Genomic DNA, 115,343 nt, shown 5'->3' with positions numbered 1-115,343 from the left:
GCGGGCTGCTATGCAACCCGAGAGGTTCCTTCTTCCCATGGAAGATAACCATCCCCTCCTTGTTATCCTCGGTCCGACTGCCTCTGGAAAGACCGAGCTGGCCGTAGCGGTAGCCAAACGAATCCATGCCGCCGTGATCAGTGCAGACTCGCGGCAGGTATACCGGCGTATGGACCTCGGTACCGGCAAGGACCTCGATAGCTATGGCGATATCCCTTACTATCTCATCGATATACTGGAGGCTGGAGAACGCTACCATGTAGCCCAATACCGGGAAGATTTCCACCATGCGCTGACGACCATTCAACACGAAGGAAAGCGAGCTATACTGTGCGGGGGAACAGGATTGTACATCCAATCGGTATTGCAGGGACTTGACTACAGTATGGTGCCCGTGAACAATACGCTTCGTCATTCACTCGATCCGCTATCCAAGGATGCCTTAACCCAGGAGTTGGGGAGTCTGACCATCCCCGCGGATTTCAAACCGGATACCAGCACCAAAAAACGGCTTATCCGGGCAATTGAAATTGCGGATTGGTGCAGCCATCAACCCCTGCCACCTACCCGTTACCCTCCGGTAAAGGCAATCCTTTTTGGTATCGATCCTCCGGTTGAAGAACGAAGGCGGAAAATTACCGAACGGCTCGTTCAGCGACTTGACGAGGGGCTTATTGAAGAAGTGAAGGGCTTATTGGAAAATGGGATATCGCCAGAAAAGCTCATTTACTACGGGTTGGAATATAAATACATCACCCGATACCTGTTGGGCGAGCTCGACTATCAGTCGCTTTTCTCCCGCCTCAACACCGAAATACATCGTTTTGCCAAGCGGCAGATGACTTATTTCCGCAAAATGGAAAAAGATGGATTCAAAATTCGCTGGTTGTCCAATGGAACAACCAACGATAGGACGAATGAGATCTTAAATGCGTTATAATTTTATCTCCACTTCCTTACCATTGAAGAAATGGAACTCGGTAAGGTAATACGAAGATACCGGCTTTACTTTAATCCAGCGGCCAAACTTAAAATACCACTTCACTCGCCGCGAAATAAACCCTGATTTAATATAGGCATAGATGTATGGGTGCACGCACAAGGTGATGTCTTTTTCGTTTTGTTCCTGCAAGATGAATCCCAGGTTATTTTCGATGTCGTCCATCAATACGATGCTCGACCGTATTTCCCCGGTACCGTCACACGCTGGGCATTTCTCATTGGTCACAATAGTCATTTCCGGCCGTACACGCTGCCGGGTGATTTGTACCAAGCCAAACTTACTCGGCGGAAGTATAGTATGCCGCGCCCGGTCTGTTGCCATGCATTGCTTAAGGTAAGCATACAGTTCTTTGCGGTTGGTCGGTTTGTGCATATCGATAAAATCGATGACCACAATGCCGCCCATATCTCGTAAGCGCAGTTGTCTGGCTATTTCCTTGGCCGCTTCCATGTTTACCTGCAGCGCGTTTTCTTCTTGGTTTTCTTTATTGGCTGTCCGATTGCCGCTATTGACATCGATGACATGCAATGCCTCGGTGTGTTCGATTACCAAGTACGCGCCGCCGTGTAGATTTACCGTCTTTCCAAAGGCAGCTTTAATCTGACGTTCAACGCCGAAGTGCTCAAATATATGTTCCTTGTGCTTATAAAGCTTAACGATCTTCTCTAAATCAGGTGAGATTTCCTGCACATAGGAGCGGGTCTCTTCGTAGATGGCTTGCTCATTCACATAGATATGCGAAAACTCATCGGTGAGGATATCGCGCAAAATGGTTGAGGTCCGATCCATTTCACCGAGTACTTTCTGCGAGGGTTCTGCCGATCGCAAGCGGCTGGTCAACACCTCCCACTTGGCAATGAGATCCAACAAATCCTTCTGCAGTTCAGCGACGCCCTTACCCTCCGAAACCGTTCGAATAATGACACCGAAATTGCTCGGTTTAATGCTTTCCACAATCTTCTTGAGCCGATTGCGTTCGGCATTGCCTTTGATTCGTTTAGAAATGGATACTGCGCTCGAAAAAGGCACCAATACAACGTACCTACCAGCAATAGACAAATCCGAACTTAGCCGTGGTCCCTTGGTAGAAATGGGTTCCTTGGCTATCTGCACGGGCAACAACATATTACGGGTCAATACCTCAGATATCTTGCCGGCTTTGTTGATGTCTTTTTCTAATTTTAAACTATCGAGCAGTTTCTCTTTGTAACTGCCATTCTTTACTAATTTGGTAAGCTTGATGAGCGATTGCACCTGAGGACCCAAATCCAGATAGTGCAAGAAAGCATCTTTCGAATATCCAACATCTACAAATGCCGCGTTAAGGCCAGGCATGATTTTCTTTATCCTGCCTAAATAGATATCCCCAACGGCGTAGTTGTTGTTTGCTTGTTCCTTGTTGAGCTCTACAAGCTGTTTGTCCTGAAGTAAAGCGATAGTGACCCCTCTTTCGGGAGTCGAATCGATAATTAACTCCTTTACCAACAGCTACTTCTTTTGCAAAGCAGGCAATTGTTGGAAACAGCATTTTTTGCTGCTTTTTTACGTGCTTTATGCTACGGCAACCACCTGCTCTGAATGAAACAATAAAATACGTTTAATCAACATCCCTTATCCTTCTGGAAGCGCTATTAGGGCAGAGTTCTATTGTGAAATCACGCTCGTTTATATACCCCATCCCAGAAGCGGGTTTATGTTAGACAGGCTGATTATTTTTTCTTGTGCCTGTTTTTTCTTAAACGTTTCTTACGCTTGTGGGTAGCCATCTTGTGTCTTTTTCTTTTCTTTCCGCTTGGCATAGCTTAAAAATTTTTTTAAATGAATAAATTAAAATGATTATTTACTCAACTCATCGATCTTACGATTGATAAACTGAGTGAGGGTTGGATCAGCAGCTAAATCCCTGCTTTTTTCAAAAGCAGCTATCGCTTCGTGTTTCAACCCAATGTTTTCATAACTCGTTGCCAGATAAAAATAGGACTCGGCGTCTGGCTGTAAAGAAACAACCGTTTTGAACCGGTCGATAGCGCGGTCAAACTGGCGTGACTGCATCGAAAACAAGCCCAGGCTTTTGTTAGCCTCAACATGATCGGGATCGGCTTTGACAACCTCCTGAAGGAGGGAGATTCCTGCCATGGGATTGTTCGTACCACTTACATATGCGCTGCCCAATCCCGTCTTTGCATCCAAACTTGCCGCATTCCGTTCCAACGCCTTTTCATATGCGTTGATTGCATACCCATTAAGTGCGCGGGCCATCAATGTGTCTTGCAGGTTGGTATAGGCTGCGCGGTATGCGTCGCCCGCTTTGAGCCAATGATCAAACTGGTCATCGAGCTTCGCCAATTCTTCATACACAAATCCAAGCGGGGCAGGCCTATTCACGTCATCCCATTTGGTTGCAAGTTGTTGCAATACACTTGCCTTTTCTGAATCGGCGGCACGCTGCAATTGCGCTTCAATATCCGAAATTTCCTTGATAATACTTGCGTTGAGTCCTTGCTTGGCTTGTTGCGAAACGGATTCAAGTGTAATTTGAGGACCGGCATTAGCGCCAGCGGCCGCACCTGCCTTCTCTTCATTGACCAAACCCTTAATAGGCTGCGCCAATAGAAACCCCATAAGTATGACTATGGATGTAACGGCGACTACCTGTTTGGTCCTCTGCTGCATGTGTGGATTGTATTACCAGCTTGGGTACAAAAAAAATTATTTGTTGCCAGACTTCACCTTTTCAACAAAGGTTTTGGCCGGCTTGAAGGTTGGCACATAGTGTGCTGGGATAATGATAGCGGTATTCTTTGAAATATTGCGCGCAGTCTTTTCAGCTCTCTTTTTCACTACAAAACTACCGAAACCTCTTACGTAGACATTCTCGCCCCCAACCATCGCATTTTTTACAACCTTGAAAAAAGCCTCTACCGTTTCTTGAACATCTACTTTCTCTAACCCTGTTTTGTTAGCGATTTCTGCGATAATTTCTGCCTTAGTCATATCTATAATTTTTGTAATTAATTATTTTTCAATACATAAGCCCTTCGAATGTTGGGGATGCAAAAGTATCGCTTTAAAACGACATCTTAAAATAAAATTGTTAAATTTTTGTAAATGAACATCTTTACCGGGCAGTTCAAAAAATGCGCTACAACGTTTTCGTTAATATTTATCCAGAAAGGTACTCCTAATAATTCCATTTTTGACTAATATTGGGGCTTAAAACACAATATAAACCCTATTGTAATAGTTATGGATGGAATAGAACAGTTTTCATTAGCCGACAAAGTGATTGTGATTACCGGTGCCACTGGGGTATTAGGCGAGTCGTTTGCACTCGCAACTGCGGCTGCAGGAGCCAAGGTGGCGGTATTGGGAAGAAACCGGGAGCGAGCCGAGGCCCGGGTAGCCGCTATCAAATCAAACGGCGGCGAAGCGATTGCTGTCATTACCGATGTATTGGATGAACAAGCCGTACACCGCGCTCAAGATGAAATACTGGATGCCTGGGGCACGATAGACGGTTTGGTGAATGCTGCAGGGGGCAATATTCCGGGGGCTACAATAGCTCCTGAACAAAACCTTTTTGACACCAACATTGCCGATACACAGAAGGCCGTAGAGCTCAATCTCTTCGGTACTGTGATTCCTACACATGTTTTTGGGCGGGTAATCGCCGAGAAGGGAAAGGGATCTATTGTGAATATCTCTTCACTAGCAGCGCAGCAGGCAATTACCCGTGTAATGGGCTACAATATGGCCAAATGTGCGATTGAGGGATATACCAAATGGATGGCGGTAGAGCTGGCACAGCGCTATGGTGATAACGTGCGGGTCAATGCCATTGCCCCCGGCGTGTTTCTCACCGAGCAAAACCGGTCGTTGCTTACCAATCCCAACGGGTCATATACAGACCGGGCCCAACGTTTTGTCAACAATACAGCCTTCGGGCGACTGGGCAGTCCAAAAGAGCTTACCGGGGCATTGATTTTCCTGCTCAGCGATGCGTCGGGCTTTATTTCGGGCGAGACCATTTTGGTGGATGGTGGGTTCAACGCGTGGAGCGGGGTGTGAAGGAGGCGGCAAACTAGGATGGGGTAAAGCAAACGAATGAACGGATAAGGTTAATGAGCAGGGAATACGGATGAAAGGTAAGCATAGCGCTAACAATCAAAAAAACACAGATGACAAAAAAACTTGAACAAACATGGCGGTGGTATGGCCCTGCCGACACCGTTTCCCTGCAGGATATCAAACAAGCAGGGGCTACCGGAATCGTAACGGCACTACATCATATCCCCCACGGGGCCGTGTGGCCTTTGGAAGATATCCTCGAACGTAAAGGCCTCATCGAAGATGCGGGGCTTACGTGGAGCGTGGTCGAAAGCGTACCGGTGCATGAAGCGATCAAGACACGACGGTCCGACGCGCAGCACTATCTCGAGAACTACCGGCAAAGTCTTCGAAATCTAGCGCTGGGGGGAATCAAAACCGTTTGCTATAATTTCATGCCGGTATTGGATTGGACGCGTACTCAGCTCGATCTGGAAATGAAGGACGGCTCCAAAGCGCTTTATTTTAACTGGAATGATTTGGCAGCATTCGACCTTTTCATCCTCAAGAGGGAGGGGGCAGAAGAGGACTACCCTGAAGAAATCAAAGTGGAAGCCAAAAAAAGACACCAAGCATATACCCCCCAAGCAATTGAATTGCTCAACACCAATATCCTGATGGGCATACCTGGTGAACGGAGCATCGAACTGGAAGAATTACGGGAAAGTATCCGTGAATATGCGGCCATCGGTTTCGACGGCCTGCGTCAAAACCTCATCTGGTTCCTGTCATCCATCGCGGAGGTATGTGAAGAGCATGGTATCCGGATGACGATCCACCCTGACGACCCACCTTATCCCATCCTCGGGTTACCGCGCATTGCCAGCAATAAAGAAGACCTTTTGCATATCCTCCACGGGGTGGACAAGCCATTCAATGGAATCTGTTTCTGTACAGGATCATTGGGAGCGGGCGTATCCAATGATCTGCCGGCAATTTTCGAAGCCGTAAAGGACCGTGTTTATTTTGTACACCTCCGTAACGTAAAAAAGGACATACAGGGCAATTTTTTTGAAGCCGACCACCTCGATGGTGACGTTGATATGTATGCTGTGATGAAGGCGCTGGTAGCGGAAAACCAGCTGCGCGAAGATGCCATCCCTTTCCGCCCGGACCATGGTCATCAAATGCTTGACGACCTCAACAAAACCACAGCGCCCGGTTATTCCGCCATCGGCCGCCTACGCGGATTGGCCGAATTGCGGGGATTGGAGCTGGGGATTATTAGACAATAAATACCCTTTTAATCGAAACGGATATGGCCCATTTTCTTCACGACGATTTTTTATTGCAGTCGCAGTACGCCATCAAGCTCTACCACGATTACGCCAAGGAGCTACCCATCATCGACTATCATTCGCACCTTCCTCCTGATGCCGTTGCAGCAGATGAGAATTTCCGGAACATTACCCACATCTGGCTTGCCGGCGATCATTACAAATGGCGCGCACAGCGGGCTTTGGGCATTCCCGAGAAATACATCACAGGTGATGCCAACGACCGGGATAAATTCCAGAAATGGGCTGAAGCTGTACCGTATACGCTACGCAACCCCCTGCACCACTGGACCCACATGGAACTCAAAAATCCATTCGGCATCAATGAACTGCTAAGTCCGGATAATGCGAATGCCATTTTCGACGGCACATTGACCCAATTGCAGGCACCTGAATTTTCCCCACGTGGTTTGCTTCGGCATTTCGGTGTGGAAATGGTCGGAACAACAGACGATCCCACCGACAACCTCGTTCATCATCAAACCATTGCCCAATCGGGCTTCGAGACTAAGGTCTGGCCAACATTTCGACCGGACAAAGTTTTCCAACTCAGCAAAGGGGATGATTACCGCCGCTACATCGAGCAGCTGCAGGCAAGCAGCGGCGTAGCGATTGTCGACCTGGATACGTTACTGGATGCACTATGGAATCGTTTATATTATTTCCATAGCCATGGATGCCGCATTGCCGACCATGGGCTAAATCATCTACCATTGGCGATTACGTCACCTGTTTCGCTAGACGAGGTATTCAAGCAGGTGCTCAGCGGTGATGATCGCCTTGCAGCCGAACATGAAGAGGCGTTTACCTACCTTGTGCTCTCCGAGTTGTGTAAATTATACCATGATAAAGGCTGGGTGCAACAATTCCACTTGGGTCCATTGCGCAATACCAATAGCCGGAGGCTGCGCGAGCTTGGTGCGGACACGGGTTACGACTCCATCGGGGATTTCCAACAGGCCCAACGCATGCAGCGCTTTTTCAATGCATTGGAAGAGGAGGACCGCTTAGCGAAAACGGTGGTATATAACCTCAATCCAGCAGACAATGCGGTGTTTGCCGCCATGATGGGAAATTTTCAGGGAGAGGGTGTAAAAGGTAAGATGCAATTCGGCTCAGGTTGGTGGTTTCTGGATCAATTGGATGGAATGACCCAACAGTTGAATACCCTGTCGAATATCGGGTTAATCAGCTGCTTCGTGGGGATGCTTACGGATTCGCGGAGCTTTCTATCCTACTCCCGGCACGAATATTTCAGGCGATTGCTTTGCAATCTTTTTGCAGACGACATCAATCGGGGATTATTACCCGACGATATCCAATGGACTGGAAAACTGATTCAGGACATCTGCTACTACAATGCAAAGGAGTATTTCGGTGTGTGAAGACTTCATTGAATCCCCGATACTCGGACATGTAGGAATAAATTAACGCCTTCAGGTTCGTTTTCAATCCGGATATTCTGTTTTTCGACACCGGCCTGCACAGCGAGGCTGGTCAGCTGTGACGCAGAGCGATGATGTAAATACCAATCGCCGAAAAGTTCCATAAAGGCGCGCGTGGGGTTGTAAGTACCGAAGTTACCGATGATCACCTCGCCGCCTGGCTTCGTCCAGCTTACAAATTTTCTGAGCATCTTCACGAATACACGATCATTGAAATAGTCGAATAAACCCGCGCTCCAAACCACATCAAACACATCCTTCGGTTCGTACCGGAATACATTCTTTTCCACAAAGTCGATTTCTTCCCCAAATCCACTATTCAGCCCCTTTGCATAGGTAATGGCACGGCCATCAGCTTCAATACTTACGGTGCTTACGCGGCCCCTGCCGATCCGTACATACAAATCCGCCAAATCCCGGGCAGGGCCACTGGCCACGTTCAGGAGATCAAGTCTCCCTTTCCTTTCAAGGCAGTTTGCTATTGTTTTGACGAAATAAGCCTTCCTATTGCGAACCGCCCGCGTCGCAGCACAGTTTTGCCAAAATCTATCCCATTTTTCAAAGCGTCCATCCGGCGTTATATACTCCCTATATATCTTGTCGATAATCATAAAATCTCCTGCGTACCCATATGGCTTTCTGATGGAATGACCATGAAGGGTTGCCGAGAGGCACTCATCGCCAAAACCCTGCTGCATGAGCTTCAAATCGATCGCCGAAATATTACCCGCTTTATGTTCCCGGCCTAACCTATCCGCAATCTGGGTAAGTTGATCATATTCGTGCGGTTCTGGCCCTCCTTTACTAACAATCTTTTGGAGGAACTCGATCGGTTGTACTAACTGGCTTTCAATAGCTGTCATCGTTGTCATTTTAAAGTTAAAGAAATGAATCACAGCATAAAGGTGATAACCAAATACGAGCTTTCAGTGCATGACTTTATAAGGGCTGTACCGCGCTTGACGAAAACCGTCACCGAATTAACCGGACACGAATAAGCACGTTTGCCGATTGGCATTTTATCTGAATCCGAATACGTATGGAAATACAAAAACCACAATAATTGCCCAAATGCTGTAGACGGGCAAGTAAACGGCAATGGCTTTCCCCACGGCGGTTACGGTAACTTTATTGGAAAGTACCCTGAAGAGCTGCACGGCCACCAATAGCAAGTTCACCAAAATCAATACGTTGGCGCCCAACACGGCGGCTCTATTGGGTGTAATTCCCCATTCCGAAATCCGGAAAAGAATGGCGGAAAGCGCAATGCCATTCACTACGATGGTTATTACGGATAGCAAGAAAAGGATTCCCATTTCCGTACGGCTTTTCGTTGTCTTAGCGGCTTCTGCAATCGAAAAGAAAATAATCGCTATGACACCGATCAGCAATACGTTGAAAAGCAGTAAAAATTCCCGGTCATTGTATGGGTTTTTTCCCGAATAGACGATCGCCACGAGATAAATCACCAACATCACCAATACCAATGGGCTGAATATCCGGGCTATTACAGGCGAAACTTTACCCACCAACTGCGGATTGGATTGGGTAAGGTAAGTTGCTACGATAGGTGCAGCAGCAAGCCCCATCAAGCCCACATGCTCGATATAGAGTTGTTCGATGTCGAGACCGATCAATGAGAAAAGTCCAATAGTTATGCCGCTTAGGATACCACCTGCTATCACGATGAGTGTTGTCATAACCAACAAATCGCCATTATAGGTCAGGAAACCCAGCCGCCTGTCCGCGTTATTTCCTTCCCCACCAACAAAAGCAAATCCCAGCATAGACCATAAAAAGAGGGGCAGATGAATGCATGATAAAATCAAGGTATCGCTTTTCTCCACGATGGGCAGGGAATTGATAAAAACCAAGCTCCCTATCATAGCGGCAGCCAGAAAAGTAATTTTCAACGCTGACAATCTATTCTTCCATGCAAAATAAGTCGTCAGCAGCGGGAATACAATAAAACCGATATTTCTGGGATAGAAAAAGTCCTCATCGATATCGAAAAAAGCGGGCAGTTTCACGATCAAACCCGCTACAAGCGAAGCCATAATCACAACGATCAATTCCTTGGCCGAACCCCAGTAAATTTCATTGCTTTCGTAGTTTAGTCGTTCATACCAGCAATCGGCAAGTGTGTCTCCTTTGATTTCCGGATACAGCACGCCAAATGCCTGTTTAAAAGATGCTTTATTGGTTTGGTACAACTTTTCGAGCTGTTTGGGGTCATGGAGATGCGTACGAATTTCTCCTTTCATGATGGGCAGCGGTGTGCTGATGTTTAGTGGTGTCATGACGATGTCTTTTTAGTTATTAATCAGATGAATATTAGTGTTAAAGCACTTTGAAATACAAAGTAAAGGCCGAAAAAAATTTATGGCTTCTGCGATTTAATTAGTTGCTCCAATGTTTTCAGGTGGTCGTTAAAAGCTTTCTTACCTGCTGTCGTAATGAAATATTTTGTGTTGGGCTTTCTATTCACAAATGATTTGCTTACGCCAATAAATGCTTCCTTTTCGAGCGCTTTGATGTGGCTTGCCAAATTACCATCAGTTACGTCGAGAAAATCCTTCAGCGAATTGAAATCGAGCGTATCATTGACCGCCAGTGCCGACATGATACCCAGCCTGATTCTGCTTTCGAACGCTTTATGTAAACTAGCAAGGGAGATTTTCACCGCTCGTATCTGTAATGGATATAAATGCCGTAAATAATATGCAGTACCCCGAAACCTATCGCCCAGCAAAGCAAGCCGTAACCAATGAAGCATAAGCCGACCAGACCCAAGACAATCTCCATAAGTCCCAGCATCCTCACTTCGGCATAGGTGAAGTTACCGGCATTATACAGTGCCAAGCCATAGAATACGAGCGTAAAGGGGGCGACCAAGCCAATCAAACCTTTTGAAATCAGCACAAAGATAAGTATTCCGCCTGCCACTAATGGGACCGACATATTGATCAGCAATCTTCTGGATGTCGTATTCCATATCCTTTCACCTCGCTTATCGGCCTTTTTATAAGAAAGGAAAATAGCTGTTCCTATCGCCAACACCAAAACAGCTACAGCCAGGGCAATCAGCTTCGGCAGCACAATACCTTCATCACTTGGCACTTGGGTTACCTCATCGGGATCGAAAGCGAAGTATACGTAGGCCACATAAGCGCCCATCAGGGCATAAATACCAGCCATAATACCTGCCCAACCCGAAAGCGATAGAAATTTCGAAGTACGCTCCATCATGGAACGGATCGCAGCGATATCCCCGACGTAGTCCTTTTCTTTTTTCATTTCAAAAAGTACTTTTTTTTTCAAAGTTAAATATAAATTCTAAATTTGCAAGAGCCGGAAGAAATTTTTTAGAATGTTCTATGGGAAGATACAGCCGGTTGATAGGAAAGGAAAAGACGCATGAACTATTTTGTGAGCAAAGATTCTATAGTCCGCAGGATCTGGGGAAACGGAGACACCATCCTGTTGATTTTTGCTGGGGCAGCAGCAGAATTTGCGTTGAACAAAGCAGTCGACTGGCTTTACTTTACGGGCCGCCTTCCTGCCGATCCCCTCAGGCGGCTATTTTCGACCGTTTCCTATGCACGCCAGATTGTCTTTGCCGAACATGATCATGCCATACGTGCTATCGATAAGATCACGGCTATCCACAAGGAGGTTGAAACCCAACGCGGCGAAAACATACCCGATTGGGCTTACCGCGATGTGCTATTCATGCTGATCGATTATTCCATACGGTCCTATGAGTTGCTCGAACGGAAATTAACGATAGCCGAAAAGATATCTGTATTTCATGTTTTTCACCGCGTGGGACTGCGTATGCAACTTAACGGCTTGCCTTCCAACTACGATCAGTGGCTACTCATGAGAACAGCTGGTTTGCACGCGAACCTGCTGAATGGTCATTTCACCAAAGACCTTTACCGCCAATACCGAAAGCACCTCGGGTGGTTCAGATTCCGTATCTTAAAACAGGCCCAAGCGCGACTGGTACCGCAACCGGTAAACGAACTGCTGGGCCTCGGCAAAAGCCCTTTTGCGGATCTCGTGTTGAATACGTATAAGCTCAGCCGGGCTATCCGGCTGAAATCGATGCTAAAAAATGTATTGTTGCCAACGGCGTACAAAAAACAGATTATGGCGCTAGATAGCCCTGCCGACGACGCTTAGCCAACCTCTTTCAACTTCCTGCCAACGTATACGAAAAAAAATGATACCAGGATAAACAAGACCACCATGCCGGCAGCATTGCCGATCACCTTAGGGAACCCCAGCATAGCGACATCCATAAACGGATACGGATAAAAGCCCGAAAAATATCCCCGGACTAAAATATAGCCGAGATAAAGAAATGGAAATACCAGCCATTTCGGTACTTGGTTGTAAAAAACGCCGTGTCGATGCCCGTAGCAGTACCAATAGCCTATCGTCACTACCGGCATGACAGAATGAAGCAGTTCATCCACTACTTTCTGCAGACCCGTCGGTGTCCAAAGTTGCCTGAGCAATACCTGGTAGACCAGACCCACAATCGTGATATACACCGTAATCGCCGTGAGTGCTCCGCCGTCGAATTTTTTGATGCCCCATGCCTGCAACGTAAAAAACAATGCCACGAGCATGTTGGTGAGAATCGTAAAGAAACTGAAAAAACGCACAATGTTCTCCCCAAGGGGCAGTACACTGTTGTTGAGCATCAGCAGAAATTGAGCGATGACCGCAAACCAGCCCACTGCGGCAAAGATGATGGCTAGTAATTTCCTGTATGGCTTCATAAAAGGTAATGTCTTATCATCGCGAACGCTATCGCTGCGCACCGTAAATATAGGAGTAATTTCAAACACTCAATTCGCCAAGACATCATTTGTGGCCACTGCCACTTTCCAAGTCCATAAATCTATCCGGCTTTCCAAAGCCTACTATAAAAAAAGAGGCTGTCTTTTTAGACAACCTCTTTCCCTGTAGCCCGTAGGGGAATCGAACCCCTGTTTCAAGAATGAAAATCTTGCGTCCTAACCCCTAGACGAACGGGCCATCATTAATTACGGGTTGCAAATATAAGCGTTATTTGATTAGATACAACTATCGATGAATTTTTATATCAAGTCAAAACCGATATCCTTGCGAAAATATTTGCCTTCGAAATAAATACGCCCTGCATCTGCCGTAGCCTGCTGCAAAGCTTCAAACATGGTGTCCTCCAGGGCGGTGACTGCCAATACCCGGCCGCCGGCTGTCTGTACAACACCATCAACTTCATTCGTGCCGGCATGGAATACAATCGAATCCTTTACATTTTCAATGTTGCTAATGGCCTTGCCGGGTTCATAAGCCCCGGGATATCCCCCCGAAACCAACACCACCGTGGCCGCCGTCTTTGAAGAGAGGGTAAAGGAGCGATCGGTAAGATTGCCTTGGGCCACACCTTCCAGCAGGTCTAAGAGATCGCTTTCAATACGCGGCAACACGCTCTCTGTTTCGGGATCGCCCATGCGCACGTTATATTCAATCACGTAAGGCTCGCCGTTTACGTTCATCAGGCCAATGAAAATAAATCCCTTGTAGGGAATATTGTCCTTTTTCAGTCCGGCTATTGTGGGGACGATGATACGTTCCTCTACCTTATCCAAGAATTCATTATCCGCAAACGGTACCGGAGATACCGAGCCCATGCCACCGGTGTTGAGGCCAGTATCGCCCTCTCCAATACGCTTATAGTCTTTGGCTGCAGGCAAGACCTTATAGGTGTCGCCATCTGTAAGCACGAAAACAGACAACTCAATACCTGCCAGGTATTCCTCAATCACCACCTTGCTGCTTGCTTTCCCGAATTTAGCATCCGCCAACATGGCCGTCAATTCGGCTTTAGCCTCCTCCAAAGCGGTACAGATCAGTACCCCTTTTCCGGCCGCCAGGCCGTCGGCCTTGAGCACGATAGGAAGCCGCTGTGTTTCCAGGTAGGCCAATCCGTCAGCCAGTGTCGCTTTGTCAAATGACCTTGAAGCAGCGGTAGGGATACCGTGGCGCACCATGAATTGCTTGGCGAAATCTTTACTCCCTTCCAATTGGGCTCCCTTTTGCTGCGGACCGATAACCGGGATTTCCCGGAGGTCCGCACGGTCGAGAAAATAGTCGTGTATACCCTTCACCAACGGTTCTTCAGGCCCTACGATCACCATAGCTACCGCATGCTGGCGTACAAAATCCGCTATCCCTTCGAAATCGGTCACCTCAATCGGCACATTCTGACCATAGCGACTGGTTCCGGCATTCCCTGGCGCAATGTACAGTTGCGTTATTCGGTCGCTTTGCGCTATTTTCCAGGCGAAAGCACTTTCCCGTCCACCCGAGCCAACTATAAGGATATTCATTCGTTGATAATTTTTTATGCACTTCACGAAACCCGCCCTCGCAGGTTTCAGCTTGCAAAGATATTTTTTTTACCTATATTTACCACTATCAGAGACTGGCAAAACCAATCATTGTAAAGACTGGTTATCATTTGTCAGTTTACACCAATTTAAACTATTGGTCGATGAAGGGGTGTCGCTTTCTTTCCATTTTGCTCATACTTTGGCTTTCTACGCCAGCTGTATACGCACAGGACACCACCATTGACGGGGTCTTAGCGAAGCTGCAGCGCTATGCCGATGACCGTCCCCAAGAAAAAGTATATCTTCATCTTGATAAGCCTTATTACACCGTAGGCGACGATATTTGGTTTAAAGGCTATGTTACCATTGGAGCATACAATTACCTTTCGGGCCTCAGCAAGATCTTATATGTAGACCTTATCGACCCTGAAGACGAAATCGTACAATCCATCAGGTTGCCGCTCATCGCCGGGGTAACCATGGGCGACTTTCAACTGGCCGATTCGCTCCGTGAGGGCAACTACCGAATCCGTGCCTACACCAATTGGATGCGTAATTTCGATAACGATATCTTCTACGACCGCGTGCTACCCATAGGCAATGCCCGTACGGACGATGTTATTACGCATAGTTCTTTTTCCTACGAAAATTCCCCGATACATACCGTTAATACCGAAATCACATTTACCGACCTGAGAGGCGGGCCCTTGGCAGATATGGCGGTGAACTATCAGGTCGTCATGGAGGGGCGCAACATCGGCCGTGGCCGGGAAAAAACAGATGAATCGGGCCGCATCGCGTTCGATTTCGTAAACAAACAGCCATTTAATCTCAAAACGGGAAAAATGGAGCTTTCGTTATTGGCTCCCGGAAAGCCCACTATCAATAAAACGATACCACTGAAAACCACGTCTAATACCAATAGCATCCAGTTTTTTCCCGAGAGCGGTCACTTGGTGGCTGGCAACCTGACCAAAGTCGCGTTTAAAGCCCTAGCCCCTGAAGGGACAGGTATTGCCGCAAAGGGTTATCTGGAAGATCAGCATGGCAATCAAATTGCGGATTTTGAGTCGACATATGCGGGCATGGGCAACTTCAGCTTTATCCCACAGGCAGGAAGCAGTTACCTCGCAAAGGTGACCTACGCCGATGAGAGCCAAGCGGACACCAAACTCCCCGAGGTGATGACGAGCGGCTATGCCTTGGCGGTCAATAATGAATTGGATAAGCAGCTTTTCGTGCAGGCCTTTGCTTCTGACAGTTTGGTCGATGGGCAGGAAGTCACATTAGTGCTCCAGCGCAATGGAACAGTTTTCTATGCGTCAAAAGGTAAGCAATCGAAAAAAGAGCTGGTTTTCTCCATTCCACGAGACCCTATTCCAGCCGGGGTGGTGCAATTGACGCTTTTCGCCTCGGATATGAGGCCGCTGGCGGAACGCACCATCTTTAATTTCAACGAAAAATCAGGATTACCATTAACAGTAACCACAGATCAGGAAACATATAGGCCCAAACAGCGCGTATCTGTAAGGATTGCCGCGGGTATGGAAGCAGATACGAATCGTATAGCGACGCTTTCCGCCGCCGTAATCGATGTGACCAAAGTACCTGTGGACAGCGGGCTCCGCGAGACGAACATCTACGCAAGCCTGCTGCTCAGCTCGGATATAAAGGGATATATTGAGACCCCTGCTTATTATTTTGAAGATACCGATATCTCCCGGCGCAGGCAACTGGATAATGTCATGCTTACGCAAGGATGGAGCCGGATAAACTGGCGAGACCTTTTGGCCGGCCGAACCCCAGCGATCACCTATCAGCCTGAACAGGACCTGCGTATCAGCGGTGTGGTTACCAAGCGTGACCGTAAGACACCGGTGCCCAATGCCACGGTAACCATCCTGTCTACCGGCGACGTTACCGCGATCGTAGACACGGTCTCAGATACAGAGGGTCGGTTCAATTTCGATCGGCTGTTGTTTTATGACGACACCAAATTTGTCGTACAGGCCCGCGATGAACGTGGCCGGAAAAATGTAGAGGTCGTCCTTGATGACGCGCCCAAGCAACAGGTGACCCGCAACCGAGATGCGCCCGATGCCACCGTTAACGTGAACCAATCCATCAGCACTTATCTCAAAAATACCCAGCAGCAATTTGAAGAGCTAGAAAAATATGGCCTCAAGGAGAAGACCATTTTATTGGAAGAGGTGAAAGTAACCGAAGCCGCCACAAAAGATAAGATAAGGCATTCAAGCAACCTTAACGGAGCGGGCAACGCTGATCAGGTTATTACCGCCGAAGACCTGAGTATGGGCTGCGCAACATTGGCTATGTGTTTACAAGGCAGACTCGTAGGCGTACTTTTCCGCAATGGAGTACCGTATTCGACGCGCTCATTCAACCAACCGATGCAAATCGTGTTGGACGGCATGTTTATGGAAGCCGATGCACTTTCCATGATCAACCCCTTTGATGTCGAGACCATCGAAGTGCTGCGGGGCGTCGGCAACACCGCCATTTATGGAAGCAGGGGCGGGGGCGGGGTGCTCATCATTACAACCAAGCGTGGCGACAGCGGAGGCTACGACAGGGAGTTGTATACCCCAGGTATCGTCACGCATAGCCCACAGGGATACTATGAAGTACGCGAATTCTATGTGCCCGACTATAGCAAGCCGGCAGACTCACTGGCCGGAATGAAAGATCTTCGGACCACCATTCACTGGGCACCCAATATCGTTACAAACCAAGACGGGGCGGCTTCATTCGAATTTTACACCGCCGAAACGCCGGGCACCTACCGCATCGTAGTGGAAGGATTAGATGTAGATGGCCGCTTGGGCCGTGCCGTGTATTACATTAAGGTAAAGTAACTGCAGACAAGCACATAAAGCAAGAAGCAGCCGTGCGTAATAAATACTAAAAAATGAGTTTCATCAGAATAACCATAGAAGATCGCATTGCGCATGTCCATTTGGACCGTGGCAAATCGAATGCGATTGATCAACAGATGCTCGAAGAGCTGGGGCAGGCGGTCGTCGATGCGCAGGAAAATCCAGCCGTGGAGGGCCTCCTCCTACATGGCAACGAAGGCTTCTTCAGTGCCGGATTAGATCTCATCGCATTATATGATTACAGCGAGGACGAAGTGCGTCGCTTCTGGCATACTTTCATGGATGTTATCCGTAAGCTTGTCGCTTTTGATAAGCCCGCGGTTGCCGCAATCAGCGGGCACAGCCCTGCAGGTGGCTGCGTATTGGCCATCTGCTGCGATTACCGGGTCATGGCCGACGGGGACTTCATCATTGGCCTCAACGAAGTCCCCGTGGGAATTATCGTGCCTGATAGTATTTTCCAATTGTACCGCTTTTGGCTGGGTGCAGCCAAGGCTTATCACTTCTTGCTAGAAGGCAGGTTGCTTAAACCACGCGAAGCACTTGAAGCCGGACTGGTGGATGAAGTGGTGGATATGCGGAGCATCCGAACGGCCGCAGTGCGCCAGCTGAGGAAGTATACCCAATACGAACGGAATGCGTGGCGGCAGAGTAAGCGTAATATGCGGCAGCAGTTGATCGCTGCGTTCGATGCCAACCAAACGGAAATCATCGACGCCGTACTGAAACAATGGTGGTCGCCGGCTACCCGCGCCATCCTCAAAACGATTATCGATAACCTGAAAAAGTAACCATGTCGAACAACGAAGCAGGTAACGCCGTACAAGGTGCATTACGCGAAGGTGCGCTTCAAGGAAAAACCATCGTGGTAACCGGTGGCGGTACCGGATTGGGTAGGGCCATGGCCACCTATTTCCTACAACTGGGCGCCCACGTAGTCATCGCCAGCCGCAAGCTGGACGTGCTGGAAAAAGCAGCCAAGGAAATGGCGGAAGCCACCGGGGGACAAGTGCAGGCTATCGCTTGCGATGTGCGCGATAACGCCCAGGTCGAGCAGCTCCTGGCAGCGGCACTGGAACGGTTTGGCCGGGTAGACGCCTTGTTAAACAACGCTGCGGGCAACTTTATCTCACCTACCGAGCGCCTTTCTGCCAACGCGTTTTCCACCATTATCGATATCGTATTGAAAGGAACCGCCAATTGCACGCTGACTTTCGGCAAACACTGGATCGCCCAGCAGCAACCCGCTACGATATTGAGCATCGTCACTACCTACGCCTTTACCGGCTCCGCTTATGTCGTACCATCGGCCGCGGCAAAAGGCGGCGTGCTGGCCCTCACTCGTTCACTCGCCGTAGAATGGGGTAAATATGGCATCCGCAACAACGCCATTGCTCCAGGCCCGTTCCCTACCAAAGGTGCTTGGGAGCGGCTGCTCCCCGGTGATTTAGCCAAGCAATTCGATTTCAAAAACCGCGTGCCCCTCAAGCGCGTGGGCGACCACCAAGAGCTCGCCAACCTAGCCGCTTTCCTGTTGTCCGATTTTGCCGGATACATCAATGGCGAAGTCATCACCATCGACGGCGGCGAATGGCTGCAGGGTGCCGGACAATTCAGTGGATTGGAAGCCATACCCAACGAGCTCTGGGATAAGCTGGAGCACATGACGAGGCAGGCAAAGAGCTGAAAGGCGTGCTCCGCTTAATGCGAAACCCATTTCAGCGTTTCGCTTACCAATGTCGGCAGTAGCTTGTTTTTGCCGGCCTTAAACGAATGGTCGGCTCCTTCCAACCTCACCAGCGAAGCCAAAGGGAGCGAATTACAGACCGATTGAATGAGCGCCCACGTGGCCAGCGCATCCCTAGAACCTTGCAAGAAAAGCATGGGAATACGGACGAGCCGAAGATGTTCCGCACGCTCGGTGGACGGCTTACCGGCTGGATGGAGGGGAAAGCCATAAAAGACAATCCCGTCTGCGCCTACATCCGGATGTGCAGCGAGGTATTGCGAAGTCATCCTACCTCCGAAGGACTTTCCCGCAGCAATTAACGGTAGATGGGGATTGAGTGTCCGGGCCTTTGCGATAGCCGCAGCAATCGTCTGATGTGCGATTGCCGGAGAATCGGGCCGTCGTTTTCCTTGCTCTGAGAAGGGGAAATTGAATCGGAGAACAGCGGCCCCAGCTTCAGCAAGCGACGTAGCAAGCTCCTCCATAAAGTGATGGTCCATGCCCGCACCAGCCCCGTGGGCCAGCGTAAGGTTGCACACGGGGCTATCCGAAGCCGTATATTTAGCCGACACCTCGCCTACCGCCGAAGAAATCATCAATTTGAATGCCTGTGTATCCATGTTTCGCGCTTCAGCTTTTGCTTCTTTTCAAGATAAATTTCTCGGTCGGAAGCCGGTCTTCCGTTCCGATAAAGAAGCTTTTGAATCCAAATTTTTCCAATAGCTTTCTTGAAGCGGTGTTTGCTGGGTCGATAATACCAATTACATCTTTGTAGGGGTCTATCGCTGTTGCCAGTGCCAACATATGTTCGCAAATCTCCGTTCCATACCCTTTCTTCCAAAATTGTTCCATCAGTAAGTACCCCATCTCAAAAACCGATGCATCTTTCGTATAATTGACGAGCTTACATTCACCGATATGGATTCGCTGTTCGGAATCGAAAACTTTAAAGTAACCTAGAGAATAATCCAACTGATTGATCTTTAGAAAATGGTCAAACATAGCCCGGGCTTCCGTCTCAGACATGCCTTTACCGGTGATGTATTTCATTACGCGATCATCTTTAACCAGGTTATAATAATCTGCTAAATCTTCCAATTGATATTTTTCGAATCCAATGCGGTGTTTCATCCGTTCAAACATATCGAAAATCCGTTGAAAATTTCCGATCCTATATGACACTTATGCCGGATTGGCCGATTATCTTTGTTGTCCGTACATACGCAAGACATCATGGACATCGCTATCCAATCCTATCATCTTTCCCTGCCAACCGACGAGCAGGCAATCGCAGACCTATTGTTCCACGGAATCAACCATCACCTGCCGCAGGCGGAAAACAAGCTATGGCATGGCCACCCCGTTTGGTTTCTCGACGGAAATCCCGTCGTGGGTTACAGCCTGCGGAAGTGTGGACTTAACCTGATGTTCTGGAGTGGCCAGTCGTTTAGCGAGCCTAACCTTAAGCCAGAAGGCAAATTCAAGGCTGCCGAAATCTGCTACACGGCCGCTGCCCAGGTTGATCGCTCCGACCTGGAACGATGGCTTGAAAAAGCACAGGCTATCCAATGGGACTATAAAAACCTCATCAAACGCAAGGGCGTATTGGAGCGGTTGAAATAGACACTGACAGTTAACAATTAAACCCATTCTAAATAGCTTTTTCTTTCGGCACGGTCAACGTCGGTTTATTACCTTTAGGTATAAAATATAACCTTATGATGATGACCTACCGAATGATCATTGCGATGATTGTTGTTTTTGCTGGGATTTTTGCCTTGAGCTCTTTTGCTCCTGAGCGTACGCAACAATCACAAACGTGGAAAGCCACCAATTTAAAAGTACTTCCCAAAGACATCAGCCAAGACGAAATCAAAAAAGTAATGGATGACTTCAAGGTAGCCTTGGGTGTCAAATGCGGGTTTTGCCATGCGCAAAGTGCAGCTGACCCGACCAAGCTTGATTTCGCAAGTGACGACAATCACCACAAAGAAACTGCCCGCTGGATGATGAAAATGACCCAACGGATAAACAAGAAACACTTCAAGCACCGCGATGAAAAGACAGGTGAAATGATGCAAATCAGCTGCATGACTTGTCATAATGGCAAAGAGCACCCAGCTACCGTTAACCGCTAATTATTCCTTGTATGTAAAAGGCTTTTTAATTAAGTTTGAGCCAAGAGGAAACCTGCATGAGCGCTGCTCACAAAAGAACATCATGAAAATAGCTCATGCAAGCTTCATCGCCGATAAAGTACAAATTTGATCTGATGAAAATTGATAAATGATGACAACAACGAATTTAGATTCGGCCATACAAGCGCGTGCTGAAGCGTGGATGCGGACACCCTATGATGAGGAAACCATCAAATCGGTAAAACAGCTTTTTGATTCGGAACAATATACCGAACTGACCGATAGTTTCTATAAAGATCTCGAATTCGGCACGGGTGGCCTGCGCGGCATCATGGGTGTGGGTACCAACCGCATGAACAAATATACCATCGGCCGGGCCACGCAGGGATTGAGCAACTACCTGCTCAAGACCTATCCTGGGCAAGAGGTGAAAGCAGCGATCTCTTACGACAGCCGCAACAATTCCAAGGCGTTTGCCCGCTTAGTAGCCGATGTGTTTTCGGCGAACGGCATCAAGGTCTATCTATTTGCCGAATTGCGCCCCACACCGCACCTTTCATTTGCCGTACGCCACCTGCAATGCCAAGCAGGCGTGATGCTTACGGCATCACACAACCCCAAAGAATACAATGGCTACAAAGCTTATTGGAATGACGGCGGCCAATTGGTGCCCCCACACGATAAGAACGTCATCAAGGAAGTATATGCGATTGAGGCCCCCAATGAAATCAACTTCGGGCCGGTAGCCGAGAACATTACTCTATTGGGCAAGGAGCTTGACGATGCATACCTGGACGCCATCGCGAAGCTGACCCTTCGGCCCGACGTGGTATCGCGGCAGAACGACCTGAAAATCGTCTTCTCGCCCATCCATGGTACGGGAGTCACCCTCGTACCGCCCGCCCTGCAACGCTGGGGATTTACCAACGTGCACGTCGTGGAGGCGCAGGCCACACCAGACGGCAATTTCCCCACGGTGGTCTACCCCAATCCGGAAGAGGAAGAAGCCATGTCGCTGGCGGTACAAGACGGCCAGCGCATCGGTGCGGACGTACTGTTCGCCACAGACCCAGATGCCGACCGTGTTGGAGCAGCGACAAAGAATACACAGGGCGAATACCAATTGCTCAATGGCAATCAAATCGGGAGCCTATTGGTCAATTACGTGCTTTCTGCCAAAAAGGAGCAGGGCGATCTCCGTCCGGATGATTATGTGGTCAAAACCATCGTCACGACTAACCTCATTGCCGAAATCGCCAAGCAATATGGTGTTACGTATTACGACACACTCACCGGCTTCAAATACATCGGCGAGCTCATTACGGGCAAGGACGGGCAAGGGCGGTTCCTCGTTGGAGGGGAAGAGAGCTACGGCTATTTAGTGGGCGAGCTGGTACGTGATAAGGATGCCGTCGTCTCTGCGGTATTCATCGCCGAAATGACGGCTTATTACAAAGATCAGGGCAAATCACTTTTCGATGCACTTATCGACCTCTATGTGCAGCATGGGTATTACAAAGAAAAGTTGGTTTCATTAACCAAAACGGGCAAAGCCGGTGCAGAGGAAATCAAGGCCATGATGGAACGCTTGCGGAGCAATCCACCGCAAACCCTAGGCGGCATTGATGTCGCGGAGATCAAAGACTACGAGCGCAGTGAATCCTACAACCTGAAAACGGGCGAACGCAGCGTGATCAACCTTCCAAAATCCGATGTGCTGCAGTTCATCACGGTGGATGGCGACGTCATCTCGGCGCGGCCATCGGGCACAGAGCCGAAAATCAAGTTCTATTGCAGTGTAAAACAACCGCTTGCCAATGCCGCTGATTTCGAGCACATGAGCCAGGAATTGGAAGATCGGGTAGACCGCATCATGAAAGACATCGCTTGATATGCTGCGCTGGAAAACCCTCTCGTCCGAATACCTCGTGCGGGCACCATGGGCCGTATTGCGCCGGGATAAGTGTCGCATGCCCAACGGGCATGTAGTCCCTGAATATTACGTACTGGAATATCCCAACTGGGTAAATATGGTAGCGCTGACCGCTGATAACCGATTTATCCTCGTCAGACAGTACCGCCACGGCGTGAAACAGGAAGTACTCGAAATCCCCGGTGGAGTGATCGATCCGGGAGAGGCCGCAGCCGCGGCCGCGGCCCGTGAGTTGCTTGAAGAAACCGGCTATCGATTTAATACCATGGAAGAGCTATCCGTACTGTTTCCCAACCCGGCCACAGCAAACAACATCACCACCACCTACCTGCTCACCGGCGGTGTGAAGGTGCAGGAGCAGGAGCTCGACGAGCAGGAAGAAATCGAGGTTATCCTCGTCACCCCCGCGGAGCTGAAGCAATTACTCCTCGATAACCAATTCGGACAGGCCCTGCATACCGCCGCACTCTTCTATGCATTGGTCAAACTGGGCCTATTGAAATAACACTACGCATTTACAGTGGTTGCACTGTCCGATATCGAACACCGGGTGTTCGATATCGGACAGTCTTATGGGTACCAACCTTTTTGTTCATTTGAAAAACAACCAGTTAACCATTTGGTAATGAATTTGGTATACTGAAACCGATCGGATTTCAGAATAGTTATGGAAATTCAAGCTGCTACTTATCCACGACATAAATAAATAACCATGGGCATGAATAACCTGAAGATTGCGTGGCGGAATGTATTACGTTCCAAGCTATTTACGTTGCTGAATATCCTCGGCTTAGCGTTGGGATTCGCTGGTTTCATATTGGCATACCTTTATATCAACCGCGAAACGAGCTATGACCGTTGGAATCCAAATTATGACCAGATCTACTTGGTTGGACTCAGCTATCAAGGAAGCCATACCGACCTCACCCCCCCAGCGTTGGCTAAAGTTATCAAAACAAGACTGCCAGACGTGGTCGAAGTGGGGAGAGTTTCCTACTTTCCTTGGGAGATGCCGTTCATACACGATCACGGCGAAGCCATGGTGAAAAATTGGAAGGCTGCCGACCTTTCCATTGCCAAAATATTCGGTGTTGAAGCCTACGGCTTAAGCCTTTCAGACGAGAATCGGCCTGACGTCAATCTCGTCACACCGCAAATTTCGCAGACATTATTCCCAAAGCAAGCCGAAAATGTATTCGCTCCTCGGCAGATCGCAGTTCAGAATGAGCAAAGCGGATTTTTTCCACACATACATGGGGTTACCAAGGCGCGTGGATTGTCCAACCTGACATATGATGCGATCTTCTTTAAGCCCGACCTTGCCGGTGACGCCGAGGGTGATCCACTCCAGTACCAAACTTATATTCAAGTAAAACCGGGCACGGATATCAATCGATTAGACCAGAAAATAAAGGAAATCTATCAGCAGGAAATTTCGCAACACCACCACACCGTTACCTCAGCATTCGCCAAAGGAGAAACCTACCTCGATCCATTGCAAAACCTGCACCTACATCCGAAACATGGTTCAAACACCGGTTACCTCATAGTGTGGGCATTAGGCATATTGTCGGGGGTCATTTTACTGTTAGCTGGCATCAATTTCGCCAACCTAATGATTGCACAAGCCCATAGGCGGGCGAAAGAAATCGGCCTCAAAAAGGTCTTTGGGGTAAGTAGGATCCGACTGACATTACAGTTCATGGGTGAGGTTTTGCTGCAATGCTTGTTGGCGGCCGTTCTCGCATGGGCATTAGTCATCCTTTGTCGGAATGGGCTTCAAAAATGGCTGGCTTATGATCTTGCCGGCTTTGCCCTGGATAATCAAATCGCTTGGCAATTATTGGTGGCAGCACTCCTTACGGCTTTGGCGGCCGGTAGCTATCCGGCCATTATCCTTTCGGGCTATCATCCAGTAAATATCTTGAAAGGCAATTTCCAAACCAGCCACCGCACCGCTTGGTTCCGACACGCGCTATTGATCTTCCAGTTCATCATCGCCTTGGTATTCATCTCGGGTATGCTTGTCCTAAACAGGCAACTGGACTACATACGAGATGGCGATAAAGGTTTTGATCCAGCGCAGGTGGTGCAGATCAAGAACGCGGCGATACTCAACAATCCGGCAGATTTCAAACCGATCCGCGACCGGATGCAAGCTTATCCCGATATCGAATATGTCACAGCTACAACAAGTATTCCGGGCGGAATCGGCCCTGCTGAAAAAGAATTCCAGCATGTGGACCAAGTGCGCAAAGCCGATCACATTGCGGTGGATTTCGACTATGTGGAAACCATGGGCATGGATATGTTGCAAGGGCGGTCATTCACCGAAGTGTTTGCCACCGATTCCATTAACGGTGCTATTGTCAACGAAACGCTAGCGAAGGCCTTTGGGATGCAAAATCCCATTGGTCAGACTATCCGTGGCTGCGACACCGACTTTCAAATCGTTGGTGTGGTCAAAGACAGCAAAATGCAGGGGTTCGAAAAATTGACACGACCCACCGTGTATTCGATCAACAACACTTGCGGGCAATTTAAAACGGAAATCCTAATCAAGATCAAGCCCGGCAGGGCGCAACAGACGCTGGCCGCATTGGAAAAAGACTGGAAATCCATTAACCGGTTAGACGGTGAGCATTTCCGCTATGAATTTGTCGATCAGAATTACGCAGCATTATATGCTCAACAGCAGCAGCTGGAGTCGGCATTCCGCGGGTTTACCATCCTCTCCATCGTCATCGCATTAATGGGCCTCTTTAGCATGTCGGCACATAGCATCGTCATCCGTCAAAAAGAAATGAGTATCCGCAAGGTTCTCGGCGCCTCAGTGGGCCAGCTGTTCATACAGCTAAACAAGTCCTTTTTCCGGATTTTCTTGGTGGCCAATCTGATTGCACTCCCAATAGCTTACCTGTTGGTAGATCAGTGGCTGGCTACCTTTGCTTATCGCATCAGCATATCCTGGTGGATGTTTGCATTGGCCGGTATGGGCACGCTGTTGGTCGCACTACTTACCGTGGCCTACCAGTCGGTCCGTGCCGCACGAGCCAATCCCGCCGATTCACTGCGGGATGAATAAGCCTGACACGGACGACCAAAAGCAAGCAATGCTTAGTGCCCGGAGGCCGATCACAGATAATTCTTTGCTAACAAACAGGTTCCGGCTCTCCTTCAGTCACCTCGGCGACAACCCGATGTGTATGCGGCAGAGCCACAGGCTGTATACGATTTTGCCGGGCTTGCCGAACGATGAAAGCCAGGGCGAATAGCGCACCAAAAGCAGCCATAGCAGCCCCTACCCATTCCGGCGAAGTGTAGCCATAGCCCATTGCGATAGGCAAGCCCCCTAAAAATGCCCCCAGCGCGTTCCCGATGTTGAAACTCGCCTGACTCACTGAAGCGGCCAGCATTTCCGATCCTTTGGCCGTATTGATCATTAGCATCTGTATGGGTGCCGATAATGCGAATGCTACGCCACCCAAAATGAAGGTCATTACCAACGAGGGAATCGGATAGACGGATAAATATTGCTGAGCAACCAACGCGACAGCCATTACCATAAGTAACATCACGGAGGCTCGGGCAGGTGAGACGAGGTCGGCCAACCTGCCACCAACCAGGTTACCAACAAACATCCCCAGGCCAGCCAGCATCAGGATGTACGTCATGGAGGATTCAGAAAAGCCCGCCACCTTGGTCATTAACGGTGAGATGTAGCTATACCACGAAAAGAGCCCACCAGTTCCGATGGCGATCATCCCTACAATCAACCAGGCTTCGCGCCGCTTGAAAAAACGCAGCTGGGTTTTTACGCTACCCGCTTGCTTCACCGGCAAATCCGGCATCCAGAATTTCAACGATAGCAACGTAATGATACCCACCAACACAACGATAGCAAAAGAATACCTCCAAATGAAATGGTGACCGATATAGGTGCCCAGCGGCACGCCGATTAGGTTGGCGATGGTAAGACCGGCGAACATGATGGAAATGGCCTGTGCCTCTTTACCCGGTTGCGCTAAGCGACTGGCGACTACCGAACCTACACCAAAAAAAGCACCGTGTGGCAAGCCCGCGAGCACGCGCGAGATGAGCAATGACGTGTAACTCGGCGCAAATGCAGTAAATGCATTGAAAATCGTAAAGAGTACCATCAACCCGATGAGGATACGTTTCGGTGGATACTTACCAGCAATCACCACGAGCAGGGGAGCCCCAATAACCACACCCACGGCATATGCGGCAATCAAATGACCTGCCGTAGGAATATCGATCGCCAGATCCCCCGCAATCTCTTCCAATAAACCCATCATCACAAATTCGGTAATACCGATACCCAGCCCCCCAAAAAGGAGTGCTATCAAACTTTTCTTTACTGTTGTTTGCATTTTATGCTCTTATAAGCCCTTAGTGTAAAACGTACACAAAGGTACGTGTTTTTTCAAATCGTTCTGCATGCATTTGGCCAAATCTGTTGAAATATGATACAAAACTGATACATCCTTCGGCAATAGGGCTCGGTGTTCGGAATCGGACAATCAGTTGTTCGGAATCGGACACCACACCATTTACAAGACAGCCTATCGGGCTCGTTAAAAGATCTTTACAATAATGGACGGATTTTGGCATTGACCAGCATGATATTTAATATATTTGAGTGCGGCCAATTCATAACCGGTCCAACGAATGAAAAGGTATATCAAGCACGAAATACGATGTACTGTACCCACTAAAATGATTCGATTAAAAAATATATTCAAATGGTACAATGTGGGCGGTAGCCGCTCATTCGTACTTAAGGACATCAACCTCCACATTGCCGAGGGCGAATTTGTGTCCATCATGGGGCCATCCGGATCCGGCAAGTCTACCCTGCTCCACATTCTCGGATTATTGGATGAACCCGATGAGGGCGAATACCTTTTCATGGAGGAAAACGTACTCGGTCTGAAAGAAAGGCAACGTTCCGCGCTGTACAAGCAACATATCGGATTTGTTTTCCAGGCTTACCATCTCATTGACGAACTGACTGTATATGAAAACATTGAGACTCCGCTTATCTATAAAAACCTGAAAAGTAGTGAGCGCAAAGCTATTGTCGGAGACCTGATTGACCGCTTTGGTATCGTAGGTAAAAAAGACCTATTTCCGACACAGCTTTCCGGTGGTCAGCAGCAATTAGTCGGTATCGCCCGCGCGCTGGCTACTACGCCTAGGCTGTTGCTTGCGGACGAACCGACAGGCAATCTTAACTCCAAGCAAGGGGAAGAAATCATGAACCTCTTTAAGCAACTCAACCAAGAGGATGGCGTAACCATCGTACAAGTGACCCACTCAGAAAAAAATGCGGAATACGGCAATAGGATCATCGAGCTACTCGATGGGCAGGTGGTCAACTAATCAGCGATTAGGATAGGCAGGCAGTTACTCGCCCTGCAGCGCTAACAACGCTTGCGCTAATACCTTATCCGAACGGTTTCTTACCCTGAAAAAGGCCTCGCTGCCGAAATAGTAGCGCCCCAATAGCGCCTCAATATCACTTCGTACCATCGGCTTTGCGGCGCTTGCTTCATTTGGTGTGCACGTCATCCCCGTTTCACGCACGTATTGCAAGAAACCATCGTATTCCTTATCAGGCAGGGAATACCCTTTCAGGTAGTTTTCAACGGAATATGCCGGCACCGCATGGGTAAGGCGCCCATACACATATGTTTCGATCAAGTTGGCCTTCCGTATCCGGCGATATAACACACTGTTGGCCCGGTTGCTGTCTACGGGTACCACCACATCCGGCGATATACCTCCACCGCCATACACCAGCTTTCCAGATGTAGTTTGGTAAACGTCCGTATCCGCGTCCTGCCTAACCAATGCTGGAAGATTGCCTGTGTGAGACGGAGCTTCGGTGTTGGCAATGTAGGATTTTTGGATACATCGGCCTAAAGGGGTATAGTATCGCGCAACGGTGAGGTTCAACGCGGAGCCATCACCAAAGCCGAATTGCTCCTGTACCAATGCTTTCCCGTATGACTGGCGGCCCACGATGATTCCCCGTTCTAAATCCTGGATAGCACCCGCGACGATTTCGCTCGCTGAGGCCGATTGTTCATCAATCAATACGGCCAACTCACCGTCTCCAAATATGCCATCGGCATTGGAGTAGTAATCGACACGCGGTTCATGTGCCCCCTCCGTATAAACAATCAGTCGCTTGTCGTCAAAAAAATAACTGGCCAATGCCGTAGCGACATGAAAATAACCACCGCCGTTTTCCCTTAAATCCAGTATCAACCGCTGTGCGCCCTGTTTCTTAAGGTCCTTTAGAGCCCGTTCGAAATCTTCGGCTGTCTTGGCGCCAAACCGCCGGATCTTTATGTAAGCCGTAGCGCTGTCTATGATATATGCGGCATCGATGCTACTTACCTCTACCCGGTCGCGCATTACCTTTAAAGGGAACGGAAGGCTTTTCCCGTTGCGGTGTATGGTTATTTCGATGGCGGTACCGCTACGGCCACGGATCTTCTCCTCGATGTTCCTTTCGGAAACTTTTTTCCCTGCAATCGTATCGCCGTTGATAGCGACAAGTTTATCACCCACACGCATGCCCGCCCGTTGCGCAGGTCCCCCCGCAATCAACCCCACAGTCATCAACGTATCGTTCAAATTGTAATATTCGATACCGATGCCTTCAAAGCTACCTTCGAGGGTTTCATGTTGTTCGAGCGCCTGGTTGGGGCGTAGATATTCCGAATGCGGATCCAATTGTGCTACGATTTCGTCGATAGCGAGATCCTGAAGCTCATCCACTCCTACACTATCGACATAGTTATCTGCAATGAGATCAATCATGCGTTGCACCTTGCCCGTTTTGTCGATGATACCCAACGGTAGTAAGCCGTTACGGCCCGTGCGGCGGTTCTCATCGGCAAAATCCTGCCCGAGCAATATCCCCAACAACAACACAGCACCGTAGGTGCCCGCTACAAACAAGTTCCTTTTCGTCTCCTTGCGCATATCCTTAGATAACAGGCGCTAAATTAAATAGTTTCTAGCATTTTCCACTGCCAGCGCCCAAAATTTACAATATTCACACACACCTTTTTAGGTTATCATGGAATATTCTCATTTTTGTAAAAAAATAGTCGAAAGCGATGCACGAGATAGAGCCATATTACCGCTGGAGAGATGATTACATCGCCGCCGAAGACGAATTGTCCCCGTTTTATGGCGTGGAGTACAATGAATTTGAGTTTGACAAGCAGATTTACAATTTCCTATTGCATCCCCAGTGGGATAGCTTTGGTTCCACTACGCTGTACCTCAAAATACTCTTTGCCGATTACCAACGGGGTTATGCCATTATAGAATTGATCGGCGAGTGGAACGATGCAATATATAATGACGTCATGTTACTCAAACGCGAAGTTATAGACATCATGATCAACGCCGGCGTTCATAAATTCATCCTCATCGGTGAAAATGTGCTGAATTTTCATGCTTCGGATGATTGTTATTACGAGGAATGGTTCCATGACATCGAAGATGGTTGGATTGCTGGCGTCAACTTTCGCGATCACGTCATTGACGAATTCAAAACAAGCAATATCGACTACTACATCAGTTTCGGTGGCGTACTTGATGAGTTAAACTGGCGCTATCAAAAGCCATTGCAGGTTTACAAAGCGGTGGAAGAGCAATTGACGAAGCGGCTGCATTGATCGGGGCAACAGCCCTTATCTGTGTTGCTTTGTTACAGACTAAATCCGGGCGAAGATTTTCCGATAGATGATCTTAAACCAGGGCGTATAGGCATCGGGGTTGTTCGCTAGCTCGCGTTCGATCTCCGGAAGGCTTAGCCAGCGATAATCAGCCACTTCCTCGGGATTGATCACAGGCGCATGGCTGGTGTATCCGATAAATACATGATCTACTTCATGTTCCACCAAGCCATTGTCAAAACCAGCCCGGTATTTGAACGTAAACGCAAATTCCAGCGGGACCTCCATACCCATCTCTTGCCGCAATCGCCGATGGGCAGCATCTGCCGCAGTTTCGCCGGGAGCCGGGTGGCTGCAACAGGTGTTGGTCCACAGGCCGGCACTATGATACTTATGCGCAGCCCGTTGCTGAAGCAACAATCGGCCATCGCTATCCAATACGAATACACTGATGGCCCTATGCAGCAAACCTTGCTGATGTGCTGCCATCTTTTCCATTGTTCCTACGCTGCGGTCGCTCTCATCGACCAATATGACGTATTCTTCGGTCATTCTTTCTATTTCCTCATTTTTATTCGCCGATTCCTTATACCCGTATCATCAAACGGTCTTGACATGCCGTTCGTCGTACCCTTCGATGTCGATAATATAGTGATTTTTGACGAGAAAGTCGAATAATGGCCGCGCATCCTCCGATACGGGCATATTAGCAGTAGTAATGATCTGATTATCCGGCTTGTGAAGGTATGGATAGGCATACAGCTTCACATTCTTGCTAAACAAACCACTTACATAAGCTAGGAGTTCATCGGCATAGTTACCCTTCGTATACTGCTTGGAGTTGAACACATTGCTTAGGTTGGAGATGTTGGTGGAGATACCGACATTACGCGGCTTGAATTGCGCCAGGTACTCTGCCAGGTAATGGTTGCGTGTAAAATTGGACACTAGGATGTGGTTGCCCGTGCTGCAAAGGTATTCGGCTCGCTCGGCGAAATATTGCAGATCTTCGGGGGTAAACTGCGGCGCACTATCAAGCACGTTGCTCATGAGCACTTCAATCATCACCACCAAATTATCGTCCTTGATGCCTAGATTGCGCTTAAACTGTTCTACAGCTAGATTAAACAGGTCAAAGTTGGGGTTCGATTTCTGCCGATATTTTGTGCGCAAGATCATAATGTCCTTTTTATACAGGAAATCCTTGCTTTGGTAGGCTAAGCCTTCCGGATTGAAAATAGCCACCTTGGAAAACCCCTTGGCAATGAGATAAAGGTTAATCAGTCGCTCATTCACGTCCTTGAAAACAGGACCATTGATTTTCACCAGATCGATCTCCACCGAGCCGGGCGAGAGGTTATCCGCCAACGATTCGATCATCGTCTGCACATCCCGGGTATAATAATAGGCTGCAAAAACGAGGCTCACACCCAGGATGCCCAGCACCTTTTGCTGCAACAGGTTGTCGCTATCCAACAGCCGCACGTGGAAGATAATCTCGTTTGGTGCACCGCCCACTTCATGTTGGAACCATAGGCCAATCCAGCCGTGGGGCTCATTCGTTTTATTGAAATTGAGTGCCGAAACGGTATTGGCAAATGCAAACAGTCGCTTATTCCGATATTTATCACCGACGAGCCTTTCGGTAAGCAGTTCATATTCGTGCGCAAGCATTTTTCGCAAGCGCGAACGGCTTACATACCTGCCCGAATCCTCCGCACCATAGATCGCGTCACTGAATGCCATGTCGTAAGCCGAAATGGTTTTGGCGATCGTACCGGATGCCGCACCTGCATTGAAAAAATTACGGGCTACCTCCTGCCCCGCGCCGATTTCCGCAAATGTGCCGTATATTTCTTCGTTGAGGTTGATTTTTAACGCCTTACGCTTGGTTTCGTAGATTTCCCTTGCCATGGCGCAAAGGTAGCGTTTTTGATAAGGTTTCTAAAGCACCGTGGTATTTCTGCATGTTAGGTAGTCGTGGCCTGTTTGATATGCAGAAATGAATCAGTAGTTACCTAGTATATATCCAGTGTTAATCCAGTATATATCCAGTAAATCCTCAGTAAAGGTCCAGTAGATATCCAGACTCATAATACTGAAGTATCCTTGGCTTTCACCTTTGTATCGACCAGGCTATTAGTAGATAGCTAGTATACCGCGTACGGAATAGGTAAGGTTTTTATGCATAAAAACCTTATTTTTGCTACCGGTATCCAATTGTCATCTTTTAACTTTACGTTTTAAACATGTACAAGACCCTCCAGCCCGTGCTCCTGCAGGAACTGCAAGCCATCAAAGATGCAGGCTTATATAAAAATGAACGCGTTATTGTGACGCCTCAAGGGGCGGACATCCGGATAGAAAGCGGCGACGAAGTCATCAATTTCTGCGCAAACAACTATTTGGGTCTCTCCTCGCACCCCAAGGTGATCGAGGCGGCCAAACGTACCATTGACACGCACGGCTATGGGATGTCATCGGTGCGCTTCATCTGCGGTACGCAAGATATCCATAAAACATTGGAGGCTAAAATTTCAGCCTTCTTAGGCACAGAAGAAACCATTCTCTATGCCGCAGCGTTCGACGCCAACGGCGGCGTATTCGAACCTTTGCTTGGCGCTGACGACGCCATCATATCCGACGAACTCAACCACGCCTCCATCATCGATGGCGTGCGGCTCTGTAAGGCCCAGCGTTTTCGTTATAAGAACTGCGACATGACCGATCTGGAGGAGCAACTCAAGGCCGCACAGGGAGCCCGTCATCGCATCATCGTTACCGATGGTGCATTTTCGATGGACGGCAGTGTCGCCCCTTTAGACAGGATCTGCGATCTGGCCGATAAGTACGAGGCACTTGTCATGATCGACGAGTCGCATTGCACGGGCTTCATCGGCAAGACCGGCCGGGGTACACACGAGCTGCACGGTGTGATGGACCGTGTAGACATTATTACCAGCACGTTGGGCAAGGCACTGGGCGGCGCTTCCGGCGGATTTACCTCAGGCAGAAAGGAAATCATTGACATGCTGCGGCAGCGCTCTCGCCCCTACCTGTTTTCCAACACGCTCGCGCCGGCCATTGCGGGGGCATCTATCGCTGTACTCGATATGCTTAGCGAGACCACCGAACTGCGCGATAAATTGGAATACAATACTAAATATTTCCGGGAAAAGATGACAGCTGCTGGTTTCGATATCAAGCCCGGTGCACACCCTATCGTACCCGTGATGTTGTATGACGCACCGCTGGCACAGGAGTTTGCGGCCAAGATGCTGGCTGAAGGCATCTATGTAATCGGCTTCTATTATCCGGTAGTACCCCAAGGCAAGGCCCGTATCCGGGTCCAGCTATCCGCCGCACATGAGCAGCATCACCTGGATAAGGCCATCGCCGCATTCACGAAGGTAGGAAAGGAGCTGGGCGTATGCTAACCGATATCAATCCCAAACTACCGATGCGGGATAAAGCCCGGACCAGAGACTTCTACGTGAACAAGCTCAGTTTTCAGGAATTTGGGAATGCTGACTACGACGGTTACCTCATGGTACAGAAAGACCGCATACAAATCCATTTTTTCGAGTTTAAGGAACTCGACCCGAAAGAAAATTACGGCATGATTTATATCCGCACCGATGATATTGGCGGATTGTATCAGTTCATGTTGGATAACAGATTACCGATACATCCCGCAGGGCAGCTGCAGACCAAACCATGGGGACAGCAGGAATTTTCGATGCTCGACCCCGACAATAATCTGCTGACATTCGGACAAGCCATACCCTAGCCCCACCTTACACCGGAAATAACGTACACCCCCCAATGCACGAAACTTACGTACAAGATAGAACGTTCGATAGAAACAACTTCAAACAACAACCATTGCCCCACGGCGAATATGAAAATTGCCTTTTCAACCACTGTGATTTTTCGGATAGCACACTTTCCGGATCTACGTTTACTGACTGCAGCTTCATCGGCTGCAATTTAAGTTTGACAGCATTGGTCCAGACCGGATTACGGGATATCCGATTCAAAGATTGCAAAATGTTGGGCCTTCGATTTGACTCTTGCATTCCTTTTGGCCTTTCCTTTTCCTTCGACAACTGCCAGCTTAATCATTCTTCGTTCTATAAAACAAAAATCAAAAAAACCATTTTCAAAAATTCACAGCTACGGGAAGTCGATTTTGCGGACTGCGACCTGGCCAGTGCCGTGTTTGACCATTGCGACCTGACTGGGGCCACATTTGACAATACCAACATCGAAAGAGCCGACTTCCGGACTTCCTACAACTATTCCATAGATCCGGAAAGAAATCGAATCAAAAAAGCAAAATTCGCCATTTTTGGCCTATCGGGCCTTCTGGACAAATACGATATCCAAATCGAAAACAACGGTTAACAGCATCTAACCTCCAAACAAAAATTCATTAGCCTAGCACATTTTAATGGATTTTCCGTACCTTTGCACCCTCAATTTTAATAAATACCCTTACGGGATGCAGAAAATCAGAAACATCGCGATTATCGCGCACGTAGACCACGGCAAAACCACCTTGGTAGACAAAATTCTCCACTTCACCAACCTCTTTCGGGAGAACGAGCAAGCCGGTGAACTCATACTGGACAATAACGACTTGGAACGTGAACGCGGCATCACCATTGTTTCCAAAAACGTATCTGTAAGGTATAAAGACGTAAAAATAAATATCATCGATACACCGGGCCACGCCGATTTCGGCGGTGAAGTAGAACGTGTATTAAAGATGGCCGACGGCGTCATCCTACTCGTCGATGCCTTTGAGGGCCCCATGCCACAAACTCGTTTCGTAACTCAGAAGGCCCTGGCACTGGGCTTGAAGCCGATCGTTGTGGTCAACAAGGTCGATAAGGAAAATTGCCGCCCCGATGAGGTTTACGAAGCGGTATTCGAATTGTTCTTCAATCTGGATGCCACCGAAGAGCAGCTGGACTTCCCGGTATTGTACGGGTCCTCCAAACAAGGTTGGATGGGAACCGATTGGAAACAGCCCGCGGAGGATTTTACACCGCTGCTGGAAGCCATTTTGGAGCATATTCCCCCAGCACCGTATGCTGAAGGCACCCTGCAAATGCAGGTCACCTCGTTGGATTATTCTTCTTTTGTTGGACGCATTGCCATTGGCCGTGTGGCCCGGGGTGTCATCAAGGAAAACCAACCTGTTTCTTTAGTAAAGCGCGATGGTAAAATTGTGAAATCGCGCGTGAAAGAACTGCACACCTTTGAAGGGCTGGGCCGCGTAAAGGTACAGGAACTAAAGGCGGGCGATATCTGTGCCGTGGTAGGCATTGAGGGCTTTGACATTGGCGATACCCTGGCAGACTTCGAAAACCCCGAGCAACTGGAGGTCATCCACATCGATGAGCCGACCATGAACATGCTCTTTACCATCAATAATTCCCCGTTCTTTGGCAAGGAAGGCAAATTTGTGACGTCACGTCACCTCCAAGAACGCCTCTATAAGGAAATGGAGAAAAACCTGGCCTTAAAGGTCGTTCAAACCGACTCGCCGGATTCCTATCTCGTGTATGGTCGGGGTATCCTTCACTTGTCTGTGTTGATTGAAACCATGCGCCGCGAAGGGTATGAGCTGCAAGTAGGCCAGCCGCAGGTCATTGTGAAGGAAATTGATGGGGTGAAATGCGAACCCATAGAGGTGTTGGTCGTGGATGTCCCTGCCGAAGTATCGGGCAAGGTAATCGAGCTGGTAACACAGCGTAAAGGCGAGTTGCTGATCATGGAAACCAAAGGGGACATGCAGCACCTCGAATTCGACATTCCCGCACGCGGCATCATCGGCCTGCGCAACAACGTGCTTACCGCCACTTCGGGCGAGGCGGTAATTGCACACCGCTTCAAAGCCTACGAACCTTGGAAAGGCACCATCCCTGGCCGGATGGCCGGCGTATTGATATCCATGGAAAAAGGGCAGACAACGGCCTACTCCATCGATAAGTTGCAAGACCGCGGGCGTTTCTTCGTAGACCCGGGCGTGGATATCTACGAAGGGCAGATTGTGGGCGAGCATATCCGCGATAATGATTTGGTGATTAACCTTGTGAAAGGCAAGCAACTGACCAACATGCGGGCATCCGGCAGTGATGACAACGTACGCATCGCACCGGCCATCAAGTTCTCACTCGAAGAGTCGATGGAATACATCCAGGCCGATGAATACATCGAGGTAACACCCAAGAGTATCCGCCTCCGCAAGATTTACCTCACGGAAAACGAGCGGAAGATAAATGCCAAGAAATTCCAGTAACTGGAAACAAAACCCCGGCTAATAGCCGGGGTTTTGTGCTAATGTGGGGTTGGTACGCAGTTCACTTGCGGGGATCGGCATCAGGAGGTATTTGGCATCAAAGCTGATCTGCCCGCCGCCTTCCTCAGCCCTTGCCAAGAACGCAGTCATGATTTCCGTAGCCTTTTCAGGGCCCTGGCGTACAATATCGAACCACCGTAGTGCCTCGCCTGCAAACTCCAGCCGTCGCTCCCCGAAGACCGCTTCGCGGAACGTTTCTTGGTCGGGCGCGTCCAATACCGTCAGGCTATCTACTCCAGCACGGTTCCGCACCCCGTTGAGCAGTGCAAATGCTTCGCCGTCCGCAACATACCCCAATTCATTCAGCACCTCGGCATACATCAACTGCACATCGGTGATGCGCACAATGGAGAAATTCACATCGTTGTCCTCCTTGTTGGGCGGCACCGTACCGTGTGCATATTTGATATATAAAAGCGTTAGGCTGTCTACCACGTCATTGCCACTGGCATATCCTTGCTGGATGGTCAAATCACGACGCACATCCGCGGTGTCGTATGACTCATATAAATCATTGGATACGGCAATCCATGTGGATCGACCGCCCTGTGGAAACAACTCGGAGCGCAAATTTTCTGGCACAAGCGAATAGACTAACGGGTTCCCCTGACTATTCAGCCCTGATGTATACTGAATCTGGAAGACATGTTCCGACCCGTTGTCCCTCGTATTGACGAAGCAGTCCACGTAATTTTCGTAGGGCGTAAGGCCCTCATAAGCGAGGATTTCCTCCAGCAGCGGTTTGGCACTTTCGTAGTCCCTGCCATATAAATGAACGCGGGCAAGGATCGCCTTTGCTGCAAACTTGGTAACCCGCCCCAGGTTATCTCCGCCCTGCTGCTCGGGAAGCACCTCAGCGCCGGCGGCCATGTCGGCCACTGCAAATGCAAAGGTTTCCGCTTGGGAAGCCCTCGGTATAGTCGCAATTTCCTCAGCACTCATCCGCCGGTCGATGATGGGCATACCCCCGAAAATCCAACCGAGTTGGAAATAGCAATATCCACGGATGAACCGTGTTTCGCCACGCATGATCGTCCGAACCAGTTCATTCGGAAAATCTCCCCCGTCGATCTGGTCGAGTATATTATTCGTACGGTTGATGACGGTCCAATACGCCGACCACACACCCAGGATACGGTCATCGCCTGCCGTAAAGCCGAATCGAGCCAACGGATTGTTGGTGGTATTCTGTAGCGTATTCACATTGTCACTTAGACTTTCCATCATCATCGGGTAGTCGAAGCCATGCACCGACCGGAGCCCGCCATAAGCGCCGAATACGGCCTGCCTGAAATCATTGGCCGTCTTATAGAAATCTTCGGTATTATAATCGGATTGCGGTGTGAGATCCAACTTCTTGTTGCACCCTGCTGCCAATAATGCAGCAGTGGTCATCAGTAAACCCAGCAAGTTGCTCGCTTTCATTGTTTTGAACGTTTTCATGCCTTTGTATTACTAAGCTAAAAGGAGATGTTTACCCCCAAGGAAAATCTTTTCGATATCGGATATCCCCCATAGTCCGTTGCGGGACGGGTATTTTCGCCCGTACCCGAGCCCCCGGCATTGTTCGCTTCCGGATTAGCACCTGGGTATTTGGTAAACGTGTGTAAATTGTCGGCCATCACAAATAGCCGGACGGCGTTTACGTTCCATTTTTTCAGTACGCCGTGTGCAAAATTGTATCCAAGTGTTATATTCCGTATCCGTACGAACGTTGCGTCATACACCCAGGTATCGTTGTACGGTGGATTTACGCCCACCACACTTGGCGTCCGGCCGTCCCAACTCATGTCTATGCCCGCCGGGATATTTGCAGTGAACTGTTCAGGCTTGTATGCATGTAGCCAGTCACGGTATTGGTTGGTCCCCTCACCCAATCCGTTGTTGAAGCCCCGTCGCCCCAGGTAGAACACGTCACCACCCTGTTGCCCCTGAATGTCAAAGCTCAGGTCGAACCCCCGGTAAGAGACGCTATTCGATAATCCCCACAGAAAATTAGGCTGAGGATCTCCAACGTTGGTATGGTCCTGCTCGTTGATTTGACCATCGCTATTCATGTCCACGATTTTCAGGTTACCTTCCAGCTGTCCGTTGATGATGGGTACCCGCGGTGCACCGGTTTCGTCAAAATCCGCAGGTAACAGCACACCATCAGTCTTGTACATGTAAAAACTGCCCAAGGGTTGGCCAATGGCCGTTATATAGGCATTGAAATCCTCAAGTGTGGTGAGCATGATCAGCCGGTCAATTCCCGACGCCAGCGCACGGACCTTATTACTGTTCTTGGAGAAGTTGACGGACGTTGTCCAAGTGAAATCATCGGTTTTGATGTGCTGTGAGGTAATCTGTAATTCGAAGCCTTGGTTTTCCACCTCACCGATGTTCTGCCGTATCGTCGAAAAACCGCTTACACGCGAGACGGGCACATTAAGCAACAGGTTGCTCGTCCTATTGAAATAGGCATCTGCTGTTACCTGTATGCGGTCGTCCAAGAGCCATATATCCAAGCCGATATCCCTGGATAAGGTCGTCTCCCAACTTAGGTTTTCATTCGCGATGTTGCTGGGCACCAATCCGGTTACAAGTTTCCCGTTGAGGTTATAATCCTGCCTTCCGAGGAGCGAAATGTGCTCGTAGTTGCCGATCCGGTCATTGCCCGCTCGGCCTATCGATGCCCTTATTTTGAGCAGCGACAACCACTCAACTTCCTGTAAAAAGGCTTCTTCGTTTATCTTCCACCCAATGGAGGCAGCGGGGAAGAGCCCCCACTTACTATTTGGGCCAAATCGCGAAGACCCGTCGTAACGCGCGCTGATGGAAATCAGATACCTATCGCGAAAGTGGTATTGAGCCCGCCCGAAAAATGAGGTGGTGGCGCTCTCTCCGATGGAGGTACTTGCCAGCGTAGGATTATTGGCATTATTCAGTGTAGGGAGCAGATCATTCGCAAACCCATCGCCCGCGGCCGCCAGTAAATCCTGGCGGATGTGTTCATAACTTTGCCCCAAAAGGAGATCCAGGACATGGTCTTCACCCCAATCGGGACGATACGTAGCCGTATTCTGGACACTGAATACGTAATTGTCTGTGCTGGATGCATAGCCATTGGCCTGTGCCCCCTTGTTTACATTTGCGGGCGTAAACTCATTGTAGGCTGCATGGGCCGAAATGTAGCCAAGCTGTGTGCGCAGCGTAAGTCCTTCAACAGGCGCATAGTCAGCAAAGGCGTTGATTTGAAGCTCATTGGCTTTAGCCCGGGCTGTCATCTCTCGGAGCCTCGCCAGCGGATTCACATACGTCTGTGCAGGCGAATAGCCTGTTGCCTCCGTATTCTGGTCGGTCGCCACCACCGGCGGCATGGCTAAGGCATAGTGTGCGTTGCTTTCCTTTCCGTCGGTCTCGGGATCATCGATCCGGTTAAAGGAAGCTGCCACGTTGGCCCCCAACTTCACCTTGTCACCGATATTGAAGCTGGTGTTTGCCCGGAAATTGTAGCGCTCGAATCCCGTGTACCGCATCACCCCATCCTGCCTTAGGTAGGAACCCGATACGAGGAATGTGCCGATTTTTCCTCCGCCCGATACATTCAACGCATAGTTTTGCATCGGAGCCCGCCGATAAACGACCTCTTGCCAGTTATTATCGGGTAAAGTAGCCGGATTCAGGTAACTATCCGGATATTGGTATGCGGCTGGTCGCGACGATACCGGTGCGGTCAGGTCGCCCCCCGTCTGCTGGAAACGGGAGTCGCGTAGATACTGGATATAAGCGACATATTCCTGCGTGTTCATCATGGGCAGAAATCGGTCTACCTCCTGAAATCCGGTATAGCTGCTGAAATCGATCCTCGTATCCCCCTCTACTCCCGATTTGGTGGTGATTACAATCACGCCATTTCCACCTCTGGCACCATATATTGCACCTGAAGAAGCATCTTTCAACACTTCCATCGACGCGATATCCCTCGGGTTTACATTCCGCATGTGATCCTGCGGAATCCCATCGATTACATACAACGGGCTGCTGGATGCCGTTACCGAGTTTACGCCCCTGATCTTGATGTTTGCCGCTTTACCGGGTGCCCCGGTACCCTGACTCACCCGTACACCCGGTATTTTCCCCGCTATGCCATCTTCCGTATTGGTGATCGCATTATTCTGGAACGCATCTCCCCTCAGGGAGCTCACCGACCCCGTAAGATTCTTCTTCCGCACAGTGCCGTACCCGATGACGACCACCTCTTCCAATACGTTTTCATCGGCATCCTGCGGTTTCAAGGTGACCGTTTGCCCATCGGCAATGCTCATGGGCATCTCAAACGTTTCAAAACCCAGCATGGAAAACACCAACATAACCGCGGTGTCCGCGGGTGATTGGATTTCGAAGGCACCCTTTTCATCCGTCTGCGTTTTGACGTCCGAGCCCTTGATACTGACGGTGACGCCGACCAACGGTACGCCTGCGTCATCTTCCACCAAGCCCTTGGCAATACGCTTGGTGGTGTCTTGTGGCACGGTGTCCTTTTCAATCGTATCCGTCGGGATGCTATCCTTTGGAATGGTGTCCTGTTGAACCAACCCCTGGTTAAAAACCGGAAAGTAGCCCATGGAATGACTACAAAATAACAGCACCCCGCAGCTCACACTGAGCAGCATTCGCGTACAAACACTTACCACCATAATCGTTTGAATTGTTCCTATCCATTATCTTCCGACAGGTGAGTGCTTCATAGGTGAGCACTCCTAAGTATATGTTTGTTCGAGGTACTGGATTATAATATACAGTGCTGGAGAGGTTTTGTTTTAAAATTTTAAGTGATAGCGTCGATTCGGCGGTAAAAACGAAAGGTTTCCAAACGGGGAGAATGGAAACCTTTACTAACCAATTATAAACCTAAATTATGATGCAACAAAGATAGTGTATTTTTTACACTATGCAAAATAAAAAACATTTTTTTTAAGACTTTCGGTTAATCGCCGATTAAAACCGCTCAACATCAGGACATTAAATCATTATTCTAAGCGAAGTGTAGCGACTATGGGTAGGTGGTCTGAGGCATATTTTTCGCTGACCACGTAATGATTTAGCACAGTGATGGTTGTAGACTTTCGGTAAAACAGGTAATCGATAGTTGCCTTCGGCTCATCTACAGGAATAGTATACGGGCAATCTGCGGGCGCGCAGCTACTTTGGAACGAAGCTTCCAGCGCCTGTATCGGTTTACTTCCCGGTCGTGCGTTGAAATCACCCCCAATCACCAGTACGCCAGCCCCAACTCCCAAACGGGCAACGATTTCGGCTGCTTGCAAAACGCGGGTTTCTTCGGTCAGGTCCAAGTGTGTACTGGCAAATTGCACTATTCTTCCCGAAGGCAACGTTACATTCGCCACCGCGACCACCCGCGGTTCGTGCCTTACATCCGGCGCTATGGGCAATTGGATGCTAGCGGTATCCTGGATGGGCCACCGCGAGAGGATAGCCACGCCATATTCTCCACCGTCGTGATCGATGGCCTTCTTGAAATAATAGTGCATCCCAGTTAACTCGGCGAGTTGCTTGGCTTGGTCGAGCTCCTTTCCGGAGCGATTTGTATGCACATCCACTTCTTGTAATGCGACGAAATCGGGATTTTGCTTGCGGATTACCTGCGCAATCGTATCAACGTCTATATGATCCGATTCACTGGGTGGATTGCAATGGTGGATGTTGTAAGCCATCACAGTGATCGTGTCTGCTGATGGGGCGACCCGACCATCCTCCGAACCGCTTGCCCCTACCGCGCAGGAAAAGACGAGAGGCAGATTAAACAAAAGCGAAACGATAAACATCTTCATACCGGCAATATGCAAAAAAACAATTGAACTCGTATAGGGGAGAAGTCCTATGGATTTTCCTATTTTTGTTTCGTTTGCTTCTGGTATAAGCGTGTCTACGAATTAAGCAAGCCTGCGAAACAAAATGATTTGACGTTGATAGATACCGCTAAAATAATAGCCGATAACGATTTGGAATTGTTCGTTAAGGAAATTTTCATTCTAGCGCACGAGGATGGCCCAAAAAATTCTACGCTTCGGTTTTTTGCGGATGGCTATCCGGGAATGGTATATCTGCAATCAGAAAAAGGGCTTTTACTACCACGAAAAAAAGAACTTACCGAATTTTTCCTATACGGACAGATGATAGCGCCCTTCGACCTTTTGATGACGGGGCCTTATTTGATGATTGTTTTTCAACTGTACCCCTTTGCTTCCAAATTGTTGTTTGATGTTGACCCGCGAAAATTAAACGACGACTGTCATGACCTTTCAGAAATCAAGTGGGCAACCATAGAAAATCCATTAAAATCTTTAGCTGCTCATTCCGAAATAATTGTACAGACTGAAATTATTGCAAAATTCGTCTCGAAGCTTGCCCGGGAAAAAGGAATGGATGAGTACCGAGAAATACAACGGGCTATTCAAATTGTCATGGACCATAAAGGTATAATCGCCGTCAACGAGCTGGCCAAGCGACTCAATGCCACCGAAAGAACGTTGCGAAGAAAATTCAATCATTATGTCGGGATATCTCCCAAAAAGTTCGCAAAAATAATACAGTTCCAAACTTCGCTGGAGCAAATCGCTACCGGTGACTTTTCGAGATTGACCGACATCGTCTATGAGAACGGTTACGCCGACCAATCCCATTTTATACGAAACATCAAGAAATTTACGGGAAAAAGGCCTTTGCAGCTAAAAAATCTGCGATAGTCACTTTGTCCGATTTATTCAATTTCTATTTTTGTCCGCCCTATATTTTTGCTCCCAAGTTTTAAATCAAAAATTATGGGTTTTTATCAGATCATTCAAATCATAGCGGTATCATTGACCGGCTTAGCGGCAGGGCTATTTTATAGCTATGCCTGTTCCGTCACGGGCGGGTTGGGCAAGCTTTCGGACAGGGAATATTTAATGGCTTTCCAGTCGATCAATAACGTTATTTTGAATGCTTGGTTCTTCACGAGTTTTATGGGTAGCTTGGTCGTTCTGCCGGCGGTAACTTGGTTCTCTTACAATGCCGGTATTAATTTTTCATTTTGGCTGTTCCTATCGGCTACCGTCATCTATGTTGTTGGGGTATTTGGTGTCACTATATTTGGGAATGTGCCATTAAACAATATGTTGGAGTCTACTAATCTTAACACCGCCTCATTGCAAGAGTTGTTTTCCTTAAGGGAAAGGTTTGAGGCCTCCTGGAATAAATTGAATTTAATCCGCACCATAGCGGCCGTTGTCAGTTTTATAATAGCCGTTATCGCATCCATTCTTAAATAAAAGGGTAGGTTTCGTGATCCATGGTCCGTTGACTGATTTTTTGTCGCGCGGAATAAATAGCTGAAAAAAATGTAAATTTGATATGGAGTGTTACTCCAAATCAAGCAATTTACCAAACAGGCTGTTTATGCAATTCAACATCCTTAAAACGTCATTGGCAGAAATCCAGGAATTGCGCAATCTTTTCCTCGCAGAGATCTCCTTTCAATTTGTCTATCACAAGTGCCATGCTGCGGGTTGGGCTGACACCTATATTTTCACGCTGAACGGCTCGCCGGTAGGTTATGGATCGTTATGGGGTAAAAATAACCGGATGGACAGGGATACGGTATTCGAGTTTTACCTGCTTGAGCCTTTCAGGAGATTGGCCGGCAAAGTTTTCCGGGAGTTCGCCCGGGTTTCGGGTGCAGCATACATCAACTGCCAGAGCAATGACACTTGCTTGACTGCAATTCTATTTGAGCACGCCAATACGATCCATGCAGAAGCCATCTTGTTTGAAGATAGCATCCAAACAAATTTTGAAGTATCCCATACCGTATTCAGGAAGAGCGGGCTGCGCGGTGAGCATGACCCGCAATATGTATTGGAGCAAAATGGTCAAGTAGTCGCCAGCGGGGGCCACGTATGGAGTTATAATTTCCCATATATTGATATCTACTATGAAGTAGACGAAGACCACCGGCAAAAAGGCTTGGGAAGTCTGATTACACAGGAATTAAAGAACGAAGCCTACCGAATGAATAGGGTTCCCTCTGCGCGCTGCAATATAAAAAACATCGCTTCGAAAGCAACATTGCTAAAAGCGGGTATGCGTGTATGTGGTCATATCTTGCTTGGTACGCTGTGATTGGCCAAAATACTATCGATGCCCCTGCGAGCAATAGCTGACTGTAGACTATTTGATTGTCGGCCAAAGAAAAACCCCGAAACGAGGAGAATCGGGGTCTTCTAACTAACCAATTATAAACCTATTATGAAAAGACAAACTTCTGTATTATACATATAACGCTCCCCAGGCTCAATAATTACAACAGAAGTGTAAAATTCTTGTTGGGATTTTCATATTATCGGCGAACCATCACTTTTAAAAAATCTATTTGTCCGGGGTCTCACACATCTTTATCTTAGTGAAGTGCGCCGTGAGTAGGTCGATAGAAACGAGCAGATTTTACTAACTTTGCAGGATCAATTATAAATGGATAGACGTAAATGGCCGCCAAAATCTTATTGGATGAACGTAAGCTACTGGCTAAGGTAGCCCAGGGAGACCAACGAGCCTTTCGAGTCATTTATGACCACTATTACGACAGTCTCCATGCCTATGGCCTTCGCCTGCTCAAATCAGACCTGTTTGCCGAGGAAATGGTTCAATATGCTTTCTTAAAAATATGGACGCTCAAAGACAGATTGACGAAAATTGAAAATCTTGAAAGTTACTTGATTACCATGGCACGCAACCACGCACTTGATATACTCCGTCGAAGAAAGCTAACCGTACGGGCAAATCGTGAAATCAGCATAGATTGGTCGGAATCACATAACGACACCGAAGAAGAAATCATGCTCAATGATACGCGCAGGATACTCGATGAGGCCATCGAATTATTGGCACCACAACAGAAACGCGTATTTCGGCTTTGCCGCCAGCAGGGCTTAAAGTACGAAGAGGCCGCTAAAGAGCTTAATCTTTCTCCCGCTACAGTACAGTCTTACATGAAACTAGCGCTCAGCGCGCTCCGAAAACACCTGGCCCATCGCACGGACATTGTAATGATACTGATTGTGTTCAGGCTGATCTAAAAAAACTTCATTAACGATACCCCCGAAAACACCCGCCGTTCGTCTACGTCTAAAGAGCGCATTGCTTTTTGCGGGAAACCGCGACAATCGATGCCGACATAGGAACATGGATAACGGTAGGATTACGTATTTGGTTGAACAGTATCTCAACGATTCGGCATCACCTCAAGAATTGGGTGAGTTGGAAAACCTATTGGCCGACCCAAATGCCGATAGCATGGTGAAGGATGCTTTTTATGCCGGCTACTATCGCCTATCCAAGTCCCCGGCAAGCGGCATTAATCCAAATAGCGATGCGAAAGAGCGGATATTCCAACAGATTATCATGCAGCCCCCGCAACGGGTTTCGCTAATAAAACATCGGATTACACAGCTACCGAAGTGGTTGCCGTATGCCGCGGCGGTCGTCCTTGCCATGGCAGTAAGTCTGCTTGTATGGAACAATAACCAGCGGCCGCCCGAACAGGAAATCACAGCCGCGGAGATAGCTCCAGGCACCAACCGTGCTACCCTCGCACTCGCCGATGGCAGAGCCATCGCCTTGGACGACACGCAGGATGGAATCATCATCGGAGCGGGAAAGATTACGTACAACGACGGCCATTCCCAAATTGTCGGGCTGGGTGATGACAAAGCACCTATCGAGACGCTCGTGCTTTCAACGCCGAAGGGAGGAACATACTCCATCATCCTCCCAGATGGTTCTAAGGTTTGGCTCAACGCAGCCACTACCCTGAAATATCCCTCACGGTTTGACGGCCGTGAGCGCGTGGTGTACCTGGAGGGCGAAGCGTATTTTTCGGTGACGAAAAGGAAGGGAAAGGCGGGCGTACCGGATGATGTTCCGTTCAGCGTGGTCAGTAACGGCCAAGTGGTGAAGGTGCTGGGAACGGAATTCAACATTTCGGCGTACCCGGATGAAAGCGAAACCCAGACTACGCTGGTAACCGGGCGTGTAAGTGTTTCTACGAGCAATGGCACAGCAGCGGATGCCCCCGTATCAGAACGTCTCGGCACCACCATATTGGCCCCCGGTGAACAAGCGATTAACCGGCAGGGAATCATCAACGTCCAAAAGGCAGATCCGGATCAATACACCGCATGGAAAGATGGCTTTTTCTATTTCGACAGATTGTCCCCTCAAATTGCCATTACGCAATTGGCTCGTTGGTATGATCTAGAGGTAGTCTATCGGGGGAAAATTCCTCAAATCAATATTTTCGGCATGATTGATCGAAATAAATCACTGGAGTCTGTCTTAAAATCACTGGAAAAAAGCGGATTGAGCTTTAAGATCGTTCATTCAGCGGGAATAAACCGGCTTATTGTCTTGGGAGAGCAATAACCGTTATCTGACATCACCCGATTATAATTTCAAATAACCAATGTTAACTAAAAAAGGAGATTAGCACATGGAAAAGTAACATATAAACCATTTAAGTCTACGCATGCAAAAAACGGATGATGCTGATAACATCACCCGCTTCGTTTGCTTGGATTGATACTCGGCCATTGTGTTCACTGAAGCCGAAAACCATTTTTTAACCATCCAAACTTTACAAATGTATGATTTTTACACGATGTGTAATGGGCCATTTCCGGCCCTGTAAATACCGTTTATTACTAATTATGAAACTAGCGCTTTTCTTGACCCTTGCCTTTGTATTCCAAGCAGTCGCTGAAAGCAAAGCCCAGAAGATAACGCTCAACGTACAAAATACCACGCTGCGCGAGGTAATGAAAGAGATTCAGAAACAACAAGGTTATTCGTTCCTATTTCGTGGCGACCGTATAGCAGACACACGCGTGGATGCTCAGGTTAAACAAGCTGACTTCGCCGATGCGATGCAAGCTATTTTGACCGGCCACGGATTGGACTGGTCGCTTGATGACGGCATCATAACGATTACGACGAAACAACCAATAGTTGAAAAGGAACGGCCCGTTATACAAGACCGCATACTTACGGGGTTGGTAACCGATGAATCGGGGATACCGCTGGTGGGTGTTACGGTAAGTGTGGTGGGCAAAGACATCCGGGCCCTAACCGATCAATACGGGGCGTATCGGATTGTGCTGCCCGACGAAGAGAACACGCTGCTGGCATTCAGCAGTGTTGGATTCGAAACCCAGGAGCAGCCCATCCGTAATCAATCCAGCCTTAACATTGTGCTGAAAGCAGTAATGGGTGATCTGGACGAGGTGGTGGTGGTTGGATACGGAACGATGAAAAAAAGTGACATCACGGGAAGCGTCGCTTCGATAAAAGGGGAAAAAATCACAAATACCAGCTCGGGTAGCTTTGAAGCCCTATTGCAAGGACGTGTGGCCGGATTACACGTTATCAATAACAATAACGACAACCCCCAGGGCGGCTCGACGGTACGGGTGCGGGGCATTAGCTCCATCAATGGCTCCAATGCACCGCTTGTTGTCGTCGACGGTATCCCATTTGGGGATGCCGGCGGGCTAAACCTCATCAATCCGAATACTATCCTTTCGATGGAAGTATTGAAAGACGCTTCTGCCACGGCAATTTATGGGTCGCGGGGGTCCAACGGCGTGATTATGATTACCACAAAACGCGGCGACAAGCATTCGCCGAATGTCTGGCTTGATCAAAAGACCAGCTTCGGTTCATTCAGCGAGAAACTCGACTATTGGCACAACCCATTGCTCATGGCGGAGCTGGCGGATGAGGCCAACGAAAATGCGGGAATAGACCCCATATACATTGGCAGGCGGGCTACAGACGGCACCTACTACCCTTCGCGGGCGGCCATTGCCAGCGGGGCCTGGCCGTACCAAACCGAATGGGCGGGCTACGTATTCCGCCCCACGGCAGTAACCTCGGAAACGAATCTCGGCGTGCAGGGCGGGGGAGATAAAAGTCAGTACTACCTGGGGCTGGGCTACTACGACGGGGAGGGGATGCAACGCAACGATGACTACCGGAAGCTTACCCTGGATTTGTCGTATCAGCACGAATTGTCGGATTACCTGACCATCATCTCGAAAGCGGGATTTATTGACGGAGACCGGAATCGGAATTACGGAATGAACTACCAGCGGAACCCGCTATTTCCGGCGTATAACGGCGATGGCACCTATTTTAAAGCGAACTCGCTTGATTATGGAAATCCCCTGGCGCTGACCAATGAAAGAAAGGATGTCTCGCCGAATACCGACGGGTACGCCACACTCCAGTTTAATGTTAAACTGGCGAAACCCCTGGAATTGGTATTACGTGGGAATACACGTGCCGGGCTTTCCGGGCACAACTTCTACAATCCACGCGTATATACCCAAGGGGGCGACCTCTACGATGGCGAAGGCGGCATTGCGTCCTCTTCATATCGGAATGTGACCCTGGACGGCTACCTGACGTACACGAATACGTTTGCAGAGAAGCACGCATTTACGGTGATGGCGGGTGTTACCTACGAAAACGGAACCCATAAGAGCCTCAATACCACGGGCCGCGGCTTTGCCAACGATAACCTGATGGAGGAAAACATGTCTGGCGCGACCGAACGTTTTATCACGAATGGCTTCAGCAAGTCGGTTTTGGCTTCCGGGTTTACGCGCTTCAACTACGCATATCATGGCAAATACCTGCTCACCTTCACGGCCCGCGCGGATGGGAGTTCCAAATTCGGCGAGAACAATAAATGGGGATTCTTCCCTTCGGGAGCCGCCAGCTGGCGGCTATCCGAAGAGGCATTCCTGAAGGATGTGGAGGCCATTAATGACCTCAAGATCCGGGCGAGCTACGGCGTTTCCGGAAACCAGGGGATTGCACCTTACCAGACCATTTCGAAGTACGGCCAGGACTATTATTACCTCAACGGCGAAGAGTTTATTATTTACGGACTCGGCCAGCAGATCGGACGGGAGGGTATCGGTGACCGCTATGTGCAGTGGGGGGGTATGGCCACGAAAGACCTGCGCTGGGAAAAGACCTCTCAATTTGATGTCGGCGTTGACGCGACGATGTTGCGCAACAGACTGAATGTAACCTTCGATTACTACTATAAGAAAACCAATGACCTGTTGCGCCAGCAGTTCCTCAATCCAAGCACGGGCTTCGACCGGGTTTGGACAAACGACGGTGAAATTGAAAACCGGGGTGTGGAACTCGCGGTAGACGGGAAGATCCTGACCAGCGGAAAACTGAAGTTCGATGCGGCACTCGTGTTTTCACTGAACCGCAATAAGGTGGTTAACATCGGATCGCAAGAAAAATCGGGGTATGTCGTAGACCAGAATGGGCTTCGGTATGAACCCTATGGAAGTGGAATCTTCAACGACGCCTTTTTAAATGTGTTGGCCATCGGCCAACCCGTAAACGCCTTTTATGGCTACCGGGTAGACGGGATCATTCAGGAAATGCCCGGCAACCCGGTGAAAATGACCAGGCCCGGTGAATTTAATTACGTAGGATTGCGGGAAGACGGTACGCTCGATCCGGCTAGCCGCCAAATCATCGGCGACCCAAACCCGGACTTTACATCCAGTCTGAATCTCCAACTCATGCACGATGTGGGTATTGACTTCTCGCTGATGCTTTATACGATGTATGGAAACGATGTGTTCTCCAACCGCAAACTGGATCGGATATCCCTGCAGGAGGGTCGGTGGACCGGTGAAAACCCGAATAATGTACGCCCTAAACTACGGGCAGACAGGCAGTATTTTGCCTCGTCATGGTTTGTAGAAGACGGCAGCTTCCTCCGGATACAACAGGTGACCCTGGGCTATACCTTCCCGCATATCCCCTTTATAAAACAAGCGCGTGTGTTCCTGAATGCCTCCAACCCTATCGTATTTTCTAATGTAAGTGAATACGACCCCGAGGTAGCGGAAAATGGCCGCGGCGCTGCCCCCTATCCACGCGTGGCGATTTACACCGCCGGTTTGCAACTGAAGTTTTAGTTTTTAGTATCAACATTTAAAAGACATGAAAGCGATAAAAACCTTTGTTTACTCCGGTTTAGCATGTTTGTTCGTCTCCCTATCTTCTTGCGAAGACATGTTGCGGGAACAACCCTATGGCGTGTATTCGGATGATAATTTTTTTACAAGCGAAGCCGATGCGTTAAATGCGTTGCTCTACGCATATGATCCGATAAGTAACATTGAATATGGAGCACGGTTCTTGTTCAATCTTACGGATATCCCTACAAACCAGTACCGATCTTATAATAAAGGATTGGAAACAAGCCTGTTTGAATGGGAAGTGACTCCCAATACCGAGGAAATTCTCTATTTTTTTAAGTATTGCTATTTGGGTATCACCCGGGCCAATAGCGTGCTGGAGAATGTGGGCAGTATGGCCAATATTTCAGAGGAATCACGCAGGCAATTTTTGGGGGAAGCCCATTTTTTGAGGGCTTTCCATTATTTCATGCTTGTGCGCGTATATGGTGAGGTTCCCTATCATACCCAGGTTGTACAAGGGGTACAAGACGCGAAAGCACATTATGCTTCCCTTACTGAATTGTATGATTTGATCATCGGCGATTTGGAACAAGCGATGTCGTTGATGAATATTGCCAAGCAACAGGGTCGCGCGGACAAAGTGGCTGCGCAGGCTTTATTAGCCAAAGTTTACCTTACCCTCGCCTCATCGAAACAGTCGGGCGCTCCCGGATACGATTGGGTTACCAACGCGGATGCACTGTTTACAAATGCAGCCGAAATAGCCGGACAGGTGCTGCGGGGCCAGAATACCTACGGCCTGGAACCCGATTTGCTCCGTATTTATGACGTGAATCATCAAGCGGATAGCCGCGAACATATCTTTATTACCTCCATGACCCGCGAGGGTAGCGGCTTCGAAGGAAACTATTCGCAATTGCCACAGATATTTACCATCGGAATTCCCAATGTTTATATTTCCGGTTCATTGGCAGGAGGCGGCGATGTGACGCCGATCATCCAGCCGGGACAGCAGGGCTGGCAATATTACCGCGTAGACAACGATTTTTATCACCGTTTTGATGACGAAGATTTACGGAAAAGGCTCATGGTGACGACGATTTATAATGCCGATGGGTCTGTATTGGCCAACTGGTCTGAAGAAAACCTGACGAGTTCCAACCCCACATTGTTCGCATTCTTTTATCCCTTCACCCGAAAGTATACCGACCCGCAATCGAATTCGCACCGTACGAGCGCCAACCTGTACCTTATTCGCTTTGCAGAAGTGGCCTTGACCTACGCCGAAGCAGCCGGGCCAACCGAGGAAGGATATTACTGGGTAAACGAGGTAAGGAAAAGAGCCGGGCTGGGCGAATTACCTGCTGGCCTTTCCCCTGAGCAATTCAGAACGGCCGTGTGGGATGAATTGACGTTCGAACTGGCTTTTGAAGGGCACGGTCTCTTCGAGCTCCGGAGAACCAATCGGGTGCTCCAGGAGGTCACCAATAAGCCGATAAACGAGGCATACGCTTATTTTTTCCCGTTGCCACAGCGTGAAATCGATTTAAATCCGAAAAATTAATCAACAGTTTTGCAATGAAAATGAGATCTAACGATATACTGTTTTGGCTATGTGCATTGGCACTGGGCATTTCAGGGTGTGATAAGCTCGAAAACGAGCTCACTACAGGAGCTGAAATCACGTTGTCTTCACAAGAAGAAGTAGACCGCTTCACGGCCAAAGGGGATATCCTGAAATTGACCATCAGCGGCGAATCCATTACCGACCTTTCGGCGCTACCGGTACAAAAGGTTAAAAACCTGATCATTGAAAATACCGGCATCGAAAATTTGAACATGCCTGCATTAAACGCAATAACCGTAATGATGCATATAAAGGGTAATCCGCGATTGCTATCGCTTGATGGCGTGGAGAACCTCCAGTTTGTGAACGGCAGCTTGATTATCGAAGACAACGATGCGCTGGAAGATATATCGGGATTATTGGGATTGAAGGTCTTCGCGGGAAACCTGACCATTACAGGAAATGACCAATTGGGCAAGAATGAAGTTTGCCTGACAGACGAGTATGGTTTTTGTACCATTAAAAGTTTAGTGGAAAGTGGTGTCTTTACGGGCACGGTCACCCTAGCGAGCAACCACCCCGAAGCACCCACGTCGCTCCAAGCAATCGGGCAGGTTGCGGGTGATGATGTGATCAGCTATACGCTGCGCTCAAAAGCCGATATCGAGGCCTTCAAACCGCTTTCCGATACGGTACTCAACCTTACAATAACCGGAACGGAGATCAACTCGTCATTATTGAACATCCTAAGCAGTAAAATAAAGTGGATCAAGGGCACGATCTTGATAGAAAACACCAATATTGTTGATACTGAAGGGTTTTTTGATCGGGTGCATTGTGATGGCAGCATCATCCTCAGGGATAACCCGCAGCTTTTCAATCCACAGGGATTCAAAGGATATAAACATATCAAAGGCGACCTGATTATCGAAAACTGCCCGAGTTTGGCCTATTGGTGGTCTGCCGCTGGCGATGTCGGGTTCTCGGGCATCGAACGGATCGATGGCAGCTTGATCGTCAACCCTGCCATTGGTTTGGAGTCGGGCGGTGCCAGCTTCGTGAGCCTGAGCTATGTTGGCGGTGATTTTGTCCTCGTGGGTAGCCCCGATGCCGGTGGTATCTGGAACCTCGACACCTGGTATGTCGTTGGGGGAGGAATCAAACATATCGGCGGCAATCTGGTATTCAGCAACCACCATACGGTAAACGGCTTGAGTGGCTTCCAGGCGCTGGAATACCTTGGCGGCGACGTATCCATATTGGATAACGGTGCCGGCAATAACCAGGAGATTCCCCTAATGAATACGAGTGACCAGGTGGGTTTCTGTATCATCAAAACACTGATTGAGAAAGGCGTGCTGAAAAAGGAGAATCCAACCATTCAGCTACGGGTCAAACCGGGAGCACCGCTGATAGACATCAATACACTGGCCGCCTGCCAATAATCAAATTAAAATCGACATGATCATGAAAATAATGAAAAATATGCAAAAGCTACGTTTGAAAAAAGCCCTATTCACCGGGTGGGTGATGGTAATCGCAGTGTTGGCCGCCTGTAGTAAATCCGGGGAAGGAACAGTAACTAGAATCAGGCCTACCTTCGAAAGGAACTATACGTTTTCCGATGGGAATATACCGCGCAACGTGCTGGACAGTTACCTCTCCCGAAGTATTCTGCAGGCCGAATACCTGAACTCCGAAGGGTTTTACAACGACGGTCCATACCCTTATAAGGAGGATGACTTCCGTATGCTCAAAGAAGTTGGAGCAAAATTTATTGGCAGAGCGATTTACTCGTGGGATATTCCGGAGGCATTTACAAACCCCGCTTTCCTGGCAACCGCAAAAGAGCGGGTGGTGGAGGTGCATGCAACCGATCCGGAAGTGATCTTCCAGGCCTGCATATTTGAAATTGTATCCACCAAGGTGGGGCAAGTCCAGATTCCCGCCTGGGTTTTCGCAGCGTTTGATCTGCCTGCCGAAAGCCGGAATTTCGACTACAATCAGATGCTAAGCACGGAAGGCAAGTTCATCGACCACTGGCGGGCAGGTGCTAGCGTCCCGGACATCAGCCAGCTCGAAACCCAGCTGTATTTCTATTACCTGGCCGTAGCGTACATCAACATCGGCATCGAGGCGATTCACTTTGGCCAAGTGGAGTTGATGGCCATGCATAGTGACGGAAGTGGCGTGGAAGCCTGGGATAGCCTGTTGAGTAAGGTGAGGGACTACGCTCGATCCAACGCGCGCAGGGGAACGGTGTTGTGTGATGGTCATCTGGGAAGCGGTGGCCTGGTCCGCGATGGAAGGTTGCTGTTTGATTTCGTTTCATTCCCGATGCGCGTTAAAGAGATCATTGGCGACCCACAAAAAGGCGAATTGAAAAAGTTTCACCTCGATGCCATATTCGGCCGGACCAAAGGAGGCATTACCCCAAGTGGATGGAGCTGCGATCATGCACCTTATATCGTTGAGCTGGACAACTTTGGGATCAGTGACCATCCAGGAACGCCAAACCTGAATGATCACTTTGTGTGGGGATTCGATGAGATCTCGTGGTTTACCAATCAACCGGAAGCCTACCGAAACGAATTCCTGGCCTATGTCGACGGATGGATTGAACGGGTTGACCCTAATGGTTTTATCCAGATGCCAGGAAGCCGGGTCACCAGTGGCACGAGCGGAAACCGGTACCGGGCAAACACGCCCAGTGACGCTTGCCCGATAGGTATGGGGCAGGAGCAAACCATTAAACAGATCTGGAACCGATAATGCGTATTCACACCCCGGCTATTTTATTTAAAGTGGCCGGGGTTTCAAAGGTTTAATGGATATTTTTGCTTTCAAAAAAGAAACCCGTTACCTAAAAGATAACGGGAATCCGCCCCAATGGGATTAGGGGCTATCAACCTAAACCTAAGACAAAGATAAGCGTTCTCGCGTTACTTTCCAAAATCAGCCGAACTATTTTAACAGAAATAATAGCAGAAAGCGATTTCAAACCTTAAAAGCCCGTTTTCTATTTATCAGACACCACTTTATAAGTTGGGTCTTCCTCCATTGTTACCACGATAACACCCTCGGCTTTTTCAAGCTTGCTCCGGCAATCTTTGCTTAAATGCTTCAACCGGACATGTTTATTCATATCCGAATACCTAGCAGTTATCTTATTCAGCGCGTCAATGGCACTCATATCTGCGACTCTACTTTCTTTAAAATCAATGATGACTTCATCCGGATCGCTTTCGATATCAAATTTCTCTAAAAAGCCGGCAACCGAACCAAAAAACAACGGACCGTAAATCTCATACACTTTAGCCCCCGCGGCATTGATGTGCTTTCTTGCGCGGATCCGTTTTGCATTATCCCACGCAAATACCAATGCGGAAATGATTACCCCGACCAAAACTGCTAGCGCCAGATTATGAAGAACAATGGTGATCAATGCGACCAACATTCCGACAAAAATATCGGATTTTGGCATTTTATTAATAATCCGCAGAGAAACCCATTCGAATGTCCCGATCGCTACCATAATCATTACGCCCACCAACGCAGCCATGGGTATCTTCTCTATTACCGGGGCTCCAAACAAAATAATAATCAATATGGTGAGGGATGCAATAATTCCGGATAGCCTTGCTCTGGATCCTGCGTTTAAATTGACCAAGGTTTGCGCAACCATCGCACATCCCCCCATGCCTCCAAAGAAGCCGTTGACAAAATTCGCACTTCCCTGTGCCATGGCTTCTCTATTTGCCTTTCCTTTTGAATTGGTAATTTCGTCGACCATCGATAACGTGAGCAACGACTCGATCAACCCTACGCCGGCCATGATCAGTGAAAAAGGGAATATTATTTTCAATGTCTCCATCGTAAGCGGAACCACCGGAATATGAAACGAAGGCAGTCCGCCTTTAATGCTTGCAATATCGCCTACCGTTTTTGTATCAATGTTTAGTCCTAAAACAAGTGCAAAAATGATGACAATAGCAATTAGTGAAGCCGGAATGGCTTTAGTGATTTTTGGGAAAAACAATACGATAAGAATCGTAGTCAGGGTCAGCCCACCCATGACATATAACGGCGTTCCAACTAACCAAGTGGTGACTCCATTGTCCGTAAACTTAAACTGCTCAATTTGTGCCATAAAAATAATAACTGCCAAACCGTTTAAGAATCCATACATCACCGGTTGTGGAATTAATCGCACAAACTTCCCTAGTCTGAAAGCCCCTATTAAAAACTGCATTAAACCCGCCAATGCAACTGCTGCAAAAAGGTACTCCACACCATGGGCCTTGCTTAACGCAATTAATACTACGATCGTCGCGCCAGCTCCGCCGGATACCATTCCTGGTCTTCCCCCAAAGACGGCCGTAATCAGCCCCATTAAAAAAGCAGCATACAACCCAGTAAGCGGAGACAGCCCTGCCAGTATTGCAAAGGATAACGATTCGGGAACCATGGTCATTGCAACCGTTAGGCCGGCTAAAATCTCCGTTTTGTAGTTTACTTTTTGCTTGAAATCAAAAAAATGCAAATACGAATTCATACTGAAATTGCGAAGTCCTCACTTTTGGTGTGCAAAGGTACATTAAACTTCAGCAGGTCTGATGAGGTATCGTTCATTTTGCTTCATGAAAAAGGAAAGCCCCGAAACAGGGAGAATCGGAGCCTTCTAACTAACCAATTATGTCCGCTTATCCCCTCAGCGGCAGGTCTCCCGATTGGTAAAATGCAATCGGGTGGCCATCGGGATCCAAAAAATCCGCGCTCCAGCCACCGGGGGCTTCCGTCACCGGGGTAGCAATTTCGACACCTTCCTTAGCCAATTTTTCCAGTACAGACTCCATATATCCCTCCTCAAGCTCGAAAACCACGACCGGCGAGCGCCCGATCTCTTCCTTGCCTTGAAAAAACATGAGTTCGACGTCACTGCTGAGTTTGGCCATTAACCAATCTGGTTCACCTCCTCCGGGCTGGCGCTCGGTTTCGATTCCCAGAATGTCGCGATAAAAACGCTCCGTACGATTGATGTCGCTTACATTGAAAACAATTCCAATGCCCTTTTTCAGTTTTACTTTCATTTTGATTTTTTTATACTTTTTAAACCTAGTACCTCAGGGCTTAGCCCCTGTTATTCCTTGTTGCCGCCGGGATCCTTTTTGTGAGCAGAGAAGGATCGAATTGTAAATAAATGTCCGTCTGGATCGTGGCTGCCGATAATCCGGCTGGATTTTCCCCCTTTGTTGCCGGTAGTATTACTAAATACCTGCTTGAGCGAACGCCGTATTAGCCCATTAGGCAGTACATGGGTGTATTGATCACGATATTCCCGACCTTGCTCCAATGTTGTATCAAGGTAAGCCGTCCACTCACGGCGTAAGGCCGTAAGCCGTTGGCGCAGGGCTGTATCAGCAATATTGAGCAGGTATAAGATTTCCTTTCTGTTTAGGCCGCAGCTAACCAATCGAGCGACGATACGGAGGGATGGGCGAAGGTGAGCGATAAAATCTTCGGGAAGCTGTATGTCGATATCGTCAGCGCCCTGATCAGCATATTGAACCATTTCTTCCCTTTTCCTGCGACGGCCTTCCGTACGGGCGATGAATGCAGCGTGATTGCGCAGAAACCCCCGTCCCCATGCCATGAAGCTGGCGTCCGAAAAATCCTTTCCGGTTTTGACAGCTTCAAGCAAGAGATCTTGTACGAGGTCGTCCACCTCCTCTACTCGGCGTGAGTACTGCTTAGCGATCCGGTATAGTTCTTTAATGGGGGGCTGGGCCCGGTCCCGTGGTACAGATTCCATGTGTTTATACGTTTTCCGCCATCCGTCGAGTGATCCGGTTGATAAAAATAGGATATATCCGTATCTCTTCCAAGCAATCTTATCGGATTAAGCCGGATGCGTCCAAACGGGAACGGAATGCAAACTTAGGCTTTGCTTTTGCAGGCTACAATGCCTAAGTTTGCGTTATCATAATTAGATTGCTCGTATGATTCAGCGTATTCAAAGTATTTGGTTGTTTCTGGCCTCAGCCACGATATTTGCCTTGTTCCTCTTCCCATATCTGCAATATGCCGATATAGGCGGGATGGGGAAGGCACTGAAAGTAACCGGAGCCTATCACGGGATGGAAGGGCAGGCCGTGCGGGAAGAATTTTTTTTGCTGCAGACCATCGCCACCGTATTATTGGGGGTATTTCCGCTTTATATTATTTTCAAGTTCAAACAGCGGAAGCATCAAATTCAATTGATTGTGCTTGAAATCGTACTATTGTTCTTGTTCGGCACATGGTTATACGTTTCCGCAAGCGCGGCGTTAACGGAAGCCCGCCAATTCCTTTCGGCGAGAAATATCGGAGTGGGCTTTTTCCTATTGCCTATCTGCATTATCTTCCTTTTTATGGCCATAGGAGGCATTCGTAAAGACGAAAAATTGATTAAATCGGCAGATCGACTACGATGAGAAAAACAAGCTTGCTGACATTCATCGTGATGCTTTTTGTGACGGGGGCTACTTTCGCACAAAATGAAAACACCGTCGCTGCCAGCCAAGACTCCAGTGTCGTCATGATAGATGGCGTTCGGTTTGAAACGGTGCAGCTCATCATAGATTCCGCGGCACGTACAGCTACCGTGGAGTTATCCCTTACCAGTTTGAAAGAGCGCCCGCGCGAACTGAAAATCAATGTCTATGGGATACAATTGGTAGACAATGAACGGAATGCTTACTATTTTTCGACCGTCACCCTAGGCCGTGTATTGATGCGGTTTGAAGATCGGCAGAATTACCTGCATTATCTTTTGCAGCCCGATACCCCAGCAAAATTGACAATCACTGCTGAAAATATTTCGAAAGATGCAGTTGGCATCCAAGTGGTTAAAGTCGTGTTTGAAGATAGCGAGGAAGAGGGTCGCTTTTTGGATGCCTACCTCACAGGAGTTCCTGCGCCATAAGTTTCGGTGCCTTTTACCGATAGCGGATCTGTTGGCGGTCCATCATCCCCATCTGGTCTTTCATCATCTTAATCTGATCGGCCAGCAGTTTATTCTTATCCGCCTTTTTAGCTTCTTGAAGGTATTTGGTTGCTTCGCGTTTATTTCGCTTCGCCATAGCGACACCAGCCAGGCTTAGTTTAGCCAACGCAACGTTATGTCCCATATGCAACCCCAATGATAAGGCCTTTTTGAAATATTTTTCCGATTGCATGGGTGACTTTTGTGATTCCATCAGCCCCAGCAGCAAATGATAATATCCGTGTTGTGCTCGGATAAGCTGCTTTTCGTAGTTTGTAATGCGATTCAACCATCGGGCGGCCTTCGTCATATTCTCCTTGCGTAGGTAAAATTGTGCAACGAGCATATTTTCATTAAAAAACACAGTCACAAAGGCAAGGATAGTCACCAATATACCCAATATACCCCAGCCCCATTGACCGTAGACAAATAGGACCACTGTACCGGCCAGGATAAGCGAAGATAGGATGATCCGAACAAGATTAGACATGTGTCGTTATTATTTGATATTATTTGCTTTCAAAAATCGTACAAATATCCGTTTATTTCAGCGCTTTACCAACTACAGGCAATACATTTTACACAAAAGTGTATTTTTGCCAGTATGAGTATACAATTGGAAAAAGAATGGAAAGCCGTATTAGCGCCTGAATTTGAAAAACCGTATATGCTTGATCTAAAGAGGTTTTTAAAGGAGGAGAAACAGCACCACACGGTTTATCCTCCCGGCAACCTTATTTTTAATGCATTTGACCATACCCCGTTTGGCGAGGTAAAGGTGGTTATATTGGGACAGGATCCATATCATAATGTCGGGCAGGCGCATGGTCTTTCGTTTTCTGTTCAGCGTGGTGTGGCGATTCCTCCGTCTCTTCGCAATATGTATCTGGAACTGCGCGATGACATTCCCGGTTTCCAAATCCCAAACCACGGCGACCTTACCGCTTGGGCCAATCAAGGGGTATTGCTGCTCAATGCGACACTGACCGTCCGCGCACATACGGCGGGCTCACATCAGGGCAAAGGTTGGGAGGCGTTTACCGACAAGGCTATTGCAGAACTGTCTGCTCGCCGAAGTGGTATCGTGTTTTTACTATGGGGCAGGTATGCCAAGAACAAAGCTGCCCTCATCGATCACCGCAAGCACCATATCCTTACCGCTGCCCATCCATCGCCGTTTTCCGCCAGCAATGGCTTTTTCGGATGCAAGCACTTCTCAAAGGCAAATGCATTTTTAGCAAAGCAGGGCATAGAACCCGTCGACTGGCAGGTATAACCGTCAGTATTCCATCGGCACGATGGGCTCCTTCTTGCTGGTAGACATGATCATCATCGTCTGGAAGGTCTTCACGTACGGTATCTTGCTGATTTTTTCCATAATGACCGCCTCATAAGCCTTGATGTCCTTCACATACACCTTCAACATAAAATCGCATTGCCCGGTTACGTGGTGGCATTCGGTTACCTCCTTAATGTTTTTTACCGCCTCCACAAATTCGGGGATTGCGTTGTGGGTATGGAAGTCAAGCGAAACCTGTATAAATGATTTGATACCCAAGCCTAGCTTTTCTTCGTCGACAAAAGCGTGATAGCTTTTGATATAGCCAGAATTTTCGAGTTTACGCACGCGCTCCAGCGTTGGTGCGGGCGACAGCCCGATGCTGGAAGCTAATTGCAGGTTGGTAATCCTGCCGTTTTCCTGCAGGAGTTTCAGGATTTTAAAGTCAGTTTTATCGGGCTGGAACGGCATATTTCAATTGCTTTGGGCTTACTTCCACCATGTTGGCCTGGTAGCCAAATTATATTTGGCAATAATACGATTTGTTTTCCATACTATCGGCCAAAACAAGGAACACCCGCCAGCTGAATTGCCTGGAAAGATGAATTCCGTTCATTATCACCAATTTGTAAAAATAGCAAATGCAAGGGCATTCACTCAAATGAACCAGCAAGATACAAGGTTTATTGCCACTTAAATCGTAACTTTGCATTTCGGAAATGCTAGATGGTTGCCCGTCTACTTACTTAATTACCTTTTGGAGGTGTGTTATGAGTACAAAAGATGATGCATTATTAAAGGAGCTCACGCTCGAAGAATATAAATACGGATTTACCACCGACATCGAAATGGACATTGCCCCGAAAGGGCTTACCGAAGATACGGTTCGGTTGATTTCAGCAAAAAAGAATGAGCCCGAGTGGCTGCTAGAATGGCGGCTGAAGGCGCTGCAGCATTTCTTGAAAATGGATATGCCTACCTGGCAAAATTTTGAAAACCCGGATGTCGATTTTCAGGATATTTCCTACTATGCTGCGCCCAAAGCAAAGCCGAAACTGAACAGCCTGGACGAAGTCGACCCCGAATTGCTCTCTACATTTGCAAAATTGGGCATTCCGCTCGATGAACAGAAGGTACTGGCAGGTGTTGTAGCGGTAGATGCGGTATTTGACAGCGTATCGGTCAAAACCACGTTTCGTGAAAAATTGAAAGAACAGGGAGTGATTTTCTCTTCGTTTGGCGAAGCGGTACAAGAACATCCCGAGCTGATTAGACAATACCTTGGCACGGTAGTACCGCAGACCGACAATGTTTATGCTGCGCTGAATTCCGCTGTTTTCTCAGATGGCTCTTTTGTGTACATTCCAAAAGGAGTGCGTTGCCCGATGGAACTTTCTACCTATTTCCGCATCAATGCGGAAAATACCGGGCAGTTTGAACGAACGCTGATCATCGCTGATGAAGGGGCGTATGTAAGCTACCTTGAAGGATGTACCGCACCTATGCGCGACGAAAATCAGATGCATGCCGCGGTAGTGGAATTAATCGCACTCAAAGATGCCGAGATCAAGTATTCGACAGTACAAAACTGGTACCCCGGCGATAAAGACGGCAAAGGGGGCATCTATAATTTCGTCACTAAACGCGGAATATGCAAGGGTGACCACAGTAAAATATCGTGGACCCAGGTAGAGACCGGATCGGCCATTACATGGAAGTATCCGGGGGTAATTTTAAAAGGGGATCATTCCGTGGGAGAATTTTACTCAGTAGCCCTTACACGCAATAAACAGGTAGCCGATACCGGCACCAAGATGATCCACCTCGGTAAAAATACCCGGAGCAAAATCATATCGAAGGGAATTTCTGCAGGCGTAAGTCACAACAGCTATCGCGGGCTGGTAAAAATCGGTCCGGGAGCCGACAATTCCCGCAATTTCACCCAGTGTGATTCGCTCCTGATCGGCGACCGTTGCGGAGCCCATACTTTCCCGTATATTGAAAGTCGCAATAAAACTGCAAAATTGGAACACGAGGCCACCACGTCAAAAATCGGTGAAGACCAATTGTTTTACCTCACGCAACGTGGCATCGACCCTGAAAAGGCTGTAGGGTTAATTGTCAATGGGTATGCCAAAGAGGTATTGAACCAATTGCCCATGGAGTTCGCCGTAGAGGCGCAGAAACTGTTGGCCATATCCCTTGAGGGGAGTGTGGGTTAAAGATTAACTATAGAAGAGTAGCGAAATAACAATGTTAAGTATAAAAAATTTACACGCATCGGTAGAAGATAAAGCGATTTTAAAAGGCTTGGACCTGGAAGTGAAAGCTGGCGAGGTACATGCCATTATGGGGCCAAATGGTTCGGGAAAGAGCACATTGGGAAATGTATTGGCCGGAAGAGAGGCTTATGAGGTGACCGAAGGCGAGGTGCTTTTGGACGGCAGCGACTTGCTGGCGCTTTCACCGGAAGACCGGGCACGGGAAGGCGTTTTTTTAGCCTTCCAATATCCCATTGAAATACCGGGTGTTTCAAACATCAATTTTCTCAAAACAGCCCTCAGTGAGATACGTGCTTATAAAGGGCTGCCGCCAATGGAGGCCCGGGATTTCCTGAAAAAGGTCAAAGAGAAGCAGCAATTGGTGGAATTTGACGCCAAATTGGCTAATCGCTCGTTGAATGAAGGGTTTTCAGGAGGCGAAAAAAAGCGGAATGAAATTTTCCAATTAGCCATGCTGGAACCCAAGCTGGCTATCCTGGACGAGACGGACTCCGGATTGGACATCGATGCCTTACGTATTGTAGCAAGGGGCGTAAACCAATTGCGCGCCGATAACAACGCATTTATCCTTATCACCCACTACCAGCGATTGCTGGAGTATATCGTACCGGATTTCGTGCATGTACTGTACAACGGCCGCATTGTTCGCTCCGGCACCAAAGAACTTGCGCTGGAATTGGAAGAGAAAGGTTACGACTGGATAAAAGAGACAGTTGACGCCTAGGGATCAGGTTTTATTAGTTAAGAAAGGAGAGGTTATGTTGGATGAAGCGGCCACAGATACCATGATTACACAAATAAGCGATTCATTATATACACATTTGATCAAGACGTACGATGGAAATTTACCATCGGCTGGATTACATTCACTTGATGAGATCCGCACGCAGGCCTTTGAGCGCTTTAAAAGCATGGGATTTCCGACGGTAAAACAGGAGGACTGGAAATACACCAATGTACAGCCATTAATCGGTCAAAGGTATTCGTTGGATACGGAAATGCCTTCCGGTACACCAGCTCTTGATAAAGCGCTTATCCCCAAGCTCGATGCTCACCGCATCGTATTGGTAAATGGACGATACAGCAGCGAACTGTCTACGGATGAAGAAATCCCAGGTTTGCAAATCATGCCGATCGAACAGGCGTTTGACCGTTTGTGCTTTGCCAAATATTTTGCGGCATATGCGGATAAAACTGACAATCCATTCGTGGCACTAAATACAGCGTCATTCACTTCGGGATTGTTCATTGAAGTGGGTAAGAGTCGGCAGTTGCAAAAGCCGATCCATATTATCCATGTGGCTGCCACAGATAAGCCCCTATTTACCCAAACACGCAATCTTTATGTGATGGGTGCTTTCGCCGAAGCGGAGATCATCGAGTCGTTTATTACCGAGGATGGTGCGGAGCACAACTTAAACAACCAAGTAAGTGAAATCGTGTTGCGCGAAAATGCAAAACTGCAGCACTATTATTTGCAGGTTGCAGGGCCGCAAAGCAATTACCTCAACCACACAGAGGTTCATCAGGAAAAACACAGTCTTTACAACAATTACAACTGCTCTTTTCCCGGTGCCGCTTTTGTGCGGAATAACATCAATGTGCAGATGGGAGACAGCGAAGTGGAAAGCCACTTATACGGCATAGCGCTTACAGCAGGCAATCAACTCGTCGACAATCACACGATTGTAGATCATATAAAACCGCATTGCGAAAGCTACGAATGGTACAAGAATATCACACAAGATACTTCTACTGCGGTATTTAACGGCAAAATTTTCGTGCGCCTCGATGCACAGAAGACCAATGCATTCCAGCAAAACAACAATATGCTCATCGGCGAGAAGTCGGCAATATATACCAAGCCACAATTGGAAATTTTTGCTGACGACGTAAAATGCAGCCATGGTTGTACCATTGGCCAGTTTGACAACGAGGCTTTGTTTTACTTGAGAGCAAGGGGAATTAGCGAAGCACAGGCACGGGTATTACTGGTACATGCTTTTGCGTTTGACGTAACCAGCCGTTTCCTCAATGCCGCCGTACGCGAGTACGTGGAACATTTGGTGGAAGAAGGACTTTAAGGGTGCTTCTCTCCTCAACCTTTACTGGTCCACCCGTGTCGGTGAGACCAGTTTTTGGGCTATAATAACGTTTTTTTTGACCGCATGGATCGAACACAACCGTAATTGCGGAACCCTGAGCTGGGTTAAACAGCCTAAGTGAAAAATAAACCCTCCCGTATAAAATTATATTCGTAGATTTCATCTACTTTTTGTGTAGTTGCTCTACTAAATTTCGAGCGCCCTTCTGCAATCTGTTAATTTGTAACATGCAGCATATGGCCCGGTTGGACATACAGAATGGTTTGATAGCAAGGCGTCAATGGATTTACCTTGCTTATTGGGTACTCGTTACCCTGATTTTCTTATACGACCGCACCTACCTGATTCAGAAAGCCGGACTACCAAATTTCTTTATCTGTTCCGCGGTCCGGGTTACTTTACTCATCGGCCTGGCATGGCTAAATATCCATTGGCTGATACCTCGTTATCTTTTACGGCGAAATTATAGCGGCTATTTTGCATTGGTGCTTGTACTGATCATCGGATATCTGGTGATACAGAGCTTCTATGACCACTACCTATTTGGATACGTATTGGGGCCGAACCGGAACACCCCCCTTTCCGCGTCGCTAATCTATAATTTCACCCATACCTCGCTTTATCTGCTGCTGACCGTTGCCTTGAAATTCAGCATCGATTGGTACGAACAGAAAAAGTTATTACAGGAAGCCCTGGTAGGCAAGCTCCAGGCCGAAGTAAATTACCTCCGCTCCCAAGTTAATCCGCACTTCTTGTTTAATGCATTGAACAACCTTTATGCGCTGACCTTAAAAAAATCGGAAAGAGCGCCGGATGTGGTGTTGAAGCTGTCTGAGCTGATGGAATACATGCTTTATGAAAGCGACGAGCCCTTCGTACCGTTAGAAAAGGAGATCAACTATTTGAGCAATTATATAGCACTGGAGAAAATCAGGCAGGGAAATCAGGCCGACATCCGGATGACAGTAACCGGCACAGCAAACCATTGCCGGATTCCCCCATTTTTGCTATTGCCATTGGTAGAGAATGCATTTAAGCACGGTATCAGCAGAGCCGTTCGTCATGCATATGTGCATATCGATATCCAAATTGGCAAAACGCTGGAGGTAACTATCGCGAATAATAAACTTCCTACCCAACAGCAGGATAAAAACAGGGGAATCGGCCTCTTGAATCTACAACAAAGATTAGCATTATTGTATCCCCGCGAGCACGTGTTGCGAATCGCTGATGAGCCGAACCATTACCAGGTATCACTGAAAATAAACCTTTCATGTTAAACTGCGCGATTATCGATGATGAGCCGCTGGCGAGAGAGATATTGGTGGAGTATATGAACCGGCTGCCTGATATCAACCTCGTGGGCAGTTTTAACAATGCGCTTGATGCCAAGGTCTTTTTAATGGAGAATTCCGTCGATGCCTTGTTCCTGGATATCGAAATGCCGGAAATGAACGGAATTACCTTTTTGCAATCATTGCCACATCCCCCTATTACCGTATTCACCACAGCTTATCGGAATTATGCGTTTGAGGGGTTTGAATTGGGAGTAATTGATTTTTTATTGAAGCCGATATCCTTCCCTCGTTTCTTAACATCGCTTGAAAAAATCAAAGATTTCATTTCATTAAAGGCTCAACCTACCGATTTTGAAATCATGAGCGATGAGCCGTCGTTTATCTTCGTTAAAAGCGGTGTGCTGAAGTTAAAGCTGTTTTTTGCAGATGTGACTCATGTACAGGGATTAAAAGACTATGCCATTATCCACACCACTTCAACCAAAATTGTAGCCAAGGGCTCTGTAAAGTCCATGCAACTGCTTTTCCCCCCGCCCCGATTTATCCGGGTACACAAATCATTCATCGTTGCCAAGGATAAAATCCAGCGGATCGAAAAAAATCGGATTATCCTCGGTGACCATCAAATACCCATAGGCAGGAATTACAAAGCGGATATGGAAAGGGAAATTTCCAGCCGTTAGTGTTGGTCTACTATTTTGGCCGTTGGTCTACTATTTTTTGTCCGCCTCTCCTTTTCGCCTACTATTGCTCCTGGATAGTTATCAAATGTTTTATTTAATCTTTTGTATTATGCGATACATCACATTCAAACGGGCGTTTATGCAGCTATTTGCGCTCGTCATGCTCGGCGTCATGGCATCAGGTTTCACAGCAAAGTTAGGGTTGGACAGTTACGAAGTATTCCTTAACGACAAGCTCATTCTGAAACAATCTGTCAATCAGCCATTAAGTCTAAGAAAACTCAAGTTGGGTAAGGCAACCGATCGGGACCAGCTTCGCATTTATTACAAGCATTGTCATGGGGACGGAGTTGGCACCGACAGGAGTATCAGTATAAAGGATGATAAGGGAAACAGCCTGAAGCGATGGGAATTTGCAGATGCAACGGATTCGAATTTAGCCATGGTGATATCCGTAAAGGAACTCTACCAACTGGAAAAAAAGAATGCGCATCAAGATCTTAGCCTTCACTATACTGCGCAGGAACTTCCTGAGGGCGAGATGTTGGCAGTTTGCATCTTTGAATAGGGAGTGGTCAGCATACAATGTGACGGGGTGCTAGCCGTTCGCGCGATACGCACGTGGCAGCTGTCGGACATTCACTGTAAGTGCTTTGTTGAAAGCCAGGTACACATGGACGCGCCCCGATCACGTTGCCCCAATTTTTACTGAAACTGCTGTCTACGCCGTTTAGAACGTTACCATAACTGCGTTATCAAATGATTACTAATCTCAATGTTAGAAACGACTGCAACATAATAAAATTCATAGCTAATTTAAATCATATCTTCTTAATGTTTTTAAAGAATGAATCCTTATCAATTACCTAAAAATCCCCTACCAAACCCCTAGTAAACCCCTAATATCAGAAGATAAATTTTAAGGAATTCCTGCGTTGGCGCCTACGCTTGTTAATAGCGTCATTACACGCTAACTTGTTATAGTTAGGCGACTATTTGAAGCGGCGGAGCCCGGTATGGAATATTGAATTCAGATAGAAAAAGAGCGAAAGACGAGATTCGAACTCGCGACCCTCAGCTTGGGAAGCTGATGCTCTACCAACTGAGCTACTTTCGCTGGTCTTGCTGCAAATTTAAGACAGTAGTAGCTAAATTTCAAAATCTTTTATCGCGTCCGCGCAATTCATCCCATCAATCGCCGCCGACACGATTCCGCCGGCATACCCTGCCCCCTCGCCGCAGGGATAAAGCCCCCTGATTTGTGGGTGCTGTAGCGTTTCCTTATCGCGCGGGATGCGCACAGGCGACGATGTGCGTGACTCAACGCCTACCAAAATGGCTTCATTGGTAAAATACCCTTTCATTTTCTTGCCAAATAGCGGCAATGCTTTTTGCAGGGCATCATGCACAAACGGAGGCAACACATCGGATAACGGCGCACTCCGGGTTCCCGGCTTATACGAGTTGACAGGTAATGTATTGGAAAGCCTGCCTTCTACAAAATCCACCATCCGCTGGGCCGGAGCTACTAAGTTACCGCCGCCCACCACATATGCGCGCTCTTCCACTTCGTGTTGGAAATCCATGAGCGCAAAGGGATAACGCGTAGCCTGCGGGATATCTGCTAGGTTGACCTGTACCACCGTCCCTGAATTGGCGTACGGGTTATTGCGCTTAGATGGCGACCAACCATTGACCACCACTTCCCCCTTGTCTGTAGCACATGGCGCGATAACACCGCCAGGACACATGCAAAAGGAAAATACGCCCCTGTCGTTTACCTGCTCCACCAAGCTGTAATACGCTGGTGGAAGGTGATCGCTACGCACCATGCAATGGTATTGCGCTTGGTCGATGATTTGCTGAGGGTGTTCGATACGCACGCCAAGTGCAAACGGCTTCGGCTCCACGAGCCACCGTTTACGGTGGAACAGTTCAAACACATCGCGTGCGGAATGCCCTGTAGCCAAAATGACGTGCTCAGCGATGATCTCCTCATCCGACGCTAGCTTTATCCCACCAACACATCCACGACGCTCTAAAATGTCCACTACTTTGCTGTTGAAACGGATTTCCCCGCCATGTTCCAGAATCGTATGTCGTATGCCCTGGATGATGTGAGGCAATTTATTCGTGCCGATATGGGGGCGGGCGTCTACCAAAATATCTTCGGTGGCTCCGTGAGCAACGAAGACCTCCAATACCCGTTGTACATCGCCCCGTTTATTGGACCTGGTGTACAGTTTCCCGTCGGAATAGGTGCCAGCACCACCTTCGCCGAAACAATAGTTGGAATCGGCATTCACGATGCCCGATTTATTCAGTACGGCCAAATCCCTCCGCCGCTCCTGCACATTTTTTCCCCGCTCAATAACAATAGGCCGGAGCCGCTTTTCCAAACAACGCAACGCGGCAAAGAGACCTGCAGGACCGGCGCCGATGATGACAACAGGCGGCGCATCTGCTACATTGGCATATTGAAAATGCAAAATATCTGGAACCGGGATTTCGTCGATATAAAAGATTACACGGATACGGTACACCACTTGTTTTCCCCGTGCATCGATGGATCGCTTATGGATTTTTAAGCCTTTAATCCTTGTTGGGGCAATATTTAGTTGCTTCGCTCCCTGCCGTATGATATACGATTCATCTGAGATTTGTTCGGGAAGAACGGCTAATTCAATTTCTCGTAGCATGTAATGATGTCGGGTTTTTATCCCGAAGTGTAACAAAGGTATAAATTTTGATATCAAAGTGCTAAATTAGTGGCAATAATGAATTTAAACTCGGTCAATATGAAAAGAAGATTATTCGTTGCATTGGTGGGTCTTTTTGCTGCCCTATCATTTAGCTCGTGCGGTTACAACACGCTTGTCAACCTGGAAGAAAACGTAAAGGGCAAATGGGCCCAAGTAGAGAATGCGTATCAACGACGCGCCGATTTGATTCCCAATTTAGTAAATACCGTAAAGGGTGCTGCCAATTTTGAGCAGGAAACCCTCACGCAGGTCATCGAGGCCCGCGCGAAGGCATCGTCGGTAACCGTTGACCCGGAAAATCTGACGCCGGAAGCCATCCAACAATTCCAGCAGTCGCAGGATGCGTTATCACAATCCTTGGGCCGCCTGTTGGTAACCGTAGAACGCTACCCCGAACTCAAGGCTAACCAGAATTTCCGGGACTTGCAGGTCCAGTTGGAAGGCACGGAAAATCGTATCAGCACGGAGCGTCGGGCATTCAATGAGGCTACCCAAGAATATAACTCATCAGTAAGGCGGTTCCCGAACAACATTACCGCGGGTCTTTTCGGCTTCAAACAGAAAGGCTATTTTGCCGCTGAAGCGGGTGCCGATAAAGCCCCCGAAGTACAGTTTTAGTGCGTACTATGCAAGCATTTACCGAAGAACAACAGGAAAAGATCGTGCATGCCATCCAACTTGCGGAGGGGCGTACATCGGGCGAAATCCGCTTGGCGGTAGAACCCCACTGCAAGGGCGAGCCAATGGATCGGGCGGCCGTGTATTTCCGTCGGTTGGGTATGGATAAAACTGCACAGCATAATGGCGTATTGATCTATATCGCCACGGACGACCACCAGTTTGCCATAGTCGGAGACGCTGGTATCCACGCCAAGGTATCTCCGGATTTCTGGGAAGAAACCAAGGAACTCATGTTGCGGCATTTTAAGCAAGGTGACTTGGTACAGGGACTTATTGAGGGGATTGTGCATGCCGGGGAGCAATTGCAGCGCTTCTTCCCGCGACAGGATGATGATGTGAACGAGCTGCCTAATGATATAGCCTTTGGCGATGGTAAAAACGATTAAGATTAAGCATTTATCAATACTGACTTTTGCCCTGCTATGCTTGAATGTGGTATGGGCACAAGATTTCCCGGCAACACCGAATAAATTGGTCAATGATTATACCAATACGCTCTCCGCTCCGCAGGTAGAACAGCTGGAGCGTAAATTGGTGGCCTTCGATGACAGTACTTCCACTCAAATTGCGGTAGTGGTGATGCAGTCTACCGGCCAATACGATATCGCCGACTACGGCGTACGGTTGGCCCAACGCTGGGGAATCGGGGGAGGTGAGCACGACAATGGCATATTGCTATTGGTGGCTTTGGGTGACCGCGCCGTGACTATCCAGACAGGATATGGTGTGGAGGGCGCTGTACCCGACGCGATTGCCTATCGGATTATCGAGGATGAAATCAAACCCGCTTTCCGGCAGGGGGACTATTTTACAGGGATTGATCGGGCTACTGACGCACTCATTTCTTATACCAAAGGCGAATACAAGGCTCCCCCGAAAAAAAAGGGTGACAATGGCGGTGGGTTTGGCTCGCTTTTCGTACTTATCATCATCATCGTTGTGGTGGTGTCCCTACTTGGACGTGGTGGTGGCGGCCGTGGCGGCGGTAAGGTAATGGGCGGTAGAGGTGCTTCTGATTTATTGTGGTGGACACTCCTAAGCGGCCTCGGCCGAGGTGGAAGCGGCGGTGGTTTTGGAGGTGGAGGCGGTTTTGGTGGCGGTGGCGGAGGTTTCGGCGGCTTTGGAGGTGGTGGCTTCGGTGGCGGTGGCGCCAGCGGCAGATGGTAATCACATTATTTTTGCACACATAACAAAATATATAACATGAGGACACTGGTTTTAGCGGCAATGGCAGCATTGCCCATGATGGGGATTGCACAAGAAGATTTTACAATAACAGCAAAAGTAGGCACCTTGAATACGCCCGCAAAAGCATACCTCAGCTACCGCACGGCTGCAGGGCCTTTATTGGATTCGGCAGACGTATCCGATGGGGAATTCAAATTCCATGGTAGCGTGGACGGCCCTTCGCGGGCATTGGTGCTTCTTGCCCATGAGGGCGGGGATATCCGCCAGATGGAAGATCCCGACCGTGTGGAGCTTTATTTGGAAAAAGGGGCTATCGAGCTTACCGCTGCCGATTCATTGGTAAATGCGTCGATAAAGGGTGGTGATGCCAATAAAGACTTTGCTGTGTATCATAAAACATTAGCGCCTGTGCAGACAAAAATGGGCGGCCTGATGGCACGGTACGTGGCCGCCCCCGATGAACAGAAGCAGGACCCGACATTCATGCAGGGCCTTCAAGCGGAAGCGATGGCCATCCAGGAGGAGCAGAAAGCCATCGACTTCAAGTACATCAACGACTATCCCGCCAGCGTGGTCAGCCTCGACTTGCTCTTGCCTTACCTGGAAACGGAGCATGCCCAGGATGTTATCGAACCGGCTTTCAATGGCTTATCCGCAGCGCTGAAGAATTCGGAAAAAGGGAAGGCAATTGCAGCACAACTAGCGAATAGTAAGCGACTGGAGATCGGTGCCGTTGCGCCGGATTTTAGCCAGCCCGATACGGCCGGCACCTCCATAGCACTCTCCTCCCTCAGAGGTAAATACGTACTTGTCGATTTTTGGGCTAGTTGGTGCGGTCCCTGCCGCCAGGAAAACCCCAATGTTGTAGCCGCGTATCAAGCCTTCAAGGATAAAAATTTCACCGTATTTGGTGTGTCACTCGATCGCCCCGGGGCAAAAGACGCCTGGATGAAGGCAATCCATGATGATGGTTTGCAAGACTGGCCGCACGTATCCGAATTGAAATGGTGGCAGTCTGATGTGGTAGAGCAATATGCCATACGAGGTATCCCGGCAAATTTTCTGCTTGATCCGGACGGCAAGATTATCGCCAAGAACCTGCGGGGTGAGGATCTGCACATCAAACTGGCCGAATTACTGCAATGAACGAGTGATTTGACACGTCGATAACTGTAAATAGCACGCCCCAAAAGTTTTTTTGTATAACTTTTGGGGCGTCCTTCATTTATGACACGACCTCTTTCGTTTGGCAAGATTCTATTTACGGTATAGTTACTTCAAAAGCTTCGCTATAATTATACCGGCCAAGTGCCGACTGAATTCTAGCGGCTACGCGTATGTAGTATTTCTTGCCCGAGGTCAATCCGTCAATTTCGTCAACAAACGTGTCTGCCAGTATCTCTTGGTCGTCCACAGTCGACAAATCGGTGATTCGTCGATAATCAAAGACAACATTATTAACGGTAGGGATTTCGGACACTAGCGTCATCCGGTCCAGTATCTTCCCGCCCGCCTGTTGCCTGGCAATATTGTAAGTGGTTATGATTTTTCCTGTGGAGGCAATCACATCGACATCGGTTAGTGCCACATAGGGCATAACTTCGAAGTCAACCTCTGTTCGTTCTCCGATCTGCACAATTACCGTATCCATTGGAAAAAAAGCACCTTCAGTAACGATAACTTTATACTCATTTTGGAAAATATTGGAATTTTCAAAAGTACCATTGGGCTTGCCGGTTATGACCAGCGGGATATTCTGTGATCCACCCTTTTCAAATAACAGTACATTGTATCCATTGGGCTGCTGCGTTTGAAAATTTTTATTGGTGATCTTATCTATCAATTTTCCGTGAATCCCCCCATTGGGCGGATCATAATTATCAATACTACAAGAAACGGAAAGTGTCGATAATACGATAACAATAATTCGTAAGCTGTTCATATCACAATAGTTTAATATCCCGGATTTTGTACAAGATTAGGGTTGGCCGCCAGTTCAGATGCTGGTATGGCGGTATAATAGGACGTGGGCACAAATGTTTTAAAGACATTCGGCACGGTCGACGTTTCGAATCGATAAGCATTTGCCTGTATATCAAAATAGCATTTAAGCACACCGGCGGGCGAGTTATTATATAACCTGTCTGTCAACCGCCAGCGTTTGTAATCCCATAGGCTTTGGCTTTCGAAGCCAAGCTCCACCAATCGCTCATGCCGAACCCGGTCGATGGTAACTTCCCCATCCGTGAGCAAAATGATTCCCGCCCTCGACCGGATTTCGTTGATAGCCTCTTTGGCCTCTGTAATTTTCCCGAGCTCAACAGCTGCTTCCGCATAATTCAACAATACTTCACCATAGCGCAACGCAACCCAGTGTTGGGAAGAACCATTCGTACGCACGTTTGCACGCGCCAACGTATTGTCCAGATACTTCCTTAAATAGAATCCCGTCTGCGTCTTTTCCGACCCGAAACCACTCGACCCGACCACTTTAATTGTCCCATTGGCGTCAATCCGCTTGGTCGTGGGGTTATACCTTACATTGGGATCACCCGACTCGATTTTAACACCTTGATCGAAGAGCCCCGCTTGGATATCTATTTCCTCGCCCCGCCACAGACTGGAGGGTAGAATGACCGTACCCAAGAGGCGGGGATCGTGATTAGCAAAAAGATCCATGGGATGGTCATAAAAAATAGGTGCGCTGGGTGTACCGATTTTCAATGTTCCCGGCGATCCGTCCTTCAGTTCAAATTGTTCCACGAACTCCAATACCGGGCCCACTCCCGAACCGTAACCGTCTGGTCCGCGAACGCCGAAGGGTATCACGTCGCGATCGTAGTTGTGCGTTTTTTCGGGATACGAGTAATACCGGATTAACATCGCTTCGGGGTTATTATCATCCAAAAACAGCTGTGCAAAGTTTTCGGCTAAATCAGTTTGTCGTTGATATAATGAGAACGCCTGGGAATTGATGACTGCCGCCGCCGCATCAAACGCAGCTTGCCAGAACCTGTTTTGCTCTGATTCAGCGATACCCACGATTCCATTTAGTTGGACCGGAGCATATTTTGCCGATGACGCAGCGTATAACATGGCCCTTGATTGAAGGGCCAGCGCACTGAATTTCGTCGCTCTACCTTTGCTACTGGTCTCGGGCAACAATGCTGCTGCCTCGGTCAGATCTTCACGGATAAAATCATACACATCCACCTCTTTATCGCGAGGTACTTGGTACACACCAATATCGCCGTCGCCCGTGTACTGCTGTACCACCTCGATAATTGGTACCCCACCATAACGCCTGACCATACCGAAATAGTAATAGGCCCTTAGGAATTTCGCTTCTCCCATCAGCACCGTTTTGAGATGTTCATTGAGCGGTGACTCTGGCAGCTTTTCCAACAACGCATTGACCCTCCGTACATGGCTGTATCCCCAAAAATCACCTCCACTACCCATGCCACCGGCACTTTCATTGGGGCCTTGCATCGCATTGCCAAAATTGTCCATGGGCAATGCGTCGTAGAGTGTAGCCAGGTAAGACAAGATCAGTGACTCGTCTTTAAATACGTCTTCATCACTGATGATATTTAACGGCTTGGTGTCTAAAAATTCTTTACAGGAAGTAAGGGCCATCATCAACCATAATCCCGTAAACACATATATATATTTGGTTTTCATGTCGTTTTTATTTGGATAATTGTTTGCAAGGATTACAACCGGAGGTTCAAACCAATATTGTATGTTTTTGTATTCGGATAGATCAAGTTCTGAAGCCGTTCGGGATCCACATCTTCCAGTCCTGTCCATGTGACCAGGTTAAACCCGCTTAACACGATCCGGAGACTCTGTACACCTACTTTGGCGAGGAAAGCATTTTGCAGCGTATAGCCCAGCGTTACGCTTTTCAGCCGCACATACGATGAGTTGTTTACCCAAAACGTGGAATTGGCGATATTGGATTGGGTAGAAGGTGATTCCGGCCCTCTCGAATACGTAGATGGGTATCTGCCGGGAACCCATGAACTGTTCACGTCAAACAAGTCTTCGCGATGCCACCGGTCGGTAAATTTCATCAGCCCGTTGCGTCCAATCCAATGTATACCTTCACGTGCATACCATGTCCCATCGTTCAGGTAATTGACATTGGCAGCTCCCTGAAACAATATGTCGAGGTCGAATTGCTTATAGCTAAAAGTACTGCCAAGACCGAAGCTGATCTCCGGTGTATTTCCCCTCGCAATGGGAATCTCATCCAAACGGTTGATTAGGCCATCGTTGTTCACATCTCGATATTTGAGATCACCGGGTTTCAGGAACCGATTGGCAAGCGCATGATTACCCTGTAAGGGAGAGTTAACAATTTCTTCATAGGTCTGGAACTGTCCGACGTAATCATAACCCCAAACGATATTGGTCCACCTGTGTGTACCGTTGTTTCTCCAGTTCTCCCAAGAGTTCGGATCGGCGTTGCGCTCGATATGGGTAAGCCGGCCACGGGTGTAAGACATATTGGCCGAAATATCATACAAAAAATCACCCTTCCTCTTGGAATGCCCGACCACAATTTCCATTCCCTGGATTTGGTCGCTGTTTAAATTCTCTTGGGACAACGACTGCCCAATGGTTCCGGGTACAATGGTTGTCCGGGTGGCCAACAGTCCGGATCGATTCCGTTGGAAGAAATCAAGATTGAGGTAAACAAACCTGTTTTTGATATCCAAATCCAATCCAATGTTTTTTGTAACACTTGTGCTCCAGGTCAGGTTGGGATTGGGAATGCTCCTGAAACCAAGACCCCGAGTAATCCGGTCGTCAAAGACATACGTTCCGCTGGGATAGTCGTAGCCTTCCAGAAACTGGAAAGCGGCCGCGCCGTCATCGCCCATTTTACCCCATGATCCCCGTAATTTCAATTGAGAAATTACAGACGACATTGGTCTGAAAAAGCTTTCCTGCGATATCACCCAGCCTGCAGACGCATACGGAAAAAAACCCCACCTACCGTCCGCAGGGAATTGTGACGATCCCCCAAAATTAAATCCGGATTCCAAAAGATACTTTGAATCGTAGTTATAGTTGACTTTGCTGATGATATTTTGATTATTGAATTCGTAAATATCGGCAGAAGTGACGCGGTGATTACGCGTGCCCGCAAAAAATTGGTCAACGTTGGCGTCAAATTCACTGTAAGCGGATAAATTATCGTTTTTTAACTGTTTCTGCTCAAAAACCAACGTGACGTTGAGGTTGTTCTTTAAGAACGACTTGGCATAGTTCAGTTGTCCGTACAAGGTATGGCGCTGCATGGTGGTATAATTACCCATCAGGTTTGCAGGATCATTCTTTGTCGCTGTGTTTCGGTATGTCCCGGTAGATTCTTCATAAGAATACATCTGGAATTTTGGGGCCCATTTTTTTATATATTGCTCCAGGTTATAATAACCGTACCGGAGGCTGGCATTAAGCCCTTCAATGAAAGGCACCTCATAATCTACCGTATAATTTCCCTGAAAAGTCTTTAATTGTGTATGTGTATAACCTCCGATATCGGCATTGGATATCGCGAGTGGATGCTGCCCGTCGTAAGAATCCTGCAGATATTCTGGATTGTTATTTGCATAGACAGGATTCGTTGGAACTTGCATGAAAAGTGAGAAATACATACTCCCGATTACTCCGGGCAGAAATGCGGGAGCACCCGGTTCGTTTTTTTGGTCCTGCATTCCATCAATGCTTAAACTCATTTTCAGATTGTCGGTAATCTCACCGGTCACACTTGCCCTTAAGTCGTACTTTTTATAATTAAGGTCACCGCTTCTCCACATCCCGTCTTCGCCAGTATAACCGATGGAAGTAAAATATTGGATACGTTCACTGCCCCCGTTTACACTGATATTATGTCGTTGCTTATCAGCATACGGTCTCGTTACTAAATCGTACCAATTCGTACTCTGTTTGGTGCCGTCCTTATAAGCTTGGATATCTTCGGGGCTAAAAGTTGTCGCATTCGGCGGGATACCGTTATTGATTTCCGCTTCTGTGTTCAATACGGCATAATGGTAAGCATCCAACGGTGTCAGCGTGTTGGTAAATGACTGGATCTCGTAATCCCCTGAATAGCTGATTACAGGTTTCCCCACTTCACCCTTTTGGGTGGTGACGAGTACAACACCATTTGCAGCCTTTACTCCGTATACGGCAGCCGAGGCGTCTTTCAAAACGCTGATATCCTTTATGATATTGGGATTTAACCTGACAAAATCCCGCTTTGCCATTTCCATACCATCAACGATAAACAACGGGTCGGAAAACCCACGGATATCGAATCTGGTATCAAAAGATCCCGGTTCACTGGAGTTTTGCACCACCCTGACTCCCGGAAGCCGCCCGGCCAATCCTTTAGATAAATCGGAGGTTGTTATCGATTTGATTACTTTCTGACCCACCGAGGTAATTGCGCCAGTAATGGTGGCTTTCTTTTGGGTACCAAAAGCTACGACAACTACTTCATCAAGATCCGCTAACGCTTCAATTAATACAACCTGTAAATTGTTCTGGTCATTGACGATGACCTCATGTGCCTCGTAACCAACATTTGTGAAGACCAATAGCTGACCTTTTTCCACGTTAATCCTAAAATTTCCGTCTTCGTCGGTTACTGTGCTTATTGGTGTGCCCTTTAAGGAAACCGTCACCCCTGGCAATGGGTCTCCAGATTGGTCCGAAACCTTACCAACCACCTCCCGTTGTACTTCTTCTATCTTTTCGGCGTGTTTTACCTTTTTTTCGCTGGATTCTTTTTCCTCGCCCTTACGTATGATGATAATACGCTCCCGAATCTCATAATCGCATGCCAATTCTTGAAAAATTACATGAAGTGCTTTTTGCAAATCGACCTCACGTAAATTGACGCTAATTCGTTTGGTTTCATCGATATCCTTCTTTCTGTAAAAGGCAGTAAAACCCGTCTGCTTCTCTATGTTTTTCAATAGCTGAACAACCGTTGCCTCCTTCTCTTGAAGTGTGACTTTTTGTGCAGCTATTTTTCCGGCAAACGCAACCTGAAAACATACAAAAGCCAAAGAAAATAAGGAAAGATTCATAATTAGCATTCGTTGTTGTGTTCTCGGCACCATTCTTATAGATGCCACATGAGGCAGCAGCCAAAGGCATTTCAGCCGCTTGCCAAATCCATTTAAATACATAATTTTGCAATGTTTGAGTTTATCTTGGTCTTTTCTTTTTCAACACGATCTAATCGTGCTATTTGATCATGATCCGCTCACATTAGCCGGTAGTGCTTCCACCCACTGCCGGCATCTTTTGCTGAATCATCTTGTTGTCACTGATTTCGCCTTATTAACCCCCTTTCTTTTGGTATCCATTATTCACTTCTACCCTGTTGCTGTGAATAAAATACTCCCTTTTTATTGGAAACAACGATATCAAGCAAGCCATCTCCGTCTACGTCTTCTACGATAACCTGTAAGCCAACACCAGAATCATGATCAATCTGGTGTGCGCGCCAAAAGGGCGGTCCATCCGGCATATACTCATACCAGTGCAGCACAGCAGGTTCAAACTCGCCGGGGTCATGCCCATTATGGGCAAAGAAACGCTTGCCGGTTACCAAATCCAGGTACCCGTCGCCATTGATATCCTTTAGGGTAAGCGCGTGGCTCTGCGAAAACGTGCTGTCTATCACGTGCTTTACCCAGCGGGAACCGCCCGCATTGTCAGGCTGCTGCTCATGCCACCAAATGCCGTAATTATGGGCAGATGAACTGACTACATCCACTAAACCGTCACCATTCACATCTAGCGTATGCATCTGCGCGCAATCTTCTCCGAAATCCGCCGGATGGAACTGCCAGAGGTGTCCGCTATCTTGGGCAGGCGCCTCCCACCAGCCTTTCGTAATCAATACGTCTGAACGGCCATCGCCGTTGACATCCCCTACACCGAGTCCGTGCGTGAATTGATGCGTACCAAGCCCCGCTTCTTTGCTGATCACGTGTTTTTTCCAGCTCGTACTTCCGCGTTCATTGGGAGTTTGGAGCCAGATCACTTCTTCGGTTTCCGGATCGTTGCCTACCAGATCCGGCCGGCCGTCGCCATTCATATCCACAAAAAGTGGCGTCTCATTTCCGAAAGCACCATAAATAAGGTGTTCCTCCCAGTACCCGGATTCGTTTCCCGGATTTTGATGCCAAACTACCGCCTTACCCGGGAAATCTACCCGAATCATATCAACCCACCCATCTTGGTCAACATCAAGCGCAAAATGCAGAAAAGCGTTGCTATAACCTTTGTCATACGCGAATGCCTGCGGTGCGGCTAGTTCATGCTGCTTCCACGTGGGCGCCTCAAACCAATAGGCACCGGCAATGATATCCAAATGCCCGTCTTTATTGACGTCCGCAACGGTCACTCCCTCCGAAACAAACGTGTCACAGAGCACGTGCTTGTCAAACAGGATCTCTCCATCTTTGGCAGGCTGCCCCATACAGCTGATGCTAGCCAATGTGATCAACAGCATAATCAACATCATTCCAGTTGGTTTTTTCATGATCATCTCCTCGTTTTTATAATATTAGTTAACACTCAGCAGGTATTCCAGCAATGCTCCAAATTCTTCTTCCGAAAGAATATGCCTGAAATGGTCGGGCATCAATGTATAAGGCGATGGCGTGTAGGACCTCATGTCTTTTTTGGCTATTTTGAATTCCTTTCCGCTGATGTCTGCAAAAACCATCACCTCCCCTTCGGTTCTCCGGTACAACCCGGTCTGCTGCTTTCCATTGTCCAAAACAATATTATACGTACGGAATGATTCGGAAATGTTCCGGTTGGGATCCAATATTTTCTCCGACAGGGCCCGCACACCCCAATTTCCGATACCATTAAGCTGCGGACCGATCATGCCGCCCGTTCCGCCGATTTGGTGGCATATGGCACAATTTGCTTCGAACAGCGCGCGACCTTTTTCCAGACGCTTTCCGGTCTCTTTGAAACCGGCGATCCGGTCCTCGATCAGCTTTTTTCGGGCCTCTCGCTCATCTTCTCCTTTGGCCAATAAGCTTTTAATACGTGCCTGTTGATCGGTTTTGGCGTTTGCATCAAGCAACTCTTTCACCCTGAACTCCGTGAGTAAATCAACAGCGGCCTTTCCACCCTCTATGGTTTGAAGCAGCAACTCTATTCCCCTCGGCGATCCCGCCAATGCGGTGGTTGCCGCGAGCTGTACCGGTCTTGCGCTCCCTTTCAGCCCCTCTTGAAGGTATTGCTGGGTCTGCCCCTGTTGCAACTGCCCCAGAATGGCCGCCAAGCGTTCTCTTAGCAGGGCGGGCTCCGATTTATCCACAAAGATCTTACCCAGCAATTCGGCATCTCCCTTCGCGGACATGCCGGCCAATGCATTGGCGGCGGCTAACCGCGTATCGGGATTCACCCATGGTGCTTTAACGATTTGAACAAGACGGTCCTTTAAACCTGCTATTTTGAAGTTTCCGGCTATCTCAGCAGCCTTTTGCCGCAACGCGTCCACGTCGGATGGTGTGTAGGGCGGCATTTCGACAACGGCCGGCTCCAGCTTCCCAATGCCGATGGAACCGGTCTCCGAGCTATCCACCACCTCAATATACCCCATCTTCCCCTCATGCCCCTTTAAATCAAACGTAGCCGGTTTAATCAGATCATCAAACTCCATTTTAGTATCCTGCTTCATCCGGTATTCGCCAATGACCTGGTCGTTACCCGCCAACCGGATGCGCACAGTATTTTTCGACGTACCCGCTTTTTCTTCCGTATTGTGCACGTCATTATCAAACACATTCATGCTGATTTCGGCGGGTAGCGTAAACGGCCTGGTGTAAAGGGTAGCCCTCGGCTTGTACCCATTGCGCTCGCTCAGATAAATCCGGAAAGCAGGCATTACCTGGGTAAGAAAAGCGTCCGACGTCGACCAAGGGCTGAGATCTTCAGGACGATTCTCCATAGGTTTACTCATCCAGCTATCCTGGCCGTCTGTCATCTCGTTCAGAAAATAATCAGCAAGTTGGCTACCCCAGGTCTTTAGCCGTGGATGAATAGCCAAGCCTCGTTGGGCAACGCCTTCCTGAATATTGAGAAACAGCGAAAGCTGGGTTTGTTTGTCATTTGCAAACTTCTCCGTAATAATCGGTACAATTTGTGATAGCTGCGCAGCACTGGCGTACCTTCCAATAAATTCAAGATTTTTCTGTAATGCTTCATGCGGTATATCGTGGTGAAGCACATAGTCCAGTACGAACGTTGCAGCGGCCTGCGATGGCACATCCCGCATGGCGATAGCGATGGTGGCCAGTTTGGCTTCATCCCATTTCATCTTTGAAGCTTGTTCGGCTACTCCGGTTCCCCGCAGGTTATTACGGACAGCCAGCAATGCCGTATACTTCAGGTGTGAATCTTCTGCGGGACAGTTCACATACAAGGTCAGCAATGGATCTACGTGGGCGATATCAGGAAAGCGGCTCAGCACTTCGGATGCTGTACGCTGGATGAACGGATCCTTGTCTGCAAGTGCTGCCAGCACGGTACGTTGCTGCGCATCGGTGAGTTTTTCCGACTCTGCCAGTATGCGTAATGCATGTTGACGGACGATGGGCTGCCCGTGATGCAGTGCTTGGTCGATAATGGACTCGGGTAACGCGTGAAGACGGTGCAGTACCCACAATCCATGGATGTATTCCGTGGGTGATGAACCCGCGGACGATACCCGTTCAAGCACCGGTTTTACGGCCTTGTCTTTGAAAACTTCAACCAGCCGGTCAGCCACCTTCAAACGCGTTGCCAAATGCGGATGGTTAAGCCCCTCGATCAACTCGTTCAGGTCCGCCTTCGCCCAATTTTTGACGGGCAAGGTGCCTTTGTCCTTGCCCGTATAGGTGATTTTCCATATGCGCCCGCTCAGCCGGTCGCGCCCGGGATGATCCAGCGACACTTCATAGTGACCAATGATGCGATTATAAAAGTCAGCGACATACAGTGAGCCGTCAGGCCCGGTTTTGATATCCACCGGCCGGAACCATGGATCTTCGCTGGTTAAAAACGGGTCTTCCTTTTTTGCGATGGGAGTGGTTCCCTGATAGGTCACCGTGTTGCGGTCAATCCGGCAGGTGACAACGTCCCCTGTAAAAAAGCTATGGCGGTACGCTTCCGGAAACTGCTGGTCCGTATAATAAACCAATCCGGCAAGAGCCGTGGATCCCAGCTCATAGCTCATCATTTCCGGTGCATAGCCGATGGCGGGATCCTTCCGGCCCCATTGGGGATAATCGCCACCCGGGATCAGCTGGAAGATCGGCTTGCTATGGCAATCCACGGAATACAGGTATCCCCGTTCGTCAATGGCCGAACCGAAGGGGTTGATCCGCCCGTTCGTGGTCTGTTCCACCCGGCTCCCATCGATACGGAAACGGAAGGTATTGCCTGAAACCAGCGTAACCGAGTCACCGTCTGCACCAGCGATCGTTGAAATATTGGTAAAACCATGGCAAGCGTGAATCCACCCGTCATATCCGCGGATGAAATTATTGACCATGCCATGGGTATCCTTAAATCCAAATGGCCCCACAAGTACCTCTTTCTCGTCAGCTTTGCCATCGTTGTCATTATCCTTCAAGTGATAGATATTTGGAATGCTAAATCCAACCGCACCGTCGGATACGGGCATAATGCCGATCGGTATATTCAGGTTATCATCAAAATGTGTAAATACATCCGCCTTTCCGTCGCCGTCACTATCTTCTAAAATCGAGATTCGGTCCTTTCCTGTACTGGGGCCTGCCGCGATCGGATACTCAGATGACTGCGTAACCCATAGTCTTCCTTGGTCGTCAAACTCCATGTTGATCGGCTTGGTAATATCAGGCTCCGAAGCGAACAACGTGATTTCAAAACCGGGAGGAAGTTTGAAACCAGCCATTTCCTCCTCAGGGGTCTGGAATTCCGTGGTGCGCACGTGATCCGCAAACTGATTATCTTTTGATGTTTTCTGAGCATGATCCCCGCATCCCAATGGAAAAATCCAGGCGAAGCACAATACAACAGTCCATAACCCCACTTCACGATTCTTTTTTCTTTTAATTGTTAGGTCAGTCAATGTTTTATACATTTTATCGATGTTTATCTTAGTTAGTATTTGTATTCAAAAGCAAATCAATCCCCTATAGAGTCTTTAATAATAACCAATCGTTGCGGCTCCCGAAAGTCGATGCGAACTCCCGTTCCCTTTATCACTTGTAGTGCAGTAGCCAAACTGACCTCCCGAGGTATCTTTCCCACAAAAAGATCACTGTCACCTACATCCTTCTCATATTGGATATCAACATCATACCAACGGCCAAATTCTTTCAATACACTTCGGATTGTTGCATCATGGAAGTAAAAATACCCATCCTTCCAAGCGGTAAACGCTTCCGTATCCACCTTATTTACCTGTAGACCCTTATCCGTTAACACAGCTTGTTCACCGGGCACGAGAATCATTTCTTTGGCTACCTGCCTCTCGGTTGCATTGCGGTGCACAGCGACAGAACCTTCTACCAATGTCGTTTTTATCGCTACCTCGTCTTTATATGCGTTGATATTGAACCGGGTACCGAGGACTTCGACGACCTGGCCTCCGCTTATAACCTTAAAAGGTATATTGGGCGAAATCCGCTTCACCTCAAAATAGGCTTCTCCTTCAAGCGTCACCTCCCGTTTATCTTGGGAAAACGCTGCCGGGTATGTCAACGAGGAAGCCGAGTTCAACCAAACTTTGGATCCATCCGGCAATACAATTTGATATTGCCCCCCTTTTGGCGTAGAAATGCCCATGAATCGTGAGGGATCACCTTGCGGTTGGAGCTCATGCTCCAGAATGGCACTTCCGTCGCCATAAGTTAGCTCATCTCCAATCACGATGCCCGATTGGTTGGCACTTAAATCGATAACACGCCCGTCTGCCAGCATCAGCGTCGCCCGATTACCTCCCGGTTGCACATCTTCTTCGGTCAATTGCCTGTCGATAGTTTGCTGCATATTTCCATATCGTAGATAGACACCGATAGAGAGGACCAAAAATAGAGATGCTGCAATACCAATTGCCCACCGCAGACGAGGTTTTACCGTATAAAAGGACTCTTGTTTTACGTTTTCCCTGATTTTTGTTAGAATCCGTGATTTCAGTTCTTCTTCATTGTTTGCAAATGATAACGGTAGTTCAAACTGGTCGTCCACATGAGCATTATACCATGCCCTAAATTCCGATTTTTCGTCCTCGGTAATGGTACCGTTGAGCCACTTGGATGCCAATTCCTGATATCGTTTATTATCGGTCATAATAATATCTCTCTACTAGTATGTATAGACAGCGAAGTAAATCCCTTAGTCCGTATTGAACTATTTTTTGACGTCCATGGAACACGCTTGATATACGGGCGATGTTCCACGGATCAGGATTTTAGGAAAAGGCCCCACGAAAGATAGGATTGCGTAGAATGGGATATGTTTGCGTACAGGCACGCTATAACAATGTCATCATGAAGCTGGCCAGCTTAGCACGTAACGTTTTGAACGCCTTCCCAAGATGCGCTTCAACGGTTTTTTCGGAAATCTGTAGGGTTTCAGCAATCTGCTTCTGGGAATAGCCCTCATCTCGGCTTAGTTGAAATACCAATCGACATTTTTCAGGAAGTTGTTGTACATGCTTGGCGAGCTCCTCCGTAAGCTCGTTAAAGGCAAGCCCTTCCTGAGTGGAATCGTCTACTTGTTCTTTGTATAGCATCGAATCAATATACCGTTCCTGATTATAATACTTATCCAGCGTCACGATAATTCGGTATTTTACGGAGACGGCAAGGTAATGTGTTAGTTCTGAGGTTAAGTTTAAGGTCTGTCGCCTGCGCCAGAGTGCCGTAAATATATCCTGCACAATTTCCTCTGCATCTTCAAGCCGGATGGTTCGACTTGCAGCAGCCACAAAAAGCTTTTTCCAATGACGATTGTACAATTCCGTAAAAGCTCCTTCGTCATCGCCCCTTAGCATATCAAACAAGTCAGCGTCTGCCTTATCTTTATAGCTGTACATATGCAGTTTATAATCGGTAATTGGTGAGATACAATAATAACCCAATGTCAAAAATAGGTAATACCTAAAAAAAAGCAACCCGTACTATCCTGACTTACCTCAAGACCAGTTTTCAGCAAACCATCACCAAGTTGCCAAGTCTGCGACTGTCAGCGTTACTCCTAAAACCAAGCCATTAGCGGCAGAAAACCGAATCACAAAAAAGCCGCCCCATATATTTTGAGACGGCGTCTTGTATTCTTGATGTAATCCGTTCTGTCTATTACAACGACAAGATATCGACAATACGAAGTAAGTTGTCATTGATGCCACCAAGGTGTTTGATGGCCTTGCTGAATGGAGTGAATGTGGCTTGTCCATGTATCAATCCTGCCATTTCTCCACGCCGCCCCTCGAGGAGCGCCTCTACAGCAGCAACTCCCAACCGACTGGCCAATACCCTATCCATACAGGTGGGACTGCCGCCCCGTTGAATATGCCCGAGTATGGATACCCGCATGTCATAATGCGGAAAGCGCTCTTTTATCCGTTCGGCCACTGCAAAAGCTCCGCCCGCGTCTTCACCTTCTGCCACAATAATCACCCGTGAAGCTTTATTTTTCCTGGTCCGATCGAGTCGATCCATCATGGCTTCGTAATCCACTTTAATTTCGGGGATGAGCACGCATTCGGCTCCTACACTAATACCCGATCTCAGGGCGATGAGGCCGGAGTCACGCCCCATTACTTCCACAACAAATACCCGGTCGTGCGACTCAGCCGTGTCGCGGATTTTATCAACGGCTTCGATAACGGTGTTGATAGCCGTATCGTAACCGATGGTAAAGTCCGTGCCCACCAAGTCATTGTCGATTGTACCCGGCAGCCCAATAATCGGAATGTTATGCTCTTCAATGAATTTGGTTGCTCCTGTGAATGTGCCGTCACCACCGATGGCTACCAGTCCGTCTATACCCTGCTTTTGGAGGTTTTCGTAGGCGCGTTGCCGCCCCGATGCCGTCCTAAACTCCTCGCTCCGTGCCGTCTTTAAAATGGTACCGCCACGCTGGATGATATTGGCCACCGATTTGGCATCCATGGGAAAAATATCCCCATGGACCATACCATCGTAACCACGACCGATTCCAAAGACGTTAAGGTTGTAGTAAAGCCCAGTGCGGACGACCGCGCGTATCGCGGCATTCATTCCCGGTGCATCTCCTCCAGATGTGAATACAGCAATATTTTTGATGTTGCTCATGCGTTTATTATATATTATTCAGTTTGATGTACTTGCCTGGTATGAAGCGATGCCGCTATCCAAAAAAACGATGTAATTCTGTATGTCTTCGTTATATGCCTGTGCCGGCACCAATTGCTTCCCATCACTATCGACGATGACGTAATAAGGCTGCGCATTGGTGCCAAACCGAGATGCCTGTAGATCTGACCATTTCTGGCCTACACGGCGAATCTTCTTTCCACTGAACTCAGACACATACTGTTCATCAGGCTCCAGTTCGGTGCGGTCATCCACGTACAGGGACACCAGGATATAATCTTCCTTCAATCGTTTCAACACCTGTGGATCCGGCCAGACCGACTCTTCCATTTTCCTACAGTTCACACAACTCCATCCAGTGAAATCCAAGAGGACGGGTTTACCCACTTGTTTAGAATATGCAAGCGCCTGATCGTAATCGTAGAAAGCATCAATACCATGTGGTGCATGGAAGACATCGCCGTATTTTTTAACAATGGCATTGCTTGCTTGAGGAGTGGAGCTTGCAAATCCGACACCATGCAGATTGAAATCTTGCGTAGGCGAGGGTGGAAGCCACGCACTCAAAGCCTTGAGTGGGGCACCCCACATGCCGGGTACCATATACACCGTGAAGGACAGCATAGCAATAGCGAAAAACAAGCGTGGAATTGAAATGTAGGGCACAGAGCTATCATGAGAGAACTTCAGCTTACCCAACAGATACAGGCCGAATAAACCGAAGATAACAATCCAGATAGCTAAAAACACCTCACGATCAAGGATTCCCCAATGATAGGCGAGGTCGACGTTTGACAAGAATTTGAACGCAAGGGCGAGCTCCAGAAAACCCAACGATACCTTAACTGTATTGAGCCAACCGCCAGATCTGGGCATTTCCTTTAGCAACGACGGAAAAAAGGCAAATATCATGAATGGTATAGCCAGTGCTACGGAAAACCCAAGCATGCCAATGGCCGGTCCCATCAGTGCGCCCTCAGACACGGCTTCAACCAACAGGTAGCCAATGATGGGGCCTGTACACGAAAACGACACCAAAGCCAGCGTAAAGGCCATGAAGAATAATCCAAGCAGCCCACCCCTATTGGATTTTTCGTCCATTTTATTGACAAATCGGGAGGGCAGTGTGATTTCAAAAGCACCTAAAAAAGAAATCGCAAAAATGATGATGATGACAAAAAACAGGAGGTTGAACCAAGCACTGCTCGCCGCCTCATTGAGTGCTGACGCTCCAAACACCAAGGTAACCAGCATCCCCAACGCTACATAAATGACGATAATGAAAAGGCCGTACAACAATGCGTTGACGACACCCTTCGATCGTGTGCCACTCTGCTTGGTGAAAAACGAAACCGTAAGCGGAACCATCGGATAGATGCATGGCATCAAGAAAGCGGCGAACCCCCCGATGATGCCCGCAATGAAGATGCCCCATAAGGTTTGTGGGCTTCCGTCGGTACCACTGCCTACATTTGATGTGGTTGAGTCCACCACAGTTTCAGCCACATCCTGACCGTCGGTAAATACCACATCATCCGGCACATCTAGGTATTCGGATGCCGTATCTTGCCCATCGGTAAACTCAACGTCGTCGAAATCAAGTAAGGTGTCTTGTGCAAGCGCAGTTGGAGCGATTATACAGGCAAAGCCGACAAGTAACGATAACGTAAGAAGAATACGTTTCATGAACAACATACGTTAAAAAGGTTGCAAACATAATAAAAAAGGCAGTGCGCTGCCTTTTTTCTGATTTCTTTTTCTGGTCGACTATTTGACAGCCACTGTAAATGCTATCTCATCGGGCGGCAGACACTGGTTGGCATCGCAAGCCATAAATTCAACGGCACCTTTAACTGTGGTGCTCCCCTTTTTTAGCTTGATCTTTTGCTGAAAGACGACCTCTTTATCGAAGTAGGACACATCCATGCCGAAAACCTCCTCGTGTTTACTCTTCGGCTTCGGCTCCGCGGGCTTGCCGATCAATGCGTATTCGTTTGAAGGGCTGAACGTAAAAGAGGTCTTTATCGGTCCACCTTCTTCGATATTTTGGGAGTAAATGTGCCAACCTTTGTCGATGGTAGCCTTCATGAACACCACTGCTTCATCGTTATTGATCTTTTTGGCGCCAAATTGCCATTTTACGGGCTCCAAAATTTGCGCAGAAACACCGGTTGCCGCAACAAACAAGATAGCTAACGCTAATGTTAATTTTCTCATAATCATTCAAGTGTTGTTTTTAAAATTAAAGACTCGCTTTACTGTCTGGGGTTTAATTCCAACAGCAGTGTTCGGTGTTTGCGCAGCAAAGTTAAGTAATCTTGCTTAAATGACAAATGCTATTTCCTTGATATCAAAATCTACCAAATGGCCATTAAAGTCAATCCGCAAACGCCCCGTTTCGGCGACTCCGTCCAACACACCGGCCACCTTCACCCCATCTACAAGGAATGGGTGCAATTCGCCCAACCGGTAGAGTCGCTGCTCATAGCTGGCCAACAGTGTCTCAAAACGGCCTGCTTTCAGCGAAAAGTACGCTTGTCCAATCTGCTTGCAAAGGTCGGTCAATAATTCGGGTATTTGGCAATCTCTATGTAAAATTTGCTTGACTGAGGTGGTATGCTCACGGATTGCATCCGGGAATAGGGTTTGATTCACGTTAATACCGATACCGACAATCGCGGACTTCCACTGATTTCCTTTCAAAATATTCTCAATCAGGATACCTCCGATTTTTTTATCGCCAATATAGATATCGTTCGGCCATTTCACTTTTACAACAACGCCCAACACCGATTCCAGCCAATGGACGACAGCCAAAGTGATGGCTGCTGTTAACATGAATTGGTGCTTGGGATCGAGAAAAGCAGGCGTAAGCAGCATACTAAATGTCAGGTTCTTCCCCGGCTCACTTTGCCACAGCGTACCCTTCTGCCCCCTGCCAGCATATTGATCAACTGCCATTATTACAGTGCCTTCGGTAAGTGGCGTGGATTTTGACAGTTCTTCCTTGAGGTATTCGTTGGTGGAAGGGACCCGCTGTAATGTAATAACATTTTGTCCTTCAAATAATCCCGAAAATGTGTTACTTTGCAATACGAATGGAATTAAAGGGTAACATTGCCCAAAACTATAATTATTTTTAATGATAAAAAACAAAAAATCAGCCATGTCATCTCGCTTATCGGAGGTCGTTATCCACGGTATGCAGGAGAAGAAAGGGAATGAGATTGTGCGGCTTGATTTGAGAAACATCCGTAGTTCGGTGTCAGATTATTTTGTAATTTGCCACGCAGACTCTTCTACACAGGTAAGCGCCTTAGCCAAGAGTGTTGAAGAGGAAGTCTTCAAAGCACTCAACCAAGAACCTTGGCGGAAGGAAGGTTTGGAGCATGGGGAGTGGGTATTACTGGACTTCGTGGATGTAGTAGTACATATTTTTAAAACGGATAAACGCAGTCATTACGGTATAGAAGACCTATGGGGCGATGCCGAATTGGAGTATTATCAAAGTGCGTAATTCAACCGTAGGTAAAGTTGCATTGATACACAACTTTATAGCGGAAACAAAACAACAAAAGAGAAGTAAGGTATGCCTAACGGACCCGATAGAATGAAGAGAGTGCCCAGCAAGAAAGTGACGCCAAAGCCGCCACGATTCAATATCATGTGGCTGTGGGTGGCGATGATTTTCGGCTTTTTTGCATTGCAATATATTTTTACTGACGATAAAGCGAAACAGATTACCTATCAGGAGTTTGAAGAGACCATGCTGAAGGAAGGTGACGTGGAACGCTTGATTGCCTATAAACGAAATGAGCTGTTTTTCGTGGAGGTGTTTATTAAGAAGGACCGACTCTCCGATGAGAAGTATAAAAATGTAAGGCCGAGCGACAACAACCTGACGTTGAGCCCTTCCACCGGACCTCAGTATTTCTTTACAGACGGCTCCTATGATGCGTTGGAACGCAAACTGGCCACTGCACAGGAAGACCTGGCACCGACTGATCGCGTGTCACTGCGGTTGGAAGACCGCACCAACGCCTGGACGGGCTGGATTTTTTCCATTATGTTACCGCTGCTATTGATTATCGTATTCTGGGTTTTCATCATGCGGCGGATGGGCGGCGGTGGCGGTGGCCCCGGCGGTCAAATCTTTAACATCGGCAAATCCAAGGCCACCCTCTTTGATAAAGAATCACAGGTAGCGATTACGTTCAGTGACGTGGCAGGTCTCGAAGAAGCGAAGCAGGAAGTGATGGAAATCGTAGACTTTCTGAAAAACCCAAAGAAATACACGAATTTGGGCGGGAAAATTCCGAAGGGGGCATTGTTAGTGGGCTCACCGGGTACAGGGAAGACCCTACTTGCTAAGGCCGTTGCCGGAGAAGCCCAAGTGCCTTTCTTCTCACTTTCGGGATCGGATTTCGTGGAAATGTTTGTCGGTGTAGGTGCATCGCGTGTGCGAGACCTCTTCCGCCAGGCCAAAGACAAGGCACCCTGTATCATATTCATCGACGAAATTGATGCCATAGGGCGTGCGCGAGGAAAGAACAGCGTGATGGGTGGCAATGACGAACGGGAAAATACGCTGAACCAGCTACTGGTGGAAATGGACGGTTTTGGTACCGATTCAGGCATTATTATCATGGCAGCCACCAATAGACCGGACGTGCTTGATTCGGCTCTGCTGCGCCCTGGCCGGTTTGATAGGCAAATCTCCATAGACAAGCCTGACCTCGTGGGTCGGGAGCAGATCTTCAAAGTCCACCTCAAACCGCTGAAATTGGCAGCCGAGGTGGACGCCAAGAAATTGTCCGCGCAAACCCCCGGGTTTGCAGGCGCTGAAATTGCCAACGTGTGCAACGAAGCAGCACTTATTGCCGCCCGACGCAATAAAGCGGCGATTGAGATGCATGACTTTCAGGATGCGATAGACCGGGTAATAGGTGGCTTGGAAAAGAAAAACAAAATCATTTCTCCTGAGGAAAAGCGTATCGTTGCATTCCATGAAGCTGGTCATGCCATCGCCGGTTGGTTCCTCGAGCACGCCGATCCGTTGGTGAAGGTGTCCATCGTGCCACGTGGGGTGGCGGCATTAGGGTATGCCCAATACCTACCCAAGGAGCAGTTTCTATATACCACCGAACAATTGATCGATGGGCTATGCATGACCATGGGTGGACGTGTGGCCGAAGACATCACATTCAGTAAAATCTCCACCGGGGCACAAAATGATTTGGAACGCATTACGAAGTTAGCCTACGCCATGGTGGCAGTATACGGCATGAATGCGAAAGTAGGTAACATCTCATTCAACGATAACCAGGAAAATCAATTCCAACGGCCATATTCTGAAAAAACGGCTGAACTTATTGATGAGGAAGTGCGCAAGCTGATCAGCGATATCTATGAAAAGACCAAGAGGCTATTGCTCGATAAACAAGATGGACTCATTGCGTTGGCCGAGAAATTGCTCGAAAAGGAAATACTTTTCCAAGCCGATTTGGAAGAAATATTGGGCAAACGCCCATTCGACCATCGGACAACTTACGACGAATTCGTAAACGGTGAAGCCGGGGAAGGCGATCAAAGTAAGGCAGCCAAAGGCTTGGTGCATGATGGCGTCGGCGACAATTCGGGCGTTTTTGACAATAAGCCTGCCGAAGACGATACGACACGAACGACCTCCGAGTGAAAGGATTCTTAACAATTGGGTAGCGTAAGTTTGTCTTGCAAAAGAATATAAAGACCACAACGGCAAAAGAACAGATGCTGAAAAAAATTCGGCATGCATTGCTACAGAAAAGGGAGCACCCCTACCCCAATTTTGAGGATATGCCGCTGCATGCGGAAGAATCTGATCCAATAGATGTGCTATTTGCCCAGCGACTCACTGCTGTAGCTGGCCATTTTATTTATTGCGAGGACGAAGTGGCGTTGATTGAAGGCTTGCTTTTCTTAGCTGAACAAGAAAAACTACGCCGAATGTACGCTTGGGAACCAAGTATCCAACAACTGTTGGACCGATACGAGTTTCCCTTTTTCCGTACGGAAAAAGATTTTGCCGAAGCGGAAGCGGGAATTACGGCCTGCGAAGCACTTATTGCTCGCTCGGGCAGTATATTGATCAGCAATGGAAATGCTGCTGGTCGACGCCTTACTATCTATCCACATGTGCACGTAGTGGTGGCCTACGCCTCACAATTGGTGATGGATATCAAAGATGGTCTTGATTTCGTACAGCAACGATATGGTGAAAATCTTCCCTCCCTAATCAGTGTTATCTCCGGGCCTAGCCGCACGGCCGATATTGAAAAAACGCTTGTATTGGGTGCCCATGGCCCTAAAAAGCTATATGTTTTTCTCTTGGAAGACCGACTTGGGTGAAAGTTTTTAGCACAAAAAACTAAATGATTTAGTATGTTTGCGCTATGGATACCATACAAAATCCCGACTATTTCAAAGGCCGGGGCGCCCAAGTCAATACGCCTAACAAGTTTGCCGCCCAGCGGTATGTAGCTGAACATACTGAAGGGTTGGATGAAGAGTTTCTAGAAAATTCGAATACGCAGCTCATCGACGAACATCCTAAGAAAATCATCAGTACAAACGATAGTCCCGACTTGCCCATGGGCTATTCATTAAATCCTTATCAGGGATGTGAACATGGTTGTATTTATTGTTATGCACGCAATGCACATGAGTATTGGGGATATAGCGCCGGGCTGGACTTTGAGCGTAAAATCATCGTAAAGCGGAACGCAGCCGAACTACTCGAACGACAATTCAACACTAAAGGTTACCGACCAAAGGTTATCATGCTTTCCGGCAATACGGACTGCTATCAGCCCATTGAACGCAAGCTCGGAATCACCCGTGCAATCCTTCAGGTTATGCTGGCTTATCGCCACCCTGTATCGATCATCAGTAAAAACAATCTTATTTTACGTGACATGGACATTCTCGCCAAGATGGCGAGTTTGGGGCTCGCTCAAGTGGCCATTTCCATCAACTCACTGAATGAAGAGCTTAGGCAAAAAATGGAGCCTCGCACAGTCACGGCCACCGGGCGGCTAAGGGTAATCCAGAAACTCAGTGATGCGAACATACCGGTGATGGTGATGTGTGCCCCGATCATTCCGGGCCTCAATAGCGAGGAGGTGCCCGACGTAATCAAAGCAGCGGCAAGTCACGGCGCACGGGGGGCAGGTTACACAATCGTGAGGTTAAACGGCGCGATAGGGGAGCTTTTCACGGATTGGGTACACAAAGCGTATCCCGACCGGGCCGACAAAGTGCTAAACAGCATTGCTGCCTGCCATGGCGGAAAGCTGAACGATAGCCGTTGGGGAGTACGGATGAGGGGTGAGGGCAAAGAGGCGGAGAGTATCAGGCAACTATTCAAGATAAGTGTAAGGCGCTACCTGAACCAGCGGATGCTGCCCGAACTAAGACTGGATTTGTTTGCCCCGAAGAAAGGAAAGCAATTGGATTTGTTTTGACGGCCGCTTTTTTTTCTTAATTTCGGCGGTTGAACCCTATAGAATGAAAGAATATTTGATTGAAACGCCGGTAGCCAGCATCATTTTTGCCTTTACCATTGTTACCAGTATCTATACATTTTCAAACCACCATCTTTTCGGAAAATTCATGCTGCATCCATATAGCGTAAGCAAGGGGCAGCGGCTGTATACGTTACTGACCAGCGGCATCATCCACAGGGATTGGGGACACTTGCTATTCAACATGCTGACCTTCTATTTCTTTGGCTTTGCGCTGGAATCCATACTCGCCAGCTTAAGCCCTTGGGGTCACCTGCAATTCGCGTTGCTGTATGTGTTGGGGCTGGTGTTAAGCGACGTACGGACCGTGTTTAAGGAGCGTGAAAATTATAACTATTACAGCCTGGGAGCCTCGGGGGCGATAAGTGCCGTATTATTTAGTTTCATTATGTTCCAGCCGAAAACCATGTTGGGCATCTTCCTCGTCATCCCTATGCCAGCCTGGCTGTTTGCCTTCCTCTATCTGGGCTATTGCATATGGGCATCAAAGAATGCGCGAGATGGCATTAATCATGATGCGCACTTTTACGGCGCACTCTTTGGTCTGATATTTACAATCGTACTATATCCAAGCATTATCCAGCATTTCATCAGTCAGTTTTCATAGTGCTTAGTGTGACCCAAACACTGTTTTAACACACTATAAATCAACATATTATATTTAACCATACAAAATAACCGTGTAAATATGAACGCGCAGCATTGAATTTTTGCGATTAATATTTACATTAGCCCTCTTTATAAACTCAATCGTATTAGAAGCGCAATGAAAACTTTGGCAACTTCGGATTATATCGTCTTTTTATGTTACTTTGTCATCATCGCAGGTTATGGTCTTTGGATTTATTATCGCAAGAAATCTAAAGAACTCAATACCAAAGATTACTTTCTGGCAGAGGGGTCATTGACGTGGTGGGCCATAGGCGCTTCACTGATTGCATCCAACATTTCAGCCGAACAGTTTATCGGCATGAGTGGCGATGGATTCAAACTCGGTTTGGCCATTGCAGCCTACGAATGGCTCGCGGCCGCAACTTTAATCATTGTAGCCGTATTCTTCATACCAGTATATCTCAAGAATAAGATTTACACCATGCCGCAATTCCTCAACCAGCGGTATAACAGCACGGTGAGTACAATCATGGCAGTGTTTTGGCTATTGCTATATGTAGTGGTCAATCTCACATCCATCCTCTTCTTAGGAGCACTGGCTGTCTCTGCGATCTCCGGCATCAATTTCACCGTGTGCATGTTCGGTATAGCCATCTTTGCAATCTTCATCACATTGGGCGGAATGAAGGTAATCGGTTATACAGACGTGATACAGGTATTGGTGCTCATCCTTGGCGGCCTGGCCACCACCTATCTGGCGCTGAACATGGTATCTGACCATTTCGGTTCGGCCGGTGTGCTCAACGGTCTCGGGCTATTGCATGAAAAAGCGCCTTCGCATTTCGACATGATTTTCGATAAAACGCACGAGCATTATATCAGTTTGCCGGGATTGTCTATCCTAATCGGTGGGATGTGGATTGTAAACCTCAACTACTGGGGTTGTAATCAGTACATCACCCAACGTGCATTAGGTGCCGATTTGAAAACAGCCCGAAACGGTATCCTCTTTGCGGCGTTTCTAAAAATGCTGATGCCCATTATCGTGGTGCTTCCCGGCATCGCTGCTTATGTGCTTTATCAGGAAGGATTCTTTCAACAGGAGATGCTTGATGCAGGTGCCGTACGCCCAGACCGGGCCTACCCGGTACTGCTCAACCTACTTCCAGTCGGTCTGAAAGGCCTGGCTTTTGCCGCATTGACAGCCGCCGTGGTGGCATCGCTGGCTGGCAAGTCCAATAGCATCGCCACAATTTTCTCGCTGGATATTTATAAGAAAATATTTAATAAGGAAGCCTCGGAGAAAAAGCTAGTCAATACCGGAAAGATTACCATTGTCGTGACGATGATACTTGCTGTCATCATTGCCCCTCATTTGGGCATTGAAAAGGGCGGATTCCAGTACATCCAGGAATATACCGGCTTTGTTTCACCGGGCATCTTTGCCATGTTTATCCTGGGCTTCTTTTGGAAGAAAGCCACATCCAATGCAGCCTTGTTTGCTACCATCGGCGGATTTGCGCTATCTGTATTGCTGAAATTCCTTCCCGAGTGGGCAGACCTTTCGTCGTTATATTCGATGGGGTTTGCCGTACCCAATGCTGCAGGGATTTATGAAATTCCGTTTATAGACAGGATGGGAATCGTATTCGTATTCTGCATACTCGGTATGCTGATCATCAGTATTGCCGAAAACAAGCGCGGCGTTGTTCCCAATGGGCTTGAAATCGAAAAAAGTATGTTTAAAGTACATCCTGCTTTTCTTGCTGGCACCATCATTATCGTTGGACTGTTGGTGGCAATCTATACGATCTTCTGGTAGTGCAGGTCAAAATCTGAAAGGCAATCAAAGGCAGGATCGTATAAGAGTAGGATTGTATAAACTATATTTTCGCTGATGTATGTGCGGACGAAATAGGCGTGAGCCACTGACCAATAATCCCTTCGCGACTCCCTGTTGTATCTTTAACGGAGGATAAGCAAGGCTCGACCACGTTGGCCACGTATTAAACTGCGGAGATAAAACAGTTTTAGCAATACGCCAATGAGTACAGTTAAGCTACAAAAAACGCTTACGCCCTTTGCCCTGTGGGCATTGGGTGTGGGCTACGTGATTTCCGGCATGTATTTCGGCTGGAACCTTGGGCTCGAAAAGGGCGGTACCCTTGGCATGGCCATAGCCACGGTCGTAGTGATGGCCATGTATATCACTTTTACATTTAGCTATTCGGAGCTGGCTTGCGCCATTCCGAAAGCAGGTGGGGTGTTTGATTATGCCGAGCGCGCGTTGGGTAAGGATATTGCCTTCATTGCAGGCATCGCCCAAACCGTGGAATTCGTTTTCGCCCCTCCGGCCATAGCCTTCGCCATCGGCGCCTACTTCAATGCATTTTTTCCGGATGTTCCTATCATCACCAGTGCCGTGGTGGTCTACTTGCTATTTACGGGATTGAACATCATTGGTGTAAGGGCTGCCGCTACATTTGAAATAGTCATCACTGTATTGGCCGTGGGTGAGCTGCTCCTATTTGTTGGCATCGTGTCGCCCAGCTTCGATGCGGCAAATCTCGTCAGCAATGCCTTTCCCAACGGATGGGGCGGGGCGTTTGCAGCCATCCCATTTGCCATCTGGTTTTTCCTGGGCATCGAAGGGATTGCCAATGTGGCTGAGGAGGCCAAGAACCCCCAACGGGATATCAAAAAAGGCTTTGGCTGGGCCATATTCACGTTGGCTATGCTGTGCGTGCTGGTGTTTGTCTCTGCTGTGGGCGTAGCTGGATGGGAAGCCATTGTGTACCAGTCTGGAAACGAAGGCGCTACGTCCGATTCCCCACTACCCTTAGCACTCTCCCGGGTAACCGGCGACAACCATGTGATGTATCATTTGTTGATTACCGTGGGCCTTTTCGGCCTGGTCGCCTCGTTCCATGGCCTGATCCTGGCCGCTGGCCGCTCCACGTATGAAATGGGTAAGGCACGCCATTTCCCAGCCTTCCTAGGCATCGTATCGCCCCGATTCCGTACCCCGGCGTACGCCCTATTGGGCAACATGATGCTTGGTTTACTGGCGCTGTTTTCCGGTCGCACTGGAGAAATCATTACGCTATCCGTTTTTGGTGCGCTTACTCTCTATGTGATTGCCATGGTGGCCCTCATCAAACTCCGAAATCGCGAACCCGAATTGCACCGCCCATTCCGCGTACCGCTTTATCCGGCCTTTCCTATCATCGTTATCATCATTGGCAGCATCTCGCTGATATCCATGTTGGTGTACAATTGGGGTATCGGGTTGGTGTATGGCCTGGTACTTTTCGTCTCATTTGGTTTATTTAAAATCATCAGGAAATGACTACGCAACAAGTGATCGACTACGTAAGAAGCCACCCTTCGGCCAAGGTGAAATTAGCGGCCGCAGACATAGATGGGGTACTGCGAGGCAAGTATATCTCCTTGGAAAAGTTCAATGGTGTAGTAAACGGCTATCTGGGTTTCTGCGATGTCGTCTTCGGATGGGATACCAATGATCTGGGGTATGATAATATAGCCTTCACGGGGTGGCATACGGGCTATCCTGACTTGCCACTAAGATTGGATCTTGCGACATTCCGTAAAATACCGTGGGAAGGCGACGTTCCCTTTTTTTTGGGTGAGTTTGTGGATACCGCTGGCTCGCCCGCGCCTATATGCCCCCGGCAATTGTTGCGCACGGTAGTGAATCAATGCCAGCAGGCGGGATTTACGCCGCTTTTTTCCCAAGAGTTTGAATGGTTCAACTTTTCTGAAACGCCAGACACGCTGCACCAGAAAGGCTTCCGCGAACTGAATTCGTTAACGCCAGGGATGTTTGGCTACTCCATCTTGCGAAGCACATTGAAAAGCGCCTTTATCACGGATCTCTTTGAGCTACTCACTCAATTTGGTATCCCCATTGAAGGCCTCCATACTGAAACCGGCCCCGGTGTATACGAAGCGGCCATTGCCTACGCCGACGCGCTGGAAGCGGCAGACCGGGCCATCTTGTTTAAGACAGCGGTGAAGGAAATTGCCTACAAGCATGGCATCGTCGCTTCGTTTATGGCCAAATGGAATGAACAATTGCCGGGATGCAGCGGCCATGTGCACCAGAGCTTGTGGGATGGCGAAGCCAAGCGAAACCTATTTTTTGATGAAGATAACCCTCAGAACATCAGTCAACTGATGGAACATTACATCGCAGGTCAATTGCACTGTCTACCTCATCTGCTGCCTATGTATGCGCCCACCATCAATAGCTATAAGCGATTAGTAGAAGGTGCATGGGCACCTACTACATTGACGTGGGGCTTTGACAATCGGACGGTAGCGCTGCGCGTAATCGCAGGCAGTGCGAAAGGTACCCGATTGGAGACCCGCGTGGTAGGCGCCGATACCAACCCTTATCTAGCCTTGGCGGCTTGCCTCGCTTCCGGCCTTTATGGTATCCGCAACGCCCTTACCCTTCAGCAATCCGCCACGATAGGAAATGGTTACTGTGATTACGCTAACGGCAAGCTACCGGCGAATCTGCACGAAGCAACACAACGCATGAAGCAATCTGAACTCGCCATTGAACTATTTGGTGAGACCTTCGTTACCCATTTTTGCAGTACCCGCGACTGGGAATGGCAACAGTTTTCCAAAGCCGTGACCGACTGGGAGTTGAAACGCTATTTTGAAATCATTTGATACAAGGAAATACCGATGAATCCCTATCAAGTTATACAATTTAATATCCCTACAACCATCCGGTTCGGCTGTGGGGCCATCCAGGAACTTCCGACCTACTTACAGCAACACCAGCTGCGGCGCCCGCTGTTGGTAACTGATCCAGTGATTGCCCAGTTGCCGTTTTTTAAGGCGATCGTATCGAGTCTTGCCACCCAAGGTATTGCCGTGGAGGTCTTTGCAGATATCCATAAGAATCCCGTAAAATCTGATGTATACAGCGGCACGGCTGCGTGGGACGAAACGGACAGGGACGCGCTCGTGGGCATTGGGGGTGGTGCCGCATTGGATGTGGCCAGGGCCATTGCACTGCGGGTAAATCACCGAGACGATCTGTTCAAATACGACGATCTCATCGGGGGCGATGTGTATGTGACTGGCGATGTACCACATTTTATTACGGTGCCCACCACAGCCGGAACGGGAAGCGAGGTGGGCAGGAGCGCGATCATCGCCGACGACGAAACCCATCAAAAGCGTATCCTATTCTCGCCAAAACTGATGGCCAAGGTGGTGTTTGCCGATCCATTGCTCACGATGGACCTTCCTCCTCACGTGACCGCGGCCACGGGTATGGATGCCCTTACCCACAATATGGAGGCATTCCTCGCCAAAAACCTCAATCCGATATGCGACGGGATCGCTCTGGAGGGGATGCGCCTAATAGCACAGTCACTCGAAAAGGCAGTCGACAAGCCCGACGAGGCGACGCGCAGCAACATGCTTATTGCCTCCATGATGGGTGCTATTGCCTTTCAGAAAGGGCTGGGTGTTGTCCATTCATTGGCACATCCGCTCTCGTCATTACTGGATACACACCACGGCCTCGCCAACGCCGTGAACCTGCCGTACGGTATGGCATTCAACATCGCAGGCAATGAAACTAAATTCAGACGCATGGCGCAGGCTATGGAACTGGATGACGAAACAGGGCAGGGTGTGGTGAGGTACCTCGTTGAGCTAAATGAACGTGTCCATATACCCAGCCGCTTGACGGACATCGGCGTACTGCCGACCGATATCGATACGCTGTCCGATATGGCCGTTGCCGATTTCGCGCACCCTAACAACCCCAAGCCCGTGAGCCGCGACGATTTTAAAACCTTATACCTCGAGGCATTATGATCAAGGTGACCATCGGAATGACCGAAGGCAGAATGTATGCCGTCTATGCTGATTGGGTGGCTGGTATGGCTGATGAGGTAGAGGTAATACCGTTGGGCTACACGCGCAACAATATGGCCGATATCCACCGGTGTGACGGTGTCGTGTTTACCGGTGGTGAAGATGTACATCCCACCCGCTACGGCAAACCGGCGTTTTTAGCCCATTGTATACCTCCTGATTTTGATGAACGCCGCGACGATTTTGAACTGGAGCTCATGCGTCAGGCACAAACCCGACAGCTGCCCGTATTGGGTATTTGCCGGGGGCTTCAACTGATAAACGTGTATTACGGAGGCACGTTGATACCGGATATAACTACATGGGGCCGATTTAACCACGCTAAGCTTCCCAACGGTAGCGAGCGCGACCATTCCATCCGAGTGGACCCCCATTCGTTGCTGTTTGGCATCACAGGCAGCCCGGAGGGATGGGTAAACAGCTTGCACCACCAAAGTGCCGACCGTATAGGCGAAGGCCTAGTGGCGGTGGCATTGTCTCCCGATGGTATCATAGAAGCCCTTGAGCGAAAGGATGTGGATAGCGGCTCTTTTTTACTGCTCGTTCAGTGGCATCCCGAACGGATGGACGATACGCGTAATCCTTTCGTAGGGGCTGTCCGTGAACGGTTTATCAATGAAGTGAAAAAGAACATTCATACAACATAGCATGAACATCATTAATCCGGCCACTGAAGAAGTGGTCGCCGTCGTATCCGAAGACAACGCCAGTTCTTTGTCAATGAAATTTGACCGGTTGGCCGCCGCCCAGCCAACATGGGCAGCAACGTCGCTGAGTGACCGAATCAATACCATGGAGCGGTTTATGAGGTTGCTAGATGAAAATCGGCCTGCCCTAGCGGCAACACTGGCTACCGAGGTAGGAAAACCACTCAACCAGGCCATGAACGAAATCAAGGGTGCTATTGCACGCATCAAATGGCTCACCGATCATGCCGCTAAATACCTCGCTGATGAACGGATGGACGACGGTGAAGGCTCCATCGAAGAATACATCAGCTACGAACCACTGGGTATTGTCTGCAACATTTCGGCGTGGAATTACCCTTACCTGGTGGGTGTAAATGTGTTCGTTCCAGCATTGATCGCCGGCAATGCCGTTATGTACAAGCCCTCAGAATATGCAACCAATACCGGACTCGACATTACCACATGCCTCAAGGCGGCCGGTGTGCCCGACGGGGTCTTCCAAACAGCCATTGGAGCAGGTGATGTGGGCCGGTTGCTATTGGACCAGCCGTTTGATGGATACTTCTTTACAGGTTCATATGCTACAGGGAAATCCATTCATGAACAGGTGGCCCCCAAGTTGGTACCATGCCAGTTGGAACTGGGCGGCAAAGACCCCGTATATATCACAGACGATGTGCGCGATTTGACTGCCGTGGCCGAGGCTACGGCCGATGGCGCATTTTACAACAACGGCCAGAGCTGCTGTGCTGTGGAGCGGATATATGTGCACGAACGGGTCTATGAGGCCTATATTTCGGCATTTTTAAAGCAGGTAAATGCCTGGAAAATCGGCACACCAACCGACGAAGATGTCTATTTCGGCCCGCTAACGCGAAACGAGCAGCGACTCGTATTGGAAGCACAAGTGACGGATGCCCTCGCCAAAGGGGCTACCCTGCTTGCCGGCGGCAAACGGCTGGAAGGGAAAGGATTCTATTTCGAGCCAACGGTTTTGGCAGATGTAAACCACACGATGACGGTGATGAAGGCCGAGAGTTTTGGCCCTATTATCGGCATTATGCAAGTGGCGAGTGACGAGGAAGCTGTGGCGCTCATGAAGGACACAGAATATGGGCTTACCGCCGGAGTGTATGCGGGAAACAGGCAACGGGCGGCATCCATCTTGCGGCAATTGAATGTGGGATCGGCCTATTGGAATTGCTGCGACCGGGTAAGTGCCGCCTTGCCCTGGAGCGGGAGACAGCACTCCGGAATAGGCGCTACACTGTCGCACCAAGGAATCAGGGCATTTACCAAGACAAAAGCATGGCACATAAAAGGTTGACGGATAATAAAAGGGGTTTTCTTAAAATGGTCGGGATTTTTATTGTCCTTACTGGTGTTCACTTCGCATCCCGGGCCCAACAATCTTCGCTCACGGTCGAAAAAATCATGCGCGATCCGAAATGGATAGGCACAGCTCCCTACGACGCCCACTGGGGAATTGATGGCATGCTTTATTTCAATTGGAATCCCGAAGCAGAAGAGGAACCGTCATTATACCGCATTTCCACCTCAGCACCTTTGGCCAGGAAAGTCGACGATGCCACCCGGCAGATGCTGACGCGCCAATACACGTATGACCACTCCCGCCGGCGCGTTGTTTTCGAACGGGAAGGCGACCTCTATCTGCATGACCTGAAATCGGGCGAAGAGTTGCGACTAGCCACCACCGTGCAACACGAAAGCAACCCTCATTTTGACCAGAACGGCACGCATGTCTTCTTCCAGCAGGGTGACAACCTGTTTTCCGTATCGCTCGATGGCGGCAAGTGGACTCAGCTTAGCAACTTTGGCCAAGAGAACCGCCGTACCGGGGAGGATCAAAGCAAACAGCAGACCGAGCAGAATAGGTGGCTAAAGGACGATCAGCTCGCCCTCTTCGACGTGCTACAGACCAGGAAGCGACGGGATTCACTCCAGAAAGCACGGCTTAACGGAAATGAGCCAGAGACGCAACCCAAGCGCATTCATATCGGTAGCGCGGTGCTCTCCATGCAGCAAGTGAGCCCTGACGGCCGCTTCATTAGCTATCGGCTTACCAAGCGTGCAGACAACAACGTTAATACCATCGTACCCAACTACATCACCGAATCCGGCTATACCGAAGACATCCCCGCCCGTACTAAGGTGGGCAATATACCATCAATTTCCACGGCATACCTTTACGACCGGAAACGTGATACCTCGTATAAAGTGAATACGGCGACAATCCCCGGCATCCGAGACTTGCCCGACTTCTGGGATGACTACCCCGAGGCGAAAGCAAAACGCCTAGCTGATCCGCAAGACCGGCAGGTCACCGTGGGGCGTGTCTTATGGAATGAAACGAGCACCGATGCTGTAGTGATAATTACCGCCGCCGATAACAAAGACCGATGGATTATGCGGCTGGAGGCCGAAACCGGCACCCTTCATCCCGTTGACCGCCAGCGCGACGAAGCATGGATTGCAGGCCCGGGTATTGGAGGGGCTTGGGGTGGCGGAAACATTGGATGGCTTGATGAACAGACCATTTATTTTCAAAGCGAAGCCTCTGGCTACTCGCATATCTACATGGCGAATATACTAACCAGCGAAAAACAACAGCTCACCACGGGCGAATGGGAAGTGAGTAACCTTCAATTATCAGCTGATAAAAAACATTTTTATTTTACGGCCAATATGAAGCATCCGGGCATCAGCCATTTTTATCGCTTGCCGGTGAAGGGGGGTGCGCCAACTCAACTTACCAGCATGGATGGCGGAAACGAAGCGATCCTCTCGCCTGATGAGAAATGGCTGGCTATCCGCTATTCATATACCAACGAACCCTGGGAGCTGTATCTACAACAAAACAAACCCGGAGCGAAACCCATCAAGGTTACCGAATCGCTCACTGCCGAGTTCAAGGCCTATCCCTGGCGAAAACCAACAGTTATCTCATTCAAGAACAGGCATGGCGACGACGTGTACGCCCGACTGTACCAAACGGATAACCCGAAATCCAGTCGTCCTGCGGTTATTTTCGTGCATGGTGCCGGTTACCTTCAAAACGCACATTACTGGTGGAGCCAGTATTTCAGGGAATACATGTTTCACAACTTACTGGTAGACCTGGGTTACACAGTCCTAGACATCGACTATACCGGGAGCGCAGGCTACGGCCGCAACCATCGTACGGGTATCTATCGCCATATGGGTGGGAAGGATCTAAGCGACCAAGCTGATGGAGCTAAGCTATTGGTAGAGGAATATGGTGTAAATCCGAAAAATATTGGCCTTTATGGTGGTTCTTATGGCGGGTTCATCACCTTGATGGCGATGTTTAATGAGCCGGATGTATTCGCCGCGGGGGCGGCCCTGCGCGCGGTGACCGACTGGGCGCACTACAACCATGGCTATACCTCAAATATCCTCAACGAGCCGTCTTCAGACCCACTATCGTATAAGCGGTCCTCACCTATTTACTTTGCTGAAGGGTTAACTGGCCACCTGTTGATGTGCCATGGCATGGTCGACGTAAATGTACACTTCCAAGACATCATCCGGTTAAATCAACGGTTGATCGAACTAGGCAAGGAAAATTGGGAGTTAGCCGTGTATCCGGTGGAAGACCATGGTTTTGTCGAATCCAGTAGCTGGACCGACGAATATAAGCGGGTATTGAAATTATTCGAGGAGCGACTAACGAATTAACTGTCAATTTGCTCTATTCCAACCAGCTTTCGCGATCGAGGCTACGGAGGTGGATGGCCTCGGCAAGATGTTCGGTTTTAATATCCGCACACCGCTCAGTGTCTGCGATGGTACGTGATACGCGAAGGATACGATCATATGCCCGAGCTGAAAGCCCAAGCCGCTCCATGGCAATTTTCAGCAATGCTCGGCCACTTTCATCGATGCGGCATATCTCCCTTACCTGCTTGGGACTCATCTGTGCATTGCAATGGATGTTGTTGTGTGAACTAAACCGCTGGGCTTGCATTTCTCGAGCGGCGATAACCCGGCTCCGGACGACTTCACTTTTCTCGGCAGGGCGAGGTGAAGTCAATTCATTAAAGCCAATTGGGGTCACCTCGATATGCAAATCGATACGATCCAATAATGGCCCCGATACTTTACTTAGGTATTTTTGTACCGCCCCGGGGTTACATACACAGTCTTTTTGGGGGTGGTTGTGGAATCCGCAAGGACAGGGATTCATTGCTGCAACCAAGATAAAACTTGCCGGATAGTCTACTGAGAAACGTGCTCGGGAAATGGTGATTTGCCTAGATTCGAGGGGTTGGCGCATAACTTCCAGTACGGATCGTTTAAACTCCGGCAATTCATCCAAAAATAACACCCCATTGTGTGCCAGCGAAATCTCCCCGGGCTTCGGATTTGTTCCTCCGCCCACTAATGCGACGTCGCTTATCGTATGATGTGGTGCACGGAAAGGTCGATTCATGACACGCGATTGGGTTGCACCCAGTAGGCCGGCCACGGAATGTATTTTCGTGGTTTCCAGGGATTCATCCAAAGTCAGTGGCGGCAGAATCGTGGGAAGGCGCTTTGCCAACATGGTTTTGCCAGATCCGGGAGCACCGATAAGCAATACATTGTGCCCGCCAGCGGCGGCGATTTCCAAAGCGCGCTTAATATGCTCCTGCCCTTGCACATCTGCAAAGTCGGTGTCATTGTCTCCGATGTTATCCAGAAGCTCTTCCTGTAGGTTCATCTTTGCCTTGTTCAGCTGCTTCTTCTTCTGCACAAAGTCTATTGCTTCCTTGATGTGTTGAATACCGCATACCTGCAGGTTTTCTACAGCCGCCGCTTCACGCGCGTTAGCAAGTGGAAGGATGATGCCTTTGAAACCATCACGGGCTGCTTGCATTGCGATTGATAGCGCCCCTTTGACGGGTAGTATGCCACCGTCTAGGGACAATTCGCCCAAAATCAGAACTTCATCTAGGATTGGTGCTTCAATTTGCCTGGAAGATGCCAGAATACCAATAGCTATCGCCAGGTCATAGGCAGAACCCTCTTTACGGATATCAGCAGGGGCCAGGTTAACGACAATTTTTTGACGGGGCATACGGAAACCCGAGGTCGACAATGCGCTTTCTATGCGCTGCAAACTCTCTTTCACTGCATTGTCTGGTAAACCAACAATGTAGTATTTGGTTCCGCCAGAAATATTGACCTCAATGGTAATTGTAGTAGCTTCAATGCCGTATACGGCACTTCCATAGGTTTTGATTAGCATAGGCAGCACTAATTTCCGCTAAAGGTACGGAAAAAATCAGTTTTGATGCTGCTTTTCTTCGTATTGCTGCAGGGCTTCTTCGGCCACTTCACGAGCATGGTCATGAAGCTGGTAGATCTTTTCGCTGTCTTCTTCTACGATCAAGGGTTGTGATTGGACAATCACTTGGCGTACATCATACAACCATAGCATGGTATTCATCAACAGCGCAACCAAGCCAATCAAAATCAGAAGTTCCATCGTACCAATATACTGAAATGACAAGGCCGTCCCAATCATCAAAATATTGAAAGCAGAAAGCACCATGGTTGCCTGGGTATGGCTCATTCCCGTATCCAATAGCCGGTGATGGAGGTGGTTGCGATCGGCCATGAAGGGCGACTTGCCCTGAACCAACCGTATAACGATTACACGTAACGTATCAAAAATTGGGATGATTAGAATGGCAATAGTTATGGCAGGTACAGATTGACTGAAAGAATCGACCATTGACATCACTTCATCCGGTTTGTTTAGTTCGATAAACTGAATGGCCAACACCGAAATAATAAAACCGATGGTGTAAGCCCCGGCATCTCCCATGAAAATCCTCGCCTTACCCAGATTGTAACGAAGGAATCCCAATACCGATCCAGCCATGCTAAATGCGAATATTGCTAATCCATATTCCTGCATTCTGAAAAAGATATAGCCAAATGTGAGGCTTACGATTAAGCTCACGCTACCTAATAAACCATTGATGCCATCGATTAAGTTAAACGCGTTGATAATAAATACGATTAGCAGGCTTGAAAAGAGATAGCTGACTACAGGTGCAATCTCATAGATACCGAAAACACCATAAAAACTGGTCAACCGGATATCCGCGAAATATACCACAATTAACGCCGTGATTGATTGCGCAAGGAATTTTTTATAGGGATTTAAAGCGGCGAGGTCATCTTTCAGGCCAACCAGGAAAATGAGTAGCCCCGATGCAAATATATAATTGGCATAGGGTAAAATATCCCCTGATATGCAAAGGCAGGCCGTAAATGTAAATGACGTCAGTACGGCTATTCCGCCCAGGTTTGGCGTACGATATTTATGGATTTTTCGTTCTTCGAGAGCAGGATCATCAAATAAACGCTTTTGGTAAGCCAACTTGATCAAAGAAGGAACAGCGTATAAGGTGACGATACATGAAAACAGAAACGAAAAAAGTACCAAGTAAATGTCTATCATATAGCATAGCGTAATAGTACAACGCGTAAGGCCACAAAGATAACTTAAATAACCAAGTCACTGTGCTTCTTTCGCTCAAAAATATTTCAGTACGGTATCGGGATACGGAATCGCAATATTTATGCCACGAATGCTCAATGTGGGTGATTTGAGTTAAAAAGAGCTTGATGTTCGAAACGTTTTAATGGCGCGTAGTCGATTTTTCTGCTTGTTTTTTGGTTTTTGGCAAACGATTTGCAGATTTGTTTGTATATTTAACAGGATTGGGTGTTATGGGAATGACGGCCAGTCTAAACATATTCAAAAAGAATGAATCTTGATTTTTCAATTTAAATACACAGTAAATTATGAATGATAACGCAAAAGTGGTAGCAGCATTGTTAGCGGGTTTGGCCGCAGGAGCAGCTCTTGGAATTTTATTTGCACCGGATAAAGGTTCTGAAACGCGCGATAAATTGAATGATTCGTTGAAGGACTTGGGTGATGCGCTAAAAGAACGTACCGCCGAACAGCTGGAACATCTCAACGACTTCAAGGAAAAGGTTGTTGCTGCCGTTAAAACAAAGGTGAGTAAGGGCGAAGGCGCGATAGAAGAAGCACTGGAAGAGCACGCCTGAATATAGAAAGGGGCATTGCCCTAGGCCATAAACACGGCACGGCATTCAGCGCGACGTCATCCCTTTAGTGAGTGATGATGTCGCGTCAGTCATGATCATCATGTATCACAAAGGTTCCTATTCAGCATTGTAATCACAGACCCTTGGCCAAACCAGATGGAGGAAGAGAAATTTTCAATTAACGGCGTATTTCAAAAAAGCAAAGAGTATATCAATACCCGCCTTAAGCTATTGAAATTGGGCCTTGTCGAACGGTCTTCACGACTAATCGCAAGCCTGATCGTAGATGGTGTCAAAACGATATTGGCCCTATTTGTCATTTTCTTTCTCAGCTTGGCCTTAGGATTTTACCTGAGTGAGGTGTTAGGAAGTTCTTCTTTGGGATTCTTGGCTACCGGCGGCATATTCGTACTATTAATTGTACTGGTATCGGCATTTGAACCCCGCTTGGAACGCATATTTATGAACCTTTCCATTAAGCGTTTTTTGCAAAAGTGGAATGACGAAATAGACGAAGACGATGAGGAAGGAAAGCAAGATTAAGAGCCTGGACGACTTGAGGTTAGAAATCGCCCACCTCAAAACGCTTGCTAGGGCACAAGAGGATTACCTCAACGACCAATATCAACTTTTCAACGAAAAGATAGCGGCTCCTGTCCGATTTGTAAAATCACTTGCCTCTTGGGTTCCCGGTGTTGATTTGGCTAAAGGGCTATTTACCAAGGGAAACAAAGATGAAGATTGGCTAAGCAAAGCCTTGCGGATAGGGCTGCCGGTAATACTCAACCGATTCTTCTTACGCAAAGCTGGGTTTATTAAACGGGCCTTGGTGACACTGCTTTCCCAACAGGCAGCAGGCGCACTGAACAAAGATACCGTAACCAACTTGATTGGCAAAGTAGCTGATTTTGTGAGGCCCTCAGCGAAACGACGGAAAAAGCCCAAGCACCCCGACTATGGCATTCCGCCTGACAGCGAGACCTACTGAACAACACGATGTTTTAAAAAGTCTTCATAAGCCATTTTAATTCCGTCTTGAAGGGGTGTTGTGTGGTGCCAACCTAGGTTATGTATTTTGCTCACATCCATCAATTTCCTTGGTGTACCATCAGGTTTCGACGGATCAAACACAAGTTCGCCTTCGTAACCCACAATTGATTTAATCAAATAAGCCAGATCCCGTATACTCAGGTCTTTACCGGTACCAATATTAACCAGCTCGGGGCTATTGTAGTTTTCTATCAAAAACATACAGGCGTCAGCTAAATCGTCCGCAAACAGAAATTCACGTTTAGGATTGCCGCTACCCCATACGGTCACCGAAGGTTCATTTGATAGCTTTGCCTCGTGGATACGGCGGATAAGCGCGGGCAATACATGGGAAAGCTCCGGATGGTAGTTGTCGTTATAACCATACAGATTGGTTGGCATCACCGAGATAAAATTACACCCGTATTGGTCATGATATGCTTCGCAGAGTTTGATCCCGGCAATCTTAGCGATAGCATAGGGCTCATTAGTCGATTCCAACAATCCCGTAAGTAAATATTCTTCTTTGATAGGCTGGGGAGCGAGCTTGGGATAAATGCAACTCGACCCCAAAAAGAGCAGCTTTTTACTTCCGTGCACGTAGGCTTGGTGGATGACATTGGTTTGTATCGCCAGGTTTTCGTAAAGAAAATCTGCGCAAAGCGTATTATTGGCCAATATGCCGCCGACCTTGGCTGCAGCAAGAAATACGTATTCTGGCTTTTCTTCTGCAAAAAAATCCGCAACGGCCTGTTGGTTCCGCAAATCCAATTCATCTGAGGTGCGCACCACCAGCTTATTAAAGCCGTCTGCTTCTAATTTTCGATGGATAGCCGATCCCACCATTCCACGATGCCCAGCGATATATATTTTTGCGTTTTTTTCCATGTTTCAGAAGGAGTATTGTACAAAGATAAGACTATTTTTGCGGGCGGCTCGAAGTAACTTGCGGAATAGCCGCGGGTGAAATCCGACTAAGTGGAAACGTGCCTAGCCGGCGGAATATAGTTATGGGAAAAGATAAATTAAAGAAATTCGCAGAAATCAGCACATTTGCCAATGTGTTGCAGCTAGAGCAGGGCAAACCGAAGAAAGGTCAGTGGGCATTCAGTCAGTTTGGCAACGAACGGCCAATCGTATTGGAGCTCGCTTGCGGCAAAGGTGAATATACGGTGAATATGGCCAAACTGTTTCCGGACAAAAACTTTATTGGTATTGATTACAAAGGCAATCGCATTTGGCGTGGGGCCAAAACAGCGCTTGAGGAAGGCCTCGCAAACGTCGCATTCCTTCGTATTCAGATTGAAACCATTTTGGATTATTTTGCATCGGGCGAGGTTTCCGAGATTTGGATTACATTCCCCGACCCCCAACCACAGCAGAGCCGAGAAAAGAAACGGCTTACCAATCCGGCTTTTCTGAACGTATACCAACAGATCTTGGTACCGAACGGCATCATGCACCTCAAAACCGATAACGATGGTCTATATGCGTATACCATAGAAAAGCTGGCCGAATTGGAATTACCGGTCTATTCCCAAACGACCGACCTATATCGCTCCGATCTGGTAGATGAGGTGTTGGCAATCAAAACCTACTATGAAAAAAAATACCTTCAAGTGAAAAACATCAACTATGTAACGTGGGGTTCGCGCTGATCTTGCGTTTCCGCAGATTGATTTTCTCGAAATTTACCGGCTGCGGGATCTTCACATAATAGCCTGTGCCATCGTACGGCCGCTTACGGGGATGGCTCATGCAGAGATCCGAACAACACCCCTGCATCTTTTCACCGCATGCTTCACATTGGGTGACGTGTTCATTGCACTCAGGGTTGGCACAATTGACCATGCGACTGGTGGTCGTGCCGCAGTTGTAACAGATTGATACTGTGGTCGGGTTTATGTTGTTAACGTCGACGGTGAGCCGATTGTCGAATACGTAACATTTCCCTTCAAAATCTTTACCACCGGCCTCCTTACCATACTTAATGATCCCGCCGTGCAATTGATAAACATCCTGGAATCCCTCCTGGAGTAGAAGTGCCGACGCCTTTTCGCATTTAATGCCGCCTGTGCAATAGGTAAGTATCTTTTTGTCCTTGTATTTCGCTAACTCATTGATCTTCTCGGGGAATTCCCTGAAGTTTTCGATATCCAATGTAACCGCATTTTTAAAACGACCAACATGGTGTTCATAGTTTGACCTAACGTCCAGCACCACCACATCCTCACGATCCTTCATTTCCAAGAATTCACGGGGTTCAAGATATTTGCCGGTTTCCCTTGTTGGGTCGATAATTTTGGGATCGCGCAATCCGGAATGGACAATTTCGGACTTATACCTGCAATGCATCTTAAGGAAAGATGGTTCATCTACCTCATCGATCTTAAAATCGATCTTCTCAAACCTAGGATCAGCGTGTACAGCATTCATATACGCGTTACAAGCCGCTGGAGTACCGGATACGGTCCCGTTGAGGCCTTCGTCTGCCACAATGATGCGGCCCACCAAGCCAAGCGACTTACAAAACTGAAGGTGGTCTGCGGCAAACTGCTCCGCTTGGTCTATGTGGCTGTAGCAATAATACAGCAGGGTGTGGTATGTCTTCATATTTCATTGATACCGCTGCAAACGGCGTTTAATGTTTTCGGATGCAAATTTAGCTAAATTCGCCTTTATGTACAATACTATTACGCCGCATATGAAGGCGAACTATTCGTTTATCTAAAACGAATACTTAATTGATCGCCCTTAATGGTAGATAAGAGGTTACGCCCGTATGTGGCTCGTGAATGATAATGGCAATGCAGCGATCGTCCGCATCGACTTCGAACGCAATACCCTCATCGGTATCGTAAATGGAATACATCCCTCCCTTTCCGGCATAGGTTTCTACGATGCGAAGAGGTTTGGCATAAGCGTCGGAAATTTCACTTAATGCAGCACCGACATGAATAGATTCCTGTGTTTCGAAATGGGGCGATGTAATCCGGATTTGTTTTATCCGGGCAGTTTCGTCATTGCCCATATCACGTGAAGTAAAGATCGACAAGGGGTAAGAAGAATCTGTATCGGTATACCACATCAATACCGCCTTTCCCATAGCGGCATTGCTGAAATCGGGATTGCCCAGCAGCCGATGCACCACACGATCAGAATCACCGAGCCTGAACGCGCCGGCGGACTGCCCTGGTACGAGCATCAAGCTATCGGAAATGTTGAAATGTTCGTCAGCCGCACGTTCGGTTTGCGTCTGATGATCCGCGCCTCCTTGTCCGCCACAGGCTATAAACGTAAGGCCGATAATGGCAACAAGGATGTACTTTTGAAATAACGTCATTACGTAATCCATATTAATAAAACGGCTACTGCAGTGTTTTGTTTCGTAATGGGGCAAGCAAGTATTCCAGCCCGTTGAGCTTAATTTCGTACATCGTAGCCAATAACATCCCTACTTTACCCTTAGGAAAGCCTTTTTGATGAAACCATACAAGGTATGCTTCAGGCAAGTTACAGATCAGCGTGTCCTTGTATTTGCCAAAAGGCATCTTTGTGGCTACGAGTCCTTGCATTATTTCTTCATGTGTCATAGGAATAAGGTTAGTCATTGGTTTTGCCATGGCGGACGTAATATACAATCAAGTTCACGGCGATAACCACATGATTGAAAACATTGGGCAGCAAACCGTAATGTTTGCTGAAAATACGAAAACGCTCTTTGAGGCTTTGCCAATGCCGCTGCTTAGACATCCCCCCAACCAAGTATTTGGCCACGATACGATTGGTATTTACACTTTTGTTGGCGCGCTTCGCAGCACAGATCACCCAGTCGATATCCGCACTTAACCGATAACGAAGATTATACTGCCCTACAATGCTGCGTCTAATGTAGATAGCCTGGTGACTGATGTTCATGCCGTAGCGGAAACTCCGCCAAGTAAACCGCTCAGGTATGGCATGTCTGCGCAAACCAAGTGAGTGCCAATCGGCGTCGAATAGCTCCGTTTCACCATAGTAGATGTCGGCATCCGCAACCGTCGAAAACACACCTTCTACTGTTTCAGGAGAATAAATTTCGTCGCCCGAATTCATGAAAAGCACATAGTCGCCCGTAGCCATAGCTAGCCCTTTGTTCATAGCATCGTAGATTCCGTCGTCTGGTTCGCTTTTCATACAGGCAATGTGGCTGGCGTATCGACTGATAACTTCTACCGTACCATCATTGGAACCGCCATCAACGACGATATACTCGATATGCGGGTACGTTTGATGGATGACGGATAGGAGCGTGCGTTCTATGTCACGTACATTATTGTAAACGACGGTGATGATTGTGAGTGTTGGTGAAAATAACATCATGTCGCATAAACGATTAAATAGCTTCAGGTTTTTGCACGACCATCACATTGTTATGGAAAAAATTCATGTTTGTCGGCAATACAGCTGAAAGCAGCAACCCACAGATGGTGATGGGGGTGATGAACAATGGCGTAAGCACTATCCTTAGGGCTTTGTTTCTCGGAAAAATATGCTGATAAACATAAGCTCCCCACATCTGACAGATCGTACTCACGTAATCGGTAGTCTTTTCCTCTGCTATAACAATGAACCCTTTTTCTCGCAGAATGTGTTTCAGGCCAAACGAGGTGTAGCGCCCAAAGTCGAAAGGGACTTCATGTTCGTCCCACACAAAAGGCACGGTCAACAGCATTTTACCGTTGGGCTTGAGCACCCGGTATAATTCGTCGAGTATTTGAGAAAGATTGAATATATGCTCAAAGACTTCACTAGAAAAGATGCTGTCGAAAGACTCGTCCCCGAATGGCAACGTTTTCCCGTCGTAGTAAACATCGATATCTTCGTTGCGATGATCGTGACCACTGATTTCGATATCTGTTCCGACATATTCCGTTACATCAAATAACGCTTTGTAAGGCTTGCTACCGCAACCGAAATCCAGCAATCGCCCGTTCAGGTGTTTGCTGAATTGGGATACGCCTCGGTATAGTCCCCGTCTGATGATAAAAAACGGATTAAAGAACAAACCCAAAAATGTGGGTTGAAATAAGGATTTGTTATATAGCTT

General features: G+C 48.2%; 100 protein-coding genes and 2 tRNA genes (1 of these 102 running past the window's edge). 57 read left to right on the top strand and 45 right to left on the bottom strand.

Going from position 1 to position 115,343, the window contains the following annotated elements:
- Window positions 1–10 precede the first annotated feature (10 nt).
- Window positions 11–940 carry a tRNA (adenosine(37)-N6)-dimethylallyltransferase MiaA gene (gene miaA, locus IEV98_RS04345; protein ID WP_229738564.1) on the top strand — a complete coding sequence of 310 codons (930 nt, stop codon included), beginning with the start codon at window positions 11–13 and terminating at the stop codon, window positions 938–940.
- On the opposite strand, the gene IEV98_RS04340 is transcribed toward miaA, so the two are convergent.
- The 3 genes from IEV98_RS04340 to IEV98_RS04330 form a co-directional block, all read right to left on the bottom strand.
- Window positions 935–2,488, bottom strand: coding sequence for an Rne/Rng family ribonuclease (locus tag IEV98_RS04340; RefSeq protein ID WP_188504673.1), 1,554 nt, complete (start codon window positions 2,486–2,488; stop codon window positions 935–937). The two genes, miaA and IEV98_RS04340, sit on opposite strands and share 6 nt — an antisense overlap.
- A 351-nt stretch (window positions 2,489–2,839) precedes the next feature.
- Window positions 2,840–3,676, bottom strand: coding sequence for a tetratricopeptide repeat protein (locus tag IEV98_RS04335; RefSeq protein ID WP_188504672.1), 837 nt, complete (start codon window positions 3,674–3,676; stop codon window positions 2,840–2,842).
- 36 nt (window positions 3,677–3,712) lie between these two features.
- A complete protein-coding gene (locus tag IEV98_RS04330) occupies window positions 3,713–3,997 on the bottom strand; it encodes an HU family DNA-binding protein (RefSeq protein WP_188504671.1) in 285 nt (94 codons plus the stop codon).
- Between the two features lie 252 nt (window positions 3,998–4,249).
- On the opposite strand from IEV98_RS04330, the gene IEV98_RS04325 reads away from it, so the two are divergent.
- The 3 genes from IEV98_RS04325 to uxaC all read left to right on the top strand — a co-directional run bounded on the left by IEV98_RS04325 (window position 4,250) and on the right by uxaC (window position 7,772).
- Window positions 4,250–5,071, top strand: a complete 822-nt coding sequence (locus tag IEV98_RS04325) for an SDR family oxidoreductase (RefSeq protein WP_188504670.1) — start codon at window positions 4,250–4,252, stop codon at window positions 5,069–5,071.
- A 110-nt stretch (window positions 5,072–5,181) separates the two neighbouring features.
- Entirely contained in the window at window positions 5,182–6,345 is a 1,164-nt protein-coding gene (gene uxuA, locus IEV98_RS04320; RefSeq protein ID WP_188504669.1) for a mannonate dehydratase, read from the top strand.
- Between the two features lie 23 nt (window positions 6,346–6,368).
- Window positions 6,369–7,772, top strand: a complete 1,404-nt coding sequence (gene uxaC, locus IEV98_RS04315; RefSeq protein WP_188504668.1) for a glucuronate isomerase — start codon at window positions 6,369–6,371, stop codon at window positions 7,770–7,772.
- Window positions 7,773–7,777: 5 nt separating this feature from the next.
- Here the strand turns inward: uxaC and IEV98_RS04310 are convergent, their stop codons facing one another.
- The 4 genes from IEV98_RS04310 to IEV98_RS04295 form a co-directional block, all read right to left on the bottom strand.
- Window positions 7,778–8,695: a class I SAM-dependent methyltransferase gene (locus IEV98_RS04310; protein WP_188504667.1), complete on the bottom strand. Its 918-nt coding sequence runs from the start codon at window positions 8,693–8,695 to the stop codon at window positions 7,778–7,780.
- Window positions 8,696–8,851: 156 nt separating this feature from the next.
- Window positions 8,852–10,132: a hypothetical protein gene (locus IEV98_RS04305; RefSeq protein ID WP_229738563.1), complete on the bottom strand. Its 1,281-nt coding sequence runs from the start codon at window positions 10,130–10,132 to the stop codon at window positions 8,852–8,854.
- Between the two features lie 80 nt (window positions 10,133–10,212).
- Window positions 10,213–10,515, bottom strand: a complete 303-nt coding sequence (locus IEV98_RS04300) for a winged helix-turn-helix domain-containing protein (protein ID WP_188504666.1) — start codon at window positions 10,513–10,515, stop codon at window positions 10,213–10,215.
- Window positions 10,512–11,129 (bottom strand): hypothetical protein, encoded by a 618-nt coding sequence (locus tag IEV98_RS04295; protein WP_188504665.1) that lies wholly within the window; start codon window positions 11,127–11,129, stop codon window positions 10,512–10,514. Before IEV98_RS04295 ends, IEV98_RS04300 begins: the two co-directional genes overlap by 4 nt.
- Window positions 11,130–11,249: 120 nt before the next feature.
- Here IEV98_RS04295 and IEV98_RS04290 point away from each other — a divergent pair, with 120 nt between their 5' ends.
- A complete protein-coding gene (locus IEV98_RS04290) occupies window positions 11,250–12,020 on the top strand; it encodes an oxygenase MpaB family protein (protein ID WP_188504664.1) in 771 nt (256 codons plus the stop codon).
- On the opposite strand, the gene IEV98_RS04285 is transcribed toward IEV98_RS04290, so the two are convergent.
- From IEV98_RS04285 to purD, 3 genes are all read right to left on the bottom strand, one after another.
- On the bottom strand, window positions 12,017–12,625 hold the full coding sequence (locus IEV98_RS04285) for a Pr6Pr family membrane protein (RefSeq protein WP_188504663.1): 609 nt from the start codon (window positions 12,623–12,625) through the stop codon (window positions 12,017–12,019). The two genes, IEV98_RS04290 and IEV98_RS04285, sit on opposite strands and share 4 nt — an antisense overlap.
- Window positions 12,626–12,812: 187 nt before the next feature.
- Window positions 12,813–12,884: transfer RNA gene (locus IEV98_RS04280), tRNA-Glu, on the bottom strand.
- Window positions 12,885–12,946: 62 nt separating this feature from the next.
- On the bottom strand, window positions 12,947–14,221 hold the full coding sequence (gene purD / locus IEV98_RS04275; RefSeq protein WP_188504662.1) for a phosphoribosylamine--glycine ligase: 1,275 nt from the start codon (window positions 14,219–14,221) through the stop codon (window positions 12,947–12,949).
- 164 nt (window positions 14,222–14,385) lie between these two features.
- On the opposite strand from purD, the gene IEV98_RS04270 reads away from it, so the two are divergent.
- From IEV98_RS04270 to IEV98_RS04260, 3 genes are read left to right on the top strand one after another with little or no spacing between them, the layout of a single operon-like run.
- Window positions 14,386–17,100, top strand: a complete 2,715-nt coding sequence (locus tag IEV98_RS04270) for a TonB-dependent receptor plug domain-containing protein (RefSeq protein WP_188504661.1) — start codon at window positions 14,386–14,388, stop codon at window positions 17,098–17,100.
- 53 nt (window positions 17,101–17,153) lie between these two features.
- Complete coding sequence (locus tag IEV98_RS04265; protein ID WP_188504660.1) at window positions 17,154–17,912, top strand: enoyl-CoA hydratase/isomerase family protein; 759 nt, start codon at window positions 17,154–17,156, stop codon at window positions 17,910–17,912.
- Between the two features lie 2 nt (window positions 17,913–17,914).
- Window positions 17,915–18,808: an SDR family oxidoreductase gene (locus IEV98_RS04260; protein ID WP_188504659.1), complete on the top strand. Its 894-nt coding sequence runs from the start codon at window positions 17,915–17,917 to the stop codon at window positions 18,806–18,808.
- Between the two features lie 14 nt (window positions 18,809–18,822).
- On the opposite strand, the gene IEV98_RS04255 is transcribed toward IEV98_RS04260, so the two are convergent.
- Both IEV98_RS04255 and IEV98_RS04250 read right to left on the bottom strand, forming a co-directional pair.
- Window positions 18,823–19,470: an alpha/beta hydrolase family protein gene (locus IEV98_RS04255; protein ID WP_188504658.1), complete on the bottom strand. Its 648-nt coding sequence runs from the start codon at window positions 19,468–19,470 to the stop codon at window positions 18,823–18,825.
- A 10-nt stretch (window positions 19,471–19,480) separates the two neighbouring features.
- On the bottom strand, window positions 19,481–19,981 hold the full coding sequence (locus IEV98_RS04250; RefSeq protein ID WP_188504657.1) for a GNAT family N-acetyltransferase: 501 nt from the start codon (window positions 19,979–19,981) through the stop codon (window positions 19,481–19,483).
- 102 nt (window positions 19,982–20,083) lie between these two features.
- On the opposite strand from IEV98_RS04250, the gene IEV98_RS04245 reads away from it, so the two are divergent.
- The 5 genes from IEV98_RS04245 (at window position 20,084) to IEV98_RS04225 (ending at window position 26,006) form a co-directional block, all read left to right on the top strand.
- The gene (locus IEV98_RS04245) at window positions 20,084–20,473 is read left to right on the top strand and encodes a DUF1801 domain-containing protein (protein WP_188504656.1); all 390 of its coding nucleotides are present in this window, start codon (window positions 20,084–20,086) and stop codon (window positions 20,471–20,473) included.
- Between the two features lie 95 nt (window positions 20,474–20,568).
- Entirely contained in the window at window positions 20,569–20,988 is a 420-nt protein-coding gene (locus IEV98_RS04240; RefSeq protein ID WP_229738562.1) for a c-type cytochrome, read from the top strand.
- A 151-nt stretch (window positions 20,989–21,139) separates the two neighbouring features.
- Window positions 21,140–22,879, top strand: a complete 1,740-nt coding sequence (locus tag IEV98_RS04235; protein ID WP_188506111.1) for a phospho-sugar mutase — start codon at window positions 21,140–21,142, stop codon at window positions 22,877–22,879.
- 1 nt (window position 22,880) lies between these two features.
- Window positions 22,881–23,426, top strand: coding sequence for an NUDIX hydrolase (locus IEV98_RS04230; protein ID WP_188504655.1), 546 nt, complete (start codon window positions 22,881–22,883; stop codon window positions 23,424–23,426).
- 213 nt (window positions 23,427–23,639) lie between these two features.
- Entirely contained in the window at window positions 23,640–26,006 is a 2,367-nt protein-coding gene (locus IEV98_RS04225) for an ABC transporter permease (protein WP_188504654.1), read from the top strand.
- Between the two features lie 67 nt (window positions 26,007–26,073).
- Here the strand turns inward: IEV98_RS04225 and IEV98_RS04220 are convergent, their stop codons facing one another.
- Window positions 26,074–27,315 carry an MFS transporter gene (locus IEV98_RS04220; RefSeq protein WP_188504653.1) on the bottom strand — a complete coding sequence of 414 codons (1,242 nt, stop codon included), beginning with the start codon at window positions 27,313–27,315 and terminating at the stop codon, window positions 26,074–26,076.
- A gap of 346 nt (window positions 27,316–27,661) precedes the next feature.
- Here IEV98_RS04220 and IEV98_RS04215 point away from each other — a divergent pair, with 346 nt between their 5' ends.
- Window positions 27,662–28,327, top strand: coding sequence for an ABC transporter ATP-binding protein (locus IEV98_RS04215; RefSeq protein ID WP_188504652.1), 666 nt, complete (start codon window positions 27,662–27,664; stop codon window positions 28,325–28,327).
- 24 nt (window positions 28,328–28,351) lie between these two features.
- On the opposite strand, the gene IEV98_RS04210 is transcribed toward IEV98_RS04215, so the two are convergent.
- Window positions 28,352–29,941 carry a S41 family peptidase gene (locus tag IEV98_RS04210; RefSeq protein ID WP_188504651.1) on the bottom strand — a complete coding sequence of 530 codons (1,590 nt, stop codon included), beginning with the start codon at window positions 29,939–29,941 and terminating at the stop codon, window positions 28,352–28,354.
- 137 nt (window positions 29,942–30,078) lie between these two features.
- Between IEV98_RS04210 and IEV98_RS04205 the strand changes: the two genes are divergently transcribed.
- Entirely contained in the window at window positions 30,079–30,645 is a 567-nt protein-coding gene (locus IEV98_RS04205) for a hypothetical protein (protein WP_188504650.1), read from the top strand.
- A gap of 39 nt (window positions 30,646–30,684) precedes the next feature.
- Here the strand turns inward: IEV98_RS04205 and idi are convergent, their stop codons facing one another.
- Window positions 30,685–31,197, bottom strand: coding sequence for an isopentenyl-diphosphate Delta-isomerase (idi, locus tag IEV98_RS04200; RefSeq protein ID WP_188504649.1), 513 nt, complete (start codon window positions 31,195–31,197; stop codon window positions 30,685–30,687).
- A 48-nt stretch (window positions 31,198–31,245) separates the two neighbouring features.
- Window positions 31,246–32,559 (bottom strand): nicotinamide mononucleotide adenylyltransferase, encoded by a 1,314-nt coding sequence (locus tag IEV98_RS04195; RefSeq protein ID WP_188504648.1) that lies wholly within the window; start codon window positions 32,557–32,559, stop codon window positions 31,246–31,248.
- A gap of 335 nt (window positions 32,560–32,894) precedes the next feature.
- Between IEV98_RS04195 and kbl the strand changes: the two genes are divergently transcribed.
- From kbl to typA, 4 genes are all read left to right on the top strand, one after another.
- Entirely contained in the window at window positions 32,895–34,082 is a 1,188-nt protein-coding gene (gene kbl, locus IEV98_RS04190) for a glycine C-acetyltransferase (protein WP_188504647.1), read from the top strand.
- Window positions 34,076–34,435, top strand: a complete 360-nt coding sequence (locus tag IEV98_RS04185; RefSeq protein WP_188504646.1) for a bleomycin resistance protein — start codon at window positions 34,076–34,078, stop codon at window positions 34,433–34,435. Before kbl ends, IEV98_RS04185 begins: the two co-directional genes overlap by 7 nt.
- A 35-nt stretch (window positions 34,436–34,470) precedes the next feature.
- Window positions 34,471–35,052: a pentapeptide repeat-containing protein gene (locus IEV98_RS04180; RefSeq protein WP_188504645.1), complete on the top strand. Its 582-nt coding sequence runs from the start codon at window positions 34,471–34,473 to the stop codon at window positions 35,050–35,052.
- Window positions 35,053–35,149: 97 nt separating this feature from the next.
- On the top strand, window positions 35,150–36,955 hold the full coding sequence (gene typA, locus IEV98_RS04175) for a translational GTPase TypA (protein ID WP_188504644.1): 1,806 nt from the start codon (window positions 35,150–35,152) through the stop codon (window positions 36,953–36,955).
- Window positions 36,956–36,973: 18 nt separating this feature from the next.
- On the opposite strand, the gene IEV98_RS04170 is transcribed toward typA, so the two are convergent.
- The 3 genes from IEV98_RS04170 to IEV98_RS04160 form a co-directional block, all read right to left on the bottom strand.
- Window positions 36,974–38,440: a RagB/SusD family nutrient uptake outer membrane protein gene (locus IEV98_RS04170; protein ID WP_229738561.1), complete on the bottom strand. Its 1,467-nt coding sequence runs from the start codon at window positions 38,438–38,440 to the stop codon at window positions 36,974–36,976.
- A 35-nt stretch (window positions 38,441–38,475) separates the two neighbouring features.
- Complete coding sequence (locus IEV98_RS04165; RefSeq protein WP_188504642.1) at window positions 38,476–41,694, bottom strand: SusC/RagA family TonB-linked outer membrane protein; 3,219 nt, start codon at window positions 41,692–41,694, stop codon at window positions 38,476–38,478.
- Window positions 41,695–42,027: 333 nt separating this feature from the next.
- Window positions 42,028–42,849 carry an endonuclease/exonuclease/phosphatase family protein gene (locus tag IEV98_RS04160; RefSeq protein WP_229738560.1) on the bottom strand — a complete coding sequence of 274 codons (822 nt, stop codon included), beginning with the start codon at window positions 42,847–42,849 and terminating at the stop codon, window positions 42,028–42,030.
- A gap of 129 nt (window positions 42,850–42,978) precedes the next feature.
- On the opposite strand from IEV98_RS04160, the gene IEV98_RS04155 reads away from it, so the two are divergent.
- The 9 genes from IEV98_RS04155 (at window position 42,979) to IEV98_RS04115 (ending at window position 55,411) form a co-directional block, all read left to right on the top strand.
- Window positions 42,979–43,764: a helix-turn-helix domain-containing protein gene (locus IEV98_RS04155; RefSeq protein ID WP_188504641.1), complete on the top strand. Its 786-nt coding sequence runs from the start codon at window positions 42,979–42,981 to the stop codon at window positions 43,762–43,764.
- Between the two features lie 75 nt (window positions 43,765–43,839).
- Complete coding sequence (locus IEV98_RS04150; RefSeq protein WP_188504640.1) at window positions 43,840–44,328, top strand: anthrone oxygenase family protein; 489 nt, start codon at window positions 43,840–43,842, stop codon at window positions 44,326–44,328.
- Between the two features lie 127 nt (window positions 44,329–44,455).
- The gene (locus tag IEV98_RS04145) at window positions 44,456–45,178 is read left to right on the top strand and encodes a GNAT family N-acetyltransferase (RefSeq protein WP_188504639.1); all 723 of its coding nucleotides are present in this window, start codon (window positions 44,456–44,458) and stop codon (window positions 45,176–45,178) included.
- A 362-nt stretch (window positions 45,179–45,540) separates the two neighbouring features.
- A complete protein-coding gene (locus IEV98_RS04140) occupies window positions 45,541–46,131 on the top strand; it encodes an RNA polymerase sigma factor (RefSeq protein WP_188504638.1) in 591 nt (196 codons plus the stop codon).
- Between the two features lie 106 nt (window positions 46,132–46,237).
- On the top strand, window positions 46,238–47,476 hold the full coding sequence (locus tag IEV98_RS04135) for a FecR family protein (protein ID WP_188504637.1): 1,239 nt from the start codon (window positions 46,238–46,240) through the stop codon (window positions 47,474–47,476).
- A 284-nt stretch (window positions 47,477–47,760) separates the two neighbouring features.
- Window positions 47,761–51,066, top strand: coding sequence for a SusC/RagA family TonB-linked outer membrane protein (locus tag IEV98_RS04130; RefSeq protein WP_188504636.1), 3,306 nt, complete (start codon window positions 47,761–47,763; stop codon window positions 51,064–51,066).
- 25 nt (window positions 51,067–51,091) lie between these two features.
- A complete protein-coding gene (locus tag IEV98_RS04125; RefSeq protein ID WP_188504635.1) occupies window positions 51,092–52,636 on the top strand; it encodes a RagB/SusD family nutrient uptake outer membrane protein in 1,545 nt (514 codons plus the stop codon).
- 14 nt (window positions 52,637–52,650) lie between these two features.
- On the top strand, window positions 52,651–54,084 hold the full coding sequence (locus IEV98_RS04120) for a hypothetical protein (RefSeq protein WP_188504634.1): 1,434 nt from the start codon (window positions 52,651–52,653) through the stop codon (window positions 54,082–54,084).
- A 22-nt stretch (window positions 54,085–54,106) separates the two neighbouring features.
- On the top strand, window positions 54,107–55,411 hold the full coding sequence (locus IEV98_RS04115; RefSeq protein WP_229738558.1) for a hypothetical protein: 1,305 nt from the start codon (window positions 54,107–54,109) through the stop codon (window positions 55,409–55,411).
- Between the two features lie 247 nt (window positions 55,412–55,658).
- Here IEV98_RS04115 and IEV98_RS04110 read toward each other — a convergent pair whose 3' ends face one another.
- The 3 genes from IEV98_RS04110 to IEV98_RS04100 all read right to left on the bottom strand — a co-directional run bounded on the left by IEV98_RS04110 (window position 55,659) and on the right by IEV98_RS04100 (window position 58,451).
- A complete protein-coding gene (locus IEV98_RS04110; protein WP_188504633.1) occupies window positions 55,659–57,194 on the bottom strand; it encodes a SulP family inorganic anion transporter in 1,536 nt (511 codons plus the stop codon).
- Between the two features lie 148 nt (window positions 57,195–57,342).
- On the bottom strand, window positions 57,343–57,729 hold the full coding sequence (locus tag IEV98_RS04105) for a VOC family protein (RefSeq protein ID WP_188504632.1): 387 nt from the start codon (window positions 57,727–57,729) through the stop codon (window positions 57,343–57,345).
- A gap of 50 nt (window positions 57,730–57,779) precedes the next feature.
- On the bottom strand, window positions 57,780–58,451 hold the full coding sequence (locus IEV98_RS04100; RefSeq protein ID WP_188504631.1) for an RNA polymerase sigma factor: 672 nt from the start codon (window positions 58,449–58,451) through the stop codon (window positions 57,780–57,782).
- A 187-nt stretch (window positions 58,452–58,638) separates the two neighbouring features.
- Between IEV98_RS04100 and IEV98_RS04095 the strand changes: the two genes are divergently transcribed.
- Complete coding sequence (locus IEV98_RS04095; protein ID WP_188504630.1) at window positions 58,639–59,112, top strand: DUF4293 domain-containing protein; 474 nt, start codon at window positions 58,639–58,641, stop codon at window positions 59,110–59,112.
- Entirely contained in the window at window positions 59,109–59,603 is a 495-nt protein-coding gene (locus IEV98_RS04090) for a hypothetical protein (RefSeq protein WP_188504629.1), read from the top strand. Before IEV98_RS04095 ends, IEV98_RS04090 begins: the two co-directional genes overlap by 4 nt.
- Window positions 59,604–59,616: 13 nt before the next feature.
- Here the strand turns inward: IEV98_RS04090 and IEV98_RS04085 are convergent, their stop codons facing one another.
- Entirely contained in the window at window positions 59,617–60,153 is a 537-nt protein-coding gene (locus tag IEV98_RS04085) for a tetratricopeptide repeat protein (RefSeq protein WP_188504628.1), read from the bottom strand.
- A gap of 114 nt (window positions 60,154–60,267) precedes the next feature.
- On the opposite strand from IEV98_RS04085, the gene ung reads away from it, so the two are divergent.
- The gene (gene ung, locus IEV98_RS04080; RefSeq protein WP_188504627.1) at window positions 60,268–60,939 is read left to right on the top strand and encodes a uracil-DNA glycosylase; all 672 of its coding nucleotides are present in this window, start codon (window positions 60,268–60,270) and stop codon (window positions 60,937–60,939) included.
- A gap of 3 nt (window positions 60,940–60,942) precedes the next feature.
- Here ung and IEV98_RS04075 read toward each other — a convergent pair whose 3' ends face one another.
- The gene (locus tag IEV98_RS04075; RefSeq protein WP_188504626.1) at window positions 60,943–61,413 is read right to left on the bottom strand and encodes an Lrp/AsnC family transcriptional regulator; all 471 of its coding nucleotides are present in this window, start codon (window positions 61,411–61,413) and stop codon (window positions 60,943–60,945) included.
- Between the two features lie 299 nt (window positions 61,414–61,712).
- Between IEV98_RS04075 and sufB the strand changes: the two genes are divergently transcribed.
- The 6 genes from sufB (at window position 61,713) to IEV98_RS04045 (ending at window position 67,878) form a co-directional block, all read left to right on the top strand.
- Complete coding sequence (sufB, locus tag IEV98_RS04070) at window positions 61,713–63,164, top strand: Fe-S cluster assembly protein SufB (RefSeq protein ID WP_188504625.1); 1,452 nt, start codon at window positions 61,713–61,715, stop codon at window positions 63,162–63,164.
- 31 nt (window positions 63,165–63,195) lie between these two features.
- Window positions 63,196–63,948 carry a Fe-S cluster assembly ATPase SufC gene (sufC, locus tag IEV98_RS04065; protein WP_188504624.1) on the top strand — a complete coding sequence of 251 codons (753 nt, stop codon included), beginning with the start codon at window positions 63,196–63,198 and terminating at the stop codon, window positions 63,946–63,948.
- Between the two features lie 61 nt (window positions 63,949–64,009).
- Window positions 64,010–65,308 (top strand): Fe-S cluster assembly protein SufD, encoded by a 1,299-nt coding sequence (gene sufD / locus IEV98_RS04060; protein ID WP_229738557.1) that lies wholly within the window; start codon window positions 64,010–64,012, stop codon window positions 65,306–65,308.
- A 248-nt stretch (window positions 65,309–65,556) separates the two neighbouring features.
- The gene (locus tag IEV98_RS04055) at window positions 65,557–66,609 is read left to right on the top strand and encodes a sensor histidine kinase (protein ID WP_229738556.1); all 1,053 of its coding nucleotides are present in this window, start codon (window positions 65,557–65,559) and stop codon (window positions 66,607–66,609) included.
- Window positions 66,603–67,310, top strand: coding sequence for a LytR/AlgR family response regulator transcription factor (locus IEV98_RS04050; RefSeq protein ID WP_188504623.1), 708 nt, complete (start codon window positions 66,603–66,605; stop codon window positions 67,308–67,310). Before IEV98_RS04055 ends, IEV98_RS04050 begins: the two co-directional genes overlap by 7 nt.
- Window positions 67,311–67,419: 109 nt before the next feature.
- Complete coding sequence (locus IEV98_RS04045) at window positions 67,420–67,878, top strand: hypothetical protein (RefSeq protein ID WP_188504622.1); 459 nt, start codon at window positions 67,420–67,422, stop codon at window positions 67,876–67,878.
- A 476-nt stretch (window positions 67,879–68,354) separates the two neighbouring features.
- Here the strand turns inward: IEV98_RS04045 and IEV98_RS04040 are convergent.
- Together IEV98_RS04040 and IEV98_RS04035 are read right to left on the bottom strand one after the other, a co-directional pair.
- Window positions 68,355–68,427: transfer RNA gene (locus IEV98_RS04040), tRNA-Gly, on the bottom strand.
- 31 nt (window positions 68,428–68,458) lie between these two features.
- Window positions 68,459–70,009, bottom strand: coding sequence for an NAD(P)/FAD-dependent oxidoreductase (locus IEV98_RS04035; protein WP_188504621.1), 1,551 nt, complete (start codon window positions 70,007–70,009; stop codon window positions 68,459–68,461).
- 99 nt (window positions 70,010–70,108) lie between these two features.
- Between IEV98_RS04035 and IEV98_RS04030 the strand changes: the two genes are divergently transcribed.
- The 4 genes from IEV98_RS04030 to IEV98_RS04015 are packed head-to-tail and all read left to right on the top strand — an operon-like array spanning window position 70,109 to window position 73,087.
- Window positions 70,109–70,690, top strand: coding sequence for a LemA family protein (locus IEV98_RS04030; protein ID WP_188504620.1), 582 nt, complete (start codon window positions 70,109–70,111; stop codon window positions 70,688–70,690).
- Window positions 70,691–70,698: 8 nt separating this feature from the next.
- Window positions 70,699–71,139, top strand: a complete 441-nt coding sequence (locus IEV98_RS04025; RefSeq protein ID WP_188504619.1) for a TPM domain-containing protein — start codon at window positions 70,699–70,701, stop codon at window positions 71,137–71,139.
- On the top strand, window positions 71,123–71,920 hold the full coding sequence (locus tag IEV98_RS04020; protein ID WP_188504618.1) for a TPM domain-containing protein: 798 nt from the start codon (window positions 71,123–71,125) through the stop codon (window positions 71,918–71,920). The genes IEV98_RS04025 and IEV98_RS04020 overlap by 17 nt, the downstream gene beginning before the upstream one ends.
- 36 nt (window positions 71,921–71,956) lie before the next feature.
- Window positions 71,957–73,087 (top strand): TlpA disulfide reductase family protein, encoded by a 1,131-nt coding sequence (locus tag IEV98_RS04015; RefSeq protein WP_188504617.1) that lies wholly within the window; start codon window positions 71,957–71,959, stop codon window positions 73,085–73,087.
- A gap of 115 nt (window positions 73,088–73,202) precedes the next feature.
- Here IEV98_RS04015 and IEV98_RS04010 read toward each other — a convergent pair whose 3' ends face one another.
- The 11 genes from IEV98_RS04010 to IEV98_RS03960 form a co-directional block, all read right to left on the bottom strand.
- Window positions 73,203–73,883: a DUF3823 domain-containing protein gene (locus IEV98_RS04010; RefSeq protein ID WP_188504616.1), complete on the bottom strand. Its 681-nt coding sequence runs from the start codon at window positions 73,881–73,883 to the stop codon at window positions 73,203–73,205.
- 11 nt (window positions 73,884–73,894) lie between these two features.
- Window positions 73,895–75,625, bottom strand: a complete 1,731-nt coding sequence (locus IEV98_RS04005; protein WP_188504615.1) for a RagB/SusD family nutrient uptake outer membrane protein — start codon at window positions 75,623–75,625, stop codon at window positions 73,895–73,897.
- Window positions 75,626–75,657: 32 nt separating this feature from the next.
- Window positions 75,658–79,050: a SusC/RagA family TonB-linked outer membrane protein gene (locus tag IEV98_RS04000; protein ID WP_188504614.1), complete on the bottom strand. Its 3,393-nt coding sequence runs from the start codon at window positions 79,048–79,050 to the stop codon at window positions 75,658–75,660.
- A 281-nt stretch (window positions 79,051–79,331) separates the two neighbouring features.
- The gene (locus tag IEV98_RS03995) at window positions 79,332–80,516 is read right to left on the bottom strand and encodes an FG-GAP repeat domain-containing protein (protein WP_229738555.1); all 1,185 of its coding nucleotides are present in this window, start codon (window positions 80,514–80,516) and stop codon (window positions 79,332–79,334) included.
- A 24-nt stretch (window positions 80,517–80,540) separates the two neighbouring features.
- Entirely contained in the window at window positions 80,541–84,101 is a 3,561-nt protein-coding gene (locus tag IEV98_RS03990) for a PVC-type heme-binding CxxCH protein (RefSeq protein ID WP_188504612.1), read from the bottom strand.
- A gap of 44 nt (window positions 84,102–84,145) precedes the next feature.
- Window positions 84,146–85,312: a FecR family protein gene (locus IEV98_RS03985; protein ID WP_188504611.1), complete on the bottom strand. Its 1,167-nt coding sequence runs from the start codon at window positions 85,310–85,312 to the stop codon at window positions 84,146–84,148.
- A gap of 184 nt (window positions 85,313–85,496) precedes the next feature.
- Complete coding sequence (locus IEV98_RS03980) at window positions 85,497–86,060, bottom strand: RNA polymerase sigma-70 factor (protein ID WP_188504610.1); 564 nt, start codon at window positions 86,058–86,060, stop codon at window positions 85,497–85,499.
- A 262-nt stretch (window positions 86,061–86,322) separates the two neighbouring features.
- Window positions 86,323–87,300, bottom strand: coding sequence for a 6-phosphofructokinase (gene pfkA, locus IEV98_RS03975; protein WP_188504609.1), 978 nt, complete (start codon window positions 87,298–87,300; stop codon window positions 86,323–86,325).
- 18 nt (window positions 87,301–87,318) lie between these two features.
- Window positions 87,319–89,007 (bottom strand): protein-disulfide reductase DsbD family protein, encoded by a 1,689-nt coding sequence (locus IEV98_RS03970; protein WP_229738554.1) that lies wholly within the window; start codon window positions 89,005–89,007, stop codon window positions 87,319–87,321.
- Between the two features lie 81 nt (window positions 89,008–89,088).
- Window positions 89,089–89,538 (bottom strand): protein-disulfide reductase DsbD N-terminal domain-containing protein, encoded by a 450-nt coding sequence (locus IEV98_RS03965; RefSeq protein WP_188504607.1) that lies wholly within the window; start codon window positions 89,536–89,538, stop codon window positions 89,089–89,091.
- Between the two features lie 105 nt (window positions 89,539–89,643).
- The gene (locus IEV98_RS03960) at window positions 89,644–90,414 is read right to left on the bottom strand and encodes a biotin--[acetyl-CoA-carboxylase] ligase (protein WP_229738553.1); all 771 of its coding nucleotides are present in this window, start codon (window positions 90,412–90,414) and stop codon (window positions 89,644–89,646) included.
- A 49-nt stretch (window positions 90,415–90,463) separates the two neighbouring features.
- Between IEV98_RS03960 and rsfS the strand changes: the two genes are divergently transcribed.
- The 12 genes from rsfS (at window position 90,464) to IEV98_RS03900 (ending at window position 105,832) form a co-directional block, all read left to right on the top strand.
- On the top strand, window positions 90,464–90,838 hold the full coding sequence (gene rsfS / locus IEV98_RS03955; RefSeq protein WP_188504605.1) for a ribosome silencing factor: 375 nt from the start codon (window positions 90,464–90,466) through the stop codon (window positions 90,836–90,838).
- A 93-nt stretch (window positions 90,839–90,931) separates the two neighbouring features.
- Complete coding sequence (gene ftsH, locus IEV98_RS03950; RefSeq protein WP_188504604.1) at window positions 90,932–93,016, top strand: ATP-dependent zinc metalloprotease FtsH; 2,085 nt, start codon at window positions 90,932–90,934, stop codon at window positions 93,014–93,016.
- Window positions 93,017–93,090: 74 nt separating this feature from the next.
- The gene (locus tag IEV98_RS03945) at window positions 93,091–93,708 is read left to right on the top strand and encodes a LutC/YkgG family protein (protein ID WP_188504603.1); all 618 of its coding nucleotides are present in this window, start codon (window positions 93,091–93,093) and stop codon (window positions 93,706–93,708) included.
- A 44-nt stretch (window positions 93,709–93,752) separates the two neighbouring features.
- The gene (locus tag IEV98_RS03940) at window positions 93,753–94,823 is read left to right on the top strand and encodes a PA0069 family radical SAM protein (protein ID WP_188504602.1); all 1,071 of its coding nucleotides are present in this window, start codon (window positions 93,753–93,755) and stop codon (window positions 94,821–94,823) included.
- Between the two features lie 43 nt (window positions 94,824–94,866).
- Window positions 94,867–95,490: a rhomboid family intramembrane serine protease gene (locus IEV98_RS03935; protein ID WP_188504601.1), complete on the top strand. Its 624-nt coding sequence runs from the start codon at window positions 94,867–94,869 to the stop codon at window positions 95,488–95,490.
- Between the two features lie 159 nt (window positions 95,491–95,649).
- Window positions 95,650–97,317, top strand: coding sequence for a sodium/sugar symporter (locus IEV98_RS03930; RefSeq protein ID WP_188504600.1), 1,668 nt, complete (start codon window positions 95,650–95,652; stop codon window positions 97,315–97,317).
- Between the two features lie 222 nt (window positions 97,318–97,539).
- Window positions 97,540–98,844, top strand: coding sequence for an ethanolamine permease (eat, locus tag IEV98_RS03925; protein ID WP_188504599.1), 1,305 nt, complete (start codon window positions 97,540–97,542; stop codon window positions 98,842–98,844).
- Window positions 98,841–100,199, top strand: a complete 1,359-nt coding sequence (locus tag IEV98_RS03920; protein ID WP_188504598.1) for a glutamine synthetase family protein — start codon at window positions 98,841–98,843, stop codon at window positions 100,197–100,199. The genes eat and IEV98_RS03920 overlap by 4 nt, the downstream gene beginning before the upstream one ends.
- A 15-nt stretch (window positions 100,200–100,214) precedes the next feature.
- Complete coding sequence (locus tag IEV98_RS03915) at window positions 100,215–101,363, top strand: iron-containing alcohol dehydrogenase (protein WP_188504597.1); 1,149 nt, start codon at window positions 100,215–100,217, stop codon at window positions 101,361–101,363.
- Window positions 101,360–102,070, top strand: a complete 711-nt coding sequence (locus IEV98_RS03910; RefSeq protein WP_188504596.1) for a gamma-glutamyl-gamma-aminobutyrate hydrolase family protein — start codon at window positions 101,360–101,362, stop codon at window positions 102,068–102,070. The genes IEV98_RS03915 and IEV98_RS03910 overlap by 4 nt, the downstream gene beginning before the upstream one ends.
- A gap of 1 nt (window position 102,071) precedes the next feature.
- A complete protein-coding gene (locus IEV98_RS03905; RefSeq protein ID WP_188504595.1) occupies window positions 102,072–103,439 on the top strand; it encodes an aldehyde dehydrogenase family protein in 1,368 nt (455 codons plus the stop codon).
- The gene (locus tag IEV98_RS03900) at window positions 103,421–105,832 is read left to right on the top strand and encodes a prolyl oligopeptidase family serine peptidase (RefSeq protein ID WP_229738552.1); all 2,412 of its coding nucleotides are present in this window, start codon (window positions 103,421–103,423) and stop codon (window positions 105,830–105,832) included. The genes IEV98_RS03905 and IEV98_RS03900 overlap by 19 nt, the downstream gene beginning before the upstream one ends.
- Window positions 105,833–105,845: 13 nt before the next feature.
- Here the strand turns inward: IEV98_RS03900 and IEV98_RS03895 are convergent, their stop codons facing one another.
- Together IEV98_RS03895 and IEV98_RS03890 are read right to left on the bottom strand one after the other, a co-directional pair.
- Window positions 105,846–107,384 (bottom strand): YifB family Mg chelatase-like AAA ATPase, encoded by a 1,539-nt coding sequence (locus IEV98_RS03895; protein WP_188504594.1) that lies wholly within the window; start codon window positions 107,382–107,384, stop codon window positions 105,846–105,848.
- Between the two features lie 36 nt (window positions 107,385–107,420).
- Window positions 107,421–108,608, bottom strand: a complete 1,188-nt coding sequence (locus IEV98_RS03890) for a glycosyltransferase family 4 protein (protein WP_188504593.1) — start codon at window positions 108,606–108,608, stop codon at window positions 107,421–107,423.
- A gap of 347 nt (window positions 108,609–108,955) precedes the next feature.
- Here IEV98_RS03890 and IEV98_RS03885 point away from each other — a divergent pair, with 347 nt between their 5' ends.
- The 3 genes from IEV98_RS03885 (at window position 108,956) to IEV98_RS03875 (ending at window position 110,213) form a co-directional block, all read left to right on the top strand.
- Complete coding sequence (locus IEV98_RS03885) at window positions 108,956–109,225, top strand: YtxH domain-containing protein (protein ID WP_188504592.1); 270 nt, start codon at window positions 108,956–108,958, stop codon at window positions 109,223–109,225.
- 156 nt (window positions 109,226–109,381) lie between these two features.
- Entirely contained in the window at window positions 109,382–109,768 is a 387-nt protein-coding gene (locus IEV98_RS03880) for a phage holin family protein (protein WP_188504591.1), read from the top strand.
- A complete protein-coding gene (locus IEV98_RS03875) occupies window positions 109,746–110,213 on the top strand; it encodes a hypothetical protein (protein ID WP_188504590.1) in 468 nt (155 codons plus the stop codon). The genes IEV98_RS03880 and IEV98_RS03875 overlap by 23 nt, the downstream gene beginning before the upstream one ends.
- Here IEV98_RS03875 and IEV98_RS03870 read toward each other — a convergent pair.
- A complete protein-coding gene (locus IEV98_RS03870; RefSeq protein ID WP_188504589.1) occupies window positions 110,207–111,142 on the bottom strand; it encodes a GDP-L-fucose synthase family protein in 936 nt (311 codons plus the stop codon). The two genes, IEV98_RS03875 and IEV98_RS03870, sit on opposite strands and share 7 nt — an antisense overlap.
- 122 nt (window positions 111,143–111,264) lie before the next feature.
- On the opposite strand from IEV98_RS03870, the gene trmB reads away from it, so the two are divergent.
- Window positions 111,265–111,912, top strand: a complete 648-nt coding sequence (trmB, locus tag IEV98_RS03865) for a tRNA (guanosine(46)-N7)-methyltransferase TrmB (RefSeq protein ID WP_188504588.1) — start codon at window positions 111,265–111,267, stop codon at window positions 111,910–111,912.
- On the opposite strand, the gene trhO is transcribed toward trmB, so the two are convergent.
- The 5 genes from trhO to IEV98_RS03840 form a co-directional block, all read right to left on the bottom strand.
- Entirely contained in the window at window positions 111,884–112,867 is a 984-nt protein-coding gene (gene trhO, locus IEV98_RS03860; protein WP_188504587.1) for an oxygen-dependent tRNA uridine(34) hydroxylase TrhO, read from the bottom strand. The genes trmB and trhO overlap by 29 nt on opposite strands.
- A 127-nt stretch (window positions 112,868–112,994) precedes the next feature.
- Window positions 112,995–113,597, bottom strand: coding sequence for a hypothetical protein (locus IEV98_RS03855; RefSeq protein WP_188504586.1), 603 nt, complete (start codon window positions 113,595–113,597; stop codon window positions 112,995–112,997).
- Between the two features lie 25 nt (window positions 113,598–113,622).
- A complete protein-coding gene (locus IEV98_RS03850; RefSeq protein ID WP_188504585.1) occupies window positions 113,623–113,847 on the bottom strand; it encodes a DUF3820 family protein in 225 nt (74 codons plus the stop codon).
- A gap of 10 nt (window positions 113,848–113,857) precedes the next feature.
- Window positions 113,858–114,616, bottom strand: coding sequence for a glycosyltransferase family 2 protein (locus IEV98_RS03845; RefSeq protein ID WP_188504584.1), 759 nt, complete (start codon window positions 114,614–114,616; stop codon window positions 113,858–113,860).
- A gap of 13 nt (window positions 114,617–114,629) precedes the next feature.
- On the bottom strand, window positions 114,630–115,343 hold the 3' portion of the coding sequence (locus IEV98_RS03840) for a class I SAM-dependent methyltransferase (RefSeq protein WP_188504583.1). It continues 18 nt past the right edge of the window; 714 of the gene's 732 nt are visible here — the last part of the coding sequence; its start codon lies beyond the right edge, outside the window — the gene reads right to left on this strand; it ends in the stop codon at window positions 114,630–114,632.

It is taken from the genome of Parapedobacter pyrenivorans (genome assembly GCF_014636865.1).
Classification (GTDB): domain Bacteria; phylum Bacteroidota; class Bacteroidia; order Sphingobacteriales; family Sphingobacteriaceae; genus Parapedobacter; species Parapedobacter pyrenivorans.
Note: the sequence above shows the minus strand (reverse complement) of the source record. Positions and strands in the feature narration are given on the sequence as shown.

Excerpts from the sequence above, each read along its gene's own strand:
- sufD (WP_229738557.1), top strand. The coding sequence starts at position 64,010 with ATGATTACACAAATAAGCGATTCATTATATACACATTTGATCAAGACG.
- sufC (WP_188504624.1), top strand. The coding sequence starts at position 63,196 with ATGTTAAGTATAAAAAATTTACACGCATCGGTAGAAGATAAAGCGATT.
- IEV98_RS04090 (WP_188504629.1), top strand. The coding sequence starts at position 59,109 with ATGAGAAAAACAAGCTTGCTGACATTCATCGTGATGCTTTTTGTGACG.
- miaA (WP_229738564.1), top strand. The coding sequence starts at position 11 with ATGCAACCCGAGAGGTTCCTTCTTCCCATGGAAGATAACCATCCCCTC.
- IEV98_RS04075 (WP_188504626.1), bottom strand. The coding sequence starts at position 61,413 with ATGCCGTTCCAGCCCGATAAAACTGACTTTAAAATCCTGAAACTCCTG.
- idi (WP_188504649.1), bottom strand. The coding sequence starts at position 31,197 with ATGACCGAAGAATACGTCATATTGGTCGATGAGAGCGACCGCAGCGTA.
- pfkA (WP_188504609.1), bottom strand. The coding sequence starts at position 87,300 with ATGAGCAACATCAAAAATATTGCTGTATTCACATCTGGAGGAGATGCA.
- IEV98_RS04305 (WP_229738563.1), bottom strand. The coding sequence starts at position 10,132 with ATGACACCACTAAACATCAGCACACCGCTGCCCATCATGAAAGGAGAA.
- IEV98_RS04140 (WP_188504638.1), top strand. The coding sequence starts at position 45,541 with ATGGCCGCCAAAATCTTATTGGATGAACGTAAGCTACTGGCTAAGGTA.
- IEV98_RS03965 (WP_188504607.1), bottom strand. The coding sequence starts at position 89,538 with ATGAGAAAATTAACATTAGCGTTAGCTATCTTGTTTGTTGCGGCAACC.
- IEV98_RS04295 (WP_188504665.1), bottom strand. The coding sequence starts at position 11,129 with ATGAAAAAAGAAAAGGACTACGTCGGGGATATCGCTGCGATCCGTTCC.
- trmB (WP_188504588.1), top strand. The coding sequence starts at position 111,265 with ATGGGAAAAGATAAATTAAAGAAATTCGCAGAAATCAGCACATTTGCC.
- IEV98_RS04220 (WP_188504653.1), bottom strand. The coding sequence starts at position 27,315 with ATGCAAACAACAGTAAAGAAAAGTTTGATAGCACTCCTTTTTGGGGGG.
- IEV98_RS04000 (WP_188504614.1), bottom strand. The coding sequence starts at position 79,050 with ATGAATCTTTCCTTATTTTCTTTGGCTTTTGTATGTTTTCAGGTTGCG.
- IEV98_RS03990 (WP_188504612.1), bottom strand. The coding sequence starts at position 84,101 with ATGTATAAAACATTGACTGACCTAACAATTAAAAGAAAAAAGAATCGT.
- ung (WP_188504627.1), top strand. The coding sequence starts at position 60,268 with ATGAGTATACAATTGGAAAAAGAATGGAAAGCCGTATTAGCGCCTGAA.
- IEV98_RS04325 (WP_188504670.1), top strand. The coding sequence starts at position 4,250 with ATGGATGGAATAGAACAGTTTTCATTAGCCGACAAAGTGATTGTGATT.
- IEV98_RS03855 (WP_188504586.1), bottom strand. The coding sequence starts at position 113,597 with ATGACGTTATTTCAAAAGTACATCCTTGTTGCCATTATCGGCCTTACG.
- IEV98_RS04160 (WP_229738560.1), bottom strand. The coding sequence starts at position 42,849 with ATGAAGATGTTTATCGTTTCGCTTTTGTTTAATCTGCCTCTCGTCTTT.
- IEV98_RS04010 (WP_188504616.1), bottom strand. The coding sequence starts at position 73,883 with ATGAACAGCTTACGAATTATTGTTATCGTATTATCGACACTTTCCGTT.
- IEV98_RS04005 (WP_188504615.1), bottom strand. The coding sequence starts at position 75,625 with ATGAAAACCAAATATATATATGTGTTTACGGGATTATGGTTGATGATG.
- IEV98_RS03895 (WP_188504594.1), bottom strand. The coding sequence starts at position 107,384 with ATGCTAATCAAAACCTATGGAAGTGCCGTATACGGCATTGAAGCTACT.
- purD (WP_188504662.1), bottom strand. The coding sequence starts at position 14,221 with ATGAATATCCTTATAGTTGGCTCGGGTGGACGGGAAAGTGCTTTCGCC.
- IEV98_RS04255 (WP_188504658.1), bottom strand. The coding sequence starts at position 19,470 with ATGGATACACAGGCATTCAAATTGATGATTTCTTCGGCGGTAGGCGAG.
- IEV98_RS04095 (WP_188504630.1), top strand. The coding sequence starts at position 58,639 with ATGATTCAGCGTATTCAAAGTATTTGGTTGTTTCTGGCCTCAGCCACG.
- IEV98_RS03935 (WP_188504601.1), top strand. The coding sequence starts at position 94,867 with ATGAAAGAATATTTGATTGAAACGCCGGTAGCCAGCATCATTTTTGCC.
- IEV98_RS04260 (WP_188504659.1), top strand. The coding sequence starts at position 17,915 with ATGTCGAACAACGAAGCAGGTAACGCCGTACAAGGTGCATTACGCGAA.
- IEV98_RS04145 (WP_188504639.1), top strand. The coding sequence starts at position 44,456 with ATGCAATTCAACATCCTTAAAACGTCATTGGCAGAAATCCAGGAATTG.
- IEV98_RS04085 (WP_188504628.1), bottom strand. The coding sequence starts at position 60,153 with ATGTCTAATCTTGTTCGGATCATCCTATCTTCGCTTATCCTGGCCGGT.
- IEV98_RS04135 (WP_188504637.1), top strand. The coding sequence starts at position 46,238 with ATGGATAACGGTAGGATTACGTATTTGGTTGAACAGTATCTCAACGAT.
- IEV98_RS03880 (WP_188504591.1), top strand. The coding sequence starts at position 109,382 with ATGGAGGAAGAGAAATTTTCAATTAACGGCGTATTTCAAAAAAGCAAA.
- IEV98_RS04180 (WP_188504645.1), top strand. The coding sequence starts at position 34,471 with ATGCACGAAACTTACGTACAAGATAGAACGTTCGATAGAAACAACTTC.
- IEV98_RS03885 (WP_188504592.1), top strand. The coding sequence starts at position 108,956 with ATGAATGATAACGCAAAAGTGGTAGCAGCATTGTTAGCGGGTTTGGCC.
- IEV98_RS04105 (WP_188504632.1), bottom strand. The coding sequence starts at position 57,729 with ATGAAAGTAAAACTGAAAAAGGGCATTGGAATTGTTTTCAATGTAAGC.
- IEV98_RS04330 (WP_188504671.1), bottom strand. The coding sequence starts at position 3,997 with ATGACTAAGGCAGAAATTATCGCAGAAATCGCTAACAAAACAGGGTTA.
- IEV98_RS04170 (WP_229738561.1), bottom strand. The coding sequence starts at position 38,440 with ATGAAAGCGAGCAACTTGCTGGGTTTACTGATGACCACTGCTGCATTA.
- IEV98_RS03945 (WP_188504603.1), top strand. The coding sequence starts at position 93,091 with ATGCTGAAAAAAATTCGGCATGCATTGCTACAGAAAAGGGAGCACCCC.
- IEV98_RS04210 (WP_188504651.1), bottom strand. The coding sequence starts at position 29,941 with ATGCGCAAGGAGACGAAAAGGAACTTGTTTGTAGCGGGCACCTACGGT.
- IEV98_RS04165 (WP_188504642.1), bottom strand. The coding sequence starts at position 41,694 with ATGGTGGTAAGTGTTTGTACGCGAATGCTGCTCAGTGTGAGCTGCGGG.
- IEV98_RS03915 (WP_188504597.1), top strand. The coding sequence starts at position 100,215 with ATGAATCCCTATCAAGTTATACAATTTAATATCCCTACAACCATCCGG.
- IEV98_RS04230 (WP_188504655.1), top strand. The coding sequence starts at position 22,881 with ATGCTGCGCTGGAAAACCCTCTCGTCCGAATACCTCGTGCGGGCACCA.
- IEV98_RS04025 (WP_188504619.1), top strand. The coding sequence starts at position 70,699 with ATGCAAGCATTTACCGAAGAACAACAGGAAAAGATCGTGCATGCCATC.
- IEV98_RS03850 (WP_188504585.1), bottom strand. The coding sequence starts at position 113,847 with ATGACACATGAAGAAATAATGCAAGGACTCGTAGCCACAAAGATGCCT.
- trhO (WP_188504587.1), bottom strand. The coding sequence starts at position 112,867 with ATGAAGACATACCACACCCTGCTGTATTATTGCTACAGCCACATAGAC.
- IEV98_RS04185 (WP_188504646.1), top strand. The coding sequence starts at position 34,076 with ATGCTAACCGATATCAATCCCAAACTACCGATGCGGGATAAAGCCCGG.
- IEV98_RS04150 (WP_188504640.1), top strand. The coding sequence starts at position 43,840 with ATGGGTTTTTATCAGATCATTCAAATCATAGCGGTATCATTGACCGGC.
- IEV98_RS04020 (WP_188504618.1), top strand. The coding sequence starts at position 71,123 with ATGGTAAAAACGATTAAGATTAAGCATTTATCAATACTGACTTTTGCC.
- IEV98_RS04045 (WP_188504622.1), top strand. The coding sequence starts at position 67,420 with ATGCGATACATCACATTCAAACGGGCGTTTATGCAGCTATTTGCGCTC.
- IEV98_RS04110 (WP_188504633.1), bottom strand. The coding sequence starts at position 57,194 with ATGAATTCGTATTTGCATTTTTTTGATTTCAAGCAAAAAGTAAACTAC.
- IEV98_RS04265 (WP_188504660.1), top strand. The coding sequence starts at position 17,154 with ATGAGTTTCATCAGAATAACCATAGAAGATCGCATTGCGCATGTCCAT.
- kbl (WP_188504647.1), top strand. The coding sequence starts at position 32,895 with ATGTACAAGACCCTCCAGCCCGTGCTCCTGCAGGAACTGCAAGCCATC.
- IEV98_RS04055 (WP_229738556.1), top strand. The coding sequence starts at position 65,557 with ATGCAGCATATGGCCCGGTTGGACATACAGAATGGTTTGATAGCAAGG.
- uxuA (WP_188504669.1), top strand. The coding sequence starts at position 5,182 with ATGACAAAAAAACTTGAACAAACATGGCGGTGGTATGGCCCTGCCGAC.
- typA (WP_188504644.1), top strand. The coding sequence starts at position 35,150 with ATGCAGAAAATCAGAAACATCGCGATTATCGCGCACGTAGACCACGGC.
- IEV98_RS03845 (WP_188504584.1), bottom strand. The coding sequence starts at position 114,616 with ATGATGTTATTTTCACCAACACTCACAATCATCACCGTCGTTTACAAT.
- IEV98_RS03980 (WP_188504610.1), bottom strand. The coding sequence starts at position 86,060 with ATGTACAGCTATAAAGATAAGGCAGACGCTGACTTGTTTGATATGCTA.
- IEV98_RS04235 (WP_188506111.1), top strand. The coding sequence starts at position 21,140 with ATGACAACAACGAATTTAGATTCGGCCATACAAGCGCGTGCTGAAGCG.
- IEV98_RS04245 (WP_188504656.1), top strand. The coding sequence starts at position 20,084 with ATGGACATCGCTATCCAATCCTATCATCTTTCCCTGCCAACCGACGAG.
- IEV98_RS04270 (WP_188504661.1), top strand. The coding sequence starts at position 14,386 with ATGAAGGGGTGTCGCTTTCTTTCCATTTTGCTCATACTTTGGCTTTCT.
- uxaC (WP_188504668.1), top strand. The coding sequence starts at position 6,369 with ATGGCCCATTTTCTTCACGACGATTTTTTATTGCAGTCGCAGTACGCC.
- eat (WP_188504599.1), top strand. The coding sequence starts at position 97,540 with ATGAGTACAGTTAAGCTACAAAAAACGCTTACGCCCTTTGCCCTGTGG.
- IEV98_RS03930 (WP_188504600.1), top strand. The coding sequence starts at position 95,650 with ATGAAAACTTTGGCAACTTCGGATTATATCGTCTTTTTATGTTACTTT.
- IEV98_RS04030 (WP_188504620.1), top strand. The coding sequence starts at position 70,109 with ATGAAAAGAAGATTATTCGTTGCATTGGTGGGTCTTTTTGCTGCCCTA.
- IEV98_RS04290 (WP_188504664.1), top strand. The coding sequence starts at position 11,250 with ATGAACTATTTTGTGAGCAAAGATTCTATAGTCCGCAGGATCTGGGGA.
- IEV98_RS03995 (WP_229738555.1), bottom strand. The coding sequence starts at position 80,516 with ATGAAAAAACCAACTGGAATGATGTTGATTATGCTGTTGATCACATTG.
- IEV98_RS04125 (WP_188504635.1), top strand. The coding sequence starts at position 51,092 with ATGAAAGCGATAAAAACCTTTGTTTACTCCGGTTTAGCATGTTTGTTC.
- IEV98_RS04250 (WP_188504657.1), bottom strand. The coding sequence starts at position 19,981 with ATGAAACACCGCATTGGATTCGAAAAATATCAATTGGAAGATTTAGCA.
- rsfS (WP_188504605.1), top strand. The coding sequence starts at position 90,464 with ATGATAAAAAACAAAAAATCAGCCATGTCATCTCGCTTATCGGAGGTC.
- IEV98_RS03875 (WP_188504590.1), top strand. The coding sequence starts at position 109,746 with ATGAGGAAGGAAAGCAAGATTAAGAGCCTGGACGACTTGAGGTTAGAA.
- IEV98_RS04100 (WP_188504631.1), bottom strand. The coding sequence starts at position 58,451 with ATGGAATCTGTACCACGGGACCGGGCCCAGCCCCCCATTAAAGAACTA.
- IEV98_RS03870 (WP_188504589.1), bottom strand. The coding sequence starts at position 111,142 with ATGGAAAAAAACGCAAAAATATATATCGCTGGGCATCGTGGAATGGTG.
- IEV98_RS03900 (WP_229738552.1), top strand. The coding sequence starts at position 103,421 with ATGGCACATAAAAGGTTGACGGATAATAAAAGGGGTTTTCTTAAAATG.
- IEV98_RS04205 (WP_188504650.1), top strand. The coding sequence starts at position 30,079 with ATGCACGAGATAGAGCCATATTACCGCTGGAGAGATGATTACATCGCC.
- IEV98_RS04120 (WP_188504634.1), top strand. The coding sequence starts at position 52,651 with ATGAAAATGAGATCTAACGATATACTGTTTTGGCTATGTGCATTGGCA.
- IEV98_RS04225 (WP_188504654.1), top strand. The coding sequence starts at position 23,640 with ATGAATAACCTGAAGATTGCGTGGCGGAATGTATTACGTTCCAAGCTA.
- IEV98_RS04050 (WP_188504623.1), top strand. The coding sequence starts at position 66,603 with ATGTTAAACTGCGCGATTATCGATGATGAGCCGCTGGCGAGAGAGATA.
- IEV98_RS04195 (WP_188504648.1), bottom strand. The coding sequence starts at position 32,559 with ATGGCAAGGGAAATCTACGAAACCAAGCGTAAGGCGTTAAAAATCAAC.
- IEV98_RS04130 (WP_188504636.1), top strand. The coding sequence starts at position 47,761 with ATGAAACTAGCGCTTTTCTTGACCCTTGCCTTTGTATTCCAAGCAGTC.
- IEV98_RS04240 (WP_229738562.1), top strand. The coding sequence starts at position 20,569 with ATGATGATGACCTACCGAATGATCATTGCGATGATTGTTGTTTTTGCT.
- IEV98_RS04285 (WP_188504663.1), bottom strand. The coding sequence starts at position 12,625 with ATGAAGCCATACAGGAAATTACTAGCCATCATCTTTGCCGCAGTGGGC.
- IEV98_RS04115 (WP_229738558.1), top strand. The coding sequence starts at position 54,107 with ATGAAAATAATGAAAAATATGCAAAAGCTACGTTTGAAAAAAGCCCTA.
- IEV98_RS03940 (WP_188504602.1), top strand. The coding sequence starts at position 93,753 with ATGGATACCATACAAAATCCCGACTATTTCAAAGGCCGGGGCGCCCAA.
- ftsH (WP_188504604.1), top strand. The coding sequence starts at position 90,932 with ATGAAGAGAGTGCCCAGCAAGAAAGTGACGCCAAAGCCGCCACGATTC.
- IEV98_RS03985 (WP_188504611.1), bottom strand. The coding sequence starts at position 85,312 with ATGACCGATAATAAACGATATCAGGAATTGGCATCCAAGTGGCTCAAC.
- IEV98_RS03905 (WP_188504595.1), top strand. The coding sequence starts at position 102,072 with ATGAACATCATTAATCCGGCCACTGAAGAAGTGGTCGCCGTCGTATCC.
- IEV98_RS03970 (WP_229738554.1), bottom strand. The coding sequence starts at position 89,007 with ATGAAACGTATTCTTCTTACGTTATCGTTACTTGTCGGCTTTGCCTGT.
- IEV98_RS04015 (WP_188504617.1), top strand. The coding sequence starts at position 71,957 with ATGAGGACACTGGTTTTAGCGGCAATGGCAGCATTGCCCATGATGGGG.
- IEV98_RS04215 (WP_188504652.1), top strand. The coding sequence starts at position 27,662 with ATGATTCGATTAAAAAATATATTCAAATGGTACAATGTGGGCGGTAGC.
- IEV98_RS04035 (WP_188504621.1), bottom strand. The coding sequence starts at position 70,009 with ATGCTACGAGAAATTGAATTAGCCGTTCTTCCCGAACAAATCTCAGAT.
- IEV98_RS03910 (WP_188504596.1), top strand. The coding sequence starts at position 101,360 with ATGATCAAGGTGACCATCGGAATGACCGAAGGCAGAATGTATGCCGTC.
- IEV98_RS03920 (WP_188504598.1), top strand. The coding sequence starts at position 98,841 with ATGACTACGCAACAAGTGATCGACTACGTAAGAAGCCACCCTTCGGCC.
- IEV98_RS04335 (WP_188504672.1), bottom strand. The coding sequence starts at position 3,676 with ATGCAGCAGAGGACCAAACAGGTAGTCGCCGTTACATCCATAGTCATA.
- IEV98_RS04310 (WP_188504667.1), bottom strand. The coding sequence starts at position 8,695 with ATGACAGCTATTGAAAGCCAGTTAGTACAACCGATCGAGTTCCTCCAA.
- sufB (WP_188504625.1), top strand. The coding sequence starts at position 61,713 with ATGAGTACAAAAGATGATGCATTATTAAAGGAGCTCACGCTCGAAGAA.
- IEV98_RS03890 (WP_188504593.1), bottom strand. The coding sequence starts at position 108,608 with ATGATAGACATTTACTTGGTACTTTTTTCGTTTCTGTTTTCATGTATC.